The 91059-nt window shown below is 72.2% G+C and carries 83 protein-coding genes, 1 rRNA gene and 1 pseudogene; 30 read left to right on the top strand and 55 right to left on the bottom strand.

Annotation, left to right across the window (positions count from 1 at the left end; all coding sequences use genetic code 11):
• Positions 1-86: ribosomal RNA gene (gene rrf / locus ACIA8K_RS30525) — 5S ribosomal RNA — on the top strand; the annotation flags it as partial.
• 46 nt (positions 87-132) lie between these two features.
• Here the strand turns inward: rrf and ACIA8K_RS30520 are convergent.
• Positions 133-1215 (bottom strand): helix-turn-helix transcriptional regulator, encoded by a 1083-nt coding sequence (locus ACIA8K_RS30520; RefSeq protein WP_396065438.1) that lies wholly within the window; start codon positions 1213-1215, stop codon positions 133-135.
• A 96-nt stretch (positions 1216-1311) separates the two neighbouring features.
• On the opposite strand from ACIA8K_RS30520, the gene ACIA8K_RS30515 reads away from it, so the two are divergent.
• From ACIA8K_RS30515 to ACIA8K_RS30485, 7 genes are all read left to right on the top strand, one after another.
• Positions 1312-1677, top strand: a complete 366-nt coding sequence (locus tag ACIA8K_RS30515) for a nuclear transport factor 2 family protein (protein WP_396065436.1) — start codon at positions 1312-1314, stop codon at positions 1675-1677.
• Positions 1678-1725: 48 nt separating this feature from the next.
• A complete protein-coding gene (locus tag ACIA8K_RS30510; RefSeq protein ID WP_396065434.1) occupies positions 1726-2094 on the top strand; it encodes a hypothetical protein in 369 nt (122 codons plus the stop codon).
• A 45-nt stretch (positions 2095-2139) separates the two neighbouring features.
• A complete protein-coding gene (locus ACIA8K_RS30505) occupies positions 2140-2778 on the top strand; it encodes a nitroreductase family protein (RefSeq protein ID WP_396065432.1) in 639 nt (212 codons plus the stop codon).
• Positions 2779-2872: 94 nt separating this feature from the next.
• Positions 2873-3907, top strand: a complete 1035-nt coding sequence (locus tag ACIA8K_RS30500) for an iron-siderophore ABC transporter substrate-binding protein (RefSeq protein WP_396065430.1) — start codon at positions 2873-2875, stop codon at positions 3905-3907.
• The gene (locus tag ACIA8K_RS30495) at positions 3904-4941 is read left to right on the top strand and encodes a FecCD family ABC transporter permease (RefSeq protein WP_396065428.1); all 1038 of its coding nucleotides are present in this window, start codon (positions 3904-3906) and stop codon (positions 4939-4941) included. The genes ACIA8K_RS30500 and ACIA8K_RS30495 overlap by 4 nt, the downstream gene beginning before the upstream one ends.
• Before the next feature lie 5 nt (positions 4942-4946).
• Positions 4947-5972: a FecCD family ABC transporter permease gene (locus ACIA8K_RS30490; RefSeq protein ID WP_396065446.1), complete on the top strand. Its 1026-nt coding sequence runs from the start codon at positions 4947-4949 to the stop codon at positions 5970-5972.
• A complete protein-coding gene (locus ACIA8K_RS30485) occupies positions 5969-6781 on the top strand; it encodes an ABC transporter ATP-binding protein (RefSeq protein ID WP_396065426.1) in 813 nt (270 codons plus the stop codon). Before ACIA8K_RS30490 ends, ACIA8K_RS30485 begins: the two co-directional genes overlap by 4 nt.
• Here the strand turns inward: ACIA8K_RS30485 and ACIA8K_RS30480 are convergent.
• Positions 6757-7554, bottom strand: coding sequence for a GNAT family N-acetyltransferase (locus ACIA8K_RS30480; RefSeq protein WP_396065424.1), 798 nt, complete (start codon positions 7552-7554; stop codon positions 6757-6759). The two genes, ACIA8K_RS30485 and ACIA8K_RS30480, sit on opposite strands and share 25 nt — an antisense overlap.
• 174 nt (positions 7555-7728) lie before the next feature.
• Between ACIA8K_RS30480 and ACIA8K_RS30475 the strand changes: the two genes are divergently transcribed.
• The 3 genes from ACIA8K_RS30475 to ACIA8K_RS30465 all read left to right on the top strand — a co-directional run bounded on the left by ACIA8K_RS30475 (position 7729) and on the right by ACIA8K_RS30465 (position 10355).
• Positions 7729-8553: a helix-turn-helix domain-containing protein gene (locus ACIA8K_RS30475; RefSeq protein WP_396065422.1), complete on the top strand. Its 825-nt coding sequence runs from the start codon at positions 7729-7731 to the stop codon at positions 8551-8553.
• A gap of 207 nt (positions 8554-8760) precedes the next feature.
• Positions 8761-9495: an SDR family oxidoreductase gene (locus tag ACIA8K_RS30470; protein WP_396065420.1), complete on the top strand. Its 735-nt coding sequence runs from the start codon at positions 8761-8763 to the stop codon at positions 9493-9495.
• Positions 9492-10355, top strand: a complete 864-nt coding sequence (locus ACIA8K_RS30465; protein ID WP_396065418.1) for an SDR family oxidoreductase — start codon at positions 9492-9494, stop codon at positions 10353-10355. The genes ACIA8K_RS30470 and ACIA8K_RS30465 overlap by 4 nt, the downstream gene beginning before the upstream one ends.
• 41 nt (positions 10356-10396) lie before the next feature.
• Here the strand turns inward: ACIA8K_RS30465 and ACIA8K_RS30460 are convergent, their stop codons facing one another.
• The 6 genes from ACIA8K_RS30460 to ACIA8K_RS30435 form a co-directional block, all read right to left on the bottom strand.
• Positions 10397-10942: a hypothetical protein gene (locus tag ACIA8K_RS30460; RefSeq protein WP_396065416.1), complete on the bottom strand. Its 546-nt coding sequence runs from the start codon at positions 10940-10942 to the stop codon at positions 10397-10399.
• The gene (locus tag ACIA8K_RS30455) at positions 10939-11493 is read right to left on the bottom strand and encodes a CDP-alcohol phosphatidyltransferase family protein (RefSeq protein ID WP_396065444.1); all 555 of its coding nucleotides are present in this window, start codon (positions 11491-11493) and stop codon (positions 10939-10941) included. Before ACIA8K_RS30455 ends, ACIA8K_RS30460 begins: the two co-directional genes overlap by 4 nt.
• A 249-nt stretch (positions 11494-11742) precedes the next feature.
• Positions 11743-12405 (bottom strand): response regulator transcription factor, encoded by a 663-nt coding sequence (locus ACIA8K_RS30450; protein ID WP_396065414.1) that lies wholly within the window; start codon positions 12403-12405, stop codon positions 11743-11745.
• A 61-nt stretch (positions 12406-12466) separates the two neighbouring features.
• A complete protein-coding gene (locus tag ACIA8K_RS30445; RefSeq protein WP_396065412.1) occupies positions 12467-13969 on the bottom strand; it encodes a sensor histidine kinase in 1503 nt (500 codons plus the stop codon).
• Positions 13942-15930 (bottom strand): S9 family peptidase, encoded by a 1989-nt coding sequence (locus ACIA8K_RS30440; RefSeq protein ID WP_396065410.1) that lies wholly within the window; start codon positions 15928-15930, stop codon positions 13942-13944. Before ACIA8K_RS30440 ends, ACIA8K_RS30445 begins: the two co-directional genes overlap by 28 nt.
• Complete coding sequence (locus tag ACIA8K_RS30435) at positions 15927-16157, bottom strand: hypothetical protein (protein ID WP_396065408.1); 231 nt, start codon at positions 16155-16157, stop codon at positions 15927-15929. The genes ACIA8K_RS30440 and ACIA8K_RS30435 overlap by 4 nt, the downstream gene beginning before the upstream one ends.
• Positions 16158-16296: 139 nt before the next feature.
• Here ACIA8K_RS30435 and ACIA8K_RS30430 point away from each other — a divergent pair, with 139 nt between their 5' ends.
• Positions 16297-17250 carry a Clp protease N-terminal domain-containing protein gene (locus tag ACIA8K_RS30430; RefSeq protein WP_396065406.1) on the top strand — a complete coding sequence of 318 codons (954 nt, stop codon included), beginning with the start codon at positions 16297-16299 and terminating at the stop codon, positions 17248-17250.
• On the opposite strand, the gene ACIA8K_RS30425 is transcribed toward ACIA8K_RS30430, so the two are convergent.
• From ACIA8K_RS30425 to ACIA8K_RS30365, 13 genes are all read right to left on the bottom strand, one after another.
• Positions 17237-17998: an ABC transporter ATP-binding protein gene (locus ACIA8K_RS30425; protein WP_396065404.1), complete on the bottom strand. Its 762-nt coding sequence runs from the start codon at positions 17996-17998 to the stop codon at positions 17237-17239. The two genes, ACIA8K_RS30430 and ACIA8K_RS30425, sit on opposite strands and share 14 nt — an antisense overlap.
• The gene (locus ACIA8K_RS30420; protein WP_396065402.1) at positions 17995-19002 is read right to left on the bottom strand and encodes a FecCD family ABC transporter permease; all 1008 of its coding nucleotides are present in this window, start codon (positions 19000-19002) and stop codon (positions 17995-17997) included. The genes ACIA8K_RS30425 and ACIA8K_RS30420 overlap by 4 nt, the downstream gene beginning before the upstream one ends.
• Positions 18999-19724 (bottom strand): class I SAM-dependent methyltransferase, encoded by a 726-nt coding sequence (locus ACIA8K_RS30415; RefSeq protein WP_396065400.1) that lies wholly within the window; start codon positions 19722-19724, stop codon positions 18999-19001. Before ACIA8K_RS30415 ends, ACIA8K_RS30420 begins: the two co-directional genes overlap by 4 nt.
• On the bottom strand, positions 19721-20689 hold the full coding sequence (locus ACIA8K_RS30410; protein WP_396065398.1) for an ABC transporter substrate-binding protein: 969 nt from the start codon (positions 20687-20689) through the stop codon (positions 19721-19723). Before ACIA8K_RS30410 ends, ACIA8K_RS30415 begins: the two co-directional genes overlap by 4 nt.
• A gap of 66 nt (positions 20690-20755) precedes the next feature.
• Entirely contained in the window at positions 20756-21598 is an 843-nt protein-coding gene (locus tag ACIA8K_RS30405) for an ABC transporter permease (protein WP_396065396.1), read from the bottom strand.
• A complete protein-coding gene (locus ACIA8K_RS30400) occupies positions 21595-22836 on the bottom strand; it encodes an ATP-binding cassette domain-containing protein (protein WP_396065394.1) in 1242 nt (413 codons plus the stop codon). Before ACIA8K_RS30400 ends, ACIA8K_RS30405 begins: the two co-directional genes overlap by 4 nt.
• Positions 22833-24167: a hypothetical protein gene (locus ACIA8K_RS30395; RefSeq protein ID WP_396065392.1), complete on the bottom strand. Its 1335-nt coding sequence runs from the start codon at positions 24165-24167 to the stop codon at positions 22833-22835. The genes ACIA8K_RS30400 and ACIA8K_RS30395 overlap by 4 nt, the downstream gene beginning before the upstream one ends.
• A complete protein-coding gene (locus tag ACIA8K_RS30390; protein ID WP_396065390.1) occupies positions 24151-24636 on the bottom strand; it encodes a sigma-70 family RNA polymerase sigma factor in 486 nt (161 codons plus the stop codon). Before ACIA8K_RS30390 ends, ACIA8K_RS30395 begins: the two co-directional genes overlap by 17 nt.
• A gap of 121 nt (positions 24637-24757) precedes the next feature.
• Complete coding sequence (locus tag ACIA8K_RS30385; RefSeq protein ID WP_396065388.1) at positions 24758-24901, bottom strand: hypothetical protein; 144 nt, start codon at positions 24899-24901, stop codon at positions 24758-24760.
• Between the two features lie 61 nt (positions 24902-24962).
• A complete protein-coding gene (locus tag ACIA8K_RS30380; protein WP_396065386.1) occupies positions 24963-25928 on the bottom strand; it encodes a catalase in 966 nt (321 codons plus the stop codon).
• On the bottom strand, positions 25925-28939 hold the full coding sequence (locus ACIA8K_RS30375) for a BTAD domain-containing putative transcriptional regulator (RefSeq protein ID WP_396065384.1): 3015 nt from the start codon (positions 28937-28939) through the stop codon (positions 25925-25927). Before ACIA8K_RS30375 ends, ACIA8K_RS30380 begins: the two co-directional genes overlap by 4 nt.
• A gap of 148 nt (positions 28940-29087) precedes the next feature.
• Entirely contained in the window at positions 29088-29879 is a 792-nt protein-coding gene (locus ACIA8K_RS30370) for an SDR family oxidoreductase (RefSeq protein ID WP_396065382.1), read from the bottom strand.
• 16 nt (positions 29880-29895) lie between these two features.
• Positions 29896-30330, bottom strand: coding sequence for a MarR family transcriptional regulator (locus ACIA8K_RS30365; RefSeq protein ID WP_396065380.1), 435 nt, complete (start codon positions 30328-30330; stop codon positions 29896-29898).
• Positions 30331-30389: 59 nt separating this feature from the next.
• On the opposite strand from ACIA8K_RS30365, the gene ACIA8K_RS30360 reads away from it, so the two are divergent.
• Positions 30390-30806 (top strand): tautomerase family protein, encoded by a 417-nt coding sequence (locus ACIA8K_RS30360; protein WP_396065378.1) that lies wholly within the window; start codon positions 30390-30392, stop codon positions 30804-30806.
• Positions 30807-32978: 2172 nt separating this feature from the next.
• On the top strand, positions 32979-33770 hold the full coding sequence (locus tag ACIA8K_RS30355) for a DUF998 domain-containing protein (RefSeq protein ID WP_396065376.1): 792 nt from the start codon (positions 32979-32981) through the stop codon (positions 33768-33770).
• 408 nt (positions 33771-34178) lie between these two features.
• Here ACIA8K_RS30355 and ACIA8K_RS30350 read toward each other — a convergent pair whose 3' ends face one another.
• The 7 genes from ACIA8K_RS30350 to ACIA8K_RS30320 form a co-directional block, all read right to left on the bottom strand.
• The gene (locus tag ACIA8K_RS30350) at positions 34179-34331 is read right to left on the bottom strand and encodes a hypothetical protein (protein ID WP_396065374.1); all 153 of its coding nucleotides are present in this window, start codon (positions 34329-34331) and stop codon (positions 34179-34181) included.
• A gap of 83 nt (positions 34332-34414) precedes the next feature.
• Positions 34415-35329: an RNA polymerase sigma factor gene (locus ACIA8K_RS30345; RefSeq protein WP_396065372.1), complete on the bottom strand. Its 915-nt coding sequence runs from the start codon at positions 35327-35329 to the stop codon at positions 34415-34417.
• 87 nt (positions 35330-35416) lie between these two features.
• Positions 35417-35980 (bottom strand): NADPH-dependent FMN reductase, encoded by a 564-nt coding sequence (locus ACIA8K_RS30340; protein ID WP_396065370.1) that lies wholly within the window; start codon positions 35978-35980, stop codon positions 35417-35419.
• A 214-nt stretch (positions 35981-36194) separates the two neighbouring features.
• On the bottom strand, positions 36195-37463 hold the full coding sequence (locus ACIA8K_RS30335) for an ABC transporter permease (RefSeq protein WP_396065368.1): 1269 nt from the start codon (positions 37461-37463) through the stop codon (positions 36195-36197).
• A complete protein-coding gene (locus tag ACIA8K_RS30330; protein ID WP_396065366.1) occupies positions 37460-38149 on the bottom strand; it encodes an ABC transporter ATP-binding protein in 690 nt (229 codons plus the stop codon). Before ACIA8K_RS30330 ends, ACIA8K_RS30335 begins: the two co-directional genes overlap by 4 nt.
• Positions 38146-39132, bottom strand: coding sequence for an efflux RND transporter periplasmic adaptor subunit (locus tag ACIA8K_RS30325; RefSeq protein ID WP_396065364.1), 987 nt, complete (start codon positions 39130-39132; stop codon positions 38146-38148). Before ACIA8K_RS30325 ends, ACIA8K_RS30330 begins: the two co-directional genes overlap by 4 nt.
• 150 nt (positions 39133-39282) lie before the next feature.
• The gene (locus ACIA8K_RS30320) at positions 39283-40191 is read right to left on the bottom strand and encodes a phosphatase PAP2 family protein (protein ID WP_396065362.1); all 909 of its coding nucleotides are present in this window, start codon (positions 40189-40191) and stop codon (positions 39283-39285) included.
• Between the two features lie 60 nt (positions 40192-40251).
• On the opposite strand from ACIA8K_RS30320, the gene ACIA8K_RS30315 reads away from it, so the two are divergent.
• Positions 40252-40755, top strand: a complete 504-nt coding sequence (locus tag ACIA8K_RS30315; protein ID WP_396065360.1) for a VOC family protein — start codon at positions 40252-40254, stop codon at positions 40753-40755.
• Here the strand turns inward: ACIA8K_RS30315 and ACIA8K_RS30310 are convergent, their stop codons facing one another.
• Genes ACIA8K_RS30310 through ACIA8K_RS30285 form a run of 6 tightly spaced genes read right to left on the bottom strand, consistent with a single transcriptional unit; the run spans position 40756 to position 46800 of the window.
• Entirely contained in the window at positions 40756-41517 is a 762-nt protein-coding gene (locus ACIA8K_RS30310) for an ATP-binding cassette domain-containing protein (RefSeq protein WP_396065358.1), read from the bottom strand. It abuts the gene before it with no gap.
• Positions 41510-42838, bottom strand: coding sequence for an ATP-binding cassette domain-containing protein (locus ACIA8K_RS30305; RefSeq protein WP_396065356.1), 1329 nt, complete (start codon positions 42836-42838; stop codon positions 41510-41512). Before ACIA8K_RS30305 ends, ACIA8K_RS30310 begins: the two co-directional genes overlap by 8 nt.
• A complete protein-coding gene (locus ACIA8K_RS30300; protein ID WP_396065354.1) occupies positions 42835-43647 on the bottom strand; it encodes an ABC transporter permease in 813 nt (270 codons plus the stop codon). Before ACIA8K_RS30300 ends, ACIA8K_RS30305 begins: the two co-directional genes overlap by 4 nt.
• Positions 43644-44597: an ABC transporter permease gene (locus ACIA8K_RS30295; RefSeq protein WP_396065352.1), complete on the bottom strand. Its 954-nt coding sequence runs from the start codon at positions 44595-44597 to the stop codon at positions 43644-43646. Before ACIA8K_RS30295 ends, ACIA8K_RS30300 begins: the two co-directional genes overlap by 4 nt.
• A 6-nt stretch (positions 44598-44603) precedes the next feature.
• Complete coding sequence (locus ACIA8K_RS30290) at positions 44604-46094, bottom strand: ABC transporter substrate-binding protein (RefSeq protein WP_396065350.1); 1491 nt, start codon at positions 46092-46094, stop codon at positions 44604-44606.
• A gap of 13 nt (positions 46095-46107) precedes the next feature.
• Positions 46108-46800, bottom strand: coding sequence for a DUF1684 domain-containing protein (locus ACIA8K_RS30285; protein WP_396065348.1), 693 nt, complete (start codon positions 46798-46800; stop codon positions 46108-46110).
• Positions 46801-47147: 347 nt separating this feature from the next.
• On the opposite strand from ACIA8K_RS30285, the gene ACIA8K_RS30280 reads away from it, so the two are divergent.
• From ACIA8K_RS30280 to ACIA8K_RS30270, 3 genes are read left to right on the top strand one after another with little or no spacing between them, the layout of a single operon-like run.
• On the top strand, positions 47148-47702 hold the full coding sequence (locus ACIA8K_RS30280) for an RNA polymerase sigma factor (protein ID WP_396065346.1): 555 nt from the start codon (positions 47148-47150) through the stop codon (positions 47700-47702).
• Positions 47689-49527, top strand: coding sequence for an EAL domain-containing protein (locus ACIA8K_RS30275; RefSeq protein ID WP_396065344.1), 1839 nt, complete (start codon positions 47689-47691; stop codon positions 49525-49527). Before ACIA8K_RS30280 ends, ACIA8K_RS30275 begins: the two co-directional genes overlap by 14 nt.
• A 3-nt stretch (positions 49528-49530) precedes the next feature.
• A complete protein-coding gene (locus tag ACIA8K_RS30270; RefSeq protein WP_396065342.1) occupies positions 49531-49905 on the top strand; it encodes a hypothetical protein in 375 nt (124 codons plus the stop codon).
• Between the two features lie 3 nt (positions 49906-49908).
• On the opposite strand, the gene ACIA8K_RS30265 is transcribed toward ACIA8K_RS30270, so the two are convergent.
• Positions 49909-50577, bottom strand: coding sequence for an AbfB domain-containing protein (locus ACIA8K_RS30265; protein WP_396065340.1), 669 nt, complete (start codon positions 50575-50577; stop codon positions 49909-49911).
• An 89-nt stretch (positions 50578-50666) separates the two neighbouring features.
• Between ACIA8K_RS30265 and ACIA8K_RS30260 the strand changes: the two genes are divergently transcribed.
• From ACIA8K_RS30260 to ACIA8K_RS30240, 5 genes and pseudogenes are all read left to right on the top strand, one after another.
• A complete protein-coding gene (locus ACIA8K_RS30260) occupies positions 50667-51482 on the top strand; it encodes a hypothetical protein (RefSeq protein WP_396065338.1) in 816 nt (271 codons plus the stop codon).
• Positions 51479-52444, top strand: a complete 966-nt coding sequence (locus ACIA8K_RS30255; protein WP_396065336.1) for an alpha/beta hydrolase — start codon at positions 51479-51481, stop codon at positions 52442-52444. The genes ACIA8K_RS30260 and ACIA8K_RS30255 overlap by 4 nt, the downstream gene beginning before the upstream one ends.
• Positions 52445-52490: 46 nt before the next feature.
• A pseudogene (locus tag ACIA8K_RS30250) lies at positions 52491-52969 on the top strand (Fur family transcriptional regulator).
• A complete protein-coding gene (katG, locus tag ACIA8K_RS30245; RefSeq protein ID WP_396065334.1) occupies positions 52966-55203 on the top strand; it encodes a catalase/peroxidase HPI in 2238 nt (745 codons plus the stop codon). The pseudogene ACIA8K_RS30250 and the gene katG overlap by 4 nt, the downstream one beginning before the upstream one ends.
• Positions 55204-55337: 134 nt before the next feature.
• On the top strand, positions 55338-56765 hold the full coding sequence (locus tag ACIA8K_RS30240; RefSeq protein WP_396065332.1) for an ATP-binding protein: 1428 nt from the start codon (positions 55338-55340) through the stop codon (positions 56763-56765).
• Positions 56766-56809: 44 nt separating this feature from the next.
• On the opposite strand, the gene ACIA8K_RS30235 is transcribed toward ACIA8K_RS30240, so the two are convergent.
• The 9 genes from ACIA8K_RS30235 to ACIA8K_RS30195 form a co-directional block, all read right to left on the bottom strand.
• Positions 56810-59305, bottom strand: a complete 2496-nt coding sequence (locus ACIA8K_RS30235) for a VIT domain-containing protein (RefSeq protein WP_396065330.1) — start codon at positions 59303-59305, stop codon at positions 56810-56812.
• Positions 59302-60000 carry a MerR family transcriptional regulator gene (locus tag ACIA8K_RS30230; RefSeq protein ID WP_396065328.1) on the bottom strand — a complete coding sequence of 233 codons (699 nt, stop codon included), beginning with the start codon at positions 59998-60000 and terminating at the stop codon, positions 59302-59304. Before ACIA8K_RS30230 ends, ACIA8K_RS30235 begins: the two co-directional genes overlap by 4 nt.
• 201 nt (positions 60001-60201) lie before the next feature.
• Positions 60202-61059, bottom strand: coding sequence for a PIG-L deacetylase family protein (locus ACIA8K_RS30225; RefSeq protein WP_396065326.1), 858 nt, complete (start codon positions 61057-61059; stop codon positions 60202-60204).
• A 329-nt stretch (positions 61060-61388) separates the two neighbouring features.
• The gene (locus ACIA8K_RS30220) at positions 61389-63872 is read right to left on the bottom strand and encodes a glycosyltransferase (RefSeq protein ID WP_396065324.1); all 2484 of its coding nucleotides are present in this window, start codon (positions 63870-63872) and stop codon (positions 61389-61391) included.
• On the bottom strand, positions 63869-66229 hold the full coding sequence (locus ACIA8K_RS30215) for a hypothetical protein (RefSeq protein WP_396065322.1): 2361 nt from the start codon (positions 66227-66229) through the stop codon (positions 63869-63871). Before ACIA8K_RS30215 ends, ACIA8K_RS30220 begins: the two co-directional genes overlap by 4 nt.
• The gene (locus tag ACIA8K_RS30210) at positions 66226-67323 is read right to left on the bottom strand and encodes a glycosyltransferase family 4 protein (protein ID WP_396065320.1); all 1098 of its coding nucleotides are present in this window, start codon (positions 67321-67323) and stop codon (positions 66226-66228) included. The genes ACIA8K_RS30215 and ACIA8K_RS30210 overlap by 4 nt, the downstream gene beginning before the upstream one ends.
• A 2-nt stretch (positions 67324-67325) precedes the next feature.
• Positions 67326-68276: a glycosyltransferase gene (locus ACIA8K_RS30205; protein ID WP_396065318.1), complete on the bottom strand. Its 951-nt coding sequence runs from the start codon at positions 68274-68276 to the stop codon at positions 67326-67328.
• The gene (locus ACIA8K_RS30200; protein WP_396065316.1) at positions 68273-69427 is read right to left on the bottom strand and encodes a glycosyltransferase family 4 protein; all 1155 of its coding nucleotides are present in this window, start codon (positions 69425-69427) and stop codon (positions 68273-68275) included. Before ACIA8K_RS30200 ends, ACIA8K_RS30205 begins: the two co-directional genes overlap by 4 nt.
• A 1-nt stretch (position 69428) precedes the next feature.
• On the bottom strand, positions 69429-70211 hold the full coding sequence (locus tag ACIA8K_RS30195; protein WP_396065314.1) for a glycosyltransferase family 2 protein: 783 nt from the start codon (positions 70209-70211) through the stop codon (positions 69429-69431).
• Between the two features lie 292 nt (positions 70212-70503).
• Between ACIA8K_RS30195 and ACIA8K_RS30190 the strand changes: the two genes are divergently transcribed.
• Positions 70504-71661: a cellulase family glycosylhydrolase gene (locus ACIA8K_RS30190; protein WP_396065312.1), complete on the top strand. Its 1158-nt coding sequence runs from the start codon at positions 70504-70506 to the stop codon at positions 71659-71661.
• A gap of 120 nt (positions 71662-71781) precedes the next feature.
• Here the strand turns inward: ACIA8K_RS30190 and ACIA8K_RS30185 are convergent, their stop codons facing one another.
• From ACIA8K_RS30185 to ACIA8K_RS30175, 3 genes are read right to left on the bottom strand one after another with little or no spacing between them, the layout of a single operon-like run.
• Positions 71782-72165, bottom strand: coding sequence for a hypothetical protein (locus ACIA8K_RS30185; protein WP_396065310.1), 384 nt, complete (start codon positions 72163-72165; stop codon positions 71782-71784).
• A gap of 24 nt (positions 72166-72189) precedes the next feature.
• Positions 72190-73179, bottom strand: coding sequence for a peptidoglycan-binding protein (locus ACIA8K_RS30180; RefSeq protein ID WP_396065308.1), 990 nt, complete (start codon positions 73177-73179; stop codon positions 72190-72192).
• 10 nt (positions 73180-73189) lie between these two features.
• Entirely contained in the window at positions 73190-74164 is a 975-nt protein-coding gene (locus tag ACIA8K_RS30175; RefSeq protein ID WP_396065306.1) for a penicillin-insensitive murein endopeptidase, read from the bottom strand.
• Between the two features lie 383 nt (positions 74165-74547).
• Here ACIA8K_RS30175 and ACIA8K_RS30170 point away from each other — a divergent pair, with 383 nt between their 5' ends.
• Entirely contained in the window at positions 74548-74988 is a 441-nt protein-coding gene (locus ACIA8K_RS30170; RefSeq protein WP_396065304.1) for a hypothetical protein, read from the top strand.
• Positions 74989-75008: 20 nt separating this feature from the next.
• A complete protein-coding gene (locus tag ACIA8K_RS30165; RefSeq protein ID WP_396065302.1) occupies positions 75009-75749 on the top strand; it encodes a D-Ala-D-Ala carboxypeptidase family metallohydrolase in 741 nt (246 codons plus the stop codon).
• A gap of 52 nt (positions 75750-75801) precedes the next feature.
• On the opposite strand, the gene ACIA8K_RS30160 is transcribed toward ACIA8K_RS30165, so the two are convergent.
• The 3 genes from ACIA8K_RS30160 to ACIA8K_RS30150 form a co-directional block, all read right to left on the bottom strand.
• Positions 75802-76860 carry a helix-turn-helix domain-containing protein gene (locus tag ACIA8K_RS30160; RefSeq protein WP_396065300.1) on the bottom strand — a complete coding sequence of 353 codons (1059 nt, stop codon included), beginning with the start codon at positions 76858-76860 and terminating at the stop codon, positions 75802-75804.
• Positions 76861-76932: 72 nt separating this feature from the next.
• Positions 76933-77826 (bottom strand): hypothetical protein, encoded by an 894-nt coding sequence (locus ACIA8K_RS30155; RefSeq protein WP_396065298.1) that lies wholly within the window; start codon positions 77824-77826, stop codon positions 76933-76935.
• A gap of 69 nt (positions 77827-77895) precedes the next feature.
• A complete protein-coding gene (locus tag ACIA8K_RS30150; protein ID WP_396065296.1) occupies positions 77896-80160 on the bottom strand; it encodes a glycoside hydrolase family 3 C-terminal domain-containing protein in 2265 nt (754 codons plus the stop codon).
• A gap of 122 nt (positions 80161-80282) precedes the next feature.
• On the opposite strand from ACIA8K_RS30150, the gene ACIA8K_RS30145 reads away from it, so the two are divergent.
• On the top strand, positions 80283-81053 hold the full coding sequence (locus ACIA8K_RS30145) for a helix-turn-helix domain-containing protein (protein WP_396065294.1): 771 nt from the start codon (positions 80283-80285) through the stop codon (positions 81051-81053).
• Here the strand turns inward: ACIA8K_RS30145 and ACIA8K_RS30140 are convergent.
• From ACIA8K_RS30140 to ACIA8K_RS30130, 3 genes are all read right to left on the bottom strand, one after another.
• Positions 81026-82189 carry an FAD-dependent monooxygenase gene (locus ACIA8K_RS30140; RefSeq protein WP_396065292.1) on the bottom strand — a complete coding sequence of 388 codons (1164 nt, stop codon included), beginning with the start codon at positions 82187-82189 and terminating at the stop codon, positions 81026-81028. The genes ACIA8K_RS30145 and ACIA8K_RS30140 overlap by 28 nt on opposite strands.
• A gap of 109 nt (positions 82190-82298) precedes the next feature.
• Complete coding sequence (locus ACIA8K_RS30135) at positions 82299-83378, bottom strand: glutamate--cysteine ligase (RefSeq protein ID WP_396065290.1); 1080 nt, start codon at positions 83376-83378, stop codon at positions 82299-82301.
• Positions 83375-84325, bottom strand: coding sequence for a methyltransferase (locus ACIA8K_RS30130; RefSeq protein WP_396065288.1), 951 nt, complete (start codon positions 84323-84325; stop codon positions 83375-83377). Before ACIA8K_RS30130 ends, ACIA8K_RS30135 begins: the two co-directional genes overlap by 4 nt.
• A gap of 99 nt (positions 84326-84424) precedes the next feature.
• Between ACIA8K_RS30130 and ACIA8K_RS30125 the strand changes: the two genes are divergently transcribed.
• Positions 84425-85798 (top strand): neutral zinc metallopeptidase, encoded by a 1374-nt coding sequence (locus ACIA8K_RS30125; RefSeq protein ID WP_396065286.1) that lies wholly within the window; start codon positions 84425-84427, stop codon positions 85796-85798.
• A gap of 381 nt (positions 85799-86179) precedes the next feature.
• Here the strand turns inward: ACIA8K_RS30125 and ACIA8K_RS30120 are convergent, their stop codons facing one another.
• Both ACIA8K_RS30120 and ACIA8K_RS30115 read right to left on the bottom strand, forming a co-directional pair.
• Positions 86180-86989 carry an alpha/beta hydrolase family esterase gene (locus ACIA8K_RS30120; protein ID WP_396065284.1) on the bottom strand — a complete coding sequence of 270 codons (810 nt, stop codon included), beginning with the start codon at positions 86987-86989 and terminating at the stop codon, positions 86180-86182.
• 20 nt (positions 86990-87009) lie between these two features.
• Positions 87010-87864: an alpha/beta fold hydrolase gene (locus ACIA8K_RS30115; RefSeq protein WP_396065282.1), complete on the bottom strand. Its 855-nt coding sequence runs from the start codon at positions 87862-87864 to the stop codon at positions 87010-87012.
• A gap of 76 nt (positions 87865-87940) precedes the next feature.
• On the opposite strand from ACIA8K_RS30115, the gene ACIA8K_RS30110 reads away from it, so the two are divergent.
• Entirely contained in the window at positions 87941-88507 is a 567-nt protein-coding gene (locus tag ACIA8K_RS30110; RefSeq protein ID WP_396065280.1) for a TetR/AcrR family transcriptional regulator, read from the top strand.
• Positions 88508-88529: 22 nt separating this feature from the next.
• On the top strand, positions 88530-89738 hold the full coding sequence (locus ACIA8K_RS30105; protein WP_396065278.1) for a hypothetical protein: 1209 nt from the start codon (positions 88530-88532) through the stop codon (positions 89736-89738).
• The last annotated feature ends 1321 nt before the right edge of the window (positions 89739-91059 follow it).

Below are 91059 nucleotides of genomic sequence, written 5' to 3'. Positions count from 1 at the left end.
GTTACATTCCGAACCCGGAAGCTAAGCCCACCAGCGCCGATGGTACTGCACTCGTGAGGGTGTGGGAGAGTAGGACACCGCCGGACTTCTTATTACTTGAGGCCACCCCATTCGGGGTGGCCTTAAGTGCGTTTACCGCGAGTAATGCGCCGCCGTCTCCACCGCTACTCGCGCGAGATCGGCCCGCACCGCCTCCGGCGCCAGCACCTCGACATCGGTGCCGAAAGCGAGCAGCGTCCGCGCCGCCGCCACGGCGGGAAACCGCAGCTCCAACTCCACCGGCTCGCCCGACGATGCCGACAAAAACGAGGGCGCGGGCGACGACGATGGCGTTGGTGATGGCGACGCTGACGACGATGGCGATGGCAATGGCGATGGCGACGGCGACGGCGACGGCGACGGCGACGCAGGCGATGACGACGCGGATGACACCGCCGTCACCAGCTCTGCCTGGTGCATGAGTGTGAACCGCCCCAGCGCCGCCGGCGCCACCCGCACCCGCACCTGTACAGACGCCGGGAACTCGTCGATCCGTGCCCGCAACGACTCCCACTCCGCGGCCAGCGTCGTCCGGCGGCGTTGTACCGGTTCGTCGAGCACTTCGGCCGTGACCACGCGATCGGCCCGGTAGAGCCGCGGCTCCCCGTCGCGATCGGCCACGAGGTACCAGACGCCGGCCTTCTCCACCAGCCCATAGGGGTCGACGACGCGTGTCCCGGCCGCCCCCGACGAGCCCGGCCGATAATGCAACGCCAGTCGCCGGTCGGTGAAGACCGCGTCCTGAAGCGTGGACAGGTCTGCCGTCGCCGCAGCACCGTTCCGCCAGCGGACCGGGTCGATGACGATGCGCCGCGCCACCAGGTCTGCCGCGTCGCGGTGTGCGGCCGGCAGCGCCGCCATGATCTTGCGCAACGCCGACCCGACCGCGGCGTCAAGTCCGAGCGCCGCATGGCTGGTGCCGGTGAGCAGTACGAACAGTGCTCGGGCCTCGTCAGCGGTCATGCCTGTCACGTCTGTGCGGAAGCCGGGCAGCAGCGCGATTCCGCCGTGCCGCCCGCGCTCGGTGTAGACCGGCACGCCGCTTGCGGACAGCGCCTCCACGTCCCGGAGCACGGTCCGCACCGAGACCTCCAGCCGGGTGGCCAGGTCCGGCGCGGACAGGCGCCCATGTGTCTGCAGCAGCAGGAGCAGGGACAGCAGCCGGTCCGCGCGCACGTCGTACCCCCGGGGAATGTGGTCGTTAATACATGACGGCAGGTGTCATCTTTCGTGTCCAGAATGACTGGCACAAGCGCAACGGAAGGAAATGACATGATCGAGAACGCGAAGATCGCCGACGAGTACACCCGGGCGTGGATGAGCGGTGACCTGGACACCGCGATGACGTTCGTCGCGGAGGACGTGGTGCTTGACGCGCCGCCCGGGCGGATCGAGGGCGCGGCGGCGTACCGCCAGTTCCTGGAGCGTTTTCTGGGTCTGATGACCGGCGGGTCGGTGACGAAGGTCTACGCGGACGAGACCGGCGCGGCAGTCCACTACGTCACCGAGACGAGGCCGGTCGCGGTGAGTCGCGGCTCGGACCACCTCACCATCGAGGGTGGCCTGATCCGGCAGGTGGTGACCATCTTCGACCGGCTGCCGTTCTCGCAGGCGAAGGGGGAAAGCCCGCGCGACTGACCGTGAGTGAAAGCGCCTGCGCGCCGGGTGGTCCGCTACGTTGAGACGGTGAAGCTGAAGTTCAAGCCCAGTCGCACCACGATCATCCTCGTGGTGGTCGCCGTCGCGGCCGTGGCCTGGGGACTGCTGTCCAGCCGCGCGGAAGAGGGCGGCGGTCAGCCGGCCGGCACGCTCGACGATCCGGCGCGGCAGGCGTGCACTGACTTCGCCGCCGGCCGGGACGCCGCGGACAGCAAGGGCCCGCGACTGTCCCTGGCGGACAACGTGCTGGCGTCCACCCGGCGCACCGACAACTCGCGCATCGCGGACAGTGCCTCCGCGCTCGGCCGCAACGCCAACGACTCGGACCAGGAGTGGACGGAGAGCGCGGACGCGTTCGCCGCCGCCTGCAAGGACGCCGGCTGGACCGCACCCTAGGGCAGCCGAATGTCGTGACGTCGGCATGTCTGACAGGCTGCGGACATGACCCTGCTTGATCTGGACCCGGACCAGCTGCTGTCCACCACCCGCGCGGTACGCAAGCGGCTCGACCTCGACCGGCCAGTGCCGGACGACCTGATCCGCGAGTGCGTGGCGATGGCGCTCCAGGCGCCGTCCGGCTCCAACGTGGTGACCATGCGCTTCGTCGTGGTGCGCGACGTGGCAAAGCGGCGTGCGATCGGCGACGTGTACCGGACGGTGTACGAGGCCTATCGCGCGTCGCCCGGCTATCCGGGCAACCCGGTCGGCGACCCGGAGCGGGACGCGCGCCAGGCGAAGGTGGCCGCGTCCGCGGACTTCCTCGGCGAGCACATGGGCGACGCGCCGGTGCTTGTGCTGGGCTGCACCGAGGGCCCGAACCGGGCGGTCGCGCAGGCGATGATCGGCAACCTGCTGCCCGGCATGTGGAGCTTCATGCTTGCCGCCCGGGCCCGCGGCCTCGGCACCGCGTGGACGTCCATGCACGTCGCACGCGAGCGCGAGGTGGCGGACATTCTCGGCATTCCATATGACACGGTCGCCCAGGCGGTGCTGACGCCTGTCGCGTTCACCAAGGGAACCGACTTCAAGGCGGCCGCCCGCCCGGCGCCGGACGAGGTCATCCACTGGGACGCCTGGTAATCGACGTCACACCTGGCCAGGACCGCGTAGCGCAACGTTGAGGGAGTGGTGTTAGGTAAGGCATCCCTTACTGAATAAGAGTGGAGTTCCCCTTATGCGCTCTCACCGGTTCCTGGCCGGGGTCGTCGCCGCGGTTGCCGCGGTCGCCCTGACCGCCTGTGGGTCCGACAGCGACGAGCCCGCCGCCAGCGCCCCGTCCGGCGCCGCGGGCGACACCTTCCCGGTCTCGATCACGCACGCGCTCGGCACCACCACCATCCCGGCCAAGCCGGTGCGGGTCGCCACAGTCGCGTGGGCCAACCACGAGGTGCCGCTCGCGCTCGGCGTCGTCCCGGTCGGCCTGGCCAAGGCCAACTTCGCGGACGAGGACGGCGACGGCTACCTGCCCTGGGCCGGTGACAAGATCAAGCAGCTCGGCGGTACGGCCCCGGTGCTGTTCGACGAGACCGACGGCATCGACTTCGAGGCGGTGGCCAACACCCAGCCCGACGTCATCCTCGCCGCCTACTCCGGCCTGACCCAGCAGGACTACGACACGCTGAGCCAGATCGCGCCGACAGTGGCGTACCCGACGACCGCGTGGTCCACCCCGTGGCGGGACTGGATCGCGCTGGAGAGCAAGGCGCTCGGCCTCTCCGCGCAGGGCGACGCGCTGATCGCTGACATCGAGGGCAAGATCAAGGCTGAGGTCGCGAAGTACCCCGCGCTGGCCGGCAAGTCCGCGATGTTCATGACGCATGTCGACCAGACCGACCTGAGCAAGTTCAGCTTCTACACCACGCACGACACGCGTGGCGCGTACTTCGCGGACCTGGGCCTGACCACGCCGCCGAGCATCGCGGAGCTGTCCGGCACCACCGACCAGTTCGCGCTCTCGGTCTCCGCCGAGCAGGTCGACAAGCTCGCCGACGTGGACATCATCGTGACCTACGGCGACGCCCAGATGCTGGCGAAGATGCAGGCCGACCCGCTGCTGTCGAAGATCCCCGCGGTCAAGCGCGGCTCGGTCGTCGCGCTGGACGGCGTCTCGACGATCGGCGCGGCCGCGAACCCGACGCCGCTCGCCGTGCCGTACGTGGTCAGCGACTACGTGAAGCTGCTCGCCGACGCCGCCGCCAAGGTGTCATGACGCTTCTCGACACGCCGGACGCCGCAGCCCCGCTGCGGCGTCCGGCCCGTATCCGGCTGCTGTGGTTCGTCGTCTCACTGATCGTGCTCGGCCTGGCGCTGCTCTCCTCGGTCGCGTTCGGCTCGCGGATCGTCGGCTGGGACGCGATCGTCGACGGTGTCAGCGGCCTGACCGACACCATCGACCAGGCGGCGGTCTACAAGCGCGTGCCGCGTACCGTGCTTGCCGCGATCGTGGGCGCCGCGCTCGCCGTCTCCGGCACCGTCATGCAGGGCGTCACCCGCAACCCGCTGGCCGACCCGGGCATCCTCGGCGTCAACATGGGCGCGTCGCTCGCGGTGGTGGTCGGCATGACCATGTTCGGCCTGACGACCGCGGTCAACACCATCTGGGTGGCGATCCTCGGCGCCGCGATCTCCGCGGTCTTCGTCTACCTGGTCGGCTCGCTCGGCCGGGGCGGCGCCACGCCGCTCAAGCTCGCGCTTGCCGGCACCGCCACCTCTGCCGCGCTCGCGTCGCTGATCATCGCGGTGATCCTGCCCCGTGCGGACGTGTCCGAGCAGTTCCGGTCCTGGCAGATTGGCGGTGTCGGCGGCGGCAGCTGGGACAACATCCGTCAGGCCGGACCGTTTCTGCTGGCCGGCTTCGTGATCAGCTGGCTCTCCGCGCGCTCGCTGAACTCGCTTGCGCTCGGCGACGACCTGGCCGCCGGGCTCGGCGAGCGGGTCGCGCTTGTGCGCGGCATCTCCGCGGCCGGCGCGGTCCTGCTCTGCGGCGCCGCCACCGCGGTCACCGGCCCGATCATGTTCGTCGGCCTGATCGTGCCGCACGTGTGCCGGCTGCTGGTCGGCCTCGACCACCGCCTGCTGATGCCGTTCGCCGCGCTGCTCGGCGCGTCGCTGCTGACCGTCTCCGACGTGGTCGGCCGCGTCGTCGACCGGCCCTCCGAGATCGACGTCGGCATCATCACCGCGCTGATCGGCGCCCCGTTCTTCATCTACATCGTCCGCCGGCAGAAGGTACGCGAGCTGTGAGCACCATGACCGTCGAGGCCGTCACCCGCGGCCGGGCCCGCCGCGCGCTGCGCCGCCGGACCGTGCTCACAGTGCTCGGCGTGCTTGTGGTCTCCATGTACGCGGTAAACCTGATGGTCGGCAAGACGTTCTACCCGCCTGACGACATCATCCGGGTGATCCTCGGCGAGCGGGTGCCGGGCGCCACGTTCACAGTCGGCACGCTCCGGCTGCCGCGCGCGACGCTTGCACTGCTCGCCGGCCTCTGCTTCGGGCTCGGCGGCGTCACCTTCCAGAGCATGCTGCGCAACCCGCTGGCCAGTCCGGACATCATCGGCATCAGCTCCGGGGCCAGCGCGGCGGCCGCGTTCGCGATCGTCACGCTGCAGCTCGGCGAGACCGCCACCTCCACGTTCGCAATCGTGGCCGCGCTCGGCGTCGCGATGGCCATCTACCTGCTGTCGTTCCGCGACGGGGTGGCCGGCACCCGGCTGGTGCTGATCGGCATCGGCATGGCCGCGATGCTCGAGAGCGCCACGTCGTACGTGTTGTCCACCGCGTCCCAGTGGGACCTCCAGGAGGTGCTGCGCTGGCTGACCGGCAGCCTCAACGGCAGCACCTGGGGCGAGACAGTGCCGGTCGCGGTCGCGCTGCTGGTGCTCGGCCCGGTGCTGCTCGGCCAGGGCCGCAACCTGTTCACGCTGCAGCTCGGCGACGACATGGCGGCCGCGCTGGGAGTGCGCCTGGAACTCACCCGGATCCTGCTCATCATCGGCGCGGTGGGCCTGATCGCGTTCGCCACCGCGGCGTGCGGGCCGATCGCGTTCGTGGCGTTCCTGGCCGGGCCGATCGCGGCGCGCATCGCCGGGCCGGGCGCGTCGCTGCTCGTACCCTCGGCGCTTGTCGGTGCTCTTCTGGTGTTGACCGCGGACTTCCTCGGGCAGTACGCGTTCAGCATCCGCTACCCGGTCGGCGTCGTCACCGGCGTGCTCGGCGCGCCCTACCTGATCTACCTGCTCATCCGCACCAACCGAGCGGGAGGCTCGCTGTGACCGCAGAACACACGCTCCGGGTCGAGAACCTGACGCTCGGCTACAAGGACCGCGTCGTCATCTCCGAGCTGGATCTCCCGGTCCCGCCCGGGAAGATCACCGCGATCGTCGGCGCGAACGCGTGCGGCAAGTCCACGCTGCTGCGCGCGATGTCCCGGCTGCTCGCGCCGCGCACCGGCCACGTGCTGCTGGACGGCCGCGAGGTGCACCGGATGCCGGCCAAGGAACTGGCCCGCACGCTCGGCCTGCTGCCCCAGTCGCCGATCGCGCCCGAGGGCATCACGGTCACCGACCTGGTCGGCCGCGGCCGCAACCCGCACCAGCGCATGCTGTCCCGCTGGTCGAGGGAGGACGATCTCGCTGTCGCGGCCGCGCTCGACGCCACCCACACCGCGGACCTGGCCGACCGGGCCGTCGACGAGCTCTCCGGCGGTCAGCGGCAGCGGGTCTGGATCGCGATGGCGCTCGCCCAGCAGACAGACGTGCTGCTGCTCGACGAGCCCACCACGTTCCTCGACGTCAGCCATCAGGTCGAGGTGCTCGACCTGCTCACCGACCTGAACGCGACGCGCGGCACCACGATCGTCATGGTCCTGCACGACCTCAACCTGGCCGCCCGGTACGCCGACCACCTGATCGCGCTCGCCGACGGCACCGTGCACGCGTCCGGGACCCCCGGCGACGTGCTCACCGAGGACTGCGTGCGCGCCGTGTTCGGCCTGGACAGCCGCGTCATCGAGGACCCGACGTCCGGGAAGCCGCTGATGCTTCCGCTCGGCCGGCATCACGTCAGCAGCACGTTGCGGTAGTCCCAGACGCGTACGAAACCGGCCCGCTCCAGATTGGACAGCGAGGTGTGGTGCTCACCGGCCGCCGGCTGGGAGGTCTCCGAGACCACCCACCGGCAGCCGGCCGCCCGCGCCGCCTCGATCCGTGCCGCGATCAGCGCGGACTGCGCGCCCCGCCCCCGATGCGACGGCAGCGTCACGCCGCCCTTGAACAGGCCGATCTCGCCGTGGGTGAACACCAGCCCGACCGCGACCATCTCGTCGCCGTCCCACGCCGCGAACTGGCGGCTCTGCGGGTGCGAGGTCATCGCGCCGAGCATGCCGACCAGATACGGCGGCCGGTCGTCGAACCCGGTAAGCATCACCTCGACAGCCCGCTGCCGCTGGTGCGCGGCGACCGGCGCTATCCGCAGGTCCGTCTCGACCTGCGCCGCAGCCGCGGTGGACCGGCTCAGCTTGACCGTCGCCGGCCCGGCCGTCAGCCCAAGCGTCGCGCACACGGCGTCCCAGTCGTCCGGGAGCACGGACGGCGGGAACTTGAGCGTGGCCCGTAGCGACCCCGCCTCCCGGAACGTGGTCACGAACCGCGCGACCACCTCGGCGCTGACCGGCTCGCTGAAGCCGATGACGCGATTGAACATCAGGCTGTCCGACCGCAGCGCCAGTGCGGTCGCGGTCCCGATCGTGAGCGTCCGCAGCTCGATCCCGGCCGGCGCGTTCTCCGCAAGCACGCGGGTGAACACACCCTCCGCCGCCTCGCCGATCGCGAGCGGCACGATGTCCGTGTCAGTCATCCCCGGAGTCTCGCAGGAGCACGGACAACAGCCTCCTTCGGAGGAGAAACGGATATTCCCGCTCCCGCGGTGGTCCGGCCCGCACGCTCCCGCGGGCCGCGGTTCCGCGGTGGGCACGGTAAAAACTCCGGCCCGGTCTCGCTCTGGGGTGGCAGTGCGAGACAGGATGACGGGATGGTGATCGCAGGCTTGCCGTCGCGGCGGCTGGAGCACAGCGCCGGCCTCGGCTGGCAGTCGGTGCAGGCCGCGGTCTACGACGATCCGCCGGTGACCGACGCGTTCACGACCGAGGTGCCGGAGTTGCTGCTGGTGATGGTCACCGAGGGGCGCTACCGGATCGAGAGCCGGCACGGGCGGGCCTGGCACGGCGCCGCCTACCGCCCCGGCTCGATCGGGGTGACCGCGCCCGGCAACCGCAGTGAGCTGCGCTGGCGGGCCGCCGGCGCCGGGCCGTTGCGGTCGCTGCACCTGCGCCTCGACCCCGGGCTGCTGCCGGACGGCGGCACGTTCCCGGACGCGCTTGCGATCGACGACGCCTACGTGACCGCCTCCGCCCGCGCGCTTCACGACGCGTTGCGCGCCGGCGCACCGGGTGTGTACGCGGACTCGGTGGCGCAAGGGCTGGTCGCGCACCTGGCGCACCGGGCTGGCGCCGCGCCCGCGCCGTCCCCGGCCACGCCGCTCGGCGCGGCCGACCTGGACCGGGTGGTCGCCCACATGCGCGCCCACCTGGCCGGCGACGTGACGCTTGACGAGCTGGCCGCGCTTGTCAACCTCTCCAAGTTCCACTTCCTGCGGATGTTCGCCCGCACGACAGGCCTGACCCCGCACCGCTACCTCGCCCAGCTGCGTCTCGACGAGGCCGCTGAGCTGCTGCGCGGCACCGAGCTGCCGGTGCAGCGGATCGCGGCGATGTGCGGGTACGCCAGTCCCGCCCGGTTCGCGGCCGCGTTCCGCCGCGCCTACGGCTCCGCGCCGTCGGCGTACCGCCGGATCTGAGGGCCTGGAGCGCGCACGGCGTACCGCCGGATCTGAGGGCCTGGAGCGCGCACGGCGTACCGCCGGAGCTGAGGGCCTGGAGCGCGCACGGCGTACCGCCGCAATCGAGGGCTTGAACGCCGCAATCGGCGGATGATCTTCGCCTGGGGTCCCGGGAATGAATGAGGCGCGGCCGACCGGTCGCACGTCATCACCGGGAGAGCACCTATGGACAACCAGAGAGTCGCGCTCGTCACGGGCGGCTCCGGAGGCATCGGCCGGGTCGTCGCGGAGCGGCTCGGCGCGGACGGGATGAGCGTGCTCGTCCACTACGCCGGCAACCGCGACCGCGCCGACGAGACCGTCAAGGCGGTCGAGGCCGCAGGCGGCCGGGCCGTCGCCGCGCATGCCGACATCGCCGAGCCGGACCAGGTGGAGACGCTGTTCGCCACGGCCGAGCAGCACTTCGGCGGCATCGACGTGGTCGTCAACACGGCCGGCATCATGATCCTGGCGCCGCTCGCCGAGCTGGACCTCGACGACCTGGACCGCATGCTCCGCACCAACGTGCGCGGCACGTTCGTGCTCGCCCGCGCGGCCCTGCCCCGGCTGCGGCGCGGCGGCGCGTTCATCGGCTTCTCGTCGTCGGTGGTCGGGCTCGCGCACGAGACCTACTCCGGCTATGTGGCGGGCAAGGCCGGTGTGGAGGCGATGACCCGCGTCCTGGCCAAGGAGCTGCGCGGCCGCGACGTGACAGTCAACGCGGTCGCCCCCGGCCCCACCGCCACGTCGTTCTTCCTCGACGGCAAGGACCAGCAGACGATCGAGCGTTTCGCCGCGGCCGCGCCGCTCGAACGGCTCGGCACCCCCGAGGACACCGCCGCCGTGGTGGCGTTCCTGGCCGGTTCCGCCGGCCGCTGGGTCAACGGCCAGACCATTCACGTCAACGGAGGAATCATATGATCATCGTCGTCACCGGGGCCTCGAGCGGCTTCGGCGCCATGACCGCCCGGGCGTTCGCTGACGCCGGCCACACCGTCTACGCCGGCATGCGTGACACGGCGGGCCGCAACGCCTCCGCCGCCGCGGAGTTCGAGAAGCACGGCCACCCGGTCGAGATGGACGTCTCCTCGCAGGACTCGGTGGACGCGGCGGTCGCGCGCATCATCGCCGAGTCCGGCCGCCTGGACGTGATCGTGCACAACGCCGGGCACATGACGCTCGGCCCGGCCGAGGCGTTCACCCCGGAGCAGCTGGCCGAGATCTACGACATCAACGTCCTCTCCACCCAGCGGGTCAACCGCGCCGCCCTTCCACACCTGCGCCGGCAGCGCGACGGCCTGCTCATCTGGGTCGGTTCCACGAGTGCCCGCGGCGGCACGCCACCGCACCTGGGCCCGTACTTCGCGGCGAAGGCGGCGATGGACTCGCTTGCCGTCAGCTACGCGGCCGAGCTGTCCCGCTTCGGCGTCGACACCACGGTCATGGTGCCGGGCTCGTTTACCACCGGCACGAACCACTACGCGCACGCCGGCCACCCGTCCGATTCCGCGGTCGAGGCCGAGTACGCCGCTCTCTACGGCTCCACGATCGATGATCTCCTGGCCCGCCAGGCCGCGGAGTCACCCGCTGATGCCGACCCGTCAGAGGTCGCACACGAGATCGTCCGCGTGGCCGAGCTCCCCAAGGGCTCCCGCCCGTTCCGTGTCTACGTCGACCCGGCTCAGGACGGCGCCGAGGAGGTCTTCCGCGTCGGCGACCGGGTCCGCCGCGAGTTCTACCGCACGCTCGGCTTCCCCGACCTGCTCAGCCCCGCGGTCTGACCGGCACCGGCCCCACGCGATCCGGCGTGGGGCCGGGACCGTCAGTGCCCGAAGAACGGCAGGTTCATCACCGCGGCCGGCGCCAGCGCGATCACCACGAAGCGCGCGCACCGGCCGACCAGGCAGACGGCGGCGAACATCGGCACCCGCATCGGCCCGCGTGCGGCGTACACCGTGACAAGCAGCAGCGGCGGAAATCCGAGGAACGCGCTTGCGAAGAGGATCGGTACGGCCTGACGCGGGTGGTCGAGCGTCTGCATCACGACCCGGGTGCGCTCAAGCAGCGCCCGCCCTCGTTTCGGCACCGCGGCCTCCACCACCGGCGGATCCTCGCCCGCGACCTGCGCCGTGACCGGCACCTTGCGGGTGATGATCCGGCGTAGGTACTCGGACCTGACCGCGCCGCGGACCGTACCGAAGAGCAGGAGTTTGCCGATTGTCTGACCGAGGCCGGCCGCGAGGCCGAGCGGGATCGCGGCGACGTCGGTGGCCGCGACCACGCCGATCAGGTACGGCTCTACAGGCGTGACCGGGATGATCGCGGACATCGCGCCGACGAGCAGCGCCGCGAGGATCGCCGCGATCATCGGGTGGGGGACACCAGACCGGCGACCCGGATCATCGAGGCGATCTTCATGACGGTCACGGCGGCCGCGAGCAGCGCGGGCCAGACCGGGGACGGCGAGACCAGGACCAGCAGCACCACCGCTGACGTGTTGAGGACCTTGGCGGGCGGCGACCAGTTCCACAGGTAGACGCGGCGGTCGACAGTGGCGAAGTAGTTCGGCGAGACGATCGGCCAGAGCAGGAACGCCAGGCTCAGCATCGTGTCGAGCACCATGAACTGGACCAGGAAGATCGCCAGCGGTACGGCCATCCCCGGCTTGAGCATCAGCAGTGCGGCCAGGCAGAGCGAGGTGCAGGCCCGGTCGCTGATGATGTCGAAGACCGCGCCGGCCCGGGTCTCCTGGTCGAGCCAGCGGGCGACCATGCCGTCCGCGGTGTCGCCGATCCAGTAGACCGCGTACGCGGCGATAAGCAGCGGCCAGCTCCGCTCCCCGATCGCGAGCACCGCGAGCACCACCGCGCCGACCGTGCGGACCAGCGTGACCAGGTTGGGGACTGTGGTGAACCGCATCGGCGCCTCCGGCCGTTCGGAGAACCGGACGTCCGGCGCGGCCGCTGCGGTGAGATGCGTCAATGGACTCCCCGTCCGTGTGTCACAGTCCGTGTCGGGGTCCGGTGCCGTTCACCGCCTGTTGGTCGACTGCGCGTGGTCCCCTCGTGTCGTTAAGAGGATGACAGGCGGGTCGAACATTCGTAAATCAACTTAAGGCTAGAGCGCGCCTCTGACTTTCAGCCGAGCCGGTCCTCGTATCGTCGACTTTCAGCCGATGTCGAGCAGGCCGGTGCGCTGGGCGAGCATCGCGGCCTGGACGCGGTTCTCGCAGCCGGTCTTGCTGAACACGCGGTAGAGGTGCGTCTTCACAGTGCCCTCGGTGACGAACAGCTGCGCGCTGATCTCCGCGTTGGACAGACCCTGGGCCAGCAGCACCAGCACCTCCCGTTCCCGGCTGCTCAGCGCCTCCACCCGGGCCAGGTCCGCGGCGGGCGCGGGCGCCGGGGCCGGCAGCCGGTCGAGCACCTGACGGGTGACCTTGGGGGACAGGAACGCGTCGCCTGCCGCGGCCGCGCGGATCGCCTGGGCCAGCTCGCCCGCGGCGGACTCCTTGAGCAGGAACCCGGCCGCGCCCGCGTTCAGTGCCTGCGCGACGTAATCGTCCTCGCCGAACGTGGTCAGCACGACCACGTGCACGGCCGGCATCATCCGGCGGATCTCGCGCAGCGCGGCCAGCCCGTCCAGCACCGGCATCCGGATGTCGAGCAGCGCCACGTCCGGCCGGTGCAGCAGCGTCAGGTCGATCGCCTGGCGGCCGTCGCCGGCCTGCGCGACGAGCACGATGTCCTCGGCCGGCGCCAAAATCGCCTCGATCGCGGCGCGGACCAGCCGGTCGTCGTCGGCAAGCAGCACCCGGATGGTCTCGCTCATGCCGACTCCCCCGGCCGGCCGGGGACGGCACGCCTGGCACGTGACGCGCGCGCACGCTCGCTCATGGCACCTCCTGGAACTCCTGCTTGTCTACCAGCACGCCGTCCTGGAAGCAGAACCGGTAGAGCAGTTCCGTCCCCTCCTGTTCCAGAAGCGACGCGGGATAGTCGACGCAGGTCGCGCCGGGCACGTCACGGCCGCCGATCGCGCCGGTGGTGGCCGCCTCCGGGTCCGGGAGCCGGTCACGGACCTGCTGTTCCGGCATGCCAGGGCTGACCGAGTCGTAGGTCGCCCGGTCCACTGTCACGTACGCGCCGACAAGCCAGAGGGCACTGCAGCAGAGGACCAGCACGCCGCCGGCGCCGAGCGTGGTCGCGATCAGCGTCAGGCGCCCGCGACGCCGGTCCCGGTCGACAAGCTCGGCGAAGTCGGGGGCCGGTGGCGAGACCGTCGCGCCGTCCGGGGCGTAGGGGAGCGTGGCGGCCAGCCGGAAACCGCCGTCCGGGGTGGCGCCGTGGTACAGCATGCCGTTCGCCACCCGTACCCGCTCGGCGAGTCCGAGCAGGCCCTGGCCGGAGGTCTGCCGGACCACGCGGCGGCCGGCCGTGTTGGTGACGCCGGCGATCAGCGCGTCCGGCTCGTACCGCAGCGACAGCACGATCTCGCCGCCGGCCGCGTGCCGCAGCGCGTTCGTCAGCCCCTCCTGGATCACCCGGTACGCCGCGTGCTCGATGAGCGGGGACAGCGGACGTGTGGTGCCCTCGCGGACCAGCTCCACCCGCGCGCCCGACGCCCGCGCGTTCTCCGCCAGGTCGTCCAGCCGGTCCAGGGACGGCGCCGGAGCCTGCGTGTCGTCCTGGCCGAGCAGCCCGAGGATCTGCCGCAGCTCGGTCATCGCGGCGGAGGACGTCTCGCGAAGCAACTCGCCGTTCTCGTCGGTGCGCATCCCGGCGTAGAGCGAGATCAACGTCAGCTTGTGGCCGAGCGAATCATGAAGATCCCGGGCGATGCGGGTACGCTCCCGCGCCCTCGCCTGCCGGGCCACCTCGCCCTGCGCGTCGTGCAGCTGCACGTTGCGCCGGTGCATGGCCGCAAGCAGCACGCGCCGCCGGCGTACCAGCCGGGCCACCCCGGCCGGGACCACCGCGAGCACTGCGAACAGCGCGGACACCAGCACCACGTCGGTCAGGTCAAGCGTCCCCTCCGTCCACCGGACGGCGCCGATCAGCGCGGCCCAGCCGAGACCGAGACCGGCGGCGACCTGCCACAGGTGGACGGCCCGGTACGCCAGCGACGCGCTCAGCACGACGATCAGCACCGAGCTCTGCCCGCCCGTGACCAGCCCGATCAGCGCGGCCGCGGCATAGGCGGGCAGCGGGAAGCGCAGGCGCAGCAGCACCAGGACCGGCGTGGAGAGGCCGACCAGCCAGGGCGCGAGCGGGTGGACCTGCGCGGCGCCCGCCGGGACCAGGGCCCCGGCGGTGGCAAGGAGCGTCAGGACGACCTCGTAGGCGACCCGCCAGCCGCCGGCCTCCCTCAGCCGAGCAGCGACGGCCGTTGCCACTCGGCCCCCCGCAGATGGTGGCCGAGGAATGCGAGCACCGTCTCGTACCAGATGGCGCTGTGCCTGGGTTTGAGGATCCAATGGTTCTCATCCGGGAAGTAGAGGAAGCGGTGCTCGGCCCGGGACCGCGAGATCAGGTCCCACCAGAGGCGCAGGCCTTCGCCGATCGGCACCCGGTAGTCCTTGTCGCCGTGGATGACGAGCATCGGCGTGGTGATCGCGTCCGCGGACAGGTGCGGTGAGTGCTGTGCCGCCATCGCCGCGGTCATCTCGCGCGTCCAGTAGTCGGAGGTGTCGGTGGTGCGCGCGAACTGGTCGAGCGACCACAGTGACGCGTGCGTGACGATCGCGGCGAACCTGTCGGTGTGACCGGCGATCCAGTTGGCCATGTAGCCGCCGAACGAGCCGCCCATCGCGGCCGTGCGGGTGGCGTCGATGTCCGCGCGGGCCTCGGCCACGTCGGTGAGCGCCATCAGGTCGGTGTACGGCGTATCCCCCCAGTTGCCCCAGCCACGGCGGATGAAGTCGGCGCCGTAACCTGTGGACAGCGCGGGGTCGGGGAGCAGCACGGCGTACCCGGCCGCGGTCAGGATCCACGGGTTCCACCGCCACGACCAGGCGTTCCACGAGCTCTGCGGGCCGCCGTGGATGAACAGCACGAGCGGCGCGGGCTCGTCGCGGACCGGCAGCGCCAGCCAGGCCCGGATGCTCGTGCCGTCCGCCGCGGTGGCGGTGACCTCCGCCAGCCGGCCCGGCACTGTCACCGCGGGCGCCGGGCCTTGCAGCGCGAGGAACTCGCCTGTCACCGCGTCGACCCGGACCGGCGCGGGCGGCGAGACCATTGTGGCGCGCAACGCGTAGATCCACGCGCCGTCCGGGGAGATCTCCACGTCCGAGTAGGCGCCGTCGTCAGGCGTCAGGCGGCCGGCCTCACCCGTCACCGCGTCGACGCGCCACAGCGGCCCGCGCCCGAGGTCGTCCGCAGCGACGATCAGCATGCTGCCGTCCGGCGTCCAGCGGGCCCCGTGCGGGCGGCGGTCCCAGCCCTCGGTCAGGTTCTCAACCGGGCCGCCGGCCAGCGGCACCACGCCCAGCCAGCCGTCGCCGGGGTCGTCGGCGGTGGTGCGCCGGGACACGCCGATCGCGACGCGGGTGCCGTCCGGGGAGATCCGGGGCGCGTCGTACTCGTGGCCGGGGTCCGAGGCGAGCGTGCGCCGCTCGCCGGTCGCCACGTCGAGCGCGATCACCGTCGACCGGTGCCCGCCGCCGTCCACCGCCACGGTCCAGGACGCCACCACGGTACGGCCGTCGCGGGTGATGTCCCAGCTCGCGTCGTCGTCAAGCGCGTACCCGGCGTGCCCGGTGAGGTCACGGAGATCCCCGTCGTCCTCGAGCGCGAGCAACCGGGTCCGGGCCGGGCCGAGGTCGTGGTCCCAGAACCGGACCGGGTACTCCTCGTGCAGGATCGCGGTGACGCCCGCGTCAGTGCGCCGCTTCCGCCGCTCCCGGTCCGCCTCCACGCCCTCGGACGACGGCAGCAGCGACGAGCCGAGCACGATGCCGCCGTCGTCCGCGACCACCACGCCGCGCACCCCGCCCGGCGGCCTGGCCACCACCCGCGCGTCACCGCCACCGGCCGGCTGCGACCAGAGCGCGGCCTGCGGCTCCGTGTCGTCGGCCGTGTCCGGCTCCGGCCGGGCGGAGACGAACAGCAGGTCCCCGCCGGGTGTGAAACCGGCCGCGGACTCGCCCTGCCGGCTGCGGGTGAGCCGGCGGGCCGGGCGCTCACCGGCCGGGTCGACCTCCCAGAGCGCCGTCACGTACACGTTCTTCTTCGGGTCCGGAGTGGCCACGCCGACCACGATCCGGCTGCCGTCCGGGGCGAGACGCAGCCCGGAGACCCGGGGCAGGCCCGCGTAGGCGTCGAGGTCGGCGAACGGACTGTCGGTATCCACGATCATGAAGCTTTATTACCACGGCCGATGCGGTCCACGGCGTCGCGCGCCTCGATCAGACCGGCCCCGGTGCCCTCCCGGTACGTCTTGATTGCCGCCATCCGGTCCCCACGGGCGAGCGCGGCCTCCACCCGGCCGAGGTCAAGCGCCCGGGTGCGCCTGCGCAGCACGGCGGAAGAGAGCAGCAGCAGAATCCCGACGGCGCCGGCGCCAAGCGCGATGTAGTAGGTCATGCCTGAAGTCTGCCGGTCCGGCTCCGCCGCGCGCGTCTCCGGGAAGTCGGAATCCGGCCTGTCACTTTCGTTGACACGCCCCGGGCTTTCGCACTTTCGGCAGACGAAACCGCAGGCCGGGCGCTGCTCTACTCGACGTATGGAGAACATTCTGCTCGAGCACACGGACATGCTCACAGTTTTCGGGACCGCGGTGCTGCGCGGCGACGACGACGAGCCGGTCACCACCGACCACCTGCTGGTCTCGCTGGCGTCCGCGACCGGAACGCGGGAGATCATGGACGCGGCGCAGCTGACCCGGACCGTGGTGTCGTCCGTGCGGCAGCGACGGCACGCGGAGTGGGTGAGCGACGACCGGGGCGGGCCGGTCGGCATCGTGATCGCCGAGGGCGGGACACCTGCCGACTTCAGCGTCGCCGCGGCCGAGGCGCTGCGCCGGGCCGCGCGGACCGCGGGCCCGGACGGCTGCGACTCCCGGGACGTGCTGCTCGCGATCCTCGACGACAGCGACTGCCGGGCCGCCGCGCTGCTCGCCGACTGCGCGGCGCCTGTCGCGGCGCTGCGGGAGAGCCTGCGGGACCGGCGGCCGCTGCGGATCGCCGACCCGGTCCCGCGCGAGCTGCACCGGGTGCGGGACATGATGATCGGCCGCACCCGGTACCCGCGCGTGCCGTTCTGGCGTAACCCGTTGCTGATGATCCTGGCGCCGGCCCGCGTCGACCTGGTCCCGCACCCGCTCGCCTGGCTGTCGCTGGAGACGCGCGAGCAGGCCCGGGAGCGCGGGCACCGGGACGCCACCACCGACGACGCGCTGCTCGCGCTGCTCGCGATGTACGAGACCGCCCGCCTCTACCCGCACCTCTACGCGCACGCCGCCGCCGCGTACGACGGCGTGACCGCGCTGGCCGAGGCCGGTGCGCGCTACGCCGACCTGCGCGCCCTGACCACGAATCTCGGCGCCGACCCCCGCCCGCTGCGCAAACTGATCCCGGCGCACCCCGGCGACACCCGTAACCTGGTGCGGCTGCTGACCGGCGACACCCGCGCCGGCCGCCTGCTGACCGCGGCCGGCATCGAGTTCACCGCGTCCTGATCCGCAGCAGCGGCCGGCCGTCGGCGCCCACGTCCACCTCCGCCTCGACCTGGTAGACGCGGCGGATGAGCGCCGGCGTGAGCACCTCGGCCGGCGTGCCGCACGCGATCAGCCGGCCCTCGTGCAGCAGCGCGATCCGGTCGCAGAACGCGGCGGCCAGGTCCAGGTCGTGCAGCGCCGCGACCACTGTGGCGCCGGCACCGCGCAGCCTGTGGAAGAGCGCGAGCCGATGCCTGATGTCCAGGTGGTTCGTCGGCTCGTCGAGCAGCAGCACGTCCGGCTCCTGAAGCAGCGCCCGCGCGATGTCCACCCGCTGCCGCTCCCCGCCGGACAGCCGCGCCCACCTGCGCTGCCCGATGCCCGGCAGACCGGCCCCGGCAAGCGCGGCCTCGGCCCTGCGGTGGTCGTCGGTGCCGGCCGCGGCAAGCGCCGGCCGATGCGGAATGCGCGCCAACAGCAACACCTCGAGAACAGACATGTCCACATCGGCGGGTACGTGCTGGGTGACGATCGCGATCCGCCGGGCCAGCGTGCGGCGGCTCAGCGTGGCGCGGTCCACGCCGTCCAGCAGCACGCTGCCGTGATCCGGGCGGCGCAGTCCGGCGAGCACGCGCAGCAGCGTCGACTTGCCGGAGCCGTTCGGGCCGAGCAGGCCGGTCAGCTGACCGGGCGGCGCGTCAAGCGTGACGTCGTCGAGAAGCAGCTTTCCTCGTACCCTCGCGGTGATTTTGTTGGCTCTGAGGCTCATCCGGCGGCTCCCCTGCGACGCAGCAGCACCGCGAAGGCGGGCACCCCGAGCAGCGCGGTGACCACGCCGACCGGCACCTCCTGCGGCGCGAAGACGGTGCGGGCCACGGTGTCGGCCCAGATCAGGAACGTCGCACCGACAAGCGCACAGACCGGCAGCAGCGTGCGGTGTCGCGAACCGGCCAGGGCCCGCGCCGCGTGCGGCACGGTCAGGCCGACGAAGCCGATCGCGCCTGACCCGGCCACCAGTGCGGCGGCAAGCACGGCCGTGACCGTGAACAGCAGCGCGCGCACCCGGGCCGGGGAGAAGCCCAGCGACTGCGCCACGTCAGTGCCGAACGTGAACGCGTCGAGCGCCGGCGCGGCCGCCCAGCAGCAGAGCAGCGCGACCGCGCCGACCGCCGCGCAGGTGGCCACCGACGTCCAGCTCGCCGCGGCAAGCGAGCCGAGCAGCCAGAACGTGATGCCCCTGGTGTTCTGCGCGGTCGCGTCCGACACCACGATCAGGCTTGTCGCGGCCGAGAACAGCTGGCCGGCCGCGACGCCGGCGAGCAGGATCCGGGCCGGCTCGGTCCAGCGCCGCCCGGCCAGCGCCAGCGCCACGGCGAACGCGGCCGCGCTGCCGAGGAACGCGCCTGCGGAGAGCGCGGCCGCGCCGGTCGCGAAACCGAACACAAGCACCGCGACCGCGCCGGTCGACGCCCCCGCGGAGATGCCCAGCAGATACGGGTCCGCGAGCGCGTTGCGGGTCAGCGCCTGCAGCACCGCACCGCAGACCGCCAGGCCGGCGCCGACCAGCCCGGCCAGCAGCACGCGCGGCAGGCGCAGATGCCAGACGATGCCGTCGGTCAGCGGATCCAGCGGCGTGACCGGCAGACCGGCGTGCCAGGCGAGCGCGCGCAGCACCTGCCCGACGGTCAGGTCCGCGGCGCCGGCGGCGATCGCGCCGGCCGCGCTGAGCAGCAGCACGGCCGGGAGGACCGCCATCACGATCGCGCGCCTCATCGGCGGGCGAACACCACGTAGTCGTCGAGGTACTGCCACACCGTGCCGGTCTCGGTGAAGCCCGCGGCCTCCAACGCGGCCAGGTGGAACGCGAGCGGCGCGAGCGGCTGCGGGGGCCGGCCGGCGAACCGTGCCGCCCGCTCCTCGACCAGTTCGGCCAGCTCGGGGCGGCGCGCGGCGGCGGCGTACCACTCGTCGTAGGTGAGCGCCTCCGCGGCGAACGCGGCGGCCTGGGTCCGGGCGTCGTGCCGCTCCGCGACCTCGCGCAGCGCCGGGTTGCCGGGGCCGTAGCGCAGGTGGTCCGCGTTGAGCAGCACGCCGCCGGGCCGCAACAGCCGGGCGGCGGTGGCGTAGACGGCGGACAGCTCGGTGGGGGAGAGCCAGTGCAGTGCGGTCGAGCTGAGGATCGCGTCGACGGGCGGCACCGCGTGCTCCCAGCCGGGCGCGGTGAGGTCCGCGTCGACAAGCGTGACCCGCTCGCCGAGCGCGCCCCCGGCCACCCGCAACAGGATCGGGTCGTAGTCGACCGCGACCACGCGCGCCTGCGGGAACGCGGTCAGCACCCGGTCCGAGATCGCGCCCGGCCCGCACGCCAGGTCAAGCACGGCCGGTGCGTCGCCGCAGGTCATCCGCAGCACGTCGAGCATCACATCGAAGCGCTGCTCGCGGTGGGCGATGTAGGCCTCCTGCTGACGGTCCCAGGACTCCAGCAGATCCCTCACGCGGTCAGCTCCGTCAGCCCGGCCGCGACCTGCTCCGCGGCGGTGATCGACCGGATCGACGGGTCCATCGACGACCCGGACACCGTGATGAACCGGCCGGCCTTGACCGCGGCCAGTTCCCTCGTCACCGGGTTGGTCCGCAGGAAGTCCATCTTGGACGCCGCGCTGTCGCCGTCGCCGCCGCGTGTCAGGTCGGCCAGCACGATCACGTCCGGGTCGCGCTGCGCGATCTCCTCCCAGCTGCCCGCGGGCCAGGCCGAGGTGGCGTCGCCGTAGGCGTTGCGGACGCCGAGGTGGGCGCCGATCGCGGCCGGGACGCCGTTACGCCCGGCGACATAGGGGGTGGTGGTGCCGGAGTAGTACCAGAGCAGGTCCGTGTCCGCGCTGCCCGTGCCGGCCGTGGCGGCGAGCCGTGCGCGCTGGTCCGCGACGATCTCGGCGCCCCGGCCGGCCACCCCGAAGATCCCGGCGATCTCGGTGACCTCGGCGAGGAGCCCGTCGAAGCCGGCGGCGGTCTCACCGGTGGCCGGGTCCTCGCAGGCGAAGCGGGACAGGTACGCCGGGACGCCGAGCGTCTGCAGGTCGGCGCGGGGCCCGGCGGCGTCCGGGGCGAAGCCGGACGTGAACGTCGAGTAGACGAAGTCCGGCTTCGCCGCCAGCACCGCCTCGCGGTTCGGATAGAGCCTGGCCAGCACGGGGACCGAGTCGTAGGCGGCGGTCAGCTCGGGCAGGACCGGGTCGGTCTGGTAGCTGGTGCCGATCATCCGGTCCGCGAGGCCGAGCGTCAGCAGGATCTCGGTGGCGTTCTGCTCGAGCGTGAGCGCGCGCTGCGGCGGTGCGGCGACGGTGAGCGGGAGGCCGCAGCTGGTGAGCGTGGCGGCAGCGTCCGTGCCGTTGTTCTCCGCGCACCCCGCGGTGACGCCGAGCGTCACCAGCAGAGCCGCGGATATGACAATCGTTTTCATGACGGCGAAGCTAGCACAGCCTCAAAGTTGACCGCGGAGGCGGCCTGACCCGTCCGCTCCCCGCCCCTACAGGTCCCTGCGCTGGAACGCGAGCGCCGCCAACCCCAGCACCAGCGCCACCCACACCGCCGCCCAGACCAGATACACCGGGGTGAGCGGCGCCGAGCTGAGGAACGGATGTCCCTCGAACGCCTCGCTGAAGCTGGTGATCAGCGACGGGTCCTGGAACGCGTTCATCGCGCCGCGCCACAACCCGTCCGTGGGCAGCAGCGCGTGCGCGACAGTCCCGATCCGGCGGATGCTGTCGTTGCCGAGCGCGGTCCCGAACCCGCCGATCACGCCCGCGATCCAGGTCGCGCCGAACAGCCCGACCGCCACGATCCCGGACGCCATCGGCGAGATCGCCGTGGATAGCAGCAGCCCCAGCGTGAGCAGCACGACCGCCTGCCCGGCGAGCAACGCCAGCCCGGTAAGCGGCGCCGGCGGCCAGTACCCGGTCGTCACGCGCGTGATCAGCAGCTGCGCGAACCCGGCCACCGCGACGAACCCGGTCCCGAACACGACAAGCCCCAACCACTTGCCCACCAACACGGAGGTACGCCGGACCGGCCGCGCCAGCATGGCCAGCGCGATGCCGGACTCGGTCTCGCCCGCGACAGTCGGCCCGGCCAGGAACGCGGTGCCGAGCGCCGCGATCAGGCTCAGCCCGAACATCACCAGGTTGAGCACAAGCGCCGCCACCAGCCGGGCCTCACCGCTGGTCAGCCCGCCGAACTCGGCGTCGATCCGGGAGAACCCCCAGGCGCTGAGCCCGAGCAGCAGCACGGTAAGCACCGCGAGCGAGCGCAGCACCCGCCGCCGGGCCGCCTCCCGCAACGTCAACGCCGCGATCGTCAGAACTGTGGTCATCGGCTCTCCCGCAGAATCGTGAGCAGGCGGTCTTCCAGACTGATCCGGCCGGGCTCGACCGCATGCACGCGCACACCCAGACCCACAAGATCAGAAATCAGCGTGGGTACGTCGTCGGGAAGCGCGATCGTCCACCATTCGCCGTCACGGACGCTGCCGTAGATGCCGTCGCGGACGCCGTTGTGGACGCCGCCGTGGATGTCGTCGCGGATGCCGCCGTGGACGCCGTCGCGGACGCTGTCATGGATGCCACCGTGGACGCCGTCGTGGACGCCGTCGTGGACGCCGCCGTGGACGCCGTCGCGGATGCCGTCACGGACGCCGTCGTGGACGCCGCCGTGGACGCCGTCGCGGATGCCGTCACGGACGCCGCCGTGGACGCCGTCGCGGACGCTGTCACGGATGCCATCGTGGATGCCGTCGCGGATGCCGTCGCGGACGCCGTTACCGAGCCTCTTCGAAGCCTCCGGGCCGACGCCGTCGAGGTGCAACCGCAGCTCACGGCCTCCGAGCAGTTCGCCGAGCGTGCCGGACGCCGCGACCCGCCCCCGGTCCAGGATGACCACCCGGTCACAGACGCGCTCCACCTCGCCGATCAGGTGCGAGTTGAGCAGCACCGCGACCCCGCGCTCCTTGAGCGACAGCACCAGGTCCCGCACATCCGCGCGCCCGATCGGGTCGAGCGCGCTTGTCGGCTCGTCAAGCACCACGAACTCGGGCCGTGCCGCAAGCGCGACCGCCAGCCCGAGACGCTGCTGCATCCCCTTGGAGAAGCCGCCGACCCGGTCCTGGGCGCGGTCCGCGAGCCCCACCGAGGCCAGCACCTCGTGCTGCGGCGGCACGCCGGCGAGCCGCGCGTGAAGCGTCAGCACCTCAGCCGCGGTCAGCCACGGCTGGTAGCGGAACAACTCGGGCAGATAGCCGACCCGGGCCCGCGCGCGTGGATCGCGGGCCGGACGGCCAAGCAGCATCGTCTCCCCGGCATCCGGCCGCACCAGTCCGAGCAACATCTTGATCACCGTGGTCTTCCCGGCCCCGTTCGGCCCGAGCAGGCCCACCACCTCCCCGCGCCCCACCGTGAACGACACCCCGTCCACCGCGACCCGCCGCCGATACCGCTTCCGCAGCCCGTCGACCCAGGCGGCCGGGCCGGCCTCGTCCACCGGTCGCGCATTCACCGACTCGGCGCTTGCCGGTCTGGCGCTTGCCGGTGCGGCGCCGGTCGGGTCGGGGTTCATCGGAGGTCCCGGGCCACGGTCAGGACCTCGTCGGCGGTGAGAGAGCCGGCGACGGCGGTGATCACGCCGTCGCTCACCCAGACCACCGCCGCGAGCACGCCGTCGCGGGACGTCAGCACCGTGGCGGGCGCGCTGTTGACCTCGGCGGGTGCGCTCGTCAGCTTTTCGTCCATGACGTGCAGCGGGAGCGTGGTGCCGTCGCCGGTGAACTGCCGCAGCCGGGACGCCACGTCCTCGGGCAGGCCGGAGAGCGACAGCAGGTAGTCGCGGGCGGTCGCGAAATCCACCCCGGAGTCGGCGTAGGCGGCGGGCGCGACGACCCGGCCGACGATCAACGCGGGCACGCCCCGCTCCTCGGCCCACACGGCCGCGACGCCGGGCCCGGCGGTCAGGCGGAAGCGGCTGCCGTCCAGGCCGGGCGGTGGCGTCGGCCCGGCGGTCCGGTCCGCGTCGAACGTGAACACGACAGCGGCCCGGTCCCCGGCCTGGTAGACCGGCTTGCCTGTCACACCGCGGGGGAGCGCGGCTACCCGGGGCACGGCAAGTCCGGTCGCGTCCTGCGCGTCCTGCGCACCGGCCACCTCGCGGACGTGCGGTGCCTCGACCACCTCGACGTCGCCGTAGGCGGACAGGTCGGGCAGCGCGAGCAGATCCGCCTGGCTGATCGTGATCGGCGCGATCTCCTCGGTGTGGAACACGCGCAGCCAGTCGGTCGCGATCGCGGCGGTGGCGCCGGTCAGCAGGGCGACCACGGCGGCCACCGCGACCAGGGATCCGCGACGCGTGGCTCGCCACCGCGTTGCGGAACGCCACCGCGTCGCGGTCCTCCAGCGCGACGCGGTCCGCCACCCCGGTCCGACCGGCGTCTGTGCGGCCCCGGCCAGGGTGTCCGCGGACGACGCCGGGCGCGACAACGTTTCCGGGTCGTCCGCCGACGCCGGGAGCGAGGCGAATTCCGGCCGTGCGGCCTCCGCCGAGAGTGCGGTCTGCGCCGAGTGTGCGGTCTGCGCCGAGTGTGCGGTCTGCGCTGACGCCCTGGTCTGCGCTGACGCCCTGGTCTGCGCTGACGTGAGGGTCTGTGCCGATGCGCTGGGCTGTGCCGGAGTCGGGACCTGTGACGGGAGTTCGGCCGACAGGCGCCGCCAGCCCGCGTCGACGTCCGGGGTGACCTCGATGCGTAGCGCTCCGCCGATCATCGAGGCTTCCTCCCGTACCGTGGAAAGCTCTTGATTGCATTGTGGACAGTGCGCGATGTGGGCGCGGTCCGCGTCGGTGACCGCGAACGGCTCGTCCACGAGCCGGCGCAGCGTGCCGTCAGAGGGGTGACGCATGACGGATCAACTCCTCGCGTAGGGCGGATTCGGCGCGTCGGACTGTGGTGCCGACGCTTGCGGGAGAGATGTCGAGCGCGGCGGCCACCTCGGCGTAGCTGAGCCCGCTGTGCCGCAGTACCAGCGCGGTCGCCTGCCGTCGCGGCAGCCGGCCCAGCGCCTCCCGCACCCGGCGGCGCTCCTCCAGCCCGACCACCGTGTCCGCTACATCCGGCACGTCGACGTGCTGCTCACCGGCCTCGCGGGCGACCCGCCGCCGGTCCGCGCGCAGGTGGTTCAGCGCGGTGTGCGCCGCCGCGACCGCAAGCCAGCCGGGCGCCTCCGGCCCAGGGACGGCGGACCGCCCGAACGACAGGAACACCTCCTGCGCCACGTCCTCCGCCGCTTCCCTGCCACCGAGCACGCGGGCCGCGATCGCCACGACCCTCGGATAGGCGGCCCGGAAGATCTGCTCCAGGTCGGTCCTCACGACATCCTCCACACCTGTTGAGCACCACCGCCCCTGGATCTGTGACAGGGGCTCTACGCTGCTGTTATAGGTGTGGAAGTGGGGTTTCAGGGCGCAGGTGCGCGGGATCTGCCAGGGACCTTCACACGTCCGTCACACGCCGTGCCGCGATCAGGTGGCAGGCCGCGGTGAACCGCACCCGGTCGCCGTGCACGAACCCGTCGAAGGCCGGGCGCACCGCGGCCACCACCTCGGGCGTCTTCTCCGGCTCCGCGGCCAGCGCCAAGCCGACCGGCCCCAGCCGGGTGACGTAGCCGGCCGACTCGCGCCGCCGGCTGACTGACCGGTCAGCGACGCTGCCAGGCGGCCGCGCTGGCGGCGTAGACGGCGCGGCGGGCGCGGTTGAGGTTGCCGAGCGGGCGGAAGTCCGCGGGGGCGTGCCATGGGCTGAACGCGAGGCCGTCGACGTGGGCGCGAACGGCGTCGTCGGGGTCCTGGCGGGGGATGGTGAGCGTGGCGACCGGGGTCCAGGGGGAGGCCCACTCGACGGCGCCGTCCTCGATCGGGGTCGCCGTCTCGGAGATGAACGGCTGGACGTGAAGCGCGAAGCGGACCGGCGCCTGTGCCAGGCGGGCGTGGAAGTCGAGCCGCAGCCGGTCCGGGTCGTCGGCGGGCACGCCGGCCGGTGGTGCGGCGGGGTCGAGCGGACTCAGCCGGAAACGCACCGGGGAGTCGCCCCACAGCACGGCACCCCGGCTCCAGTACGACTCCAGCGCCAGGCTCTCGCTGCGACGGCTGGCCTTCCGGAGGTTGCCGAGGATCCGCAACGTCTCGGCTGGGCCGAACGCGGCGAGCATGCGCGGCAGGGCCAGCAGCCGAGGGCCGGCGCCGATCTCGGCCACCGTCACGAACTGCGCCGCGTCCCGGACGTGCGAGACCGGATAGCTGGTTGCCAGCAGGTCGTGCTCGCCGCCGTCCGGCAGCGTGATCTTCAACGCGGCCCCGCGCAGGTCGGCGGCGGTGTCCGGGCGGGCGACACCTGAGGCGTTGGACAACCGGACCGTGGTGGGCAGCCGTGCCCCGGGCGTGAACGCGCCGGCCCGCAGCGCGGCGGGCAGATCTCCGGCGACCTCAAGCGTGGCTCCGACCAGCCCGGCCACGGTCTTGGCGTGAAGCGTGCGGTGCGCGACTGACGAACCGGCGGTCCGCGCGTGGGCCGTCTGCACTGCAAGCATGCGCCGCGCGTACCCCTCGAACTGCCGTTCCTCGGCCTCCGCGGAGCCGCCGCCGTAGATCTCACGCCACGTGGTCATGGCTGCCGATCATGCAGGATCCGGCCGCCCGGCGACCGCCCGGGGGTGAGGCCGTCGATCAACGCGTCCAGTTGCGCCGTTTTCGGCTGGTGACCGAGCGAGGCGTGGATGTCGCGGGCCTCGCGCCAGGCGTCGAGCGCGGCGTCCGGGTCGATCGGGGCCTGGGCCTCGCCGAGCGTGCGCAGCGTGTCGGCGAGGAAGGCGCCCCAGCCGCGCTGCCGCCACAGGCGCACGGACGCGGAGAGGTGGGCGATCGCGCGGCGGTGGTCGCCGTCCGCGAGTTCGACGGCGCCGAGCACGCCGAGCGCGTCCGCGGTGTGGTGCGGGAGGTTGTACTCGCGGGCGATTGTCAGCGCCTCGGTGGCGTAGCCGCGGGCGGCCGGCGCGGGCAGGTACGCGCGGGCCAGCGTGAGCAGCGTGAGGACCTCGGCGTACCGGTCCTGGTAGCGGCGGAGTACGCGCAGCGACTCGTCCAGCGCGGTGATCGCGAGGTCCGGCCGGCCGGCGCGGGTGTGGAGGACGCCGAGGAACTGCAGGACTGTGGCTACGTACCGCTGATTGCCGAGTTCGCGGGCGATGCGGAGCGCGGTAACCAGGTGGTTCTCCGCGGCCTCCAGCCGCAGCGACTCACCGTGCACGATCGCGCTTGCCACGTGCGCGCGGGCCTGGCCGCCGAGATGGTCGTGCTCCTCGGCGAGCCGGATCGCGCGGGACGCGTGCGCGGCCGCCTCCGCGTAGGAGCCCCTCGCGGCCAGCGCCCAGGCGATCATCACGGCGGCGTCGGACCTGCCGGGGCCGTGGCCGGCCTGGGCGAAGAGCGCGTCGGTCTGCTCCGCGTCCGCGAGCAGCCGGTCCATGGCCGCACCGGGGTGGTCTGCCTCGTGCCAGGCCGCGAGTTCGGAGATGCCGCGCAGCATGACGGCCTCGCCGAGCCGGTGCCCGGCCGCGCGGCAGGCCGCGAGCACGTAGTCGTTCGTGGACCGCCAGTCGATGTAGACGCCGCGGATGTCGAAGTACTTCTCCATGCAGCCGGCCAGGTCGAACGCGGCCTCTACCTGGCCTGTGTCGCAGGCGTGCCGTACCACGGCGAGCAGCGGCGTACGCTCGGCCGCGAACCAGTCGATCGGGTCGACGTCGTCCAGCCCGGCCACCGGGACCAGCGGGAACGTGCCGTGGATGGCGGCGTAGCAGGGGCCGGGGACGAGCGTGGCCATCCGCCGGGCGAGCCACAGGTACGCGCCGAAGCCGGCCCGCAGCACGTCCGGGACCGGATCCTCCTCGGCAGCACGTTCGCGCAGGTAGAGCCGGACCAGGTCGTGGAAGTGGTAGCGGCCGACCCCGGTCCGGTCCGTGCCCGCGTCGAGCAGCAGGTGCGCGTCGACGAGCCGTTCCAGCAGGTCCTCGGCCTCGGCCACCGGCACGGACAGGACCGCCGCGGCCAGCCAGGACGGGAAGTCCGGGAGCGTGAACAGGCTGAGCCGGCGGGCGAGGCGGCGGCCGTCCTCGCCGATCGCCCGGTAGCTGGACGCGATCGACGTGCGTACCGCGAGGTCACCGGCGACCAGGTGGTCGAGGCGGCGTTGCTCGTCGCGCAGCGCGGTGGCGAGACGGGCCATCGGCCAGGCCGGGCGGGAGCGCAGGCGGGCGCCGGCGATCCGGACCGCGAGCGGCAGCCGCCCGCAGAGGCTCAGGATGGTGGCGCTCTCCGCGGGCTCCCGGGCGACCCGCTGCGGCGCCGCGATCAGGCCGAGCAGCGACTCGGCGTCGGAGTCGGAGAAGACGCCGAGCTGGACGCGGCGTGCGCCCTCCAGCCCGTCCAGGGCCGCGCGGCTGGTGACCAGCACGGAGCAGGAGCCGTCGCCGGGCAGCAGCGGCCGGATCTGCGCCTCGTCCGCGGCGTCGTCGAGCAGGACGAGCACGCGGCGGCCGGCCATCCGGGACCGGTACGCGTCCGCCCGCTCGGTCAGGTCGATCGGGATCGCGCGCTCGTCCACGCCGAGCGCGCGCAGGAACCGGGCCAGCACATCGCCCGGCTCGGCCGGTTGCGGCTCGGTGCCGCGCAACGTCGCGTAGAGCTGCCCGCCCGGATAGTCAGCACGCGCCCGGTGGGCCGCGTGCACCGCGAGCGTGCTCTTGCCGACGCCGCCCATCCCGGTGATCGTGACGACCGGCAGTGGCCGCCCGGCCGGCGTGAGCGCGTCCCGCAGCTGTCGCACCTCGCCGGACCGGCCGGTGAAGTCCACGATGTCCGGTGGCAGCAGCGCCGGCGCGTCCGCGCCCTCCTCCTCGCGCAGGATGGTCCGCTCCGCGTCGACGAACGCCTGCCCCGGTTCCAGACCGTGCTCGTCGGCGAGGAACCGGCGCAGTTGACGGCCGGCCGCGAGCGCGTCCGCCCGGCGTCCGCACCTGTGCAGCGCAAGCATCAGCGTCACCCACAGCCGTTCCCTGGTCGGCTCGTCCGCGGCGGCCCGGACCAGCTCCGGCACGATCTCGCGGTGCCGGCCGAGATCCAGCTCCGCCTCGTAGAGGTCCTCGTAGGCCGCGAGCCGTTCCTCGCCCAGCTGCAGGCGGGCGGTGTCCACGTAGGCGCCGGCCGCGTCCGCGAGCGCCGGGCCGTGCCACAGCGCCAGCGCGTCGCGCAGCAGCGGCACCCGGTCGGCCGCGGCCGCGCCCCGGGACCTGGCGGTCAGCGCGGTGAAGCGCAGGTAGTCCAGCTCGTCCGGGCCGGCGTGCAGCGCGTAACCGCCGGCGCGCGTGGTGAGCTGCAGCGCGCCGCCACCGGTGCGGCGGATCGTGGAGATGTCGGCCTGCAACTGGGCGCGGGCGGTGGTGGGCGCGGCACCGCCCCACATCGCCTCGGTGAGCGCCGCCACCGTGACCACCCGGCCCGCGTTGAGCAGCAGATATCCGAGCACGGCCCGGTGCCGGGGACGCGGCAGGCCGGCTTGCGTGTCGCCGAGCCACAGCTCCACGCCGCCCAGGATCCGGAACCGGAGGTGTGAGACTGGCATTGAGCACACACTATCGCCAGCGCGCCGCCCGGTCCCCCGTTCCGGGCGGCGTCGTCTGGAACGCAACCGATGCGGTAACGCCCCGTGTCACACCGGACCGGTTGTCCCCCGATCGTCGGTCACGACGTTGATACGAACGCTATATGCGTCAGCGCATCAGGTTGTGGCGCCGGTGGGTGAGCTTCTCCACGAGCGCGGCCGGGGCGAGCCGGCGCGCGGCGAACACGAGCGGGGCGTTGCTGCCCACGGCGTACCGTGGCCGCGGTTTCCGGTCCTGGACGGCCTTGAGGATCGTGGCCGCGACGCGCTCCGGTGAGGTGCCGGCCCGCTCGTTGCGGTCGAGCGCGGCGAGCATGGTGTCGAAGTCGCGGCGGTGCGGCGAGTCCGGGGCGACGAACGCGGTCCGGCGCTCGTTGATGCCGGTCGCGATCGAGCCGGGCTCCACAGTGGTCAGCCATACGCCGAACGGGGAGAACTCGTGCCGTGCCGCGGTGCTGAACCCCTTGATCGCCGCCTTGGACGCGACGTAGCCGGACCGGTAGGCAATCGGGAACGAGGCCAGCATGGATCCGACCATCACCACCCGGCCGTGGCCGCGCTCCCGCATGCCCGGCAGCGCCAGCTGCGCGAGCCGCACCGGCCCGAAGACGTTGATCTCGAACAGCCGCCGCATCCAGTCGCCCGGCAGCTCCTCGAACGGTGCGGACTGGCTCTCGCCCGCGTTGTTGACAAGCACGTCCACGGTCTTGAGCAGCGGGGCCAGCGCCTCGATGTCGCCGGGATCCGTGAGATCCAGCTTGACCGTCTCGACACCGCCGAGGTGCGCCTCCGACGGGTTACGGCTGGTGCCGATCACCCGGTAGCCGCGCGCGACCAGCAGCTCCGCTGTCGCTCTGCCGATGCCTGAGGATGTTCCGGTGACCAGCGCGGTGCGGCTCATCGCAGCACCATAGCTGTCAGCCCGCGGAGGCGCTCTCGTAGCGCAGCATCGTGTCCACCACCATCCGCCTCTCCGCCGCACTCAGCGGCGCCAGCGCGGCCCGCCAGGCCCGCCCGCCCGCCGCCAGCCACGCGGTGATGTCCTGCCGGTGCGCGTCGCTGATGTCGACGATCCGCCGCCGCCGGTCCGCCTCGTCCTCGCGCCGGTCAAGCACACCCTTCCGGCTCAGGTCGCCGACGAGCAGGCTCACTGTGGTAGGTGCGAGGCCGAGCGACCCGGCCAGCTCGGACACGGTCTGCGGCCCGTCCAGCAGCAGCATCGACAGCAGCGACAGGTGCCGCGGGGCGAGCTCCAGCTCCCGCAGCGCGTCCGGCACCGCGATGCGCTTGATCCGGCCGATGATGCGCGGCATCACCAGCAGCAATTCGCGGACCTCGTCGTCCGTTGACATCGGACACCCCTCGTAATATCTTTGTTTGCAAAGCTGATTTGGTCTCAAAGGGGATTCTAGTGCCTCATCTCAGCGTCGACGTGCCCGAGTCCGACCTGGCCGGACGTGAGAGCGCGCTCATCGCCCGGCTGACCGATGCGGTCGTCGATGTCTACGGCCCCCGGGCCCGGGAGGTTGCGGTCGTGCGGCTCAACGGCGTTCCGGCCGGCCGGTGGGGGATCGGTGGCATTCCCGCGGCGTCACCGTCGCCGGCCGTCACGTTCGGCATCAAGGAAGCTGCGTTTGCACGGCCTGACGTGATCGCCGCCCTCGCGGCCGGCGTTACCGAGGCGATCGCCGGCGTCCTTGGCGACCATGTCCGTGACGGCGTCACCATCGACTTCGTCGGCACCCGTGACGACCGCACTGCCACCGGCGGAAAGATGTCTGCGGCAGCTCTTCCTGCGTCCGGACCGGATGCTGCCGGCGGTGCGTGAGCTGGCCCGGAAACGACCTTTCCGCGTCCGGGGCCTGTGAGCTGGCCCCCAAGGCTTGATCTTCCCGCTCCGGCGGTGGTTCGGCCTGTACGCGCCCGACTCTGTTGCCTATTCGCGGGGTGAGGGGCGGGCGTTATACGCCTGAAATTTCATGACTTACTGACCGTCTGCCGCAGGTCCGGGATCGGGTGCTGTGACGTCGGGGGCCGTGCGTACCGAGGTCTTGTCATGTGCCGGCTCTTCGCACGACGAAACGCATCTCGTCGACGGTGGCCTGCCTGGACGTTTCTGTCTGTTTGGTTGGGGGGTGCCTCCGGCGGCCCTCCGGGGGGAGCGCTCCGGCTCCGGGGCAACCGGAAGCGCATGTCAGCTTCGCTGCTAAAGCCTGTCGGTGGCTGGGTTTCGTGTGGCCTGTCTGCCCCGTCTGCCATCGACCCGGGCAGAGCCGAGCAGATCATCGGCAGGGCCGCCAGGCTGGGTGGTGATGGCGCCGGCTTGGTTGTTCCTCACGAGTCTGCTGGTCGCCCTTGGGTTCGCCGGGCTGCGGCCGCGTGGGTGGGCGCGTGCCTCTGGTCGCGCCTGGTGGTGTCGGTATCTGTCCGTTGGTGGCGGCCCTGCCGATGATCTGCTCCCCGTGGGGCGGGTCGATGGCAGGCGGGGCAGCCAGGCGGTCACCTTTGTGTGCTGCGCACGCGACACAAGATCAAAGGCGGGGCGGGGCGGGGAGGGGCGGGGGCGGCGCAGGGCCGGGCAGCGCGGCGGGGATATGGGTGGAATGCGGAGAAGTGGCGAGGGTGGCGGGCGTCAGGTGAGGCATGAGCACGCTATTCGTCGCGAATGACGTGTACATGCCTCACCTGGCCGTTGATCTATCGGCCGTTGGTGATTGATGGCAGCGGCAAGGCGTCTGTTGCGGGAGATTTTTCCCGATATTTCTGGCAGACGCTGGGTGGGACAAGCGGCAACTGAGTCGCCCGGATCTGGGCAATAGAGTCGCTCCGGATTCTGCTGCCCATTCGCGTGCGGCGGTGCGGGGCTCACGATCGACGGGCTGGCATCGAGGCCGGGAGTGTGGCGGGTCGGCGGTCTCGTGGCACGTGGGGGCAGTACGGCCATCGTCCACTGAGGTTGCGCGGTGGGAGTGTGAGTCAGGCACTCCGTGCCCGAATGTTGTTGTATAGAAGCCTCTGAGGTGTGCTCACGCTGACTGCAGAAGGTCGGTAAGCGGCGGCTGGTCGGGCGGCTGCGGTCGGGGTGGTCGCGAGGGTCGGCACCGAAGCCGGGAGCTTGCCGAAGGGTCAGTCGATCTTGGCTCTCGTGTGTCGCCGCGCCAGGGCACGGGAGTTCGGGCGCTCCGTGCCGAGATTGGTTCGTTGTTCGGGATGCCGCGTTCATTTGGCGGGATGCAAGATCCTTGCGGCTCTGGTGGCCCCTATCGCGCTCCGGTAGGGGCCATCAGAGCCGCAAGGATCTTGATGTGGCCTTGCTGATCCTTCCGCGTTGGGGTTAACGAGCAGGGCGATACCTGTATGACGAAATGTCGGGCGAGCAGCGCTTGAACATGGACACTGACCGCGGACTTTGATGATGCGGGTCGTGAGCGTGGGCGTGTGCGGACGTATCGGATTCGGTGCGGGGTCCGCGTTGGTGCCCGGCCTTGAGGCCTGCCGAGGTGCGGCGGCCGGCCCGCACACTTGCGGAACTCGCGGCCTCGGTGCCGGTCCTTGCGCCCACCCAAGCCGCAGTCGCGTCGGCCTGCAGTCGCGTCGACCCGCAGTCGCTGGGACGACGGCCGTGCTGCTCGCGCTCCGCAAGAACGACGACCAGCCGAAACGACTCACCGCGGCCCGGCCCTATTCGATCGTGGGTCCCCAGACGGCCGGACGCTACTGGGGTTTCGTGGTCGGGGTGCGGGTCGAGCACTGCGCGCCCGAAATTTCGTTATATAGAAGCCTCTGAGGCGCGCTCACCCTGACCGCGGAAGGTCAGTAATGGGCAACAGAGTTGCTCCCGGGGCAAACCCGGAGCGGCGCTCCGCTGGCGCTCCGCACGTCGCTCCGGAGCCGGTGCCGAGAGCGCGCCGCAGATGGACCGGGGGTAGGGCTGGACATACCCGTGCACGGGGCCTCGGCGGATGGCTCTGCGACCGGTGTGATTGATCTACTCAGATCCATGCCAACCTCTGCCATGACCAGGGCGGGCGCCCTCTGCTGGGTTGTCGCCGCGCCGCTGTTCCTGACGGCGAACGTCGTCGTCGGCCGCGCCTGGAACGATCCGGCCTTCAGCTGGGCGACCAACAACGTCAGCGACCTGGGCAACGTGACCTGCGGCATCTGGGACACGACGCGCCCGCGGTATGTCTGCTCCCCCTGGCACACCGCCATGAACGTGGCCTTCATCCTGACCGCGATCCTGCTCATCGCGGGGCTGCTGCTGACCTGGCGCGGAGGGGGCGCGGCCCGAGCGCGCCGGGCCTCCGCGGAGGGGTGCGCCTCCGGCGGGTGCGAGGCCGGGCGTGCGGGCCTGGGCGCTCCTGCGGATTTGGGCGTGCGTGCGGATTTAGGCGTGCATGCGGGTCTGGGCGTGCGCGCGGGCCGGTGGCTGATGCTCGGCGGGGCGGCCGGGTTGGGCCTGGTCGGGGCGTTCCCGGCCGACGTCGACGAGAACATTCACCTGCTTGCCGCCTTGCTCGTCTTCGTGTGCGGCAACCTCGGGCTGGTGGCGATGGGAATCGGCATGCCGCGGTCCCGCCTGCGCCCGGTCACGGTGACGTTCGGGGTGCTGGGCGTGTCCGGCAGCGCGTTGTTCATCGCACAGCAGGGACTGGGATTGGGCATCGGCGGGATGGAGCGCGTCGCCGTCTTCCCGCTGACGGTCTGGGCCTGCTGCGCCGGCGTGCACCTGTTGTCGCGCGGCCGTGGCGTGATGACCGCCGGGCGGCCGGGCGCTCTCACCCGGGCGTGAACGCACGCCTCCGACGCCGCCAGAGCTTGGGCCGAATCCGGGCGGCGTCGTGCCGGTCAGGTCTTTCGGCAATTCCGGCGTGACGCAGGCCGATCCTTCTGGCGTGATGAATGGCGGTACTTTTCGCGTGACGCGTGGTGGTACTTCCGGCGCCACGCACGGCGCTGCTTCTGACGGCGCTGCTTCTGACGGCGCTGCTTCTGACGGCGCTGCTTCTGACGGCGCTGCTTCTGACGGCGCTGCTTCTGACGGCGCTGCTCCTGACGGCGCCGCTCCTGACGGCGCCGCTCCTGACGGCGCCGCTCCTCACGGCGCCGCTCCCCGCGACGTCGGTCCCCACGGCGCCGCTCAGCACAGTCCCGGCTGCTCGGCCTGCCGGCGCCGCACGATGAGGTGCGGCGCGCAGACCTATGCCAGCAGCGGAGCGCTGTCCACGTGGGCTGCGCCCGCGTCGAGCACACCGTCCGGGATGCCGCCGAAGTCCCGGAGTCGCCCGGGCGTGCTGCGCCGCAGTGCTGCCGAGGCCGTTTCCGACGGGTGGTTCACCGTGACAGTGGACATGGTCGTCTCCCTTCGTGGACCCGAGGCGCCGGGTCTACCGGAAAGATGCACGGCGAAGGCGAAAAGTGCTTGTGACTCCGGTCTCAGGAGGCGCGGTCGTAGGCCATCTTGAGCGTGCGCACCCGGCCGTCCCGCAGCCATTGCAGCCAGATCATGCCGGGTGGGCAGTGCTCCGGGTCGTACGGCGGATTGAGGAAGTCGAGTTCCCAGATCACCAGGTCGCGGCTGACCTGTGCCTCCCGCACCCGGACGCCCACGCCCGCGCCGTGGGTGTAGTCGATCATGTCGATCAGCGCGGCCGGCCCGCCCAGCCGGCGCCCTTCCAGGGTCAGTACCGCGTCGCTGTGGAATCGGCCGCCCACAAGCATCGAGTGGTCGCCGCGCTCGCCGGCGGCAAGAGTCGCCGTCGCCTCCGCGCGGGCGTCGGTGGTGAGCCTGCCCGCGTCGGGGTACGTCTCCGCCGTGGCCCGCAGCGTCGCGGTCAGTGCCCGCCGCCCGTCCCGTAACCGGCTGCGCACCGTGCCGACCGGCACCCCGCAGACGTCGGCGATCCGCTGGTACGACGAGTAGTCAGTCCAGTACCTGAGCATCATCGCCTCGCGGACCGGCTCGGGCAGCACGCCGACCGCATGGCGTACCCAATCACGCTCCGCCGCTCGGTCCAGCGCTTCGTCCGGGCGCGGCCCGCCGGCCGGTAGCAGCGGCTCCGGGTCGGCGACCGGCGTGGCCCGCCGCGCGGATCGCAGTCGCATGCGGCAGTTGTTGCGGACGATCGCCTTCAGCCACGGTCCGGCCGCGTCCGGGTCGCGCAGGCCGTTGAGCTGCCGTAACGCGGTGAGAAGCGCGTCCTGCACCGCATCGTCCGCGTCGTCTGTGTAGCCGAGCAGCGCGATGGCGGTCGCCCGCATGCCGGCCAGGTGCCGCTGCGTCAGCGTCGCGAACGCGGTGCGATCGCCGCCGCGGGCGTCCCGGACGAGTTCGGCGTCGGTCGTCTCCATAGGCACCCGACGCTACCCGGCGTCGGGGAGTGTCCGCCGGTGGGACGGCGCGCGCGACCGCCTGGGAACGGTCGCGCGCGCCGGGCATCAGGCGGCGGCGCGGACCGTGGCGAGCGCCGTCGACCAGGAGATGACCTGGTCCAGGAGGGTCTTGACGGTGGCCTCGTGCTGGGCGCCCGGCTTGAAGACGCTCCAGTTCTCGAAGTCGTTGGCAAGAGTGAGCGCGACCTGGGCCCGGACGTCGGCGACCTGCAGCTCGCCCATGATCAGGCGCAGGTGCTCGACGGCGCGGGTGCCACCGGCGGAGCCGTACGAGACGAAGCCTGCGGCCTTGTTGTTCCACTCGTTGTAGACGAAGTCGATCGCGTTCTTCAGCGCGCCGGACGTCGAGTGGTTGTACTCAGGCGTGACGAAGATGTAGCCGTCGAACGAGGCGACAGTGGCCGACCAGCGCTTCGTGTGCTCCTGCTGGTACTGGCCGAGCGACGGCGGCACGGCCTCGTCGAGGTGCGGCAGGTTGTAGTCGAGCAGGTCGACCAGCTCGAACTCGGCGCCGCCGTGCTTCTGCGCCAGGTCCAGTACCCACTTCGCGACGGCCTCGCCGTTACGTCCGGGACGGGTGCTGCCGAGGATGATGCCGATCTTCGTCATGTCGTTCGTCTTCCTGAGGAGCGGTTGTGCCGGGCCGCGGATCTGCGTCCACTTCAACGATCGTGCAGGCAGATAATTGATGCATCAAGCATCCGAGACAAGCCCCACGCTCATTGACCCAGCCTCCTAGGATGCGACAGACGCGGTGTGGTGTGTCGCCCGGCAACGCAAAGGGCCCCGGGATCAGTTCCAGGGGCCCTCGGAACAACGGCGCTCAGGCGCGCATCACTGTCGCGATCGGGATGCGCGCCGCACGGATCGCCGGGACGAACCCGCCCAGGATGCCCGCGACAAGCCCCGCGATGATGCCCGCCACCGCCGCCTCCCAGGGGAACTGCAGATCGGCCAGGAACGGATCCGACGACCCCATCACCGTGGTCGCCACCTTCAGCGCCCCGGCCGCGAACCCGATCGCGGCCGCCGCGGTGAGCAGCCCGGTCAGCAGCGTCTCCGCGAGCACGATTCCGGCCAGCAGCGCGCGCGGCGTGCCGACCGCCCGCCGCAGCGCGAACTCCTCGACCCGCTCACCCACAGTGGCCAGGCCGACGTTGAGCACGCCGGCCACGCCGATCAGCAGCACGAACGCGGACAGGCCGAAGAACAGCAGCCGCATCAGGCTGATCTGCTCCTTGAGGTCCTCCCGCGTCTGCACCTCGTAGGTGGAGAAGTTCGAGCCGGAGGCCTGCATCTTCGACATGAGCACCTGCTCGACGGGCGTCTGACCGGCAAGCAGCACCTGGATCCCGGCGTTCTCCGTGCTGCTCCACGCGGTCAGCTCGTCCATCCGGACGTACGCCTGCGGCCAGCCCTGCCCGTCGTCGATCACGCCGACGAACTGCGGCGTGACTGAGGTGCCGCCGACGTTGCCGTCGATCCGCATCGCGGCCGGGACCTGGTACAGCCCGAACCCGAGCGCCGCTTCCTTGTTGAGCACGATCCGCGGCGCCATCGACGGCACCGTGCCGAACGACAGCCACTCGCCGCTGACGTGCCGGTACGGCCGGAACGACCGCACGTCGCCGGTGAGCGCGTTCAGCTGCAGCGAGATCGCCCGGCCGATCGGCGGGCAGACGCCGCCCGGGGGCTGGTTGCAGTATTCGGCCGGGCCGGACGTGATCGCGTCCCGGTAGCTGCCGTCCGGCCCGGTCTGGATCGGGCTGACGCCGGCCTCACCGATGGTGGCCTGCACCTGCACCAGCGCGACCGCGTCCGAGCGCCCGGTGACGGTGTTCAGCACGAGGTCGACGGTTCCGGCCGGGCCGCCGTAGATCTCCGCGATGCGGGTGCCGTCGTACCCGGCGGTCAGTTCGATGTCGGCGAGCAGCGCGCGCTCGGCGATGCTGGCGCCGGCCTGGACCGCGACCACCGCGAGGATGCCGAGGAACAGGCTGACCATGGAGAGCAGCGTGCGCAGCTTGCGGGCGCGGATGCCCTGCAGGCCGATGATCAGCGCGGACCGGTTCCGGCCGGAGAGTCGCCTCACGCGCGCACCCGCTGGGTGAGCACGCCGTCGGTGAGGTCGTGGATGCGTCCCATCCGGGCCGCGTGGTCGCGGTCGTGGGTGACCAGGATCAGCGCGCAGCCGCGGGTGGTGGCGCCGAGCAGCGTCTCGATCACCGAGGTGCCGGTCTCGGTGTCGAGGGCGCCGGTCGGCTCGTCGGCGAGCAGGATGCGCGGTTCGCGGACCAGCGCGCGGGCGATCGCGACGCGCTGCTGTTCGCCGCCGGACATCTTCGCCGGCCGGTTCTTCGCCAGGTGGGCGATGCCGACCTGGTCGAGTGCGGAGATCACGCGACGGCGGCGCTCCCGGCGGGGGAGCCAGCCCTGGCCGTTGACCAGCGCCATCGCCACGTTCTGTGCGGCGCTGAGGTGTTTGAGCAGGAAGAAGCGCTGGAACACGAACCCGAAGTGGGAGCTGCGCAGTTTCGCGGCGCGGCGCTCGGCGAGCTTGCCGATCTCCTGGCCGTCGAGCAGGTAGCTGCCCTGGTCGGGGCGGTCGAACAGGCCGAGGATGCTCAGCAGCGTGCTCTTGCCGGAGCCGGACCGGCCGACGATCGCGAGGCTCTCGCCCGCGTCGACGCTCAGGTTCACGCCGTGCAGGATGGTGCGCTTCTGTTCCTGGCCCTTGAGTGTCTTGGTGATGCCGCTGAGCTCGATCAGCGCGCTCATCCCGGCACCCCCGCCACCATGCCGGGCGTGCCGCCGCCGGCGTCGGGCGCGGGTGGCGCGTCGGGCAGGTTCGGCCCGGGGATGGCCACTGTCTCGTCGCCCTTGAGGCCGGACTTGATCTCGACGACCTTCCCGTCGGTCAGGCCCAGCTCCACGTCGACTGTGGTCCGCTGGCGGTTCGCGTCGAGCACGTCGACCTTGCCCTTGCCCTGGCTGCCCGCGACCGCCTCGACCGGCAGCACCATGACGCTGGCGGCCTTGGCGGTGATCAGCGAGAGCGTGACGTCCACGCCGTTGATCAGCTTGACGTCGTTCGGCGCGGTGCAGACCAGGCGCAGGCCGGTGGCCTCGGATCCGCCCGCCGGTGGCACCTCGGGGCCGAGGCCGGCCGGGTCCGCGCTGCCGCTCGGCTCCGGCGCGTCCGGCACGGTGCCGGCGGGAAGTGCCGCGATCGCGCCGAGCGGCTTGCAGTCGAACGGGCCGGGGCCGTTCTTGATCTGCGCCTTGACGCTGTCCACCGAGGCGGAGATCCGGTACGCGTGCTCGCTTGCGATGTCCGCCACGACCGCGTACCCGGAGTGCTTCGCGGAGACGACAGGCATGCCCTCGGTGACCTTGGTCTTGTCCGCGGCGAGCCGCCCGGCGAAGATCGTCCCGATCGGCACGCTCACCTGGTGCGGCTCGCCGTCCTTCCACACGTTGGCGACCCAGAGCGCCTCGGTGGTGGGCAGGCCGGTCAGCTCCCGGTCGGCCCAGCGGAGCTCGCCGGAGACCGGTGAGACGATGCCGAAGACCGGGTCGATCGCGACCTTGCCGTTCAGGCTGATCGTGTTGCTGAGGTCCTGCCGGGTGGGCTGGACCGTGGTCAGTACGGTGCCGGGTGCCTCCATCGAGGGTGTCTCCGCCTCGTCGTCCGAGGGGAGTGAGCATCCCGTGACGATCGCCAGCGCCGGTATGAGCGCCAGCAGTCTCCGTCTACCCACACGTCCTCCATCACTCGGTGTGACTGGATGATCGCCGGTCTTCGATGGTGCACCGGCCGGGCAGACCCTACAAGACCAACGCAATCCGATGGGGGCACGGGTATATCCGCATACCCGAATGTGACGGTGTGTGACGATGTAAAGGGCCGGTCAGTCCGCGGTGACCGAGGCGATCGCGACCGCGCCGAGGATCGCGCCCAGGCAGGTGATCGCGGCGACGGTGAAGACCAGGTGGGGGTGGCGCGGCAGCAGTTCGGGGCCGCCGAGGCGCGGTCGCAGCGACGGGAGCCGGTCCGCGAGCGCGACAGTGGCCAGCCAGGCGGAGCCGAGGATCCAGCCGGCCAGCACGTCAGTCGGGTAGTGCACGCCGAGGTAGACGCGGGACAGCCCGATCCCGGCGCCGAGCAGGACCGCGGCGACCCAGGCGGTCGCCCGTACCGTGTGCGAGGTGGTCGCGGCGGAGATCAGCCAGGCCACGGTGCCGAGCACGACCACGGACGTGGTCGCGTGCCCGGACGGGAAGGAGAAGCCGTCCTCGGTGACCGCGCGCAGCAGCGGGTCCGGACGGTCGCGCGCGATAAGTGCCTTGATGCCTGTCACCAGCAGCGAGCCGCCTACGCCCGCGACCACGGCGATCAGCGCGGGACGCGACCGGCGCAGCCGCCACGTGGCCCAGCCGGCGGCGCCCACGAGCAGGCCGGTGAGCAGGATCTTGCCGCCGATGTCGGTCAGGCTGATCACCAGCGTGTCGCTCCAGGCCTCGCGCTGTGCCGCGACCCAGGAGATGACCGGGCGGTCGATCACGGTCAGGTCGTCGCCCTCAAGCACCGCCTCCATGATCTCCACGAACACGTTGAGCAGCGTCAGCACAAGCAGCACGCCCGCCGTCATCACCAGCAGGCTCGGCGACACCCGCTCCACGATCCAGTCGAGTGCGGTCCGGGGCCGCCGGGCGTCGCGCAGCCGCCGTGCCGCCGGGCGCCCGGCCGCGACCGCGCCGAACGCGACAAGCACCGTCAGCAGTGCCAGCGCGATGCTGATCATCGTGGTTGAACTCATGTCACCGATCCTCCATCTTCCGGACAGGTGTTGACCTATACCCCGTTTACCGTGGCGTGTATGACATACACCTCGGTCGCGCCCTGGGTCGTCACCGATGACACCGGCGCCTTCCTCGATTTCGTCTCGACGGCCTTTCACGGTCAAGAGCTGGCGAGGGTACGCACGGAGGACGGTCTGATCGGCCACGCGGAGATCCAGGTCGGCGACACGGTCGTGCTCGCCTTCGACCGCCGCCCGGACTGGCCGGCCCTGCCCAGCCTGCTGCGCGTCTTCGTCCCGGATGCGGACGCCGCCGTGGCCCGCGCGGTCTCGGCCGGCGCGCGCGTGGTCACCCCGGTCGCGGACGACGCGTTCGGGCAGCGTGGCGGCCGAGTCCGGGATCCGTTCGGCACCATCTGGTGGGTGGTGGCCCGGCGTGAGGAGGTCTCCGAGGACGAGATCTGGCGCCGCCTCGCCGACCCGGCCCACGCCGAGACCATGCGCGTCGCCCAGCGGACCCTCGACGCGGAGTTGAGCGGCCGGGCCGAGGGTCGCGACAGCACGCCGCTGCGACCCGCGTAGTCAGGTGACCGGCAGGCGGGGGACACTGCTCAAGAGCTTCCGGGTGTACGGGTGGGACGGCGCGCCAAGCACGGCAGCGGTCTCACCCTGCTCGACGATCCGGCCGCGTTCCAGCACCGCGGTGTGCGCGCACAGTGTGGCGACCACGCCCAGGTCGTGCGAGACCAGCAGCATCGTCAGGTTGCGGGTGGCGCACAGCTCGGCAAGCAGGTCGATGATCTTTACGCGGGTGGTCAGGTCGAGCGCGCTGACCGGCTCGTCCGCGAGCAGCACCCGCGGGTGGCAGACGATCGCCCGCGCGATGGCGATCCGCTGCCGCTGCCCGCCGGAGAACTCGTGCGGATACCGGCTCCCCGCGTCCGCCGGCAGCCCGACGGAGTCGAGCGCCTCGGAGACCCGCGCACGCCGTTCCGCCGCCGTTCCGCCGACCCCGAGCCCGTGCAGCGGCTCCGCCACGATCCGGTCGACGCGCTGCCGCGGATCAAGCGACGAGTAGGGGTCCTGGAACACGGTCTGCACGCTGCGCCGGTAGTCCCGCAGCCGGTCCCGGCCCAGCGGCCTCCCGTCGAAGCGGATCTCCCCCGAGGTGGGCCGCGCCAGCCTCAGCAGCAGCCGCAGCAGCGTGGTCTTCCCCGCCCCTGACTCACCGACAAGCGCGACGTTGCGTCCCCTGTGGACGGCGAGGGACACGCCGGTGAGCGCGGGCACGCCGCTGCGGTAGGCGAAGCCCACGGCCGCCGCCTCGAGAATCGGCTCAGTCATGCGGGATCCCCTCGGTCTTACGAATGCCGCCGCCCGGGCCGCCACCGGAGCCGACGTCACCGCCGGGCAGGACCGTGCCACCGTCCGGACCCTCGCCGGCCGCCGGGACGCCGCCCGGCTCCTCCCGGTTCTTCGCCGCGCCGGTGGCGTGTGGCGGAGCGTCGTTGGCAGGGAGCGGCGTGTCTGTCGTGTGGGGCGGCGCGTCCTCCGCGGAGCCGGGCGCCAGGTCGAGGGCCGCGTCGAAGCGGCGGGCGCCTGCGACAAGCGTCCGGGTGTACTCGTGCGCCGGCGACGCGATCACCGCCGCGGCCGGACCGGATTCGACCACCCGGCCGTCACGCAGCACCAGCAGGTGGTCCGCGATCCGGGCCGCTACCGGCAGGTCGTGCGTGATGAACAGCAGCGCCATGCCGCGCGCCCGGACCAGACCGTCCAGCAGGTCCAGGATCTCGGCCTGCACTGTGACGTCGAGCGCGGTGGTCGGCTCGTCCGCGATCAGCAGCCGGGGCCGGCAGGCCAGCGCCATGGCGATCGCCACCCGCTGTCGCTGCCCACCGGAGAGCTGGTGCGGGAACGACGCCGCCGCGTCTGCGGGCAGTTTCACCTCGGCCAGCGCCGTGGTGACGGCCGCATCGAGTGCCGCGCCGCGCAGCTTCCGGAAGCGCCGCAGTGGTTCCGCGATCTGCTTACCGACCCGCATCAGCGGGTCCAGCGCGGTCAGCGGCTCCTGGAACACCACGGCCGCGATGCCGCCGCGCACCGTGATCCGCTGCCGCTCCGACGCGGTGATCATGTCGATCGCCGTGAGCGCGCCGCGCGCCCGGCCACGCGCCCCGGCTCTGTCCACCGGGCCGGCGGCGGTGTGGCCTATGTGGTGAGCGGCCGTAACGCCCATCGGGTCAGCGGCGGTGACGCCCATCGGGTCAGCGGCGGTGACGCCTGCCGGGTCAGCGGCGGTAACGCCCATCGGGTCAGCGGCGGCGACGCCCATCAGGTCAGCGGCGGTGACGCCTGCCGGGTCAGCGGCGGCGACGCCCACCGGGTCAGCGGCGGCGAGGCTGCGGGCAGCCGCGCCCGCGGGCCGGCCCTCGCTTATCACCTCGGATGATGGGACGGCGGCGGGATCCAGCACCGCGGACCCGGACGCGGTCAGGCCGGGCGGCAGGAGGCCGGTCACCGCGAGCGCGGTGAGCGACTTCCCCGATCCGGACTCGCCGATCAGGCCGACGCGGGCGCCCGGCGCCACCTCGAACGACACGTCACGGACGAGGTCACGCCCGCCGCGGACGGTCAGGCCGGTCACGGTCAGGAGCGCGGTCATCGGGATCTCCGGCGGGTCGGGTCGGCGAGGTCGCGCAGGCCGTCGGCGGTGAGGTTGATGCCCACGACGAGGGCCACCAGGGCGAGGCCGGGGGCGATCGCGGCGAGCGGCGCGGTCAGCACTGTGGCCTGGGCCTCGAAGAGCATGCGGCCCCAGGACGCGTTCGGCGGTGGTGTGCCGAGGCCGAGGTAGGACAGCGACGCCTCGGCCAGGACCGCGAGGCCGGCCTGGAGCGCGAGGTTGACGAGCACCACAGGCCAGATGTTCGGCAGGACGTGGGTGAGCACGATCCGCGGCCAGGACAGGCCGGAGATCCGGGCGGCGGTCACGTAGTCGCGGGAGAGCACCTGCTTGACCAGGATCCGGGTCAGGCGGGCGACGATCGCGGCCATGGCCAGGCCGATCGCGAGGACTGCCGCGCCGAGCGACGCGCCGAAGCCGGCGACGATCAGCATGGCCAGCAGCAGGGTGGGGAACGCGATCAGGATGTCGAGCGCGACAGCGACCGCGTCGTCGAGCCAGCGGGAGGCGAAGCCGGCGAGGAGTCCGAGGAGCACGCCGAGGGTGCCGCCGACCGCCACCGCGCCGAGCGCGGTGCCGAGCGCGATCCGGCCGCCGATGAGCAGCTGGGTGAACAGGTCGCGGCCGAGTTTGTCGGTGCCGAGCCAGTGGTCGCCGCCGGGTGGGGTCAGGCGCCCGCCGGTGGTGTCGTCGGGGGTGAAGGGCAGCCAGAGGTACGACAGCACGACCGCGCCGACGATCAGGCAGACCAGCGTGAGCCCGAGCGCGAGGTGGAGGCGGCGGGTCACCTGTGGCCCCGCAGCAGGCGCGGGTCGGCGAGGCGCTGGGCGAGGTCGCCGAGGAAGCCGACGGTGAGCACCGCGAACGTGCTGACGAGCATGACGCCCTGGATGACCGGGTAGTCGCGCTGGCTGATCGCCTTGATCAACATGCTGCCCAGGCCGGGCAGCGCGAACACGCTCTCGATGACGACCGCGCCGAGGAACGTGGTGGCCAGCTCGATGGCGAGCACGGCGATGACCGGCGCGGCCGCGTTGCGCAGGCCGTGGCGCCACATGGCGGCGGGCAGTGACGAGCCGAGCGCCCGCGCGGTACGAAGGAAGTCGCTGCCGAGCACGTCGAGCGTCGCGGCGCGCACGTACCGGATGAGCGAGGCGGACATGACGAGCGCGACGGTGAGGACCGGCAGGGTGAGCGCCTCGACGGCGGCCTGAGGGTCGCTCCAGCCGGCCGGGGGGAAGCCGCCGGCCGGGAGCGCGCGCAGGTGCAGCGCGAAGACCGTGATCAGCAGCAGGCCGACCCAGAACGCAGGTACCGCGAGGCCGAGCTGTGCGACGCCGTTGAGCAGTGGCCCGTCCCAGCGGTCCGCGCGGTAGGCGGCGAGGAAGCCGGCCGGTACCGCGATCAGCACGGCGAGCACGAACGCGGCGAGCGTCAGCGGCACGGTGACCGGCAGCCGGGCGGCGATCTCCGGCCCGACCGGCAGCGTGCTGATCAGTGAGCTGCCCAGGTCGAACGTGGCGACGTCGCCGAGCCAGGAGAGGAACTGGGTGGCGAGCGGCGCGTTCGTGCCCAGTTCCTCGCGTGCCGCGGAGATCTGCGCGTCGGTGGCGCCGACCGACAGCAGCGCGTTGACCGGGTCGCCGGGCAGCAGGCGGAGCAGCACGAACAGCGCCACGCTGGCGAGCGCGAGGCTCGCCAGCAGCAGCGCCGTCCGGCGGATGAGGTAACGAAGCACGAAGGCCTAGCTCTTCACGATGTCGTAGACGAAGAACTGCGAGTTGCGGCCGTTGGTCGGGTAGCCGGACAGTGACGACGAGGCGACCACGATCTGCGGGTAGAGGTACAGCCAGTCGCTTGCCGCCTCCTCCGCGATGATCTTGTTAGCCTGCTTCAGCAGCGCGGCCTGCTCGTCGGTGGTCTTCGCGGCCTCGGCCCGGCCGACCAGGTCGGTCACGGCCGGGTTGTTGTAGCCCCAGTAGAAGTCGGGGTTGCCGTACCAGACCACGTCGCGGTCGTTGACGTGCTCCTGCATGGTGGCCTGGAAGTTCCGCTGCTGGTAGACCTTCGTGTACCACTCGTCGGACGTGATCGTGTTGATCTCGACGGTGACGCCGATCTTGGCGAGCTCGCTCTTGATGAACGTGGCGGCGGTCGGGTGCGGGTCGTAGCTCGGGGTGTCGAGCGTGAACGTGAAGCCGTTCGGCACGCCGCCCTCGGCCAGCAGCCGCTTCGCCGCCTCCACGTCGTAGGCGTTGATCGCGGTCAGGTCCTCGTACCAGGGGTCGCCGGGCGGGACCATCGAGCCGATCAGCGTGCCGTACTCGCCCCAGACCGAGGAGAGCAGCTTCGCGTTGTCGATCGCGGCGCTTACCGCCTTGCGCACCGGCGCCTTGTCGAACGGCGCGACCCGGTCGTTGAACGCCAGCAGCAGCTTCGTCGTCGACGTACCCTCGCTGATCGTGTATTGCGGGTTCGAGGTGAACTGCGCGAGCGCGTCCGGGGACTGCTCGCTCGTCACGATGTCCACCGCGTTGGTGAGCAGCGCGTTGTTCAGCGCGGTCGCGTCCGTGAAGTAGTGGTAGACCGCGCCGGCGTTCGTGGCCTTCGCGCCCCAGTAGGACTCGTTGCGCTTCAGCGTGAGCGTGGAGCCGCGCTTCCACTCGCCGACCGTGTACGGCCCGGTGCCGTCCGCGGTGGTGGTCAGGTCGCCCGCGGCGGTGTTCACGATCCACACGTAGGAGAGGTTGTAGACGAACGAGATCGACGGCTTGGACAGCGTGACAGTGACAGTCCTGGCATCAGGCGTCGCGATCGCGGAGATCACCGAGAGGCTGCTCTTGCGCGCGGACTTCGAGGTCTCCGCGGTCACCCGCTCGATGCTCGCCTTCACGTCCGCCGAGGTCAGCGCCTTACCGGAGTGGAATTTCACGCCGTCGGCAAGCGTGAACGTGTAGGTCAGGCCGTCCTCGCTCGCGGTGTGCGCGGTGGCGAGCAGCGGCTCGACCGCGCCGGCGTCGGTGAGCGTGAACAGGCCCTCGTAGACGTTGCCGTTGAGCGCCTCGGTGACGCCCTGGCCGCCGCCCGCGGTGTTGTCGAGGTTCTGCGGCTCGTAGACCGAGCCGATGTCGATGATCTGACCGGCGCTGTCGGCAGGCGTGCTGCCGCCGCCGTCACCGCAGGCCGTCAGCAGTAACGCCGAGGCGGTCGCGACGGCTATCCATGCCCTTTTCACGGGTGTCAATCTCCTAGTAAATCGTGAAATCTTCTGCGAAAACAGGAAGCTTTTCGCCCGCTTCGACAGGCGGTGCGAGACGATTCTGCGGTGGCGGCATCGGGCAGTTGAAGTGCGCGGAGAAACCACACGGGGGTACGTAGGCGCGGTTGAAGTCGAGCGTCACGGTTGTCGCGCCCGGCTCGCGCGGCACGGACAGGAACCGGCCCGGCGCGTAGGTGCCGTTGCCGGTGGTGGCGTCCGCGAAGACCAGCAGCAGCGTGCCGCCGTCGTCGAAGGCGAGCAGCGTGTAGTCCCGGCCGTCGAGCGTCAGCGTGATGTCGCCCGGGACCGCCAGCTCACGCGTACCCCCGTTGTCCTTGATGTGTTCGAAGGGGACCTTCCGGGCACCCGGCACCTCGGCGTAGCCGGCCTGCAGCACCCACGCGGGGTCGTAGTCGAAGCGGTCCACGTGCTGGAACGCCCGGATCGCTGCGGAGTCCGCGTCCCACAGGCGCACCCCGCGCTCGATGTCGCCGGTCAGCGGGTCGGTGCGCCGCAGCCGCGTCGCGGTCACCGAGTCCGGGTGCCCCTCGCGCGCGGCCCCGGGATCGTCGGCGCCCCACCGGGTCTCGATCAGCGCGAGGTTGCCCTGCGGCGACACCAGCCGTGCGCCGCGTGCCCGCTGCCATTCCACAAACGCGTCCGGCGGTACGACGTGCGCCATGCCTCCGAGCCCCCTCACCTGCTGATTCACTGCTCGACGCGGAGAACCCTACAACTTCAGTAGGTTAAGCAGAAAGGTTAGTGACGCGGGCTACTCCACTCCCGGCGGTAGCGACAGTGCGTGTCCGGATCCCTGCGCATAGTCACCGACCGTGAAAGCGTCATTGCGCATCCGCAGTCGGTAAGGCCACCAATTTCATTGAGAAGTTGCAGATCAATGCCTTGATCACAGATCTCGTCGAAGAAATATCGCCGAACGGCATATACATTCCGGCCTCCACAGAGAGTTATATGCGGAACGGGGATCGATTCTGGGGGAGAAATGACCGAGCTGGGGGAGGGGGCGGCGTGAGCCATCCGCATCACGCCGCCCGATGGGACGAGCCGGAGCACCTCGACGACAGGTACGACACGGAGTTCAACGAGCTTGTCTTCCAGACCTATGCCAAGGCGGAAGGCGTGCTGCGGCTCGGCGGCGACCACCAGGACCTGGTGCGGGACGCGCTGCACGAGGCGTACCTGATCGCGCGGCGCAAGTGGGCGGAGATCCGCGAGTTCGAGGCGCCGCTCGGCTGGGTGATCAAGACGGCGCACAACGTGCTGCGCCGCGAGAAGGCCAAGGCCACCCGCGAGACAGCGCTGCCCGCGGAGCTGCCCGGCGCGCCCGGCACCCCGGCCGACTCCTGGGAGGCCGAGCAGCTGCGCCGGCACTGGCTGGGGCAGCTCCCGCCACGCCAGGCGCGCGTGTTCGAGCTGGCCGAGGACGGCTTCTCGAACCCGGAGATCGGCCGGATCCTCGGCCTCGCGGACAGCAGCGTGCGCTTCTACAAGCACGCGGCCCGCCGGCGCCTGCGCGAGCTGGCCGGCGAGACGATGGGAGGGGACGCGGATGCGACTCGATGACGTGCTGCGGCTCGCCTCCGGGCACCGCCCCAGCCCGCTGGAGCAGATGCGCTTCCGGCGCGTCGCCCGGCAGGTGCTGCTCGACCACCGCCGCCCGGCCGGCGCGTCCCACGGTGCCGACCCGGCCGGCGCCGACCCGGACCTCGACCTGGCCGACCCGATGACCACGCCGCAGGACGAGTTCACCCGGATCGCCCGCGCCGCGCACAGCGCCGGCCGCGGCGTCGTCAGGTGGGACCGGACCACCGGCTGCCTGACCTGGTCACCGGCGCTCGCCGCGATGCTGGGACGATCCCCGGCGCAGGACACCGTCACGCCTGCCGCGCTGATGGCCTGCGTGCACGCGGACGACCTGGTTACCGTCACCGCCGTGATCGAGAAGGCCTGGGCGCTGACCCGGCCGGACGAGGTCACGTTCCGCGCCCGGCGCGCGGACGGCACCGTGGGCTACCTGCACGCGCACATCGAGATCCTCGGTGACGGCATCGTCGCTACCTGCGAGGACGTCACCGTGCCGGAGCTGGCCCGGCGCGAGCTGGCCCGGCGGGCGGTCCGCGAGGAGATGCTCACCGCGGAGCTGGGCGCGCGGGAGACCGGCACCGGGCTGGCGACCCGGGACTACCTGATCGACGAGGTGGACCGCGCGCGTCGTACCGGCGACGGGGTGGTCTTCGTGGTGGCGACCGAGCCGAGGACCGCCGTCGACCGCGACGAGCTGGCCGCGGACCTCGGGCGGCTGCTCACCGACGTGAACCCGGCGCGCGCCATGCTCGGCCTGGCCGCCCCGGACCTGTTCGGCGTGCTGCTGCGCGGCGCCGTCACGCCCGCGGAGGCCGAACACCTGGCGGTCACGGCCGTCGAGCGCGTGCGCAGCCACCTGTTCTCCGGCGCGCGCGTCAACGCGTGGGCCGGCGCGGTCCGCTTCCCGCAGGGCACCGAGGCCGGCGGGTTCGAGCTGCTCGCCGACGCGGAGCACGCGGCGCGCCAGGCCCGGCGCAGTGGGCACGTGGCCCAGATCGCGGCCACGCCGGCCAGCCGCGCGGTCCGCCTGCGGCGCAGCCGGGCCACCGTGCAGAGCGCGGTGGCCAACGAGCGGTTCGCGCTGTTCGCCCAGCCGATCCTTGACCTGGACCTGAACCGGGTCACCCGGCACGAGATCCTGCTGCGGGTCCGCGGCGAATCCGGCGAACCCGTCGCGCCGTGGGCGTTCCTTGACACCGCGGAGCGCATCGGGCAGATCCTGCCTGTCGACCGCTGGGTGATCGACCACGCGATCAAGCTGATCGGGCAGGGCGCGCTCGACTCGCACTGCCAGATCAACGTGTCCGGCCGGTCGCTCGGCGACCCCGGGCTGCTCGACCATGTGACCCGGTCGCTTACCAAGCACAACGTGCGGGCCGGGCGGCTCACCTTCGAGATCACCGAGACGGCCGCGATCGAGAACCGCAACGAGGCGCTGGCGTTCGCGACGGGCATCCGGCAGCTCGGCGCGCAGTTGGCGCTAGACGACTTCGGTACCGGGCACGCGTCGCTGCTGCACCTGCGGACGCTCCCGGTCGACCTGGTGAAGATCGACGGCCGGTTCATCACCGGCCTGACCGGTACGCCCGCGGACCGGTCACTTGTCGAGCGCCTGACGATGATCTGCCACGACCTCGGCATCCGGGTGGTGGCCGAGTGCGTGCCGGACGACGAGACCACCGCGCTGCTGCGGGGATACAGTGTGGACTTCGCACAGGGATTCCACATCGGACGCCCGGTGCCGATGGCCGACCCCGCGGAGCACATCGAGCTCGATCTCCGCCCGATATCGAAACTGGGATAGCGCATGCATCCGCTGGCGGACTGGTGGGCCGCGCACGCCGTGGAGGTGTGCGCGGAACGCCGGGTCCTGCGCGACTACGTCGCCACGCTCACGTTCACCATCGGCTGGTGGCACTGGATGTCCTCGGCGAAGCCGGTCCGCCGGGACCGGCTCAGCCTGCGCATCGACGACCACGTCAGCGCGCTCCGTGCGCTCTGCGCGCCGGCGGTCCCGGCCGATCCGCGCCTGGCGGCCTTCGACCGCGAGGCCGCGGCGTTCCTCGCCACCGCGGACACCGCCACGCTCGAACACGAGGACGTCGTCCGCCTCCGCGCGCCGCTGCGCCAGGCCCTCGACCTGCTCGACGAGATCGAGACGGAGCTGCTCCGGCGTCCCTGAGCCTCAGGCCTTGTGGACGATGAAGGAGCTGGCGGCCGCGAAGTCCTCGGAGCCGTCCGACTCGTCGATCCACAACTCGACGTTGCGGTGGTGGACGACGTGGTCGGGGTAGTTGTGGGAGCGCAGCGTGATGGTGCCGTCCTCCGCGCCGTCCTCCGGGCAGAACGTCGCGTCCTTGGTGAACAGGTCGGAGCCGTCGTTGGCGTCGAAGCGCAGCCGGTAACCGGAGTGCCGCAGATAGCGGTCGTCCTCGGTGTGGAACGAGAAGCACGCCGGGTCCGCGAGGCCCTTCGCCACCTGCACGCCCGGGCCGGTCGCGGTGATCACCGCGAGGCCGTCCACGTCGGCCAGGACCGTCCCCGGGCTCTTCGCCGACTCCAGCCGGAACGCGCCGACCGCCAGCTCCACCGGGCCCTCCGCGGCCGGGGCGGCGGACGGCGAGGCAGGGGCCGCGGCGGCCGGCTGCTCGCCGGCGGCGTCGTTGAGGTCGCGCAGCGTGTCCGGCTCCGAGGTGGTCTGCCAGATGAACCAGCCGAGCGCGAACGCGGCCACCATGCCCAGGGCCACCGCCGCTGTCACACCCGGGTGCACCGACCCGAACCGGCCTGCCTTCGACGTCACCGGCCGCGCCTCGCCCTTGCCGTAGACCCTGCCGCCGCCGTGTGGTTGCATGCCGCTCCTCACCGAATCCCCGAGGGCGAAACTGTACTCAGCGCCCGCCGGTGCGACGGCCGGAGGGTACGCCGGTAGGGTGACCGCTCGTGGCTGTGCGCATCGATGGTGAGGCCTTCCGGGAGTCCGTCCCCGCGGACGTGGCCGCGGAGGCGGATCGGCTGACCGGCAGGGTCGGCGAGTTGGAGTCGCTCGGCGGCGGCGTGCAGGCGGAGGTCGCCGGCGGGCGGGCCTGGGTCGGCATCGTCGGCGGCGCGGTCACCGGCGTGTGTGACTGCGGGTCGGACCTGCGGCTGTGCGCGCACGCGGTGGCGCTCGCGCTGACCGCTGTCGACGCGGACTTCCCGCTGCTGGCCTCCGCCACCCCGCCCGGCCCGGACCCGGCCGACCCGGAACAGGCCCGGTTCCTGCAGGCGCTGCGCCGGCTCACGCCCCGGCAGGTGAGCGCGCTCGTCGTCGAGGGGGCGCTGCGGGACCGGCTGTTCGCGGTGCGGCTGCTCGGCGAGGCCGGGCTGCTCGACGCGGCCGCGGTCGAGTCCGGCCTCGACGACTTCCAGGCCGTGGTCCGCGAGGCGTCGGACATCGCGGACGCGGAGGCGTGGAACCTCGCCGACATCGAGGCGACCGGCACCCGGCTGATCGACGAGGCCGAGATCCTGCTCGCCTACCCGGCGTCGGCCGCCGCGCGCGACCTGGTCGAGGACGCGATCCTGATCTGGGACGAGCTGTCCGGCGCGCTCGCCGACAACGCCGCACGCGTGCGCACCGATCCCCGGGAGGTGTCCGAGCCGCTCGTCGCGGCACACCGGGAGCTGTGCGAACGGCTCGGGATGGACGAGCCCGAGATCGCGGCGCGCGTCGATGCGCTGGCCGACGAGTGCGAGTACGACACAATTGAGCGGTGACGTTCGCACCTGACGGCATCGACCACCTGCTCGGCGTACCCTATGAGCGTTTCGTCCTTGATTGTGGGCGGGACGCGCAGGGTGACGTGATCGCCACGCTCGTGCGCCGCTGGGCCGACCACGGCGATAGCCGGCGCGCCGTGCTGATGATCCACGGCCTCGCCGACTACTTCTTCCAGACCCACGTCGCCGACCACCTCGCGGCCGCCGGCTGGAACGTCTACGGCATCGACCTCCGCCGGTACGGCCGCAGCCTGCTCCCGCACCAGAGCGCGAACTTCTGCAGCTCGCTCGCGGAGTACTACGACGAGCTGGACGCGGCCGTGGCGCAGATGGTCCGCGACGGCGCGGAGGAGATCCTGGTCTGGGGGCACTCCACCGGCGGCCTGATCGGCACGCTGTGGGCCGCCGACCGCCCGGGCGGGCCGATCCGCGGCGCGTTCCTCAACAGCCCGTTCTTCGACTTCGCGCTGCCGTGGGCGCTGCGCCGGCCGGTGCTCGCGCTCGCCTCCTCGGCCGCCCGGCTCGCCCCGCACGCGGTCGTGCCGCACCCGGTCAGCGACGCGTTCGCGGTCTCCACGCACGCCACGCTCGGCGGCGAGTGGAGCTACGACCTGGCGTTGAAGCCGGCGCTCGGGCACCCGATCCGGCTCGGCTGGCTGGCCGCGATCAGGGCCGCGCAACGCCGCGTCCGCCGCGGGCTGCAGCTGCGGGTGCCGGTGCTCGTCGGCTCGTCCGCCCGGTCGTTCAACTGGCTGCGCGACCCGCGCGAGGACACCCGCAGCACCGACATCGTGCTTGACGTCGCACACATCCGGCGCTGGGGACTGCACCTCGGGCCGCACGTCACGCTTGCCCGGTTTCCTGGCGCGTTGCACGATCTGACGCTGTCCGCGCCGGACATCCGGGCCGCGGTGCTGCGCCGTTTCGACGAGTGGGCCGCGTTGCACCTGTCACGCTGAGGTGGTCAGGCCCGCCGAAACTTGAACTATTCCAGAAAAGCCGACTATGGTCTGTGCCGTGACATCGTCCGGACTCGAGGCTCAGTTGCGCGCGGTCTCGCTGCGTGTGACCCGGCCCCGGCTGGCCGTCCTCGGCGCGCTGCGCGACCACCCGCACGCCGACACCGACACGGTGATCGCGCTGGCCCGGGCCGCCCTGCCGACCGTCTCCACCAGGCCGTCTACGACGTGCTGCGCGCGCTCACCGACGCCGGCCTGATCCGGCGCATCCAGCCGTCCGGAGCGACCGCACGCTACGAGACGCGGGTGGGCGACAACCACCACCATCTCGTCTGCCGCTCCTGCGCCACGATCGTCGACGTCGAGTGCGCTGTCGGCGAGGCCCCCTGTCTCACCGCCCCGGACGGCCACGGCTTCGTGGTCGACGAGGCGGAGGTCGTCTTCTGGGGCCTCTGCCCAGACTGCGCGACCACCCGCACTCCCCACGAATCCGCAGGTTCTGCACGTTCGGAAGGAAACACATGAACGACGAAGAGATCAAGGGCGGCGGCTGCCCGGTGGCGCACGACTCCGTGACCGCGACCGGCAGCGAGAGCGAGAACCCGGTCATCGACTCACCGGAGCCGAAGACCGGCGGCCGGCCGCGCACCAACCGCGACTGGTGGCCGAACCAGCTCGACCTGTCGGTGCTGCACGCCCACTCCTCCAAGGGCAACCCGCTCGGCGACGACTTCGAGTACGCCAAGGAGTTCGCGAAGCTCGACGTCGAGGCGATCAAGCGCGACATCACCGAGGTGCTGACCACCTCGCAGGACTGGTGGCCCGCCGACTTCGGTCACTACGGCGGCCTGATGATCCGGATGAGCTGGCACGCCGCCGGCACGTACCGCATCCAGGACGGCCGCGGTGGCGCCGGCGACGGCGGCCAGCGCTTCGCGCCGCTCAACAGCTGGCCGGACAACGCGAACCTGGACAAGGCGCGCCGCCTGCTCTGGCCGGTCAAGCAGAAGTACGGCCAGAAGATCTCCTGGGCCGACCTGCTCGTGCTCGGCGGCAACGTGGCGCTGGAGTCGATGGGCTTCAAGACCTTCGGCTTCGGCTTCGGCCGCCAGGACGTGTGGGAGCCCGAGGAGATCTTCTGGGGCCCGGAGGACACCTGGCTCGGCGACGAGCGCTACTCCACCGACGCGCTCCCCGAGGGTGTCGGCGCGGCCGAGATGGGCCTGATCTACGTCAACCCCGAGGGCCCGCGCGGCAGCGCCGACCCGCTGCTCGCCGCGAAGTTCATCCGCGAGACGTTCGCCCGGATGGCGATGAACGACGAGGAGACCGTCGCGCTGATCGCCGGCGGCCACACGTTCGGCAAGACGCACGGCGCCGGCCCCGCGGACGGCCACGTCGGCCCGGAGCCGGAGGCCGCGCCGCTGGAGTCGCAGGGTCTCGGCTGGCTGTCCACGCACGGCAGCGGCAAGGGTGGCGACACCATCACCTCCGGCCTCGAGGTCACCTGGACCGACAAGCCGACCCAGTGGTCAAACCGCTTCTTCGAGATCCTCTTCGGGTACGAGTGGGAGCTGACCACCAGCCCGGCCGGCGCGAAGCAGTACGTCGCCAAGAACGCCGAGGCGATCGTGCCGGACGCGCACGACCCGTCGAAGAAGCACCTGCCGACGATGCTGACCACCGACCTGTCGCTGCGCGTCGACCCGGCGTACGAGAAGATCTCCCGCCGCTTCCTGGAGAACCCGGACGAGTTCCAGCTCGCGTTCGCCAAGGCCTGGTACAAGCTGCTGCACCGTGACATGGGCCCGGTCAGCCGCTTCCTCGGCCCGTGGGTGCCCGAGGCGCAGCTGTGGCAGGACCCGGTGCCGGCCGTCTCCGGCGCGCTGGTCTCCGACGCCGACGTGGCGTCGCTGAAGGAGACGGTGCTCGCCTCCGGCCTCACGGTCTCCGAGCTGGTCTCCACCGCGTGGTCGTCGGCCGCGAGCTTCCGCTCCACCGACAAGCGCGGCGGCGCGAACGGCGCCCGCATCCGGCTGGAGCCGCAGCGCAGCTGGGAGGTCAACCAGCCGGAGCAGCTGACCAAGGTGCTCGGCGTGCTCGAGGGCATCCAGCAGAAGTTCAACGCGGCCGGCGGCGCGCAGATCTCGCTCGCCGACCTGATCGTGCTCGCCGGCGGCGCCGCCATCGAGAAGGCCGCGCAGGACGGCGACGTGCAGGTCACCGTGCCGTTCCACCCGGGCCGTACCGACGCCACCGCCGCGCAGACCGACGTCGAGTCGTTCAAGGTCCTCGAACCGCGTGCCGACGCGTTCCGCCAGTACCTGCGGCCGGGCGAGAAGACCCAGCCGGAGATCCTGCTCATCGACCGCGCCTACATGCTCGACCTGACCGCGCCGGAGATGACCGTCCTGATCGGCGGCCTGCGCGCGCTCGGCAACAACGTGGGCGGCAGCACGCACGGCGTGCTCACCTCCCGCCCCGGCGTGCTCACCAACGACTTCTTCGCCAACCTGCTCTCCCCGGGCACGAAGTGGAAGGCGTCCGCGTCGGAGGAGCACGTCTACGAGATCAGCGACCTGGTCACCGGCGACCTGAAGTGGACCGCCACCGCGGTCGACCTCATCTTCGGCTCCAACTCCCAGCTGCGCGCCCTCGCCGAGGTCTACGCCAGCGAGGACGCCCGCGCGAAGTTCGTCGCCGACTTCGTCAAGGCCTGGGTCAAGGTCATGGACAACGACCGCTTCGACCTCGCCTGATCGTCCCGTAGTGCAACGGGCCCGGCCTTTCGGCCGGGCCCGTTCGCGTGTGCGTGCCGTGTTGCTGGCAATAGTAACGTTGATGATAGTAACATCAGTGTTACTATCATCGACTTTACTATTGGGGTGGCACCGTGGTGGCATTCGTCGGCAGGCGCCGCGAGCTCGACGTCCTCCAGTCGCTGCTGGGCGAGGTCGCCGCCGAGTTGGGAGCGCAGAAGCCGGGACGGTGCCTGCTGATCCGCGGTCGCCGCCGCATCGGGAAGTCGAGCCTGGTGGAGGCGTTCGTCGACCAGGCGGCCGTCCCGGCGGCGTTCTTCACCGCGGCCGGGGAGTCGACGGAGCGGGAGCTGGAGTCGTTCACCGAAGCCGTGCTCTCCTCCTCGCTGCCGGAGCGGCGGATCTTCAGCGAGGCCCGGCCGGGGAACTGGTCCGCGGCATTCCGGCAGCTTGCGGGCGTGCTGCCGGACGATCAGCCCACCGTGGTGGTGATCGACGAGGCGCCCTACCTGATGGACCGGGTCGACGCGTTCGAGGGCATCCTGCAGCGGGCCTGGGACCGGGAGCTGAGCCGCAAACCGGTGCTGCTGATCCTGATCGGCTCCAATCTGTCCATGATGGAGGCGCTCGGCTCGTACGGGCGGCCGTTCCACCAGCGCGGACAGGAGATGGTCCTCGGCCCGCTCAACCCGGCCGAAGTCGCGGACATGCTGAGCCTCGCGCCCGCCGACGCCTTCGACGCGGCTCTGGTCACCGGCGGACTGCCACTGATCTGCGCCGCCTGGCGTCCCGGCATGGGCCTGTGGGACTTCCTCGCCGCCGAGCTGTCCAACCCCGTCTCGGCGCTGCTGGTCTCCGCCGAGCGCTCGCTTGCGGCCGAGTTCCCCGACGGCGCGCAGGCCCGGGCCGTGCTCTCCGCGATCGGCAGCGGCGAGCGCACGTTCACCAACATCGCCCGTGCCTCCGGCGGCATCTCCCACACCTCACTGACCCGTGCCACCGAGCTGCTCAGCGACAAACGCGTGATCGTCGGCGAACTGCCGATCGCCACCACGCCGTCGAAGGAGCGCCGATACCGGGTGGCCGACCCGTACCTGCGCTTCTGGCTGCGGTTCGTCGCCCCGTCACTTCCGGAGATCGAGCGCCTCCGTGGCGACCTGGCGCTCGCGCGCATCCGTACCGGGTGGACCAGCTGGCGCGGCCGGGTCATCGAACCGGTGCTGCGCGACTCCCTCGCCCGGCTGCTGCCCGACGACGACCTGCCGGTGGCGCCCGTCGTCGGCGGCTACTGGACGCGGTCCAACAGCGTCGAGATCGACATCGTCGGCGCGGATCGCGCACCCGTCGCCCGCGAGCTGTTGTTCCTGGGCTCGATCAAGTGGCTGGAGCAGAGCCCGTTCGACAACCATGACGTCGCCGCCCTGCAGAAACATCGTGCCGCCCTCACCGACGAGCCGGTACCCCTGCTCGCCGTCAGTCGCAGCGGCGTGACCGCGCGGGGCCTGCAGGCCGCATACGGGCCTGATGCGCTGCTCCAGGCCTGGCGGCCGCGCGTCATGTGAGCACACCGGTGCCGCGCCACGGTGGTGACGCGGCACCGGTGCCGTCACTTCCAGAACGGCTTGCGCTGCTGCGGTTCCGGTGCGGGCGCCGGTTGCGGGGTGCCGGCGGTGAAGGACTGGAGGAGGCGGAGCGCCTCGGACCAGAGGGTGGGCAGATCGGTGATGCCGCTGAGGAGGTGTCGCTTCAGCGTGAACAGCGGCGCGGCCTCGTTATCCGGGACGCCGGTGAGGATGGCGTGCAGGCGGGTGCCGAGGTCGTCGAGCAGGTCGCGGCGTTCCAGGACGGACAGGTGGGCGCCCTGCTGCAGCCGGGACGCCTCGGTGCGGGCGAACTCGATCAGATCGGCCCTGGGGGTGCCGGTGCCCTGACCGCCGTGCGGCAACGGCGCCATCGGGGGCATCGCGGTGGCGCCGGGCGCGGGCGGGGCGCTGTACGCGCTGGAGGGGGCCGGCCCGGCGCCGTAGCCGCTGCTCGCCGGTGCCGCGCCGAAGGACTGGGACGCCGGGGGAGCGCCGTGCACCGGCGACTCGGACGCCGCGCCTGCGGTGGGCGGCCCGCCTGGCGCCGCGCCCCGGAAGCCCGCGACGCCCCGCATGAGGCCACCCCCGCCGGCCGGCCCGGACGTGTCGGCGCCAAGCGCGTAGTGCACCGGAGCGGCTCTCCGTCGCGCCCGGACGTTCGGCGGGGCCGCGGGCGACTCCCACCCGGACGGCGACTCCACCGGCTGCGTCACCCGTCGCCGCTGTCCACCCTCCGCCACTATCCGCGAGTCGACCGCCAGCCACGCCGTGAACCGGCACAGCACCCGGTGCCGCAGCGACGTCTCGACGATCTCGCGCTCCAGGCCGACCTCGCCGATCGTGTAGCGGTCCTCCAGCTCGCGCAATCGCGCGCGGGCCCACTGGGCCGTCACCGCGGGCTCGTCGCCGCGTCGTACCGGCACGTCCACAAGGAACTCGGCGTCGTCGCGGGTGCGGCCGCGCACCGTCAGCACCTGCGGCACCGGACCCGAAGACCTTCCGAAAATCACCAGGGGTACGCCCGGGAAGATCGACTGCGGCCGGCGTTGCGGCACGCCCTCGACGGTCACGCCGGTGACAAGCGGGGCGGCGATGCGGCGGTGGATGGCGTCCATCGCCTCGTCCAGCCGGTCCTCGCTCTCCACAAGCTCGCAGCGCCCACCGCCGGTCGCAGCCAGCCGGCCCAGGAAACCGGCGTTCACCGCCCGGTCGATGCCGACGGTGTGGATCCGTACCCCCGAAGCGGTGGACCCTGTCTGGTGGAGGATCTGGTCCTCGTTGCCGACCTGCCCGTCCGTGATCAGGACCAGCACCCGGTCGCGCGGCGCGTCGACGGACGCGGTCAGCAGGCCCAGGCCGGCCTGCAACGGCCGGAGGATCTCGGTGCCGCCGCGCGCGTCGACCCGCGCCAGGTGCTCCACCGCGCGGAACCGGTTGCGGTCGGTCGCGGCGGCCAGGCCCTCGCCCAGGTCGGCGGGCCACTCCACCCGGTCGTCGAACGTGCACACCGCGAACCGGTCCGCGGCGGTCAGCGTGTCGACCACCCGGGCGGCGGCGCGCCGGGCGGCCACCATCTTCCAGCCGTGCATGCTGCCGGACCTGTCGAGCAGCAGCACCACGTCCTTCGGCCGGGGCGCGGCCGCGGACGAGGACGGCGGCAGCACGATCACCTGATAGGTGCCCTCCTCCGACGCGACGTCCGGCACGAACACCGCGCTCGAACCGGAGCCCGCGTAGGGCAGCCGCAGCACGAAGTCCCGGTCCGCGCGCTCGCCGGGCGCGATCGAGATCAGACCGTCCTGTGTGGTCACCGCGTGCAGGCTGGACCGGACCTCGCTCAGCGACAGCCCGGCCGTCTCCACCGCGACGCCGATCGACAGCCGGACCGCGCCCGGGAAGCCGGGCAGCAGCACCGGCGGCGTGATCCGGGAGGCGTCCGGCGTCGCGTCCGTGTCCCGGACCTGCCCGTCGCCGGCCTGCGCGCCCGGCAACGGAGTGCCCGGGATGTAGCGGGGCGCGACGACGAGCGGGAACCGGTACGTCGCCGCGTCGTCCTCCCACGGCAGCGGCCCGGTCAATGACAGTGTCACGGTGACCCGCTCGCCGGGCAGGATGTTGCCGACCCGCATGGTGAACACGTCGGGCCGGTCCTCCTCCGCGATCGAGGCGCGCTGCCCGGCGTTGATCGCCGCGTCGTAGGCCTCCCGGGCCGCGCCGCGCTCCTGCAGCTCGGCCTCGACCGTGCGCCCGTCCGCGGTCATCGTCATGCCGGTCACCGCCGCGCGGTCCGGCAGCGGGAAGATGTAGGTAGCCTCCAGCGGCTCCGCGAACGCGTTGACGAACTCCGTGGTCACTGTCGTGTGCGCGACCAGGCCGCTGATCCGCGCCCGCACGTCGAGCCGGTCGAGCGGCAGATTGCCGAGGCGGGTGCTGAGCGTGCCCAGACCGGCGTCCTCGCGCGGCGCCGGCAGGCAGCCGACCTCGGCCGGTGGCATCGGAATGACGGGCAGTGCGGTCATCGGTTTCCCCCATCGTTAGTCAGGCCACGGGCCTTGAGCAGGTCGATCAGTGGCTGGGCGGCATGGGCCAGGCCGTCGAGATCGGCGGCGTCCGGGCGGACCGGAAGCAGCAGGAAGACGCCGCCACCGAGCGAGACGGCGCCCACCTCGCGCGCGGGCGCCTCCTTTGTGGATGCGGCCGGCGTCGCAGCTGCGGGTGCCGCCGGCGTCGCGGTTGCGGGTGCCGGCGACGTCGTCGCGGGTGTCGTTGAAGCGGTGCCGGGCGCCGTCGACGTCGCCGCAGGTGCCGTTGAAGCCGGTGCCGGTGTCTCCGCAGGTGCTGCGGGCGCCGACGTCCAGAACCGCGGCCGGGCGGTCACATCGGCAGGTGCGTCACCCCCCAGGACATCAGCGGGTACGCGTGCCAGCGCGGCCAATTCGGCGTCGGTGGCGCCGGCCAGCTCGGCCTGGATCGCCGCGAGCGAGTGCCCCTCCGCCTGCCGCCGCTTCACCGCGACGATCTGCAGCAGGTGGCGTGGCCCGTAGAGCGCGGTGCGCCCGCGCATCGCGGTGGCCCGGTCGACAAGGCCGGTCGTCGCGTACCACCGCACCGCCCGGCGGTCGGGCAGTTCGCGGACCCGGCCGTTGGGCGCGCCGGGATATTCGGCCGCGAGAGCCTCCCGCACCCGCTCCAGCAGCTCCTCCATCGTCCACATGCCCGCCATCCTGACACTGTCACCGTGACAGTGTCAATAGTGGTCGGGCGCTGTATCGACGTGGGAGTCGGAGCGAGGCGCGGTCCAGGGGTCGTCTGCGTGCACGGCGCGGGCGCGCTCATACCGGTGTTATATGTGGGCGTTTGCGGCGTGCGGCCAGGTGGCGCCGCCCGGGCCTCGCATCCCACGTCGATACAGCGGCTAGCGGTCGAGGGGCGGGTGGACCGGGCGGAAGAGTTCGTGCGGGCCGAGGAAGGCGGAGACGAAGCGCGGCTCCAGATGACTCCAGCCGGGCTCGCCGGTCAGGTTCGTGGTCTGGCTGGGGTAGGCGGCGATCGCCGCGCGCTTCGCGGCCAGATAAGGGCCGGTCGGGACGCGCAGCCAGCCGGAGCGGGCGGCAGCCCAGGCCCACAGCCGCAGCCGGTCAGGGTGCGCGGCGGCGGGGAACAGCGGTGCCGCGTACCAGGCCCAGACCGGGTAGGCGAGCGCGCGCGGCGGCCCCGCGGCCACGCCCGCGTGATGAAGCGCGCGATGGTCCGGGTGCTCGTCCTGCGCGCAGGGAAGCAGCACGTGGCAGGGCCGCCGGTCCTGGTAGAGCGTGCGCAGGCGGGCGGCGAGCGCGTCGGCATGCGTGGTGAGGCCGCCGTCGGGGAAACCGAGCCGCACGATGTCTGTCACGCCCAGGGCGGCGCACGCGGCGTGCAACTCGGCGGCGCGAAGCCGGGCGATCCCTGCGGGACTGAGCCGGGTGGACGCGGTGCTGCGCGCGCCGTCCGTGGCCACCACCACGGTGACCGGGCTGCCGGCGGCGCGCGCACGGGCGATCAGCGCGCCACAGCCGAACGTCTCGTCGTCAGGATGCGGCGCCAGCACCATCAACGCCCGGCCGGCGAGCGTGCCGGTGACGTCCACGGCGCGCGCGGCGACGCTGCGACGCCACCGGTCACCGGCCGCGTGCACCCCGCTCCCGGCGACACGCATGCCGAACCCGGCCATCCGCGTCCCGAACCCGGCCGTGCCCGCCCCGAGGCCGGCCCGCGTCCCGGAGGACCCGGCCACCCGCCCGCCGACCCTGACACCATCCCCGCGCCGAGGCCCGGGTTCGCGCGGAGGCCTGGGTTCGCGTTCAGGCCTGGCCCCGCGCCCAATCGCGGCTTCGCGCCCAGGCTCGGGTTCGCGCGGAGGCCCGGGTTCGCGTTCAGGCCCGGCCCCGCGCCCAATCGCGGCTTCCCGCCCAGGCCCGGGTTCGCGCGGAGACCCGGCCTCGTGCCCACGCTCGGGTTCGCGCGCAAGCTTGGCCTCGCGTCCAGACCCGGCCCCGTTCTCCGGCCCGGACCGGGTCGCCGGCCCGCCCGCGTGCCCGGGGAGAAACCGGTGCTCGTCCTCGGTCATCGCAGCGCCTCCCGGATCACCCACGTGTAGCCGACGGCAAGTACCACTTCGCCCGCGACCAGCGCCCCGGCGATCCAGAGCAGCCCGTGCGGCGCGACTGCCCAGCCGCCGACGACGGAGATGGCGTAGGCGGCGCCGGAGAGCGCACACAGCAGCCGGGTCCGGCCGGAGACCAGCAGCAGCGTGCTGCCGACGTAGCCGACCGAGTTGAGCGCGTTCGCCACGGCCAGGAGCGCCAGCACGGGGTACGCGTCCGCGTACACCTCGCCGAAGATCCGCAGGAGTGGCCACCCGGCGGCGATCAGCACGGCAAGCAGCGGCGCCTGCGTGATCGCGGTGAGCCGCAGCACCCGGGGCAGGTGTGCGCCGACCTGCCCGCCGTCGTGCTGGGCCTCCGCGAACAGGCCGCGCCCGGCCGCCTGCGGCACGAAGAGCAGCACGCCGGCGAGTAGCGACGCGATGTAGAACCGGGCGGCCTGTTCCGCGCCGGTGCGCTGGGTGACCAGGGCGGGCATCAGCAGCGTCGGCAGCATCAGGATGATCGTCGAGACGTAGGTGCCGATCGAGTACCGCCACATCGCGCGCAGCCGCTGTACGCTTCCGGGCGCCCACAGCCGGTACGTGCGGCCAAGCACCACCAGGTTCGGCGCCAGCGCGACCGCGAATGCCAGCCAGTACGACCCGAACACGCCGAACGCGCCCAGCCCGGCCAGCAGGCCCGGGAGCAGCAGGCGTACCGCCACCACAAGCACGTTCCGGGCGAGGATCTGGCCGCTGCGGCGCAACGCGATGAACACGTTGTCGTAGAGCATGCCGAGCGCCGCGACGGTGGTCAGCGCCACGAACGCGGCGGACCGGCCGGGCGTCAGCGTGTCCGCGATGCTTGGCAGCAGCAGCGGGGCGGCCAGCACGAACGCGGTCGCGCCCACGATCGCGGCGGACCCGACGACGAGCACGCCGGTGCTTACCGTGCGCGCCGGGTCGGGCCAGCGGTCCAGGTAGCGGATCAGCGAGTTGTTCATGCCGAGCAGCGCGACGTTCGCGAGCAGTGTGGAGACGGAGATCAGCGCGCTCGCGGCGCCGACCGCGGCCGGGTCGAACAGCCGCGCCACGAACTGCCAGAACACGAAGCCGCCACCGGCGAGCGTGACAGTGGCCAGCAGCAGCATCGCGGAGTTGCGGAGCAGGCTGTCGTCCCGAAGCCTGGCGAGCGTCGCGCGGCGTACCGTGGCGGGGGTGGTGGGCTTGTCGGTGTCCGCCGCCCGGGTGTAGGCGGCGAGCACCGCCTCGTGGTGGGCGTCCATGCCGTAGCCGTTGCTGAGGGCCGCGCCGGCCGTGCCGAGCCGCGCCCGCAGCCGGTCGTCGCCGAGGAGCCGGCCCACCGCGCCGGCCAGCGCGGCGGGGTCACCGGGCGGGACCAGCAGCCCGGTGTGCTCCGGGGTGATCAGCTCGGCGAGCGCGCCCACATCTGACGCGACCACCGCGCGCCCGGCCGTCAGCGCCTCCAGGCAGGTCAGGCCGAAACCCTCGGGCCAGACGGACGGGACCACCACCACGTCCGCGCCCGCGATGCGTGCCGCGACCTGTGGCGCGTCCAGCCATCCGGTCAGCTCCACCGCGTGCCCGACGCCCAGCTCCGCGACCCGGCGCCGTAACGCCTGCAGCAGCGGGCCGTCGCCGCAGATGGTGATCCGGGCGCCCGGCGCCGCGGCCAGCAGCCGGGGCGCGGCCTCCACAAGCACGTGCGGGCCCTTCGCCGGTACCAGCCGCCCGGCGAAGACCACGCGGGGCCGTGGACCGGGCGGGCTCTCGCCCGGCACCGCCGGCACCACACCGTTCGGCACCACCACTGTCGTGCCCCGGGCCAGCGCGGCGATGTACCGGCTCGGCGCGAGGTGCAGGTCCACCACGCGCATCGCCCGCCGCCAGAGCGGCCCGAGCAGCACCGCGGTCAGCAGCAGCCAGAGCCAGCCGCGCCAGCTCGGCCGTCCGGGCGCGCCGGTGCGGTGGTAGGAGGCCGGCATGCAGTACCGGGCCGTCTCCCGCAGGAAGACCTCGGGACCGTGCAGCGTCTGTACGGTCGGGACGTCCGCGAGCACCCGCAGCGCGGCCGGCGTGATCAGCCCGACCGTGTGCAGGTGCACCACGTCCGGCCGCCACTCGTGTACCTGCGCGGCGAGCGCGTCCCGGGCCGCCGGGTTGTGCACGAGCCCGGCCAGCCGCCGCCACCACGGCCCACCGGTGCGCTGCCGCCAGGTGACGTCGCTGAACCGGGCCCCGTCACCCGCGCGGTCGCTGGCGAGCACGCGCACCTGATGCCCGTCCCGGCGCTGCGCGGCCGCGAGCGCCGCGGCCAGCCGCTCGGCCCCGCCACAGGTCGTGCCCAGGTTGATCACGTGCAGGATGCGCAGGCCGGGGGCGGCGATCACGCCGGTCGTCGCGGGCTCCGCCGCACGTACGGGAGGCGCGCCGCCGGTCATCGTGGGCTCCGGCGGTCCGGGCCGTAGACGTGCAGGTCGCCCGCGGTGGTCAGCAGCACGCGCCCGCCGATGAGGCAGGACAGCGGGAACGTGTACCGCACCACGCGCTCACCGATCACCGCGGTGGCGGCCGCCTCCGGTGCGGCCCGGACCACCAGGTACGAGTCCGGCCAGACCGTGCCCGGCCCGATGCCCTCCAGCGGCCGCAGCTCCGTGTAGGCGCGCAGCGTGGCGGCGGTCCGGCTGTCGGCGAGCAGCGGCACGCCGGGCGACAGCGCCCGTTCCACCGCCACGGCGTCGCGGGCGTCGGCGGCGGTGGCGTACCAGGCGCGGTAGTACGCGCCGGACGCGGCGAGGTTGAGCTGCGGCGGATACCCGCCGGTCAGGCGCGGGACCAGGCCTGTGGTGGTGGCGAGCGCGGCGACGACGAGCGCGGTGAGCACCCACCGGGCCGGGCGGCCACGGACCACAGCGGTCAGCGCGAGCAGCACCGCCGGGCCGAGCAGTGGCAGGAACTGCTGGTAGAGGCGCAGCAGCCCGTAGGAGTCGGTGATCTGCGGCGCGACGACCGCGACGCCGAGCAGCACCAGCGCGGCGGTGCCGGTCTCGGCGAGCACCCGCACGGCCGGGCGTGCGGGATGCCGGGCCCGCCACCAGAGCACCGCGCACCCGGCGGCCGCACCGGCCGTGAACAGCAGCACGAACGCCTGACGCAGCAGCGTGTTCACCGCGTGCGGCGTGTGGAGCGCGTCGCCGAGCGCGGTCGGCGGGAGTTCGTCCGCGGGAAGCGTCGTCGGCGGGCATCCGGCGTCCGGCAGGCCGCGTTCCGCCCGGAGGGTGTCCAGATAGGACCGCAAGGCGGTGGCGTCGTCCGGTGCGGTGTCGCCGGGGCGCAGATAGCGGGTGGAGTCGGAGAGCACCATGGCCTGTGCGCCGATCGCCCGCCCGGTCTCGGCCACGTCCGCGGCGAACGCGGGCGCGCTGCCGGTGCACAGCGCCCACCCGGCCAGCATCGCGGCGAGCACACCGGCCGGCCAGGCCAGTCCGGGCGGGTGCCGTACACCGTCCCTCATGGACGGTATCCGGCGGCGGGCCAGGCGCAGCACGGCCGCGACGCCGAGCAGCGCGGCCGCGACAGCGGTGCTCGAGTAGTGCGAGACCGTCAGTCCGGCGGCCGCGATCAGCAGCAGCGTGATCCGCGGCCCGCGCGGCCCACGCGTGTCGAGCAGGCCGAGCAGCAGCACCAGGAAGAAGATCAGCGCGATCTCCTGCCGGTTGAGCATCGGCATGTCGTTGACGAACGCCGGGAACGCGATGAACAGCCCGGCTGCCAGCACCGCGGGCATCGGCGGCAGGAGTCGCCGCGCCAGCACGAGGACGCCCACCGGCGCCACCGCGAATATCAGCTGGTACGCGACGCGGTACACGTCGAGCGGCGCTAGCCCGAGCAGCCGGGCGAGGAATGCGGGAAGCGTGGTCAGACTCAGGCACGAGTTGTAGCCGGGGTACGCGCCGCCGGGCCGCCACCGCCCGGTCTCCAGCACGTCGAGCAGCACGTGATATTCGATCTTGATGTCGTGCCCGGTGACGCCGCTCCCGCGCAGCGACGTGGCGAGCAGCACGGCGAGCGCGGCCAGGTAGAGCGCGGCCGCGGCCACGCCGGGACGGTGGTGGTGGGCGGCGTGCGCGGCCCCGGCGACCGCGATCAGCACGGCGGTCAAGGCGGCGAGCGTCAGCGCGGGGCCACCACCGGCGTTGAGACGCGCGGCGCCGGCCACCGCGAGGAGCACGCCGGCCGCGCCAGCGAGCAGCGTGCCCGCGGCGGCGACTCCGGCGGCACCGGCGAACGGTGCGGCGAGGGAGGCTGAAAGTCCGGTCCCGCCCGCCGGAGCGAACGGTGGACGACCGGCGAACGGTGGACGACCCGCGGTCGGTGGACGACCCGCGGTGCCGGGACCGTGTCGGCGGCCCGCGCCCACCATCGCGACCGCCCCGCCCAGCACCGCCACCGCGACGTCCAGCCCGAGCAGACAGTCAAGCGGCGACAGTCGGCCAACGAGAGCCAGCGCGGTCGCGGTCGTCAGCAGCACCACCAGAGATGCCGCCACGGTGCACAGCAGCAGGTCCGCGCCACGACGGCGTACCCCCGAAGCTTTTAAAAGCAGTGTGCCCGGCAGCAGCGTGACAAGCGGGAGTCCGACGGCGACCCGAGGCGCCGCAGGCGCCTCTGTCAGTACCAGGGCATGCAGCAGTACCAGCGCGGCCACGACCGGCACCCATGGCGGCAGCGCGCGGCGGGGCCGGGTGTGCCGGGCCGGGGCCGGCCGCACCGGGATGCGGGGGCGGGTGAGCGTCACCGCCCGGCCCGTTCCGCGAGGACGCGCCGGTACACGCGCTCGACCCCTTCGGCGGTCGCCTCCCAGGTGAACGCGCCGGCCCGCCGCTCGGCCGCGCGGGACAGCGCGGCCCGCCGCCCGGGATCGTCGAGCAGCGCGCGGATCGCGCCCGGGAACGCGTCCGGCGGCACCGCGAGAACCGTGTCCGCGCCGGCCTCGACCAGCTCCGGGAGTGCGGCGCAGACGACCGGCGCGCCGGTGCTCATCGCCTCCAGCAGCACCAGCGGCAGGCCTTCGTGGGTGGAGGGCATGAGGACCGCGGTGGCGTGGCGGTACTCGGCGGCGAGCGCGGTCGCGTCCAGCCGGCCGAGCATCGTCACGGTGCGCAGGCCGAGCCGGGCCGCCCGGCCGGTGACGGCGGCGCGCAGGTCGCCGTCGCCGGCGATGCGCAGGGTCACGTCCGGTGGGAGGTGCGGCATCGCGTCGACGGCGGCGAGCGGGTCCTTCTGGGCGGTGAGCCGGCCGGCGAAGAGCAGGGAGCGTGGGGCGCGCGCCGCGAACGGGCCGGGCGCGAAGACGTCGCGGTCCACGCCGTTCGGCACCACTGTGACCCGCGCCGGGTCCAGGCCGAACGTGGCGCACAGCTCGCGGCGCATGGCGCCGGTCAGGCAGATCACCGCGTCCACGGCGCGCAGGAAACGGGCATAGAGCAGGCGTTGGTACGGCCCGAGCAGCACCCGCCCGGCCGCGGACGACGGCCGCACCATCAGGTGCACGTGCGCCACGAACGGGACACGCCGCCGCCGGGCCGCGTACCTGACCATCTCCGGCAGCACCGCGAGCCCGGCGTGCACGTGAAGCACGTCCGGAGCGGGGGAGTGGCGCAGCAGCCGGCCGGGCAGCGCGGGAATGACAGGCGTGTTTCCGGCGTGCAGCGCGCGGTCCCGCACGACGCGCAGGTTCCCGTCGCGTTCCGCCGGGGGCGCGCCGCCGGACCGTGAGGTGTAGACGGTGACGTGGTGGCGGGCGGCCTGCAGCGTGGCGAGCCGCGCCGCCACCAGTTCCACGCCGCCGAGGTGCGGTGGGTAGAAGCCGGTGACCTGCACGATCTCCACGCTCAGCCCGCCGTCTCCGGGACGAGCGGTGCTCCCGGCCGGCGCAGCGCGGCCCGGCCCAGCCCGGCCAGTACGCCGAGGCCCCAGCCGGTGTTCTTCACAAGCCAGCCGAGGAACATCAGCGGCAGCAGTGACGGCGACGGCCGGCGGAGCACCGCGACCGCGATCGTCTCCGCCGCGCAGAACGCCGGGAAGGCAAGCAGCCACCACGGCCCGGAGCCCAGCGCCAGCCCGGCGGTGCCGATCAGCGCGGCGCTCGCCGAGTAGTCGACGAGCCGCACGTGTCCGGTGTGGAGTGTGTACCTCATCTTCCAGAAGCCGTAGCGGTACATCTGGCGCAGGTAGCCGCGGATCGTGGCGCGGCTGGCGTGCCGGACCCGGGCCTGCGGTGCGATCGCCCAGTGCCGGACGCGGTGCGCGTACTCGATGTCCTCCGCGTGCACCCACCGCTCGTCGAAGGCGTGCCCGGCCGCCCGGTCCTTGTGCACGGCCATGTTGCAGCCGCTGACAAGCAGTAACCCGCCGGTGGCGGTGTCCCGGACCGCGCCGTCGCTGACCGCGAGCGCGCGGGCGAAGCGGGTGGCGTGGTCGGTGTCGACGCCGCCGCCGACCACCACGGCGTCGGGGTGCGCCTCGAAGGCCGCGGCGAGACCTGTGATCCAGCCGGGGTCGGCCCGCGCGTCCGAGTCGAGGAAGGCGACCACCGGGGTACGCGCGGCGCCCAGCCCGATGTTGCGGCCGCGGGAGATGTTGTGACTGCCGTTGCGCCGGATGCGGATCGTGATCGGGCTGTGCGCCGCGAACTCGTCGATGATCTCCAGCGTGCCGTCCGTGGAGTCGTCGTCCACCAGGATGATCTCGGCGGGCCGCGTGTGCTGCTCCGCGAGCGAACGCAGGCAGGCGACGAGCGTCGCCTCGCTGTCGTAGGTGAGCACGACCACTGTGACAGTCATCGTCCGCCTTCCGGAGCGGCCCGGACCGGTGCCTGACGTGGGTCCGCCGGGTCGTCGTAGAGCTGAAGCAGCGCGCCGGCCGCCGCGGTCGAGTCGAAGAGCCGTTCGGCCAGCTCGCGGGCGTAGGCGCCCATCCGGCGGCGCAGCACGGGGTCGGCGAGGATCTCGTCGACCGCCGCGCGGACCGGCGACGGCTCCGGCGCGACCAGCCGCAGCAGCCCGCGGTCCACACCGTACTCGTCGTATCGATCGCTGTCGGTGAGCACGACCGGCAGCCCGCTGGCCAGCGCCTCGCGCGCCACGATCGGGAACACCTCGCCGTGTGACGGCAGCACGAACACGTCGGCCAGCCGGTACAGCTCCGGCAGCCGGCCGGCCGGGACCGGGCCGAGGAACGTGACGCCGGGCGGTGGCGGCCCGCTCGGCGCTCCGGGCCCGGCAAGCACCACGTGCCGGCCCGGACCGGCGGCTGCGAGCACGCTCTCGTACCCCTTCTTCGCCACGATCCGGCCGACGAACAGCACCAGCGGTACGCCGTCCGGCAGGCCCCAGTGCGCGCGGTCCGCGGGCGGGCCGGGCGCGAAGACGTCCGTGTCGACGCCGATCTCCGCGCGCACGATCCGGGTGGCGGGCACGCCGCCGGCCCGCAGGTGCGCGGTGACCATCGGGTTGTAGGACACCACGCGCCGGCACCGTGGCCAGATCAGCCGTCCGGCGATCGTGCCGACAGTGCGCTCCACGCCGCGTACCAGCGGATGTGGGTGGTTGACCGGCCCGACGTGCTGGGTGGCGTAGAGCGGCCGGCCGGCGAGCGTGGCGAGCAGCGCGGCGGCCTGCGGCGGCTGGTACAGCACGTCGTGCACGTGCACCACCTCGGACCAGCGCACCAGCAGGCGCAGACCACGCCAGAAACCAACGCCGATCAGGGGGTACGGCACGCCGGTGCGCCGCTCGACCGGGTTCGCCGCGGCCAGCCGCCAGACCGTGTAGCCGTCCTCCCGCGCGTACAGCGGAAGGCCCGGTCCCAGGTGGCTTGTCGCGACCGCGACGTCGTGGCCGTGGGCGGCGAGCACCTGCGCCTGCCGCTTGGCGACCGCTTCGACGCCGCCGACGTGCGGCGGGAAGTAGCTGGAGACGATCAGGATGCGCACGTCAGTCCCGCGCGTGCCGGTTGGCGTGCGGCGCGTCGACCGCGCCCACGGTGGCGGTCAGCACCGGCCCGTGCGCGGGCGCGACCGGCTGCGGCGGGCGCCCGCTGCGGATCCGGGCCGCGATGAGCTGGCTGAGGTTGCCGATGCCGTCGCGCATGGTGCGGTTCTTCGTCTCGCCGCCGCGCGGGTAGTAGGCGATCGGGATCTCCGCGCAGCGGAACCCGGTGCGGTACGCCTCCACCTTCAGCTCCTGGGAGAAGGCCATGCCGCCGGAGCGCAGCCGCATCCGGTCGAGCAGATGCCGCCGGAAGATCCACATGCCGGACTGCGAGTCGCGGAACGGCACCGCGAACAGCTGCCGGGTGACGAAGCTGAGCGCGTGGTTGCCCCAGACGTGCGAGCGGGTCATCGACTGCGGGTCGAGCGTGGCGAGCCGGTCCGTGTTCAGGAAGTCGAGCCGTTCGGTCTCCAGCCGGCGCAGCGCCTCCGGCAGGATCTCGAACGGGTAGGTCAGGTCCGCGTCGCCGGTCGCGATCAGGTCTCCGGCGCAGTTGGCGAACCCGGCCCGGTAGGCGTTGCCGTAGCCGCGGACCGGCTGCACCAGGACCCGGGCGCCGTGCTCGCGGGCACGCTCCCCGGTGCCGTCGGTGGACGCGTTGTCGACCACCAGGATCTCGACGTCGTAGCCGGCGGCGCGCAGCCGTTCGGTCGGAATGGCCGCGATGGTCTGCGGTATGTTCTCCTGCTCGTTGTACGCGGGGATGATGACCGATACGGTCGTCATGATTCTCCGATCACGCAGTGAGCATTTATTAACGACAATGCAATGAAGCGCTGGAGGGCGCGCAACTTCCACGTATGAACGCTTTCGGCCTGCTGAGATGCAAATTTGACGACCGTCAGGCGTGCTGCGGCACCTGCGTGGTGGGAGCCTCCAGGTTCGGGGGGAATCGACGGCGGCCAACGCAGCGATACGTTAGTCCATATCGGAACTGTGGAACAAGAATCGTCGATATTAAATTCAGGTGCGGTATTGTTTCCGATTGTGAAATTGGCTCGTGAATAGGGGTATGTCCATGATTGATCGTGGCCGGGCGCCCGGCAGGCGCGCAGCGGTGGCCGCGGGCGTGGCACTCCTGCTCGCGGGCGGGCTGATCCTGCTGGCGGTGCCACGCGGTGCGGTCCCACCCACGTCGGCCGGCGGTGCGATACCACCCACGTCGGCCGGCGGTCCGGCATCGTCCCCCGCGACCGCCGGGCCGTGGTCCTCCCAAGCCCTCGGCGCGTCCCCGTCGCCGCCACCGCCTGCCCGCGACGAGCGGGCCGGCGTCGCGATCCCCGGCATCCGCCTGCTCTACGCCGACCCCGCGCCCGACCTGGACCGGGTGGCCGCGCTCGGCGTCGGGTGGGTCCGTTTCGACGCCGCCTGGTCGGAGATCGAGATCGCGCGCGGCGCGTTCGACTGGACGCGGCTGGACCGGGGCGTCGCCGCCGCCCACGACCGCGGCCTCTCCGTGCTGCTCATCCTCGGCACCACGGCGCGGTGGGCCCGCCCGCCCGGCGCCGAGTGGCACCACGGCCCGGCGACGCCGGAGCAGCGGGCCGGTTTCGCGAGTTTCGCGTCCCGGGCGGCCACCCGCTACCGGGGCCGGGTCGCGGCCTGGGAGATCTGGAACGAGCCGAACCTGCCGATCGCCTGGAGCCCCGCGCCGGATCCTGAGGCGTACCACGCGCTGCTCGCCGAGGCGTACCCGGCGATCCACGCCGCGGCGCCGGGCGCTGTGGTGCTGTCCGGCGGTACCGGCGGCGGCCCCACCGGCATGGCCACGCTCGACTGGTACCGCGCGCTCTACGACCTCGGCCTGCGCGGCGTCTGCGACGCGGTGGCAGTCCATCCGTACCCGGACGCGCCGGACCCGGACAGCGGCGAGATGGCCGCGGCCCGCCGGGTCCGCACGCTGATGAACGAGCGCGGCGACGCCGGTAAACCGCTGTGGGGCACCGAGACCGGCGCGCCCACCGGTGGCAGCCCGTCGATCGACGAGCGCGCGCAGGCGACACTGCTGCGCGCGCTCTACCTACTGTGGAGGGAGCTGCCCGGCGCCGGCCCGTTGCTGTACTACACGCTTCGCGACTTCGGCGGGACGGACCGCGAGGCGCACTTCGGCCTGCTGCGCGCGGACGGCGTGGAGAAGTTGGCCTACGACGCCTTCCGCGACCGGTCCGGGCCGTGAATCGGGCGTTCCGGTGGCCGCACCGGGCGATCATCGACCGGTTGCCGGCGCGGGCCGCTGACGCCGCGCGACGAAAAAGACGCCGGTGCGCACGAGCGCACCGGCGTCCTCCTCAGTGGATCAGCAGTTGGGCGAGTCCATGATCTTGATCTGGGTGACGGCGCCGCCCTGGTAGACCGGCTGCAGGTCGAATGCGCTGTTCGGCGTCAGGCACCGCTCGGAGCCGTCCTCGAACCGCAGTCGCGCGCCGTCGTTGTCCCGCGAGTTGTAGACGTGCTCCGCGGACCTGCTCTTCGAGCCAAGCGTCTGCCAGGAACCCAGATCCTGGTAGGCGGCGGTCGGCGCGTTCGCGTTCCAGTTCGACTCGTAGAGGTAGAAGCACACGCGCGGCCAGGCGCAGCCGTGCGGGTCCGCGGCGGCGGCCGGCTGCGCGCCGGTCAGTGAGCCCGCGATGACGGTCCCGGCCATCGCTACCGCGGCCCGTACCATCCATGCCTTCGTCATGATTTTCTCCGTTTTTCGAGTGGATCAGGCGATGCCGGCGATGAGCAACTGCCAGAGCGTCGGATCGACAACCCCGCCGGCGGTACGGTCGTGCGCGGACTGGAACGCCGTCACCGCGGCCTGCGTCCCGGACCCGAAGTCGCCGTCCACGGTCAGGCCCGCACCGCCCTTGTTCAACGCGACCTGCGCCGCCTTGACCGCGCTGCCCTGGTCGCCGCGCTTGACCTGCTTGAGCAGCTTGGACCAGGTCATCATGCCGACGATCCCGTCCGAGGTGGCGCCGTTCGCGGACTGGAACGACTTGACCGCGGCCGTGGTCGCCGGGCCGAAGCTGCCGTCGACTGTCAGGTTCTGCCCGGCCGCGTTCAGCAGGTGCTGCAGCACCTGGACGTTCGCGCCGGTCGAGCCGTTCTCCAGCCGCGGCCACGACGCCGGCTGGTCGACCTGCGTCCACCAGGTCGTCTGCTTGGCGGCGCCGGCCCGGCTGAAGCTGAAGTGCACGTGGTCGGTGTGCGGGTTGCTGCCGGTGTAGGTGCGCCACCCGTCCGCGGCCTGGTAGGAGCCCCAGATCCGGTGGTCGAAGATGATGTACATGATGCCCAGCCGCCGCGCGTTGGCGTGCTGGTTGCCGCGGCTGTCCGTGGCCAGCAGCCAGGCCAGCAGCTCGTCCGCCCGCGCGTGGTCCGCGCTGTTGGCGGCGTTGATCGTCCAGTCCCAGGCCCGGCCCTCCTTGTGCTCGGTGACCTCGGAGTCCGCGGTGCAGGAGCGGACGATGCCGGAGTCGCCGGTCGTCGGGTAGTTGCGCAGCGCCAGCTCGCGGAAGCCGAGCACGCCCGGCTTGGCCACCGAGTCGCAGGTGTTCTGCGGGTCGTAGGCCGCGTAGCCGTCGATCGTGGTGCCGAAGGCCGGGGTGGTGGGCGCGACCGCGGCGGCCGGGACCGCGGAGATCAGCACGGCCGCGGCGGCAGCGGCGGCGGTTACCGCGCTACGGCGCAGGGTGGTGGCTATTCGCATCGAGAACCTCTCAGCAGGCGTGCAGGGAGTTGGGGTGGCCGATCTCGCAGTACCGGATGTGCAGGTGGTTGTCGTGGTTGTCGTAGCTGGTGGTCAGCCCCTCGCCGATAAGCACCGGGTCGTTGAAGTAGACGAGCTTGATGTGGCCCGGGGCGGCCGCCCGCACGGCCTGCACGAGCGCCCGCGTCGCCGCGCGGTCGTAGGTGCTCGACTGCCAGGTGATCCGCCCGGCCGTGCACTGCGCCGAGTCGGTACGGATCGGCCAGATGTCGATGTCCATGCCGGCCTCGTGCGACGCGTGGCCGGGAATGTCACCGCCGTGCTCGAAGCCGGAGTCGCCCACCGGCACCTTGCCGTTGCCGGTGAAGCCGCGGGTCGCCGTCTCCAGCTGCGCGACCGCGTCCGAGCTGGCCCAGTTCGCGTTGCCGTTGCCGTCTGGGTTCTGGTCGCACAGGTTCGCGGTGAAGTCGATGTACTCGTAGTGCCAGACCAGCTGCTTCCAGGTGTCCGGGCCGACCACGCCGTCGGAGGAGATGCCCGCGTGCGACTGGAACGTGCGCACCGCGCTCTCCGTACCGCTGCCGAAGTCGCCGTCGACGGTGAGCCCGCTGCTGCGCTTCGCGTTGAGCAGGGACTGGACCGCCTTAACCGCGGGTCCGGTGCTCCCGTTGCGTACCGTGGTGATCAGTTTCGCCCAGGTGTTCGGCCCGACGATGCCGTCGTCGTCGAGTCCGGCGCCGCGCTGGAACGAGGCCACCGCGCTCGTGGTCGCCGGCCCGAACGCGCCGTCCACGGTGATCGAGGCGCCGCGCTGGACCAGCAGGTGCTGGATGGCCGTGACGTTCGCGCCGCGGTTGCCGCTGTTCTGCGCGGGGAAGAACGCCGACGCGAACGCGTGGGCAGCGGTCGTGGTGCCGAACAGGGTGACCATGACCAGGCCGAGCACGACGAGTGCCCTGGCGCGGGTCCGGTGTCTGACTGTCAAGGGAATGCCTCCGCGATCCGCATGCAGGCCGGCCGGATGACCGTCCGCGTCGGACTGTCCGGGGCGTGCCGGCCGGGCGGCAACAGGCCGGTGCGATTGTGGGACGCGGGGACGGCGTCACGCCGCTGACGTGCGTAGACGCCGTGTGGATGGGATGCGGGCGGGACGTGGGCGCGCACCGGGTGGGACGGCCCTCACCATCCCGGGGAATCCCACCGGCGTCCCATCCCGGGCGCTGCGTGCCTTGTGGACGAGGGTGTGGGCGGGCCGCCATCCCAGACCGATCGACGATCGTGGACCGGGGCCGGGACCGGCTGGGACGGTGGGCCACGAACCGCCCGGCAGCGCCACTGCCGGGCAGCCCGCCCCGGAAGGGACCAGTCATGCCCGTACCCAGCACCAGGAAGATCTTCGCCGGCCTGGCCGCCATGCTGCCGTTGGCCGCCGCCATGGTCATGACCTCCGCGTCACCCGCGATGGCCGCCAGCTGCTACGACCACACCGGCAACGTCAGCGGCACGTACAGCAAGACCGGCCTCGACCAGCGGGTGCCGGCCAGTGGCAACCTGACCACCACGTCCTACTGCGGTGACATCAACCTGTACATCGGCGCGGACTCGGTCAGCCCGAACTACCCGTACCTGATGGCCTGTGTGGTGTTCACCGCGCACACCACGGCGTGCAGCAACGGCTACGTGCCGGCCGGACCGGGCTGGCAGGTCATCGCGACCGACGTCCGGGACGGAAGCGCGTTCATCGTCAAGCTCCGCGGGCTGGAGAACGACCCGGAGTCCCGCGGCACCGCATTCAAGCTCGCGTTCTGAACCTGACAACGAGGAGAGACATGCCTGACTTCGCCATGAACCGCCGCACGCTCGTCCGTGGCGCGCTCGCCGTAGGCGCCGGAATCGTCGCCGCGCCGCTCGTCGCCGGCACTGCGTTCGCCTACAACTGGGGCGGCACGCTGCAGTCGGGCTCGAACGGCGCGGCCGTCACCGAGCTGCAGATCCGGGTGGCGGGCTGGCCGACCGGCAGTGCCAGCCAGACCCGGCTGGGCCTGGACGGCGACTTCGGCCCGGCGACCGAGGCGGCTGTGAAGCGCTTCCAGTCCGCGTACGGCCTGACCTCGGACGGCATCGTCGGCCCGAACACGCAGTCGGTGCTCAACGGCCTGGAGTCTTCGGACGGCTCGACCGCGCACTTCAACTGGAGCGAGTTCTACGACCAGGCGGCCGGCAACTTCAACGGCGGCAAGGTCAGCGCGGCCTCGGTGAAGGAGAACGCGCGCCGCTGCATGTACAAGCTGGAGGCGCTGCGCAAGAAGCTCGGCGACAAGCCGGTCACCGTCACCTCCGGGTTCCGCAGCATCGCGCACAACGCGGACATCGGCGGGGCCAGCGACAGCATGCACCTGTACGGCACCGCGGCCGACCTGCTGGTCTCCGGCGTCAGCAACAAGACGATCTACCAGAAGGCGGAGACCTGCGGGTTCTCCGGCCTGGAGACGTACAACACCGATCACCAGCACGTGGACAGCCGCGCCGACCTCGGTCGCGCGTGGTGGTGGGAGAACGGGACCGTCTGATCCCGTCCGGTGGGCTGCCGCGCGTTCGGGGGCGCGGCAGTCCGCCGTGCGTCTACCCCGCCGACGTGCTCGGTACGGGGGTGGCGTTCAGCGCGGCCTCGCAGAACGGCCACTGGCGGAAGTCCCGCGTGGCGCCCCACAGCTGGTGGGCCGCGGTGATGTTCCACTCCGGATCGAACGCCTGCGCCGGGCTGCCGCCGAGCGAGGCGAGCGTGGAGTCGGTGAGCTGGTAGAGCCCCCAGTTCCGGGTGCCGTTCGTGTTCGGCGTGATGTGCAGCGGATCGAGCCGCGACTGGCAGCGGGCGATGGCCACCGCATGGTCGGGATCCTCCGCGAAGACCTCCCGGATCCGGCTCTCCACCTGCTCCGCCGGCCAGGTGGTCAGCCGCGCCTTCTGGTCGTAGAGCGCGGTCTTGGTGACGTCGTCGACGACGCCTCGGGCCGGCAGCCCGGCCAGCACCTGGAACGCGGTGACCCGGCGTAGCGTCTCCGGCCCGAACTCGCCGTCGACCGCGAGCCGGCCACCCGCCTTGATCAGCAGGTCCTGGACCTCGCGGACGCACTCGTCGTGCTGGCCCATGCTGACCGGGTCCTGGCAGGCGCGCGAGAACAGCAGCCGGTCGTCGGCCGGGCCCGGGTTGCCGGGCTCGTCGGACGCGCGCAGCGCGAGCAGCCCGGCGGCGGCGAGCACGACGATCACGCCGGCCGCGGCCAGCACCAGATAGCGCCCGCGACGCCGCGGTGCGGCGGGCACGATCTCGGGCTCCGGGACGTCGATGTCGTCCGCCTCGAAGGGCTCGTCCGGCTCGGGGCCGTCGGCGACCACTTCCATCGCCTCGGTGTGCCGCACCGCCTCCGCCGCGGCCCACAGCCGGTGCAGCTGCCGGATCTCCTCAGTCGTGGCGCCGCACGACCTGGCGAACGACAGCACGATCCGGTAGTCCTGGGGCACGCTGGCGCCCGAACAGTACCTGTGAAGGCTGGAGCTGCTGACGCCCGCGAGCTTGCCGAGCTGGTTGAAACCGAAGCCGCTGCGGCTCTTCAGCATCCGTAGGTATGCGGCGAACCGTTCCGTGTGATTGAGATGTTCATGAATGACCTCCCCCGCCATGAGCCCGACCCTACACCAACCCGCACGCCAGCAGATTGTCAATATTTATGGCTATCTCGATGCGCATTTTGTCTAGTTTGAAGAGGCCTGCTCGGGGGTCGCCTCCACCGCGGGAGGTGGCGGGGCCGCGGACCGGGGCCAGGCGACCCAGACCGTCAGGATGAGATCGGACACGCCCTCGTTGAACGCCCTCGTGGTCTCGGCCTCGTTGCTCAGGCCGGTGGCGCCGAGCGCGGCCCTGCGCGCGACCGCCCCACGCAGGGTTGAAAGCGCGTTCGCCCACGCCTCAGTGCTTGTCGAGGGGCGTCCGGTGGCCGGGTCGAGCAAGCCGGGCGTGATGGCCAGCGCGTGCTCGAAGACGTTGCACAGAAACGCCTCACCGGACGTCTGCTTGCTGATCGGCAACTGCGCGAGCCAGGTCGACGACGGTTGCGCGGTCAGCAGCCGATGGAGATCCGGCAATTCCTCGTCGGTGTCGTCACGGCCCGGCGGCAGGCGGTGAAACATGACGCCGCAGTCGGTGTTGAACGGCAGCGCCCAGAAGTCCTCGCGTTTCTCATTGAGCTGATTAATGGCACGCACCGCCCCGACGAATCCGGCCGGGCTGTCCGCCTCGATCGGCGTGATAAGACGATTGTCCGCGAACTCGGCGAGGTGGCTCACATCGAGTGCCAGCAGGTCGACGGTGCCCGCGTCCGCGTGTCCCCGCATGGCGTCCAGCTGGTCCTGCGCCGACCCGGCCACCGGCACGATGGTGGCGGGAAAACGCCTGTTCCGCGCGTTCCACATGTCGATCAGGAGGCCGCGGGCGCCGCTGCGGTCCTCGCCGCACGCCACCCGCAGCGGCGCGTCGGAACGCTCGCCGCCGAGCAGGTTGCCGGCCCATGCGGAACCGATTCCGGTGACCGCGACCCCGGTCAGGAAAGACCGTCGCGAATATTGGTGCGCCAATGCGAATCCTCGCATGTCAGGACTGTTTCCGGGAAACAGACGCTAACACGCCGAAGATTGGCGGCCACGCCGTGAAACTCGCGCTCACCCGGCCGGATTAGTACGACCGGACCGCTCCCGCCAGGCGCCCGCGATCCGGTCGAGCGCGTCGTGGTCGAGGCTCATGCCGCCGAAGTTGGCAAGCGTGCTCATCGGCATCGTGCCGACCACGCTGACCATCTCGTCGGTGAGCACCGCGGCCGGCTGGCCGCCGGCGACCTCCGCCTCGACAAGTCGACGGCCGTCCGGGTCGCTCATCCACTCGTGCAGCGTCGAATCGCGGTCGAGTGCCGCGGCCAGCCGGGGCGCCTCCACAGCGATCGTCGTGCGCAGCGGCAGATCGCGGGAGCTGCTGCCGGCCTCGATCACGAAGTCGCCCGCCTCGACCGCCCAGGCGCCGTGCCGCGCCGACCAGAACGCGAACGCCCGCTGATCCAGCTCGATCGACACGGTGCGGGACTCGCCCGCGGCCAGCGAGACCTTGGCGAACCCCTTCAGCTCCCGCACCGGCCGGGCCACGGCCGACTCGACGTCCCGGACGTAGACCTGCACGACCTCGGCGCCCGCCACCGCGCCCGTGTTCGCGACCGTCACGGTGACGGTGGCCGCAAGCGTGCCCTCCGCGACCGAACCCCGAAGGTCAACCCCCAGATCGGAGAAGGCGAAGCGGGTGTACGACAGCCCGAAGCCGAACGGGTACGCCACGTCCAGCCCGGACCTGTCGTAGCCGCGGTAGCCGACGAACACGCCCTCGCCGTACCGGACCACCTGGGAATCGCCGGGGAAGTTGAGGAACGACGAGTTGTCCTCAAGCCGCAGCGGGATGGTCTCCGCGAGCTTCCCGGACGGGTTGACCACGCCGGTGAGCACGTCAGCGATCCCGCCCGCGGCCGCCTGCCCGCCGAGCCAGGCCTCCGCAAGCGCCCGGGCGTGCGGCATGACGTCGCCGAGCAGCACCGTCGCGCCGTTGACCAGGACGACCGCCACGTTCGGGTTGACCTCGGCGACGGCGGCGAGCGCGGCCAGCTGATTGGCCGGAAGGTCCAGGTGGGTACGGTCGAAGCCCTCCGACTCGTCCGCGCCGGGCAGCCCGATCAGCATGATCACGGTCTCCGCGGCGGCGGCGACGCGCTGCGCCTCGGCCCGCAGCGCCACGTCGTCACCAGTCGTGCCGATGCCGTACCCGGCGGCGAACGGCACCTCGCCGTACACCGCGCGCAGCTCGTCGAGCAGCACGTCCACCCGGGTCGGCGTCACCTGCGACGAGCCGGCGCCCTGGAACCGGGGTGTGCGGGCGAACTCGCCGACGACGGCGATCCGCGCGCCCGCGGCCAACGGCAGCAGGCCGTCGTTCTTCAGCAGCACCACCGACTCGGCGGCCGCCTGCCGGGCCAGCGAGTGATGGGCGTCCACATCGAACGACTCGTCCAGGTCCAGCACCGGCATCCCCTTGGACACCAGCTCGAGCACCCGGCGTACCCGCTGGTCGAGCACTTCGATCGGCACCTCGCCGGACTCGACCGCCGCGGCGATCTGCTCCGGGCTGCGGCCCAGCGCCGGCGGCATCTCCAGATCCAGTCCGGCAAGCAGCGCCGGCACCCGGTGGTAGACCGCGCCCCAGTCGGAGACGACCAGCCCCTCGAACCCGAAGTCCTCACGCAGGACTGTGGTCAGCAGCCAGTGGTTCTCCGACGCGGACGCGCCGTTGACCTTGTTGTAGGCGCACATGACAGTCCACGGCTGGCAGGCCGTGACCACCCGCTCGAACGCGGGCAGGTAGATCTCGCGAAGCGTGCGCTCGTCGGCCTGGACGTCGACCCGCAGCCGGTCCGTCTCCTGGTTGTTCGCGGCGTAGTGCTTCACCGACGTGCCGACCCCGCGCGACTGGATGCCGCCCACGATCCCGACCGCGAGCTCCCCGGCCAGGAACGGATCCTCGGAGAAGTACTCGAAGTTGCGCCCGCACAGCGGCGACCGCTTCATGTTGATGCCCGGCCCGAGGATCACCGACAGGTTGCAGGCCCGCGCCTCCTGCGCCAGCGCCGCACCGATCCGGTGCAGCAGCTGCGGGTTCCACGTCGAGGCGATCGCCGAGGCGGTGGGAAAACAGGTCGCCGGAAGCGACCCGCCCAGCCCGACGTGGTCACTGTCGTGCGGCTGCGCCCGCAACCCGTGCGGCCCGTCCGACACCATGATCCGGGGTACGCCAAGTCGCTCCACCGGCGCCGTATACCAGAACCCCGACCCGCTTGTCAGCGAGGCCTTCTCCGCGACGGTGAGCTCGCTCAGCAGATGGTCGACGTCAAGCATCCCTGACACCCGGCTTTCGTGGTCGGTAGCGTTCACCCCGGTGAACACCTCCTGATCCTTACCGGAATCGTCCGGGTTGGGAAGCGCATCCACGCCTACCGGCCCCGGTAAAGTGTCGGCTTGTGCCGGAGACCCGCCCGCCCGTCGGGCTGCCTGGGAACACGCCCCGGGGCGCCGTGCGGCTGCCGCACGGCTTCGCGATGGACCGGCACTCGCACACCGAGGGGCAGCTGGTCTACGCGGCCGCCGGCGCCCTCGCCACCACGACCGAGCGGGGCACCTGGGTGGCGCCCGCCAACCGGGTGACCTGGACGCCGCCGGGATTCGCGCACGCCCATCGCTTCTACGGCGAGACCGACGTGCGGCTGGTCGCGGTGCCGGTCGCGCTGTGCGGCGAGCTTGTGGCGCGGCCGAGTGTGTTCGCCGTGAGCCCGGTGCTGCGCGAGGTGCTGCTGGCGTTGACCGACCGGCCGGAGAGGCGGCCCGGCGCGCATGACCGGCTGCGCGCCGTGGCCGTCGACGAGCTCGTCGAGATCCCGGAGCAGTCGTTGCACCTGCCGGAACCGCGTGACGACCGGCTGCGCGCGGTCACCGACCTGCTGCACGCGGAGCCCGGCCGCACCACCACGCTCGCGGAGCTGGGCCGGGCGGTGGGGGCGAGTGACCGCACGCTCAGCCGGCTGTTCCGTACCGAGCTCGGCATGAGTTTCCACCGGTGGCGCACCGTGCTGCGCATCCACCACGGCCTGATCCATCTCACGGACGGCCGCTCGGTCACCGAGACCGCCACCGCGTGCGGGTGGTCGAACCCGACCAGCTTCATCGAGGCGTTCACCGAGGTCGTCGGCCAGACCCCGGGCCGCTATCAGGCCGATCTGCGCAGCGGGTCGTAGTCCTTCAGCGTCAGGTCTTCGACCAGGGCGCCGAAGTCGGGGAAGTCGCCGGGGGAGGTCGCGTCACGGTCGTTGACCTCCCGCGCGGAGGCCTGGCCGCGCAGCACGTACCCGCGGATCTCGTCCTCGTAGCGCGCGATGCCGGCGGCCGGGTCCGCACCCGCGGCGGCGATCTCGCCGGCCAGGACGTAGGCGCCGGCCATCGCCATCGACGCGCCCTGGCCGGTGGTCAGTGATACCGCGTACCCGGCGTCGCCGACCAGGGCCACCCGCCCCTTCGTCCAGTGCTCCATGATCACCTGGATCCGGGCGTCGAAGTGGAATCCGGAGGCGTCGCGCATGTGGTCCAGGATTTGCGGGACGATCCAGCCCAGGCCGGTGCTGCGCTCGGCGAGCAGGCGCTTCTGGGCGGCCTCGTCGTGGTGGTCGAACTCGATCGGGTGCTCGCTGTCGAAGCCGAGGTAGGCGCGGGCCGTGCCGCCGCCGTCCAGGCCGATCAGCCCGGCGCCGGCGCCGCCACCGTCCATCAGGAAGGTCTGCCAGCGGTCGAGGCGGAGGACGTTGGGGATCGTCATCACCGCCACGTAGCCGCCCATGTACCGGAGGAACTGCTTCTCCGGGCCGAACACCAGCCGCCGGGTGCCGGAGTGCGTGCCGTCCGCGCCGATCACCACGTCGTACCGGGCGGGTGCGGCGCTTTCGAACTCCACGTCGATCCCGTGCCGGTCCTGCGTCAGGCCGGTGAGCCGGTCGGCGAAGACGAACCTGACGCCGGGCCCGCACGCGCGGTGCAGGATGTCGACCAGGTCGTCGCGCAGGACCTCCAGGTCCTCGGAGTCGAGGCGGCCGCCGGTCAGCGTGCGTTCCGTGGTCCGGTAGATCTCGGTGCCGTCGTTGTCGACCATCGACATGCCGCGCAGTGCGGTGGTCCGCGTGCGGAACTCGTCAAGCACGCCCATCCGGCGCGCCACCTCGAGCGCGGGGCCGCGGATGTCAAGCGCCTGCCCGCCGGGGCGGAGGCCGGGGGAGCGCTCGACCACTGTCACCTCGAAGCCGTACCGGTTGAGCCAGTAGGCGGCGGTCAGTCCGGCAATGCTCGCGCCGGACACCAGGATCCGGTTGTTCTCGTCAGTCATGGCTCGACTATCGGCGTCCGGCACGGCGAAGACCACCGGTGATCGTCGGTTGGATGCCGGAAACCCGCCAATGTGTCAGGGGCTTGGTATGAAGCGCTCGACGCCCGCGTCAGATATGGGTGCTTGTCAGTGCCTCCGCAATCGTGCCTGTCGTCCGCAGGAGCGCGCGCTGCCGGGCCGCTCCGGTGCCTGACGCGCGCAACGCGGACAGCGAGTCGCGGACCAGCGCCAGGTCGCCGTGCCGGTCCAGCGCCGGGGTGACGGCCGTGACCAGGTCGTCGACCAGCTCCCAGGCCGGGCGGGCACGGCCGGTCCGCAGGTCGAACAGGTCGCCCTCCAGTCCTTCCCGGGCGGCCCGCCAGTGGGCTGCGTCGACGAGCGGGTCCGGCACGTCAGGCATGGGCGCGCCGGCCCGCTCCTCCTCGCTGACGGTGACCACGAGCGCGCGCAGCAGTCCGGCGACCGCGACCGCGTCCCGCGCGGTGAGGCAGACGTCGCCGACCCGGATCTCCACGGTGGGGTAGCGGCCGGAGAGCCGGGCGTACCAGAACACCATGCCGCTGTCGATCATGGCGCCGGACTCGAGCAGGCCCGCCACAAGCGCGTCGTACGCGGCGGCGTCGGCCAGGACCGGCGTGGGCCCGAGGCTCGGCCAGCGCTGGATCTGCACGGCCCGCCAGCTCGCGTGGCCGGTGTCGGCGCCGTCGAAGAACGGCGAGTTCGCGGTCATCGCCTGGACCAGCGGCATCCAGACCCGCAGCCGCCCGCACACCCGCACGGCCAGCTCCCGGTCCGGCACGCCGACGTGCACGTGCATGCCGCAGAGCGCGGGCTCAGCGGCGATGCGGCCGAACCGGTCCGGCATCAGCTGGTACCGCTCGCCCTTGGGCACGTCGAGGTCGGGCTCGCGCACCGGTGTGGCGCCGATGGCGGCGAGCCGGGCCCCGAACGCGCGGGCGGCGGTGGCGGCGGCCTCGCGGTGGCGTTCCAGGTGACCTGTCAGCTCGCCGAGCCCGGTGCAGACCGGCGTGACCATCTCCAGCATGCTGCGCCGGAACTCCTCCCGGGTGTGTTCGCGCGCCCACCCGGGCAGCCCGGCCCGGACCAGGTCCGCGACCGGCAGGTTCGCCCCGGTGTCCGGGTCGAGCAGCAGGAACTCCTCCTCGACGCCGACTGTCGGCCCGGTCATGCCGGCCGGGTGGCGGTGAGGACCACGACCGCGAGGCGCTCGGCGTGCCGGTAGGCCTCGCCGTCCAGCTCCTCGCCGTAGACGTCTGGGTCGACCTCCCGGTAGGACCAGGTCAGGCCGGTGTCGGCCAGGCGCTCCTCGGCGGCGGTGCGCAGCGGGTCCACGCCGTCGACGATGCCGGCGCCGCTGAACAGCACGAGCGTGCCGCCCGGGTCGAGTCGTTCCGCCGCCGCGTCGATGATCGCCAGCGAGAGGTCGTGGCCGGTCCCGCCGCCGCCGTCGCGGTACGCCCGCCCGGCCGGATCGATCATGAACGGCGGATTCGAGATGATCAGGTCGAACGTGCCGTCCACGCCGCCGAGCAGGTCGCTGCGGACCGCCTCCACCTGTGTCACGCCGGCCAGCACGATGTTGACCCGGGCGAACGCGAGCGCTGTCTCGTTGATGTCGACCGCGAGCACGTCCGCGCGTGACGCCCGCTTCGCCACCGTGATCGCACCGGCCCCGGTGCCGCACCCGATGTCCACGGCGCGCCGCACCGGCCACTGGCGGGACCGTACGTGCGCCGCCGCCGCGTCCGCCATCCGGTACGTGTCCGGGCCGAGGAACACCGAGTCGGCCGCGTCCGTCGGGAACGCGGAGTGCACAAGCAGCTCCCCGTCGTAGGAGGAGAACCGCACCCGGCTGCGCCACTCGTCGCCGTCGCGGTCGAGCACGCCGGCCTGGTCCATCAGCTCCACGATCGGGTCCGGCAGCACGCCGGGCCCGAACGGGCGGCTCCAGCCGAGCACGTCACGCAGGCTCCGGGCGCGGGCGTTCTCCGGGCGGCGGTTGACCCGCGCGTGGGTGGCCGGCGTGACAGTGGAGAAGGTGTACCCGGTGCTCTTGAGCATGGCACCCAGCCGGAGCAGTGCGTCGCCGTCGACGGCCAGGGCGGGCCGCGTCATGTCGGTCATCGTCATGCCGCCTCGCGTGCCCCGCAGATAACCGAATATTCGTACGATTTCCGGCGGTTTCGGCGGACGGTCGCACGGGCATCCGCGAGCATGGCCCGACACGGTACGACCGCGCGCGCGTTACTGACCGCCGCGACCACGCTGACGCTGCTGAGCGGCTGCGTGGTCGTCTGGTCCTCGGATGACCCCGCCCCGGCCCCGCGACGCACCTCCGTACCCGGCAACGGCCTCGGTGACGGCGGCGCGCCCGGCTCACCGGAGGAGGCGAACCGGGTGGCGCAGAACGCGCTCGCCGACGCCGAACGCTTCTGGAGCACGGCCTATCCGCAGCTCGCGGGCGGTGCCGCGTTCGAGCCGATCCGGGGCGGCTTCCACCCGTACACCCGCAACGACCCGCCTCCGGGATGCGGCGACGCGCCGGGGGAGTACCTGCCGAACGCGTACTTCTGCCAGCCGGACGACTTCATAGCCTGGGACGCCGAGGCGCTGCTCCCGCAGCTGTACGGCGACTTCGGGCCGTTGCTGGCCGCGGTGGTGCTCGCCCACGAGTACGGCCACGCCATCCAGACCCGGCTCGGCGTCTCCGGCCAGCCCAGCGTGGTGCTTGAGCAGCAGGCCGACTGCTACGCCGGCGCCTGGGTCGGCGACGTGGCCGCCGGCCGGTCCGGCGCCTTCCCCGCGCCGTCAGTGCAGGAACTCGACGACACGGTCGCCGGTCTGCTGCAACTGCGCGACGAGCCCGGCACGTCCGCGGAGAACCCGCAGGCGCACGGCAACGCGTTCGACCGGATCCGCGCGTTCCAGGACGGGGTCGAGCAGAGCGCGACCCGGTGCGCGGAGTACAACGCGCGCAACCTGCCGATCACCGAGGTCCCGTTCACAAGCGCGCAGGAGGCGGCGAACGGCGGCGACCTCCCCTATGACCAGGCGCTCGAGCTGCTCGGCACGGACGTGCAGCAGTACTGGGCGCGCGCCTACCCGCAACTCGCGGCCGGCGCGCAGTGGGCCCCACTGCGCATCGTCCCGTTCGACGATGACGCACCCGCCTGCGACGGGCGGACCACAAGCCCGGACGCGCAGGCCTTCTACTGTGCGACGGGCGGCTTCGTGGCGTTCGACAACGCCCGCCTCGGCCCCGCGCTCTACGACCGGATCGGCGACAACGCGCTCGGCATGCTGCTCGGCGGCCTCTTCGCGCAGGCCGCCCAGGAACGCCGCGGCCGGTCCAGCACCGACCGGGACGGCCGGCTCGCCACCGACTGCCTGGCCGGCACCTGGACCTACGACCTGCTGCGTCGCGGCACGGACAGCGACGTCCGGCTCTCCCCGGGCGACCTGGACGAGGCGGTCACCGCGCTGCTCACCCTCGGCCGCTCCGAGCAGAACGCGGCCGCGGGCGCGTTCGACCGGATCGCCGGCTTCCGCGACGGTGCTCTGGAGGGCCTGCCCGCCTGCCAGTCGTGACAGACCAGCACGACCAGCACCAGATGCGTGAGGTCACCGCCGTAGTACATGAGCAGCGCATCGTCCGGCGCGGACAGGTACAGCCGCTTCGCCAGGATCCCGTGCGCCGCCATGTACACCGCCCCACCGCCCGCCAAACGACGCAGAAAGCCCCACAGCACGATCCAAGTTCATTTTCCCGCTCCCGCGGTGGCCCGGCCCGCACGCTCCCGCGGGCAAACCGGAGCGCCGGGCTCCGCTGGCGCTCCGCACGTCGCTCCGGAGCCGGTCCCGCCGTGGCAGGGGCGAACCGCTGGTGTGGAGCGCCTCCGCGGCCGGATGCAGGCGCCGGTGCGAATCCGGCCGGCTCCGCAACCGCACGCTTCCGCGCCGGACCGGTTGTCAGAAGGCGAAGAACTCCGCGATCGCGTCCGCCGTGTGCAGGTGGCAAGTGGTGTGGCCCATCAGCCGGGGGGACGGGACCGGGCCCGGGATGGTGTGGCCGCCACCCTGGACGGTGTAGAGCGTCACCGGCGGGTGCCCGTCCTGCCGGAAGTCGGTACGGCTCAGCTCCGCAGTGAGGTCGACTGTGGACGGTGCGGCGGTGATGCCGTTGCGGGCCGCGAAGTACGCCGCGGTGTCGGGTGCGGAGAGCAGCGCACCGCCGGCGCGGAAGACGAGGCGGGCCCAGGTGGCCATCTCGCCGCCGGTGTAGCGCACGATCGGGTCGCGGGTGCCGTGCACGATCAGCACGGGTGTGGGTACGGCCGCCGCGCCGCCCGTCGGCACCAGGTTGTCCGGGACGGGCTGGCCGGCCGCGATGATCGTGGCGCCGGCGAGCAGCCCGGGGCGTTCGTGAAGCAGCCGGATGACCATGCCGCCGCCGTTGGAGTACCCGGCCGCGTAGACCGGGCGTCCACCTGCCTCCCGTGCGATGACCGCCTCCGCGAACGCGACGTCGTCGATGTCGCGCGTCCGGGCCGGGAACGTGTTGCGCAGGCGGGCGTCGTTCCAGTTGCCCTTGAATCCGTTGAGGTAGACGACAGCGGCGCCCTTGACGGTGTCGAACGCGTTACCGGTGAAGGCCCGGTGTGACGACGCGGTCTGCATGGACCCGTGGAAGACCAGAAGCAGCCGGTCGAAGCCGCCGTCCGGCGTGATGATGGTGTAGGTGCGGGTGCGTCCGCCCGCGTCGATTGATCGCTCAGTCATGGCCCGGTCTCCGATCAGGTTCAACGCAGGAAGCCGAGCAGGGCCTCGGTGACCGCGGCGGGGGCCTCGTCGGGCAGGAAGTGGCCGGCGCCGGGGATGACGAGGCCACGGACGTCCGTGGCGACCAGGCGCATGACCTGCTCAACGGCGTCTCCGGAGGCGAATTCGCCGCCGAGCGCGAGTACCGGGATCTCAAGCATTCCGGCGGCATGCCAGGCCTTCACCTGGTCCGCGCTCTCCCAGGCCCGGTAGAACTCGAAGCTGGCGTGCAGCGCGGCCGGGTCGCGGAGCGCGTCGACGTAGACGTCCACCGCGTCCTGCGGTATCGCGTCCGGCGTGGCGGCCTTCGACGCGAACTGGTGTCCGAAGTAGATCTCCTCGCGCCCGGCCACCATCCGCTCGTTGATGTCCTGCAGCCGGTTGAACGCGAAGTGCCACAGGAACTCGTTCATCGCCGGCGGCATCAGCAGCGGCGGCGACTCGGAGAAGCCGGGCAGGATCGCCTCGCCGACCACGAGCCGGGTGACGCGGTCGCGCTCGCTCGCGGCGAGCCCGTAACCGACCATCATGCCGATGTCGTAGCCGGCGACCGCGAACCGCCTGTGGCCGAGCGCGGTCATCAGCCCGGCCAGGTCGGCGGCGAGCGTGGCGGCGTCGTACCCGGTGGCGGGTTTGTCGCTGGCTCCGGTGCCGCGCAGGTCCGCGGCGACGACCGTGAAGTGGCGGGCCAGCTCCGGCATCACCAGGCGCCAGGTGTACCAGAACTGGGGCCAGCCGTGGATCAGCAGCAGTGGCGGCCCGTCGCCGCCGACGACGGCATGCAGATCAAGGTCATTGACCCTGGCGGTACGACTGACGAATCCCTCGGGCAGCACGGCGTCTCCTTTTGCGGATAACTTATCCGCTTGACCGTAGCACAAGGCGGATGACCTATCCGGTTATCCTGGTCGCATGACGATGCGCAAGGACGCGGCCCGCAACTGGCAGCTGATCGTCGACACCGGCCGCCGGTTCGTCGACGAGGGCGTCCCACTGCAGCTCAACGAGGTCGCACGGGCCGCCTCGGTAGGCGTGGCCACGGTCTACAGGCACTTCCCGACGGCCGAGGCGCTGCTGGAGACCGTGGCGACACCGGGCCTCGAGGCGCTGGTCGCGCACGCGGAACGGGCGGCCGAGGAGGACGACACCTGGCGCGCGTTCTCCGGCCTGCTCGTCGCGATGCTCGACGCCCAGCTGGACGACCCGTCGCTGCAGCCCGCGCTCGCCACCGACGTGCACGTGCTGCCGCGCACGGCCGAGCTGTGGGCGCGTCTGCAGGCGCTGTCCGGGCGGTTGCTGGAGCGTGCGCACGCGGCCGGTGTGGTGCGCCGCGAGGTGTCCCGGGCGGACCTGCTGCCGCTGATGTGCGGCGTGATCTATGCGGTCACGGTGCACGGCGGCGCGGAGGACCGGCGCGCGGTGACGCACAGGTATCTCACCATCATGCTGAACGGTCTACGCATCGTGACACCAAACTGACTTACTGCGATGATGCTTCGTCATGAGACCACTACGCACACTCACCGTCCTCTGTGCAGTGTCGGTGCTCGTCCTCCAAGCCACACCGGCGATCGCGGCCGGAACCGTGCGGCCGGTAAGCGTCGCCACCGACGGGACGCGCGGTGACGACCGGACGTTCGCCGACATCGACGTCGACGGGTCCGGCCGGTACATCGCGTTCCGGTCCCGCTCCGGGAACCTGTCACCGGCCGCGCCCGCCGGCGGCCTGTTCGTCCGCGACCTCGACGCCGGCACCACCACGCTCGTCGCGACCGGCGCGCACCACCCCTCCTTCGACCTCACCGGGCGCTACCTCGCCTATCTGACCGCCGACGCCCTCACCCCGGCGGACACCGACGAACTGGAAGACGCCTACCTCGTCGACCTGCAGACCGGCGTCACCACGCTGGCCAGCGCGGACGTGCCCGGCGACGTGTGGCAGGTGCGACTCGCCGCCGACGCCACGCACGTGGGGCTGATCGCGGAGGGCGCCGCCTACCTGCGTGACCTGACCGCCGGCACGACCACGCTCATCGACGGGGCCGCGTACCAGATCGACCTCTCGGCCGACGGCCGGTACGTGGTGTTCAGCACCGCCACGCCCGGCCTCGTCCCGGACGACGTACCTACCACGCCCGGGAACGGCATCGGGCCGGACGTCGACATCTTCGTCCGCGACCTGCAGGCCGGCACGCTGGACCAGGTCACCGTCACGTACGCCGGCGGGCAGACGTCACACTCGGACACCACGGTCTCGATAAGCGCGGACGGCAACCGCGTGGTCTTCGCCTCCAACGAGAACGACATCGTGCCGGGCGACACCAACACCGGCCGGCGAAGCCGTGACATCTTCCTCCGGGACCGCGCCGCCGGCGTCACCACGAAGGTCAGCCTGAACGACGCCGGCGAGCAGGTCGGCTGCGTCTGCAACGAGGCGTCGATAAGCGCGGACGGCCGCTACGTCACATTCCGCGGCGTCTCCGGCGAACTCACCCCGGACGACACCGAGGCGTGGGCCGACATCTTCGTCCGCGACCTGCCGACCGGCACGAACACGCTGGCCAGCCCGTCCGCCGGCGACTCGGACGGGCACAGCCAGGCGCCCGCGGTCTCCGCGCACGGCGAGACCGTCGCGTTCGTCTCCGCCGACACCGCGCTCGCCCCACCGGACGTCAACAACAGCGACGACGCCTTCGCCTGGCGTCCCTAACCATGGCGAACAGCATCCCCGGCCACGGTGAACACCGACCACGCAACGTCGGTACGCCACGTCGCCACGTCGTCACGTCGCGGATGGCGCGCGGGCCGCACAGATAGTGCTCACGAACCCAACCCAACCTGGCCGCACTGCACCGCACCGGGTCGGACTGAACCGAACCGCACCGGGCCGGACCGTGCGGAATCGGATCGAGCCGGACCGGGCCGAGCCGGGCCGGACCGGGCCGAGCCGGGCCGAGCCGAGCGGGGCCGTGCCGTGCCGGACCGTGCCGGACCTAGCCGAGCCGAGCCGGACTGGACTGGACCGGGCCGCCGATCGCGAACCAGTGCGCGGTGGCCCACCGGTGGAGCCGGCAGTACGTCACGTCGATTGCGTCGAAATGCACCGTCACCGCCAGTTCCGCGGCCGGCGATGTGACCGGGCGGACAGTAGGCAGTGGGAACGGGGAGCGCCGAGCGGTTGGCGTGGCGTGCCGTGGCGGTTGTAGATCAAGAGCGGCATCGAGGCCGGGAAGCGCGTCAGCGGCGGGTGGGTGGAGCCTGTCCGGCTTGCGCGGGGGCCAGGCCCGCGCCGAGATTCGCTTGTGGTTAGTTCCGGGAAGCGACTGCGCGCTCGGCGGTTGCGCGGTGAGTGCCCGGATCGCGGTCGTTGCGGAGCGTGACCGGCAGACGGGCGCTGCACGCCCGATATTCACCATAAGGGTGCCAGGCCGCGATCCCGGCCCGCGGAGATCATCCGTCGAATGTACTGGGGAGTGGTTATCCGGCCCTTGGAACCACTCCCAGGTACATTCGACGGATGATCATGCGATTCTGCGGGATCGATGAAAGGCGGCGCGGGTAACCCGGCCAACTCGATGGTCGCGGAGCGTCACCAGAGGCTTGATCATGGCGGGGGATTGCCCGCCGGTGCGGCTCGGGCGAGAAACCCAGCGGCGATCATCGCCTCGTCTGAACGGTCTGCCGAAGAATGCGGCCGGCCGAGGGCGTGCGCGCCGATGCCGATCTGGCGATCATGGCCTCGTCTGGCGGTCTGCTGGGGGTGCAGCGTCGGGCCCCGCTCGGACGGCCCACGCCCGAGGCGGGCGAGGACCGCCGGTCCTCTATATCGTGAAATTTCGGTCGCGCAGCGTCCGAGTCGATCGTGGCGCCGAGGCTCATGGCCCTCCTCCGCAGCCTTCCCATCCTGGCTGAAGATCCTTGCGGTTTTTGTGGGCCATTTAAGGCTTATGTATTGGGCCCCCAAAACCCCAAGTTGGTTGCAATCGGGGGGCAGGGGGGCGGGGGGCCGCGAAGCCGGGGGCCGGGGGGCC

It is taken from the genome of Catenuloplanes sp. NPDC051500 (assembly GCF_044454585.1).
Taxonomy (GTDB): Bacteria; Actinomycetota; Actinomycetes; order Mycobacteriales; family Micromonosporaceae; genus Catenuloplanes.
The sequence above is the reverse complement of the archived record's forward strand: the minus strand, read 5'-3'. Positions and strand labels throughout refer to the sequence as shown.

Excerpts from the sequence above, each read along its gene's own strand:
- ACIA8K_RS30515 (WP_396065436.1), top strand. The coding sequence starts at position 1,312 with ATGATCGAGAACGCGAAGATCGCCGACGAGTACACCCGGGCGTGGATG.
- ACIA8K_RS30505 (WP_396065432.1), top strand. The coding sequence starts at position 2,140 with ATGACCCTGCTTGATCTGGACCCGGACCAGCTGCTGTCCACCACCCGC.
- ACIA8K_RS30500 (WP_396065430.1), top strand. The coding sequence starts at position 2,873 with ATGCGCTCTCACCGGTTCCTGGCCGGGGTCGTCGCCGCGGTTGCCGCG.
- ACIA8K_RS30495 (WP_396065428.1), top strand. The coding sequence starts at position 3,904 with ATGACGCTTCTCGACACGCCGGACGCCGCAGCCCCGCTGCGGCGTCCG.
- ACIA8K_RS30490 (WP_396065446.1), top strand. The coding sequence starts at position 4,947 with ATGACCGTCGAGGCCGTCACCCGCGGCCGGGCCCGCCGCGCGCTGCGC.
- ACIA8K_RS30480 (WP_396065424.1), bottom strand. The coding sequence starts at position 7,554 with ATGACTGACACGGACATCGTGCCGCTCGCGATCGGCGAGGCGGCGGAG.
- ACIA8K_RS30475 (WP_396065422.1), top strand. The coding sequence starts at position 7,729 with ATGGTGATCGCAGGCTTGCCGTCGCGGCGGCTGGAGCACAGCGCCGGC.
- ACIA8K_RS30470 (WP_396065420.1), top strand. The coding sequence starts at position 8,761 with ATGGACAACCAGAGAGTCGCGCTCGTCACGGGCGGCTCCGGAGGCATC.
- ACIA8K_RS30465 (WP_396065418.1), top strand. The coding sequence starts at position 9,492 with ATGATCATCGTCGTCACCGGGGCCTCGAGCGGCTTCGGCGCCATGACC.
- ACIA8K_RS30460 (WP_396065416.1), bottom strand. The coding sequence starts at position 10,942 with ATGATCGCGGCGATCCTCGCGGCGCTGCTCGTCGGCGCGATGTCCGCG.
- ACIA8K_RS30455 (WP_396065444.1), bottom strand. The coding sequence starts at position 11,493 with ATGCGGTTCACCACAGTCCCCAACCTGGTCACGCTGGTCCGCACGGTC.
- ACIA8K_RS30450 (WP_396065414.1), bottom strand. The coding sequence starts at position 12,405 with ATGAGCGAGACCATCCGGGTGCTGCTTGCCGACGACGACCGGCTGGTC.
- ACIA8K_RS30440 (WP_396065410.1), bottom strand. The coding sequence starts at position 15,930 with ATGATCGTGGATACCGACAGTCCGTTCGCCGACCTCGACGCCTACGCG.
- ACIA8K_RS30435 (WP_396065408.1), bottom strand. The coding sequence starts at position 16,157 with ATGACCTACTACATCGCGCTTGGCGCCGGCGCCGTCGGGATTCTGCTG.
- ACIA8K_RS30430 (WP_396065406.1), top strand. The coding sequence starts at position 16,297 with ATGGAGAACATTCTGCTCGAGCACACGGACATGCTCACAGTTTTCGGG.
- ACIA8K_RS30425 (WP_396065404.1), bottom strand. The coding sequence starts at position 17,998 with ATGAGCCTCAGAGCCAACAAAATCACCGCGAGGGTACGAGGAAAGCTG.
- ACIA8K_RS30420 (WP_396065402.1), bottom strand. The coding sequence starts at position 19,002 with ATGAGGCGCGCGATCGTGATGGCGGTCCTCCCGGCCGTGCTGCTGCTC.
- ACIA8K_RS30410 (WP_396065398.1), bottom strand. The coding sequence starts at position 20,689 with ATGAAAACGATTGTCATATCCGCGGCTCTGCTGGTGACGCTCGGCGTC.
- ACIA8K_RS30405 (WP_396065396.1), bottom strand. The coding sequence starts at position 21,598 with ATGACCACAGTTCTGACGATCGCGGCGTTGACGTTGCGGGAGGCGGCC.
- ACIA8K_RS30400 (WP_396065394.1), bottom strand. The coding sequence starts at position 22,836 with ATGAACCCCGACCCGACCGGCGCCGCACCGGCAAGCGCCAGACCGGCA.
- ACIA8K_RS30395 (WP_396065392.1), bottom strand. The coding sequence starts at position 24,167 with ATGCGTCACCCCTCTGACGGCACGCTGCGCCGGCTCGTGGACGAGCCG.
- ACIA8K_RS30380 (WP_396065386.1), bottom strand. The coding sequence starts at position 25,928 with ATGACCACGTGGCGTGAGATCTACGGCGGCGGCTCCGCGGAGGCCGAG.
- ACIA8K_RS30375 (WP_396065384.1), bottom strand. The coding sequence starts at position 28,939 with ATGCCAGTCTCACACCTCCGGTTCCGGATCCTGGGCGGCGTGGAGCTG.
- ACIA8K_RS30370 (WP_396065382.1), bottom strand. The coding sequence starts at position 29,879 with ATGAGCCGCACCGCGCTGGTCACCGGAACATCCTCAGGCATCGGCAGA.
- ACIA8K_RS30365 (WP_396065380.1), bottom strand. The coding sequence starts at position 30,330 with ATGTCAACGGACGACGAGGTCCGCGAATTGCTGCTGGTGATGCCGCGC.
- ACIA8K_RS30355 (WP_396065376.1), top strand. The coding sequence starts at position 32,979 with ATGCCAACCTCTGCCATGACCAGGGCGGGCGCCCTCTGCTGGGTTGTC.
- ACIA8K_RS30350 (WP_396065374.1), bottom strand. The coding sequence starts at position 34,331 with ATGTCCACTGTCACGGTGAACCACCCGTCGGAAACGGCCTCGGCAGCA.
- ACIA8K_RS30345 (WP_396065372.1), bottom strand. The coding sequence starts at position 35,329 with ATGGAGACGACCGACGCCGAACTCGTCCGGGACGCCCGCGGCGGCGAT.
- ACIA8K_RS30340 (WP_396065370.1), bottom strand. The coding sequence starts at position 35,980 with ATGACGAAGATCGGCATCATCCTCGGCAGCACCCGTCCCGGACGTAAC.
- ACIA8K_RS30330 (WP_396065366.1), bottom strand. The coding sequence starts at position 38,149 with ATGAGCGCGCTGATCGAGCTCAGCGGCATCACCAAGACACTCAAGGGC.
- ACIA8K_RS30320 (WP_396065362.1), bottom strand. The coding sequence starts at position 40,191 with ATGAGTTCAACCACGATGATCAGCATCGCGCTGGCACTGCTGACGGTG.
- ACIA8K_RS30315 (WP_396065360.1), top strand. The coding sequence starts at position 40,252 with ATGACATACACCTCGGTCGCGCCCTGGGTCGTCACCGATGACACCGGC.
- ACIA8K_RS30310 (WP_396065358.1), bottom strand. The coding sequence starts at position 41,517 with ATGACTGAGCCGATTCTCGAGGCGGCGGCCGTGGGCTTCGCCTACCGC.
- ACIA8K_RS30305 (WP_396065356.1), bottom strand. The coding sequence starts at position 42,838 with ATGACCGCGCTCCTGACCGTGACCGGCCTGACCGTCCGCGGCGGGCGT.
- ACIA8K_RS30285 (WP_396065348.1), bottom strand. The coding sequence starts at position 46,800 with ATGGCGCACGTCGTACCGCCGGACGCGTTTGTGGAATGGCAGCGGGCA.
- ACIA8K_RS30275 (WP_396065344.1), top strand. The coding sequence starts at position 47,689 with ATGCGACTCGATGACGTGCTGCGGCTCGCCTCCGGGCACCGCCCCAGC.
- ACIA8K_RS30270 (WP_396065342.1), top strand. The coding sequence starts at position 49,531 with ATGCATCCGCTGGCGGACTGGTGGGCCGCGCACGCCGTGGAGGTGTGC.
- ACIA8K_RS30265 (WP_396065340.1), bottom strand. The coding sequence starts at position 50,577 with ATGCAACCACACGGCGGCGGCAGGGTCTACGGCAAGGGCGAGGCGCGG.
- katG (WP_396065334.1), top strand. The coding sequence starts at position 52,966 with ATGAACGACGAAGAGATCAAGGGCGGCGGCTGCCCGGTGGCGCACGAC.
- ACIA8K_RS30235 (WP_396065330.1), bottom strand. The coding sequence starts at position 59,305 with ATGACCGCACTGCCCGTCATTCCGATGCCACCGGCCGAGGTCGGCTGC.
- ACIA8K_RS30230 (WP_396065328.1), bottom strand. The coding sequence starts at position 60,000 with ATGTGGACGATGGAGGAGCTGCTGGAGCGGGTGCGGGAGGCTCTCGCG.
- ACIA8K_RS30220 (WP_396065324.1), bottom strand. The coding sequence starts at position 63,872 with ATGACCGGCGGCGCGCCTCCCGTACGTGCGGCGGAGCCCGCGACGACC.
- ACIA8K_RS30205 (WP_396065318.1), bottom strand. The coding sequence starts at position 68,276 with ATGACTGTCACAGTGGTCGTGCTCACCTACGACAGCGAGGCGACGCTC.
- ACIA8K_RS30195 (WP_396065314.1), bottom strand. The coding sequence starts at position 70,211 with ATGACGACCGTATCGGTCATCATCCCCGCGTACAACGAGCAGGAGAAC.
- ACIA8K_RS30190 (WP_396065312.1), top strand. The coding sequence starts at position 70,504 with ATGATTGATCGTGGCCGGGCGCCCGGCAGGCGCGCAGCGGTGGCCGCG.
- ACIA8K_RS30185 (WP_396065310.1), bottom strand. The coding sequence starts at position 72,165 with ATGACGAAGGCATGGATGGTACGGGCCGCGGTAGCGATGGCCGGGACC.
- ACIA8K_RS30180 (WP_396065308.1), bottom strand. The coding sequence starts at position 73,179 with ATGCGAATAGCCACCACCCTGCGCCGTAGCGCGGTAACCGCCGCCGCT.
- ACIA8K_RS30170 (WP_396065304.1), top strand. The coding sequence starts at position 74,548 with ATGCCCGTACCCAGCACCAGGAAGATCTTCGCCGGCCTGGCCGCCATG.
- ACIA8K_RS30165 (WP_396065302.1), top strand. The coding sequence starts at position 75,009 with ATGCCTGACTTCGCCATGAACCGCCGCACGCTCGTCCGTGGCGCGCTC.
- ACIA8K_RS30160 (WP_396065300.1), bottom strand. The coding sequence starts at position 76,860 with ATGGCGGGGGAGGTCATTCATGAACATCTCAATCACACGGAACGGTTC.
- ACIA8K_RS30155 (WP_396065298.1), bottom strand. The coding sequence starts at position 77,826 with ATGCGAGGATTCGCATTGGCGCACCAATATTCGCGACGGTCTTTCCTG.
- ACIA8K_RS30150 (WP_396065296.1), bottom strand. The coding sequence starts at position 80,160 with ATGCTTGACGTCGACCATCTGCTGAGCGAGCTCACCGTCGCGGAGAAG.
- ACIA8K_RS30140 (WP_396065292.1), bottom strand. The coding sequence starts at position 82,189 with ATGACTGACGAGAACAACCGGATCCTGGTGTCCGGCGCGAGCATTGCC.
- ACIA8K_RS30135 (WP_396065290.1), bottom strand. The coding sequence starts at position 83,378 with ATGACCGGGCCGACAGTCGGCGTCGAGGAGGAGTTCCTGCTGCTCGAC.
- ACIA8K_RS30130 (WP_396065288.1), bottom strand. The coding sequence starts at position 84,325 with ATGACGCGGCCCGCCCTGGCCGTCGACGGCGACGCACTGCTCCGGCTG.
- ACIA8K_RS30125 (WP_396065286.1), top strand. The coding sequence starts at position 84,425 with ATGGCCCGACACGGTACGACCGCGCGCGCGTTACTGACCGCCGCGACC.
- ACIA8K_RS30120 (WP_396065284.1), bottom strand. The coding sequence starts at position 86,989 with ATGACTGAGCGATCAATCGACGCGGGCGGACGCACCCGCACCTACACC.
- ACIA8K_RS30110 (WP_396065280.1), top strand. The coding sequence starts at position 87,941 with ATGACGATGCGCAAGGACGCGGCCCGCAACTGGCAGCTGATCGTCGAC.
- ACIA8K_RS30105 (WP_396065278.1), top strand. The coding sequence starts at position 88,530 with ATGAGACCACTACGCACACTCACCGTCCTCTGTGCAGTGTCGGTGCTC.